The organism is Amycolatopsis sp. NPDC101161 (assembly GCF_044768185.1).
GTDB lineage: Bacteria > Actinomycetota > Actinomycetes > Mycobacteriales > Pseudonocardiaceae > Amycolatopsis.
The window spans coordinates 1212178-1322123 of record NZ_JBIWPI010000001.1 but is presented as its reverse complement, the minus strand read 5'-3'; the positions used below and the strand labels follow the sequence as shown (position 1 = coordinate 1322123).

Genomic DNA, 109946 nt, shown 5'->3' with positions numbered 1-109946 from the left:
GGTCGGACCGGACCCGCGCCGCGCTGGCCGGCGTCGGCGGCAACGTCCGCCAACTGTCCACAGTGGCCGCTTGTGCCCCCGAATACGTAGTGAGCGGGTGACGATCGTGCAGCAGGTGAACCGTCGCAGGTTCCTCACCGCGACCGGCGTGACGGCCGCGGCGGCGCTGGCCGCCGGCGCCACGCAGGTCGACTGGGGCCGGCTGATGTCGGCCGCGCAGGAGAACCCGCTCGACCCGGACGCGGGGGTGCTGGTGGTCGTCACCCTCTACGGCGGCAACGACGGCCTCAACACCGTCGTGCCCGCGGGCGACCCGGCCTACCAGAACGCGCGCTCCGAGCTGGCCTACCGGCCGGAAGAGGTGCTCGACCTCGGCGAGGGGCTCGGGCTGAACCCGGGAATGAAGGGGTTCAAGGGCCTGTGGGACAGCGGTCGGCTCGCCGTGCTGCGGGGTGTCGGCTACCCGAAGCCCGACCACAGCCACTTCCGGTCGATGGCGATCTGGCAGACGGCGTCGCCGGAGACGTCGGTGCCGACCGGCTGGCTCGGCCGCTGGCTGGACGCCACCGGCGACGACCCGCTGCGCGCGGTGTCGGTCGACCCGGTGCTGCCGCCGCTGCTGGCCGGGGAGCGGACCGCGGCGGCGTCGCTGCCGGTGGGCGGGCTGAAGCTTCCGGAAGGCGCGCTGGGCAAGGCGTTCCAGGACCTCGGGGCGCCCCAGCCGGGCGAAGGTTTCTGGCAGGCGCGCGCGGCGCGGTCGGTGACCGACCTGCACCGGGCGGTGCAGACCCTGGGGAAGCCGGGCGAGAACGGGAAGAAGGCGAAGGGCGAGCTGGCGGCCCAGCTGGACGTCGTCGCGGGGCTGATCGAGGCGGGCGTGCCGACGCGCGCGTACTCGGTGTCATTGGGCGGGTTCGACACGCACGCCGACGAGCGCGGCACCCAGCAGCGGCTGCTGACCGAACTGGACGGCGCGCTGACCCCGTTCGCCCAGCGCCTGGCGAAGTCCGACCGCGGCAAGCAGGCCACGGTGCTGGTGTATTCGGAGTTCGGCAGGCGCGTGACGGCGAACGCGAGCCAGGGCACCGACCACGGAACGGCGGGCCCGATGTTCGTGCTGGGCCCCCGGGTCAAGGGCGGCTTCCACGGAGCGGAGCCGAGCTTGACCGACCTGGACAACGGAGATTTGAAGCTGACCACGGACTTCCGAGACGTGTATGCGACGGTGCTGGAGGACGTGCTCGGGATCGACGCGGGCAAGGTCCTCACCGGCCACAGTGGACGAATGGACGGCTTGTTCGCCTAGGAGCTGTCCGATCCACTCTCGGTTCCGCTGCTTCCGCGACGTGGCGCGCTCCTCTAGGAGCTGGCGTGCCGACCGGATGGTCCTGAAGTACCTGATCGGCCGGTACCTCTTGAGATCGACCAACGTTTTCGCCACCAACGCGGCGATGATCAGGTCCATCTCCCGGTCCCGGAACAGGACTTCGACCGGCTCGAGAGGGACCCCCTTCGGATCGTGATGGCCGCTCTTCTCGAGGCTCGCCCGGAACCCTCGAGGAAAGCGAGGTGATCGTCCATTGCCGGGCAAACCTGGTGGACTGTCAGCAGAACGTCGCCGCAGCGCTGCCTCGTCCGTATCAGTGCAGCACGCCCCGCCGACCACCACGCTCCTAGGAGGCCGGCGGCAACCCGGTCAACCGGAACCGCGCTCCCCCGCCCGGCGCGGCCTCGCACCACAGGTCGCCCCCATGAGCTCGGGCGAAGCCACGCGCGATCGGCAAGCCCAACCCCGAGCCGCCCTCGCCACGAGCCGCATCCAGCCGGACCAAGCGGTCGAAGATGCGCTCGCGCTCCGGCCCAGGCACGCCCGGGCCCGTGTCCGTCACCGTCATCCCGTCGCCGGTGACCTCCAAGGTGAGCGTTCCGCTGCCGGCCATCGCGCGGACCGCGTTGCCCGCCAAGTTGGCCAGGATCTGCGTCAACCGCGCCCGGTCGCCGAGCACCACCGTGTCCGGGCCGGTGATCTCGACCGTCACCTCCGGGGCGGTCAGCCGGACCTGCTCGGCCTGCGCGGCCGCCAGCTCCCGCAGCGCGACCGGTGTCCGCTCGAGCTCGGCGCCCGCGTCGAGGCGCGCCAGGTCCAGCAGGTCGGCCACGAGCCGGCCGGCCCGCTGGGACTCGCGGACCACCAGCAGCTGCAGCCGCTCCCGCTGCTCGTGCGGGGTGTCCGCCGGCTGCTGCAGCAACGCTTCCGCCGCCGCCTGCACGCCGGCCAGCGGGGTGCGCAGCTCGTGGGCCGCGTCCGCGACGAACTGCCGCGTGCGCTCCTCCGACGTGCGCGCCGCCTGCTCCGCGCCCTCGAGGGCGTCCAGCGCGGAGTCGAACGCGGCCGCCGCGCGCCCGAGTTCGGTGCCGGTCCGTTCCGGGGCGAGCCGGCCGCCCCGGCCGCCGGAGACGATCGAGCGGGCCAGCCGCGTCATGGCGTCCAGCGGCGCGAGCGCGAACCGGACGGCCAGCAGCAACGCGACGGCGGCGACGACCAGCGCCGCGACGCCGGTGGCCAGCAGCACCCACCGCAGGCTCTGCTCGGCCGCCGAGATCAGGGACTCGTCGGCGGTGAGCGTCAGCTTCGCGCCGTCGATCCGGGCCGGCCCGGACAGCGTCGCGCGCACTTGGCGGATCCGGGTGTCCGGCGGCGGCCCGGCCGCGCCGAGGAACGAGCCGTCGGGCAGGGTCAGCGACCCCTGCACCCCGCGCGTCTCGACGCGCCGCAACAGGTTCTGCGGAGAAACGTTCTGCTTGGCCAGCTGCTGCGCCAGCTGGACGCGCGCGGTGAGCACGGCGTTGACGTCGCGCTCGGCCTGCGCGCGGAACACCGTGTCCACGACCAGGCCGACGGCGACCAGCACCACCGCCAGCACCACCAGCACGGTGACGGTGACCCGCCGGCGCAGCGACGTCGTCCGCAGGCCCGTCACGCCGCACCGCGCAGGACGTACCCCTGGCCGCGCACGGTGTGCAGCACCCGCGGGCCGTGCGCTTCGAGCTTGCGGCGCAGCGTGCTGACGTTGACTTCGACGAGGTTCGGCGCGTAGTCGCCGTAGCCCCACACCGCGGTGAGGACCTGCGTCTTGGAGACCACGCGGTCGCGGTGCCGGGCGAAGTACAGCAGCACCTTCCACTCGGTGGAGGTCAGCTCGACGTCGGCGCCGCCGTAGCGGGCCCGCCCGCCTTCGACGTCGATGACGAGGTCGCCGATCTCGACGGCCGGGCGGGTGCGCCCGGTCCGGCGCAGCACCGCGGTCACCCGCGCGACCAGTTCGGCGAGCACGAACGGCTTCACGACGTAGTCGTCGGCGCCTTCGCCGAGCCCGCGCAGGCGATCTTCGACCTCGTCGCGGGCGGTCAGCATCACCACCCCGGCGGCGGAGGCCCGCCGGATCACCCGCAGCAGCTCGAAGCCGTCCCGGCCGGGCAGCATCACGTCCAGCACGACCAGGTCCGGGCGGGCGCGGGTCAGCTCCGCCTCCAGATCGGCCCCGTCGGGCCGCGACCGCACCGAGAACCCCGCCCCGGCCAACGCGGCCTCGACCGACACGCGGATCGCTTCCGCGTCCTCGATCACCAGGATGCGCGGCGGGGTCGGCTCGTCCACCGCGTCAGCTTAGAGGCGCCGGGGGCACCTCGCCACGCCCTGAGTGTCCACATCGGACCACCAACCGCCGCGGTGTCCCTTTCCGCACCACGGCCCGTGCTTCAGTTCCGCCGCTCGGGCGGCACGTACTCGAACGTCGGGCCCGCGGTCGTCTTCCCGTCACCGGTCGGCATCGCCATCAGCGCCAGCGCCTGCTTGCGCAAAGCGAACATCGTGCCCACGGCGCCCATCATCCCGCCCGGACTGCCGGTGAACGCCTCCTCCAGCTGGTAGAGCAGCAGACTGTAGGTCTGGTTGAACTCCTCCTGCGCGACCCGGATCGGGCTGCCCTCCGGGTAGTCGGCCGTCCGCGGGTTGTGCCGCATCGGCAGCACGCCGTCGAAGTCGACCGCGATCTCCTCACCGGTCGGGCCGGACCGCGGGGTGTCGCCGGTCCGGTAGCGGCGGCCCGCCTTCAGCTCCTGGAACCGGAAGAAATGCGCGACCTCCTCCCGCTCGGGGTGGAAGACGTCGCGATCGCCGTCCCACACATCGGTGCGCGCCGCCCCTTCGCCCTGCTCGACGATTTCCGCCAGCGCCGCCGACGCCGACTTCAGGTCGTGCACCGGAATCACCTCACCGCCCCCGCCGCGGAGGTGGAGCTCCCCGATCTGCCGGGCCGGGTCGCCGCTGAACACCTGCTCCTCCCCCAGCTTGTCGCACAAGGCGCGCAACCCCGCCTCGATGGCGGCGTAGAACTGCCCGATCGTCCGGTACTCGTCGGTCTGCGGCGGCGCGTCCGCCGACGCGGGCTGCTCGATGCGCAGGAACAGCTCCAGCGCTTCCGGGCCGAACGGCGCCAGGTGGACGTGCACGGACCGATCGCCGTGGGGCAGCGGATGCGGGTACGGCGGCAGCAGCTCCGGTGTGTCGAGCTTCGGCGAGCCGCCGACGGCGTTGAGCAGGTTCGCGGCCAGCGCCAGGTGGATCATCTCCTCGGCGAGGACCGTGCCCACGACCTGGGTGGCTTCGGGGTTGCGGGCCGCGTCCAGCGAGTAGAGCGCGCACAGGTAGGGAGGAATCGTCGCGTGCTCGAGTTCGATCGCCCACTGCAGGTGGCGGCGGAGATCCTCGAGCGTGTCGATGGCGTGGGCGCCACGGCTGTCCATGCGGTACTCCGGTTCGTCAGGTCGGTGTCGCCAGCCAAGACAGGACGCCCCCGCGGTTTGTGACAGTCAGCCGTCCCCCAGCCGCGCGGCGCGGGTCAGGAGGTGGCGTTTCTCCGGCTCGCTGGTCGTGCGCCGGGCTGCCTCGCGGTAGCCGACGCGAGCCGCGGCGTGGTCACCGGCCAGCTCCAGCAGGTGGGCGCGCACGGACACCAGGTGGTGGGACGCCGAGATGCGCTCGTCGGCCGAAAGGGCCTCCAGCAGGGCCAGCCCGGCCGCGGGTCCGTGCACCTCGGCCACCGCGACCGCCCGGTTGAGCGTCACCGTCGGGTTGGGTGCCACGCGCTCGAGGACCGTGTACAGGGCCAGGATCTGGGGCCAGTCGGTGACGTCGGCGGTGGGTGCCTCGTCGTGGACGGCGGCGATGGCCGCCTGGAGCTGGTACGGGCCGACCGGGCCCCTCGGCAGCGTGTCGGTCACCAGGGCCACGCCCTCGGCGATCGCCTCGGTGTCCCACAGCGTCCGGTCCTGCTCGCTCAGCGGCACCAGCGCCCCGTCCGGGGCCGTGCGGGCCGCGCGGCGGGCCTCGGTGAGCAGCAGCAGGGCCAGGAGCCCGGCCACCTCGCCGTCGCCGGGGACCAGCCGGTGCAGCTCGCGGGCGAGCCGGATGGCCTCGGCCGTCAGCTCGGCCCGCACCAGCCGCGCCCCCGCCGTCGCCGTGTAGCCCTCGTTGAAGACCAGGTAGATCACCTGGAGCACGACGCCGAGCCGAGCCGCCTGCTCGGCCGGCGGCGGCAGCTCGAACCGGGCTCCCGCCGCTTTGATGCGGTGCTTGGCCCGGCTGATGCGCTGCGCCATGGTCGCCTCGGGCACCAGGAAGGCCCGGGCGATCTCGACGGTCGACAGCCCGCCGACGGCCCGCAGGGTCAGCGCGACCTGCGACGACGGCGTCAGCGCCGGGTGGCAGCACAGGAACAGCAGCGTGAGGGTGTCGTCGCCGGCTTCGGCGTCGCCACCGGCGGGAGGGGGCGTGCGGAGGGCATCGGCCTCCTCCCGCCGGCGGCGGGCGACGTCACTGCGGACCTGGTCGGCCAGGCGGCGCGAGGCCACCGTCACCAGCCACGCGCGGGGGTTCTCCGGCCGGCCGCGCACCGGCCACTGGGCCGCGGCCTCCGCCAGGGCCTCCTGGACGGCGTCCTCGCAGGCGTCGAAGAGCCCGTAACGGCGCACCAGCACGCCGAGGACCTCCGGGACCAGCCGCCGGACGGCCTGCCAATCGGTCACGGCGCGACGTCGGCCTCGTCCATCAGCGGCCGGACCTCGACACCCCAGTACCGCGCCGACGGCGCCCGGGCCGCGATCTCCAGGGCCCGCTCCAGGCTGTCGCAGTCGACGATCGAGAAGCTGCCCAGGAACTCCTTGGCCTCGGCGTAGGGGCCGTCGGTGATCACCGGGGTCCCGCCGGTGACCCGGACCATCTTGGTGTTGACCTCGTCGGCGACGCCGTAGGCGCCGATCAGCTCGCCGGACTCGTACAGCTCCTGGTTGAGGGCGTCGGTCTCGCGGATGATTTCGGCGAGGGTCTCCGCGCCCACCGAGGTGAAGGCTTCTTCGTTGCCGTAGATCAGCAGCATGTACTTCACGGGTCGTTCCTCTCTCACTGCCCGGCCGACGCGACCAGGTCGCCGCTGGCGCCGCGGTCGTCCAGCACCAGCTTCGACCGCCCGCTGACGGTATAGCGGATGTGGGTGACCCCGGGCGTCTCGACGACCCGGGCCGGGACCAGCTCGATGCCGTCGTCCGCGCCGAGCCCGAGGCTCGAGTCGAACAGGCGCTGGCCGTCACCCAGCAGCACCGGGCTGATGTGCAGCTCGAGCTGGTCGAGCAGCCCGGCGGCCAGCACCTGGCGCAGCAGCTCTCCACCACCGGCCACCGCCACATCCTTGCCGCCGGCGGCGTCCCGGGCCAGCTCGACGGCCCGTTCGACGCCCTCGGTGACGAAGGTGAAGGAGGTGCCGCCCGCGCGTTCGAGCACCTCCCGCGGGCGGTGGGTGACGACGAACACCGGGGCCCGGAACGGCGGCTCGTCACCCCAGGGGACCTCGCCGGCGTCGAACATGCGCCGGCCCATGACGTAGGCCCCGGCCGCCGCGAACATCTCCGCGACGATCTCGGAGTCGACCGACTGCTCACCGCCCGCGAAGCCCTGCCGCTCGCGCCAGGCCATGGCGTCGACGGCCCAGCGGGTGACCCGGAAGAACCCGGGTGCTTCGGGGCCCCGCATCCAGCCGCTCATGTCGGCGGGGGCGTGCGTGTCCCGCGGTCCGGTGTAGAAGCCGTCGAGGGACACCGACATCTGCGCGGTCACCTTGGTCATCGTTCGTGCTCCAGTCGTGCCGGGCGGCCCCTTTCGGCCGCCGATGCCCCTCAGTCGGAGCCGACCGTCCGTTCTCGACACCCGCGGGAAACCTGTTTTTCGTCAGCGGGCCGAGGAGCGCTCGTCGTACTCGTTCTGCGCGGCCACGACCTCGCCGCTGTGCTCGATCGTCCACCTGAGCAGGCAGATGAACGGCCCGCGGAAGGACTCGCCCAGGGGCGTGAGGGAGTACTCCACGCCGACCGGCGACGTCTCGAGCACCCGGCGCCGGATCAGGCCGTTGCGTTCGAGGCGGCGCAGCGTCTGGGTGAGCACCCGCTGCGTGACGCCGTCCAGCTGCCGCTTGATCTCGTTGAACCGCGTCGGCTGTTCCAGCACCTCCATCGTCATCATCGACCACTTGTCCGAGATCTGGTCGAGGATCGGGCGGCTCGGGCAGTCGGCGCTGAACCGCGGAGCGCCGGGGAGCGAGGTGGTGTCCATGGGGATCCTTGGTTCTCCAAAAGTGCGTTATTGATCATTCTCGGCGCCTGCACCAGTGTGGGTATGCATCGCAAACCTACTGGCTCATCGACAACCTTGGGGACCCCCGTGGACCTGGACACGTACTCGACGCTCGACGTCACCATCGACGCGGGCGTCGCCTGGATCGTGCTGGACAACCCTCCCGTCAACGTCCTCGGCGCGACGTTGATCCGCGAACTGCACGAGGTGCTCGGCACGCTGCGCGACGACCGGCGGGTCCGCGTCGTCGTGTTCTCCAGCGCCAACCCGGAGTTCTTCCTCGCCCACGTCGACATCCACATCCTCGACGAGATGGATCGGCTGCAGGAGATCGCGGACCGGAACCCGGACGCCAACCTGTTCCAGGGTGTCGGTGAACTGCTCCGGCACCAGCCACAGGTCACGATCGTCAAGCTCGCCGGCAAAGCGCGCGCCGGCGGCGCCGAGTTCGTCGCGGCGGCCGATCTGACCTTCGCCGCGAGGGAGACCGCGGGCCTGGGCCAGACCGAGGTGCTGATGGGCATCGTTCCGGGTGGCGGGGGAACGCAGTACCTGCGCGAGCGGGTCGGCCGCAACCGCGCTCTCGAACTGCTGCTCACCGGCGACCTCGTGGACGCCGACACGGCCGCCGCCTACGGCTGGGTCAACCGCGCGGTGCCCGCGGCCGAGCTCGACGACGTCGTCGACCAGGTGGCGAAGAAGATCGCCGCGCTCTCGCCGGAGCTCATCGCCGCGGCGAAGCGGCTGGTCCCGCCGACGGACCTGGCGGACGGCCTGAAGGCGGAGCACGACGCGTGGGCCGAGCTGGTGAGCGGGCCGCTGCCCGCACAGCTCATGACGCGCGCCCTGGAACGCGGCGTGCAGACACCGGAAGGCGAGCGCGACCTCGAGTCGGTCATGCGCGGCATCGGCGCCACTCTCTAGTCCACATTGGAGACCACGAAGCAATGAAGGCAGCTTTCTTCACCACCAACGGCCCCGCGAAGACCGTGCTGCGCGTGCTGGACGTCGCACGGCCGGAACCCGGCCCCGGCGAGGTGCGTGTCCGCGTCACGCTCTCGGCGATCAACCCCGGCGACATGTGGATGCGGACGAACTCGTCACCGGAGGACTTCGGCGCCGTCGGCGAGCACCGCGGCCGCATCCCGCACCAGGACGGCACCGGCGTGGTCGACGCGGTCGGCGCGGGCGTCGACCCGAGCCGGATCGGCGAACGCGTGTGGCTCTGGTTGGCCGGGTCCGGCACGCCGTGGGGCACCGCCGCCGAGTGGACCGTGGTGCCGTCCGACCAGGCGGTCCGGTTGCCGGAGGGGACGTCGGACGAACTCGGCGCCAGTCTGGGCATTCCGGCGATGACCGCGCACTGGTGCCTGCACGCCGACGGCTCACCGAAAGACCGCACCGTGCTCGTCGCGGCCGGAGCCGGCGCCGTCGGCCACTACGCGATCGAACTCGGCAAGCTCGCCGGCGCGCGGATCGTGACCACCGTCAGCGGACCGGAGAAGGCGGCGCTCGCCCGCGCCGCGGGCGCGGACCTCGTCGTGAACTACCGCGACGCCGACGCCGTCCGGCAGATCCTCGACGGAGCCGGCCCCGCCGACCGGATCATCGAGGTCGCGCTGACCGACAACCTCGAACTGGACCTGGCCGTCGCCGCCCCGGGGGCGACGATCGTGACCTACTCGGCGCAGCCGGTGGACCCGGCCCTGCCGGTGTTCCGGCTGATGTGGCCGAACCTCGTGCTGAGGTTCGCGTTGCTCCTCACCGCACCGCGGGAGCCACTCCTGCGCGCGGCCACCGAGATCACCGCGGCGCTGGAACAGAAGCTGCTCTCGCCCCTGCCCGTGCACTCCTTCGCCCTCGACGACGTCGCGGCCGCGCACGAAGCGGTCGAGAGCGGCATCACCGGCAAGGTCGTGCTCGACCTGCGCTGACGATCCGTTCCGCACGGCAAGCAGGTCTCAGAAGGCGGTGATGTCCAGGACGAGACGGCCGCGGACGCCGCCCTCGGCCAGCCGGCGATGGGCGTCCGCGGCCCGGTCGGCCGGCAGCACGTCGGCCACCCGCAGCGTCAGCTCCCCCGCCGTCGCCTGATCGCGCAGCCGCAGCAAGCGGGCGTGATCGGTCGCCGCATCGGTGACGAAGACCTTGTGCAGCCGGACATCGCGGCCGACCGGGCCGTCCCAGCCGCGGACGACGGCCAGCCCGCCGCCGTCGCGGACCGCCGCGACGATCAGTTCGTGCTGCGCCGCGCCGTCGATCACGGCGTCCACGCCGTCGGGCGCGAGCGCCCGGAACCGGGCGGCGACGTCGTCGCCCCGGGGCACGACCTCGTCGGCGCCCAATTCCCGCACCAGCCCGACGTCGGCCTCCGAGGCGTCCGCGAACACCCGCAGCCCCTCGGTCTTGGCCAGCTGCACCGCGTACCCGCCGAGGGCGCCGGCCGCTCCGGTCACCGCGACGGTCCCGCCGGCCGGCACGGCGACCGCATCCAGCGCTAGCCGGGCGGCCAGGGCGTTCATCAGCAGCGTGCTCGCGGCGGGGAAGTCCACGCCGGGTGGCATCGGGACCACCGATTCCGCCGGCGCCACGACGAGTTCGGCGTAGGCACCACCGCGTGGGCCGTAGGCCTGCACGATCGCGATCACCCGGTCCCCGGCCCGGAGTGCCGTGTCGGTGTCCGGGCCGATCGCGTCGACCACGCCGGCGGCGTCCATACCGGGCACGTAGGGGCCGGGGCGGCCCTCGAACCAGGCTTTCACGACACCGGCGCGCAGCATGGTGTCGGTGGGGTTGACCGCCGCGGCGTGCACGCGGACGCGCACCTCACCGGGGCCCGGGACCGGGTCGGGCAAGTCGATCACCCGCAGCACCTCGGGGCCGCCGAACTCGATCAGGCCGATCGCCCGCATGCGGTCCTCAATTCCCGATCGCGGTCGCGGCGGGGATCCTGGCGGCCGCGGGATTGCCCACCGACCAGCGCGAGCTGACCCGGTTGCGGCGGACCAGCCAGACGTGGTCGTGATCGCGGACGAGCTCGGTCTCGAACCGGTTGCCCAGCAGGAGGTGGTCCTGGAACTCGACCGACGGCCCTTCGCCGATGCGGTGGTGCTGCCCGATCAGGTAGCAGGTCAGCGCGGCGGTGTCGCCGTCCACCCACACCCGGATGTTGGCCAACGCGTGGAAGGTGTCCATCGCGGTTCCCACGGTCCGCATCAGCGTTTCGACGACCTGCTCGCGGCCGACGTAGGGCTCGAACACGTGGATGCTGTGGTCGATGCCGCCGAGGTCGAACACGGCGTCCTCGGTGAAGGCGGACCGCAGCAGCTCCTCGTCGCCGAAGTCGATTCCCTCGACGATCCGCGTGACCGCGTCCACGACGCCGTCCCGGTCGGTGTAAGCCGTCGCTTCACTCGGCTTCATCGGCAGTCTCCTGTCTCGCATCGCGCCAACGCCAACGTTGGTGTTGGCTCCAACGTAACACCACGCCATCGCCAACGGCAACGTTGGCGTCGGTGTTAACCTCCGGGCATGAAGCGAACCGTCGACGACACGCGCCGCCTGCTGCGGGAAGCCGCGATGGTCGAGTTCGCCGCGCACGGGTCCGACGGCACCACCGTGACCCGCATCGCCGCCCGCGCCGGCGTCAACAAGGAACGGCTCTACGCCTACTTCGGCGACAAGGACGCCCTCTTCGACGAGGTGCTCACCGAAGCGCTGGAGGAACTCTCCCGCGTCGTAACGCCGGAGGGCGTGGATTTCGGCGACATGGGCGAGGTCGCCGGACGCACCTTCGACTACTACGGCGAGCACCCCGAACTGGCGCGCCTGCTGTTGTGGGAAGGTCTGCGCGGCGCGCCGCCGGTCAACGCCACCGCGCGCGTCGAGCACTACAGCCGCAAGGTCGCCGCCACCGGCCGGGCCCAAGCCGACGGGTCCATCGCCGGCGGCATCGACGCCGGCCACCTCATGTTCATGATCATCGGGCTCGCGGCGTGGTGGTTCAGCGTCCCGCAGCTCGCCACCATGCTGACCGGCGCCGAGGCCGACGACCCGGACGAGCGAGCCCGCAGGCGAACCTTCGTCGTGGAGGCGGCGCGGCGCCTGACCCGGTCACAAACCGACGTCACGGCTCCCTGAGGGAGGATCGGCCGGGTCCACGAGCGTGACCTCCTCGATCGCCTCGAACCTGCCGTCCGGCGCGAACCTGCCGAACACGTAGGACTCCCGCACCTGCCGGGTACCGTCGCGCATCTCGATCGTGAGCACGTGGCGGTCGGCGTAGACGGCTCCGCGGACCACCTCGTCCAGCAGGTCGACCTTCACCGAGCGAACCATCGTGCGGACGTGCGCGAGGTTCCGCGCGATCACCGGCCACTCGGCCCAGACGCCACCGGTCCGCTGCCGGTAGGCAGGGGTGAAGTGCCTGGCCATCACCTCTTCCACCGGAGTGTCCCGCTCGTTGAGCAGCTCCTCGAGCACGATCGCCATGCTCCTCATCGGTTTCCTCCCTCGGTGGTGCACGCCGGACCTGACGACTGAACCACCCGCCGGCCCCGCGGGACCATTCGCGATCGGCTCGGTTCCATACGCGTCCGGGCCGAATCGGGTCCCACGGCGCGGAGCACGGCCTCGGTCACGCGCCGGCCCGGCTCGGCTGACGAGACCGGGTCAATCGCCGGACTGGTCCGCGGCCGCGAACACGACCCGGTCGACCAGGCCCCAGTACGCGTCGGCGACGTCCGCCCGGTCGGCCGGAACGCCGCTCGTGACCTCCATCTCCGGACCGAACTCCGAGAGGGTCGCCGTGAGGCTGACCATCATGTAGTGGAACAGGATCGGCTCGACCTCGGGCAGCAGGCCCTGGTCCTGGGCGGCCGCGATCTGCGGCAGCAGCCGGTCGAGCAGGGGCTTGAGCACCGTGTCGGCGGCCCACCGCAGCCGCGGGTTGTGGGTGGACGCCTCCTGACGCATGAAGCGGTGGAAGTCGGGGAACCGGACCGTGTGGCGGAACAGCACCCCGTACTCCGCGCGCAGCCGCTCCAGCGGGTTCAGGCCCGTGTCGCGGACGGCTTGTTCGTCCCACTCTTGCCTGATCCGCGCGAAGGTCGCCTCGGCCGTCGCCCGCCACAGCAGGTCCTTGCTCGGGAAGTGGTACGTGATCAACGGGTGCTGCACGCCCGCGCGGTCGGCGATGCCGCGGATGCTGGCCGTCTCGAAGCCCTTCTCGGCGAACTCGGCGAAAGCCGCGGAGAGGATGGTCTCGCGCGTGGCTTGCGACCGCTGTTGCTCCGCGCGCCGGCGCGGCCGTCCGGCTTCCGTCGAAGCGCCCTGCTCCGGCCGCTTCCCGGCGGCGGACGTGCTTCTCGATGCCATGCCGAACCCTAACACCGCGGGCCCGGTGGCCCCGGGCGCGAGTTCGTCGCCGTCGACCATTGTGGACACACCGGGAGCGACCTTCCTGTTGTCCCGGCACCTACCTGCCGGCGAACTCGATCTCGGGCGGCTCGACGCCGGCGTCGAAAGCCTGGGCCGTGTTGACGAAACCGCGCTGGACGTCCGCGCCGTCGTACAGCTCCATGGCCACGTCGAGAACCACTTCGTCAGCGGCCGCGACACCGCCACCGGACCAGACCTTGAGCAGCGTCCGGGTGGCGACGTACGAGCGCGTCGGTCCGACGGCGAGGCGTCGCACGAGCGCATCGGCCTCGGCGTCGAGCTGCGGCTCGGGCACCACGTGCGTGGCGATCCCGAGCTCCCCCGCCGAGGTGCCGGGGATGGGCTCGCCGAGGGTGGCGAAGCGGTGGGCACGCGCCCGGCCCACGCGTTCGGCCAGCCGCTGGACGCCGCCGGCGACCGGCAGCATGCCCGTGGTGACCTCCACGCACCGGAACACCGCGGTGTCGGCGGCCACGAGGAAGTCGCAGGCGAGCGCCAGCTCGAAGCCGCCGCCGAACGCCAGGCCCCGCACGACCGCCACGGTCGGCACGCGCAAGGCCTCGATCGCCCGGTACGACGTGGCGACCTCGCGGACGAACGTGCGGAACCAGTTGCCGTCCTTGCCCGGCCACTCGCGGACGTCACCGCCCAGGCTGAAGTTCGGTCCTTCCGCGAGCACGGCGAGCACGCGGATATCGCTCTCACCGGCCGCGTGCACCGCGTCGCGCAGGTCGGCGGCGTAGCGGGTGCCGACGCGGTTGTGGGGCGGATCCGCGAGGACGATCCGGCCGATGCCGCCCTGCCGCTCGAATCGAACGCTGCCCATGCTGCGCTCCTCCACTGGGTTCTCAGGCCGCTTCGGGGATGACGGGGAGCAGGAGGTGCGACGGCCGGTCGGCGTCGTGGTAGACGCGGTGGGTCACGGTCTCGCTGCTGGTGACGTGGTAGGGGATGTACTCCACGCCGTTCATGGCGCCGGTTCCGGTCGGGACGTCCGCGCTGGTGATCTCCAGGCAGATCCGGTGCCCGGTCCGGAACGTGTTGGCGGTCGCGAGGATCTGGATCCGGTACTCGGTGACCGCTCCCGGTTCGACCGGGGCGATGGAGTCGCGGGTCAGTTCGTGGAAAGGCTCCCAGGGCGTGGACCGCTCCTCGTCCAGCGCGCGGTACGACGCCTTGAGCCAGCCGCGGGTGAGCTCCCGTTCGGGGAGGTCCGCGGGCAGGTCGCGTTCCCCTTCACGCGCCGTCCGCACGGACACGTCCGGACCCACGTCCTTCAGCACGACGATCCAGTTCGTGTCGGGCTTGTCGATCTCGGCGTAGAGGGTGAGGCTGATCGGACCCACCACCGTCAGGTCGTGCGGCAGCGGCTCGCTGAGGTATCGCAGGCGCTCGACCGTCTTCGTCCCGGTGAGCGGCATCTGCGTGAAGACGTCGGGCTTCCGCGCGGACTCGCCCGTCTCGGCGGCGGGCCGCGGGGGCTCGACGCTCAGCGACTCCCAGGCGCCGAGGTGGAACTTCGTCCACTCAGTCCGCGGCAGCGGCCAGTCCTCGCCGGTGCGCCACTCGTTGCGGCCCATGAGCCAGTAGCGCACCGGCGGCTCGGACATGATGCCGGTGTCGACGCCCTTGAGCCAGTGGTCGTACCACCGGATGATCTCGTCGTGGTACTGGTGGAACGGCCGCTCGACGTGCGCCGGCCCGGTGAAGATCAGTTTCTTCGGCTGGTCGACGTTCCGGAAGTAGTGCTGCGCGCCCAGCCAGTGGAGCTTGTACGTGTACGCGTAGGCCCCTGAGCCGGTGTAGAACGGGATTTTGATCTTCTCGAAGATCTCCTCGGCCTGCTCGACCACGCCGTCCGCCTCCCACGGATGGGTCAGGGCGTGGTACATGACAAAAGTGCGCTGGCCCTTCTGGGTCAGGATGTTGTACAGGTTGACGTACTGCTTGAAGTCGGGGTTCGCCATGGCCTTCCGCCACAACGCCTCCTCTTCGTCCGGCAGGGGGCCGGGCCGGTCGCGCGGCTCGTGCACGGTGCTGAACACGTCGAGCAGGTACGGGAACGTGTGCAGCACCCCGCCGGGGTGCAGGTCGCGGAACCCGAACATCCCGCCGTACGCACTGCAGGCGTCGTAAGGGAAAATGGCCTTGAGCGCGGGATGGCCCTGCGCCGCGGCGCGCCACTGCTCCCCCGCGTAGCCGGAGATGCCGACCATCCCGACGTTGCCGTCGGACCACGGCTGCCGCGTGATCCACTCGATCAGGTCGTAGTGGTCGGTGTCCTCGTCGCCGTAGTGCCCCTCGGACTTCGCCGATCCGCGCGGTTGCGCGATGACGTGCACATAGCCGCTGGCGACGAACCGCCGCGTGTCCCCGGCCTCGATCGGCCCGAACCACAGGGGCGCGTGCGCCGGCTGAGGCGGAAGCACATCCGCGACGTCGGGACCTTGGATGTCCTTGTTGTGCAACGCACTCGCGTAGAGAACGGGGTGCCCGCCCGGCGCGTCCGGACGGTAGACGTCCACCGCCAGCCGCGTGCCGTCCCGCATGGTGACCAGGATGTCGCGTTCCTCGATCATGCTCCGAATTCCCTTCAGCGGGGCGCCGACGCAGGTCGTTAACCTTTACGGTCGTAAAGTATATGAGCGCGACCGGGTCCGCAAGGGGCACACCTCGAGCCATGCCGGAGCCTCAGCCCCCGTCGTGGATGCGGGTGACCAGGCCGGTTTCGATCTTGCGCAGAGTCGCGATCGCGGCGTCGACCTCGCCATCGTCGGCCACGGTCCCCTCGAGCAGCTGGCTCCAGGAGGCACGCAGCCGCCGCAGGTTCTCCCCCGCTTTCTCGGTGGGGTAAAGGCGAACGCGCCGGGCGTCGTGCCGGTCGACGTCCCGCCGCACGAGACCCGCCGCCTCGAGCCCGCGCACCGCCCGGCTGAAGTTGCTCGAGATCAGCTGCGTGGCCTCGGCGGCCGCACTGGCCGTGGTTCCCGGGTTGCGGTCGATGTAGCGCATCACCGCTCCCTGGAGCGGGGTCCCCGACTCGATCTCGGCTCCCTTGGCCGCCGCGATGTGCCGGCCCACGGCGAGCACCAGGTCGGCGAGCTCGAACAGCCTCGACGCTTGCCCGTCGTCCATCCCGTCAGAACCTCCGGTCGCACTGGATCGCTGTCACATGAATGCTATCACTTGACAGATAACTGCTTGAGCCGTAGTTTTGCTGTCATCTGATAGACATCCGTGCCGCATTGCCGACAAGGCCCTGACCTGCGCAAAGGATCGACCGTGACTCTCGTCGCCATCGAGGAGCATTGGATCTGCCCGGCTCTCACCACCGCGCTCGAAGACGTGCCGCGCCCGGACGAGAGCCTGGCCTTCAACGAACTGGGCGACCATGCGCAGCGCCTGACGGACCTGGACGAGGGCCGCATCGCCGCCATGGACGCCCAAGGCATCGACGTCTCCGTCCTCGCCCTGACCCCGCCGGGAACCCAGTCGCTACCGCCCGGGGAAGCCGTGCGGCTGAGCCGCACCGCGAACGACCTCGCCGCGGCGGCCGTCGGCAGGAACCCGGCGCGCTTCCGGGCGCTCTCGACCCTTCCCATGTCTTCTCCGGAGCACGTCGTCGACGAACTCGTGCGCGCGAAGGGCCTCGGTCACGTCGGGACCATGGTCTACGGCCGCTCCGGCAAGCGCTTTCTCGACGACCCGGCCTACGATGACTTCTTCGCCGCGGCGGCCGACCTCGGCCAGCCGGTGTTCATCCATCCGCAGATCCCCTCGGAGAGCGTCCGCGATGCCTCGTACCGGGGTCTTGGTGACCTGACCGATCTCGCGCTGGCCACCTTCGGGTGGGGCTGGCACGTCGACACCGCGACCGCGGCGCTCCGGCTCATCCTGCGCGGCACTTTCGATCGCCACCCCGCGCTGCAGGTCGTGCTGGGTCACTGGGGAGAGATGCTGCTGTTCTGGCTCGACCGGGCAGACAGCCTCGCGCGCGTCGCCGACCTGCCGCATCCGGTCTCGCACTACATCCGGACGAACTTCCACATCACCGCGTCCGGCATGCTCAACCCGGCCCTGCTGCGCCACGCCCTCTCCGTGACGACCGTCGACCGGTTGCTCTTCTCCACCGACTACCCCTTCCAGCACCCGAGCCGGGACGAGATCGGCACCTTCCTCGGCCACTTCGACTCCGACGAAGACCGGCGAAAGTTCTCTTCCGCCAACGCGGCGGCGCTCTACGGCCTCGCGCTCTGAATCTTTCCACCAAGGACAAAAAATGGCTTCCGCACGGTTTGGTTCACCCACGCGCTCCCTGGTGCTCGGCGGAGGCGGCGCCGTCGGTGTCGGTTGGCAGATCGGCTTTCTGACGGGACTGCGCAAGTCCGGTATCGACTTGGCCGGAGCCGAGGCGATCGTGGGCACTTCCGCCGGTGCGCTCGTCGGCGCGCTCCTGGCCGGCGGCCGCGAGGTCACCGACGCCCTCGCCGGCCTCGCCGCGCTCGGACAAGACATCGCCCCCGACCTCCTCGCGTCGGGCAACGCGGCTTTCTTGAACGCGTTGCGCCAAGCGAGTTTCGGGAACGATCCCCGGCAGGCGCTCAGGATCCTCGGCCGTGCGTCGCGGGAGGCGACCACGCCCTCCCGCGACGCCTACAACGCGTTGTTCAGCTCATTGGACGACATCCCGTGGCCGGCGGGCTTCCGATGCACGTCGATCGACGTCGAGACCGGCGATCTCGTGGTGTGGAGCCAAGAATCCGGGGCCGCGCTGCGGGATGCCGTGGCCGCCAGCTGTTGCGTGCCCTTGCTGTTCCCCACCGTCGTCATCGAGGGACGCCACCACATGGACGGTGGCGTTCTCAGCCACCTGAACCTCCCGGCCGCCCCGCCGTCCGATGTGGTCGTCGTGCTTTCGTGCCACCCACTGGGATCGCCGGGTGACAGCGCTCTGGCCACCTCCATCGCCGGGGCGAACGAGGAACTGGCCCGGCTGCGTGACACCGCGCGGGTGCTGGCGATCGAGGCGGACTTCAGTGAAATCGAAGCTCCGCCGCACATGTTGATGGACCCGAACCTGGCCGTGCACGCCCTGCAGATCGGTGAGCGGCAGGCTTTGCGCGAGTTCGAGACGATCCGGTCCGCCTGGAACTCCTGAGCCCGTCCCCTCTTCCTATGCGCGGCTGTGGAGCGTGACGGCGTAACCATCGGGATCACGGAAGGTGAACATCGGCCCGAAGGGACTGAGCGACGGCGGCGCCACGATCGGCACCCCGGACTCGGCGAGCTGATCATGAGCCTGCTGGACGTCGTCGACTTCCAGCCACAGCACCACACCCGCGCCCGGCGACGGCTGGGCAGCCGCCGGGTCGAAGCCGGGAAGCGGTTCCCTGACCGCGAAGGGAAGGGGTGAGGTGTCGAAGACGACGGCGTGCGGTGGCCCGCCCGGGGTCCGGGCGAGACCGAGCCGGCCCTCGTAGAAAGCGGCCGACGCCTGGAGGTCCGCGACTTGGAGCGCGATGAAGGTGGGGCCGGTGACGCGCATGCTGTTCTCACTTTCTGTATATCAGGACCCTGATATGGCCAGCCTATGTCAGGATCCTGATATCGTGCAAGAGGTGACCAGGAAACCCTTGAACGAGGACCTCGGCTACGTGCTGAAGCAGGCGCAGACGGCACTGAACGCCGCGATGGACAGCGCCCTGCGGCCCTGCGGGCTGACAGTGCCGCAGTACTCGTGCCTGGAACTCCTCCACCGCGAACCGGCGCAGACGAACGCGCAGCTCGCGAGGGGCGTGTTCGTGACGGCGCAGTCGATGAACGACGTGCTGCGCGGGCTGCAGCGCCGTGGTCTCGTGGAGCGGTCCGCCACCGCGACGAGTGGACGGGCCCGTCCGGCGCACCTCACGGAGCGCGGACACCAAGCGGTTCTCGACGCGCGGCGATCGCTCGAGCCGGTCCAGCTCGCCATGGAAGCGATCGCGAAAGCTCCCGAGCACTCGCAGCTGCTCAACAGCCTGCGCGCGATCGTCGACACCCTCGAAGGCGAGAACTGACCAAGCAACCGCGGGCTGAGCGTCGGCCACCCGGCCGCGACGCCGAGCAGGATCGGCGCAGGCGGCCGCGTCCGGAAAGGATGTTGCCGATTGCGCGAGGCGCCGGGTTGCCACTTCCGGACCAACTGTGCGGTCCCAAGGAAAAATGGTCATCCCCGGATCCCCGTCGATCCGAAAAGGACGCTCGCAGCCGGTTACGGCAATCAGGTGAAGGCTGTAACCGCGCCCCGGGATCCGGCGAGTTCTCGGGTAGCGGGCGCGCCGGATCCGGTTCCCGCCGCGCGGAGGACCCGGGAGGCGTCATGGTCGTCATCGGCACGTGGAACCTGGAAAACCTGTTCCGCCCCGGTGGCGACGGGCCCCCGGACCAGGCGGCTTACGACACCAAGCTGGACGCCTTGCGCGACACCATCACGGCGTTCGGTCCCGATGTGCTGGCCGTCCAGGAGGTCGGCGACCCCGCCGCGCTGGACGACCTGGCCGGCCGGCTGCCCGGACCGTGGCACACCACGTGCTCGGGACACCCCGACGCACGCGGGATCCGCGTCGGCTTCCTCTCCCGCTTGCCGCTGACGGTGGTCGCCGACACCGCGGCCCTGCCACCGAAGCTGGCGCCGGTCCAGGTCGCCGACCCGCCCGCCGCCCGCAGTGACGCGCTCGGCCGCGGTGCGCTGGCGGTGACCGTGGAAGACGCGCCCGGCACCACGCTCACCCTGATCACCTGCCACCTGAAGTCCAAGCTGCTGTCCTACCCCGGCGGCCGGTTCGCACCCCACGGCGAAGGCGAACGCGCCCGCTACGGCGCCTACGCCCTCTACCGCCGCACCGCCGAAGCCACCGCCGTCCGGGACCTCGCGACCACGCTGCTGCAAGCCGGCGAGCAGGAACGGCTCATCGTGCTCGGCGACCTCAACGACGAAGCCACCGCCGCCACCACGCAGATCCTGCTGGGCCCGCCCGGCTCCGAGATCGGCACCACCGGCTTCGACCGCCCCGACGGCGGCGACCGCTGGCGCCTCTGGAACCTCGCGGCGCTCATCCCCGCCGAGCGGCGCTACTCCCGCGTCAACAACGGCCGCCGCGAGCTCATCGACCACGTGCTCGTCAGTCACGCGCTGGTCAAGCCGTTCCCCGGCGTCGACGTCGTCCACGAGGGGAAACTGCCGTCGGTGACCGATCGCCCCGCGGCGCACGTCAGCGCGTCGGGCTCCGATCACGCTCCGGTCGTCGCCACCTTCCCGCCGGCCGGGTAGGCGGCCGGCCCGCGGTTACCATCCCGGCATGCCGGTGAACGACGACCTCGCCCAGGAGTTCTTCGCGGTCGACACGACCGCGCTCTGCGATGCCGACAAAACCACTCGCGTGCTGCACAGCGCGATCCGCGCCCGCTCCGCCCGCACGCGGATGTTCGGGCCCGCCTTCACGGTCCGGTGCCGCGACGACTTCCTCGGCGTGCTCCAGGCGGTCGAAGCCGCCGAGCCGGGCGACGTGATCGTCGTCGACGGTGGCGCGCGAGAGATCGCCCTAGGCGGCGAACTGTTCGCCCGCGGCGCCCTCGCGCGCTCCCTCGGCGGCATCGTCGTCGACGCCGGCTACCGCGACCTGGCCTACGTCTCCGGCTGCGACCTGCCCGTCTACAGCCGGTTCGTCACCCCGCTCTCCGGCACGGCGGCGAAGCTCGGCGAGCTGCAGGTGCCGGTCACGTGCGGCGGCGTCACGGTGAACCCCGGCGACCTCGTCCTGGCCGACGGCGAAGGCCTCGTAGTCGTGGCCCCGGACCGGATCCGCGGCCTCCTCACCGCCGCGCGCGCCATCAAGAAGGCCGAAACCGCGATCATCGACCGGCTCGACGCGGGAGCCACCTTGAGCGACGCCTTCGCCCTCGCCGAGCACGTCGAGGCCCTGAAGCGGGGCGAGCCGTCGGCGCTCCGGCCCCGCACCGCGCTCTGAGCCGCCGCTCAGAAGACGAACTGCTGCCCACCGTCGATGTCGTAGGTCGCGCCGGTCAGCGCGGTGTTGGTCATCAGGTGGACGGCCAGCGCGGCGACGTCGGCCGGGCCCACCACCCGGCCGATCGGGAGCTTCTCCCGCAGCTCGGCGCGGCGGTCTTCGAGCTTGTCCCCGAGCAGCGCCGCCGACAACGGCGTGTCGACAAACCCGGCGGCGATCAAGTTGACGCGCACGGGCGCGAGTTCGAGCGCGAGCGCGGCGGTGAACGGCGGCAACGCGGCGGTGGCGGCCGAGACGATGCCCAGGCCGTGCCCGATGCGCCGGCCGCCGGTGCCGCCCATCAGCAGGATCGCCCCACCGGGCCGCATCTTCGGCGCGGCGTGGCGGGCGATCTCGAGCGAGACGACGATGTGGTCGCTGAGGGCCGTCCGCACGTCCTCGGCGCTCATCTCGAGCAACGGCCCGTAGTGCGGGCCGCCCGCGGTGACCAGGACGTGGTCGATCGTGCCGGGCAAGTCCGCGAAGAAGCTCGCGACGGCCGAAGCGTCGGAAGCGTCGAACGCGGCGGTGCTGCGCGCGTCCACGGTCTCGGCCGCGCGCGCGAGTTTGTCGGGATCGCGGCCGGTGAGCACGACTTCGGCGCCTTCGGCCCGCGCCAGGCGCGCCGTCTCGAACCCGATGCCGGCGCTGCCGCCGACCAGCACGACCGTCTGCCCGTCGAGTTTCGTCATGTCGGCAGCGTCCTCCACGGCCCCGGGTGTTGTCACGTGCGGCGCCGGCGGGCCGGCTTGGCCTGCCTGCGCGGCTTGGGGATGTACGGGATGTCCGCGAACCGCAGTGCCGAAGCCGAGCTGACGTGGAAGAGCGGCATGGCGGTACGCGGTCCCGTCGCCCTCCCGATCACCTGGTGACAGCTTCGCGCAGCTGGCGCCTTGAGCTGATCCCGAGCTTGCCGAAAACCTTGCGCAGGTGCCATTCGACGGTGCGCGGGCTGAGGAAGAGCCTCGTCCCGATCTCCGGGTTGGACAGTCCTTCGCGCGCCAGGCGGGCGATCTGGAACTCCTGCGGGGTCAGCTCTTCGGCGGTCCCGGCGGTGCGTTTGCGCGCCGTCTCGCCGGTGGCCAGCAGCTCGCGGCGCGCGCGGTCGGCGAAGGCTTCGAGGCCCATCTCCGACGTCATGACGTGGGCGGTGCGCAGGTGCTCCCGGGCGTCGACTCGGCGTCCTTCGCGCCGGAGCCATTCGCCGAACAGCAGGTGGCTCCGGGCCAGTTCGACCCGCAACGGAGTCCCGGCGAGCAACGCGATCGACTCGGCGTAGCACTCGCCGGGCGTGACACCCGCCAGCGCCCGCAAGCGGGCTTCGAGGGCTCGGGTCCACGCCGTCGGGGTGACCCGGGCGCGTTCGGACATCTTGGCCAGCGCCGCGGCGACGAGGTCGCCGTCGCCGGTTCGGGACGCCGCCTCCGCCAGCTCCGCCGTCGCCAGGGCCTGGTGGCCCACCGTGTCGCGCTCGAACACCCGGAGAGCCGCGTCGCGGGCGGCCTCGTGGTGGCCGAGGCCGTTGGCGAGCACGGCGTGCGCGTAGTCGGCGAACCGCACGACCCGGCCCTGGCCCCGCTCGGACGCCGCCGTCGCAGCGGCCGCGATCTCCGCGGCGCCGTCCCGGCCGCGCAAGGCGGTGAGCAGGATCGCGCTGTACCCGACCGGGCGGCCGCCGGTGGCTTCGGCGAGGAGCCGGTCCTCTTCGACGAGCGCCCGGGCCGCGGTCAGGTCGCCGGCCAGCAGCTCGTGGTTGGCGAGGAAGTTGAGGGCGAACTGCAGCTGGACGAGCGCGCCCGTGTCGCGGGCCAGCCGCACCTGGCGCTCGGCGAGCTCGCGGCCGGTGGCGTAGTCCAGCAGCTCGGTCGCGAGGGTGCCGGCGGCCCGGTTGCCCAGCAGCCACAGCACGCGCCCGGTGTCCTCGCCACCGGTGCCGAGCGCGCGGACGACGCCGACCGCTTCGGTCATCCGCGGGGCCGCGGCCGCGTAGCCGTCGGTGAGCCGGGTCGCGAGCGCGTCGAGGACGACGTCGACGGCGGTCGGTGGCACCGGGGCCGCCGGCGCCGCCCGGGTCCGCCGGGCGGCCTCGACGACGTCGGATTCGGCCCACACGGCGGCGCCGAGCGCTTCCAAGTACGTTTCGCGGGCCTCGTCGCCGTCGAGGCATCCGGCCGCGCGCAGCAGCAGCGCCACCGCGTCCCGCCCCCGCCGCTGGTCGAACGCGATCTGCCCGCGGAGGCGGCCGGACTCGGCGTCCCGCGCCGGATCCGGCGGTCCGGCGTCGGCCGCGCCCAGCAGGTCCAGCGCCGCTTCGAGCGCGCCCGCACCGCGTTTCGCCCGGGCGGCCGCGAGTTCGCGCCGGGCGCGCAGCGCCGGATCGGGGGTGAGGGTGGCCGCCTGTTCGAGCAACGCGGCGGCGGCGACCTGGCCACCGCGTGCCCGGGCGCGCCCGGCGGAACGCTCGAGTTCGGTCGCGACGGCTTCGTCCGGGACGACGGTCGCCTGCGCGCGGTGCCACGCCCGCCGGTCCGGGTCGACGGCGGGATCGGTGACCGCCGCGAGCGCGCGGTGCACCTCCTGCCGCTCCCCGGCCGAAGCGGACCGGTAGACGGCCGAGCGCACCAGCGGATGCCGGAACCGGACCCGGGGCCCGAACTCGACCAGCCCGGTCGCCTCGGCGGCGGCCGCGGGGTCCGCGCCCAGGCCGAGCTCCCCGGCCGCGCGCCAGAGCAGGGTCGCGTCCCCCAGCGGCTCCGCGGCGGCGGTCAGCAGCAGCCGGCGGGTGTCGGGCGGCAGCGGGGCCAGCTGCTGGAGGAAGCACCGCTCGAGGCGGTCGGCCAGCGCGTCGCCGTCCGGGCGGAAGAGCCCGTCGGCCTGTTCGGCGGCGGTCCAGAACCGGGGCAGCTCGACCAGCGCGAGCGGGTTGCCGTGCGTTTCGGCGATGATGCGGTCCCGGACCCGGCCGTCCAGCGGGCCCTTGAGCACCGAGTCCAGCACCGCGCCGGCGGCCGTTTCGCCGAGGCCGCGCACGGCCAGCTCCGGCAGACCCGCCAGGTCCAGCTGCTCCGCGGGCTCGCGCACCGCCACGACCAGCGCGATCGGCTCGGCCAGCAACCGCCGCGCGACGAACGCGAGCGTTTGCGCGGACACCCGGTCGAGCCACTGCGCGTCGTCGACCAGGCACACCAGCGGCCGGTCCTCGGCGACCCCGGCGAACAGGGTCAGCACCGCGAGCCCGATCAGGAACCGGTCCGGCGGCTCGCCCGCGGTCAGGCCGAACGCCGTGCCGAGCGCGGTCCGCTGCGGCGCCGGCAGGTGGCCGAGCCGGTCGAGGAAGGGGACGCAGAGCTGGTGCAGGCCGGCGTAGGGCAGCTCGCGCTCGGATTCGACGCCGGCCGTCCGCGCCACCCGGAAGCCGGTCGCCCGCGCCGCGACGTGCTCCAGGAGCGCCGTCTTGCCGATCCCCGCCTCGCCGCGCAGCACCAGCACCCGGCTGTGCCCGGTTCGCGCCGCGGCGAGCACGCCGTCGAGCGCGGCGAGCTCGTCTTCGCGGCCGATCAGCTCGGGACCCGACATGCCCCGGACCCTAGCGCGATCCCCGGGGCCGGGGCCCGGGACGGACCAGGGTGTCACACGGGGGCGAACGGGCCGCGGGACGACGAATGTGAAGGCGAGAGAAACCCGCCACTCCCCGAAGAGGAGTTCAGATCATGGACATGAAACTCGAAGTCGTCGTCCTGCCCGTCACCGACGTCGACCGGACCAAACACTTCTACAAAGCGCTCGGCTGGCGCGAAGACGCCGACATCACCTTCGGCACCTCCCGGATCGTCCAGCTCACCCCGCCGGGATCACCGACCTCGATCCACTTCGGCACCGGCATCACCGACGCCACCCCCGGCGCGGTACGCAACACCTACCTCGTCGTCGACGACATCGAAGCCGCCCGCAAAGAACTCACCGGCCACGGCGCCGACGTCAGCGAGGTCTTCCACCGCGACCAGACCGGCGCGTTCGCCCCGGGCGTGCACCCCGACCGCGGCACCTACTCCTCGTTCGCGTCCTTCAGCGACCCCGACGGCAACACCTGGCAGCTGCAGGAGGTCACGACCCGGCTGCCCGGACGCGTCGACGGCGTGACCTACGGCTCCACCCAGCGGCTCGAAGACGCACTGCGCGAGGCCGCCGCCGCACACGGCGAGCACGAAAAGGAAACCGGCCAGTACGACGAACAGTGGCCGGCCTGGTACGCGAAGTACATGGCCGAACACCAGGACGCCTGAACCCATCCCGGAACCCGGAAAGAAGGAACCATGGCTCAACGCGATTTCGACGCCATCGTCCTCGGCGGTGGCGCACCGGGCGAACACACCGCGGCCGCGATCGCGGCGGGCGGCCTGCGGGTCGCCGTCGTCGAGCGGGAGCTGCTCGGCGGCGAATGCTCCTACTGGGCGTGCATCCCGTCCAAGACCCTGCTGCGGCCCGGCGAAGCGCTGGCCGCCGCCCGCGACGTCCCGGGCGCCCGCGAGGCGGTCACCGGCCGTCCGGACGTCGCCGCCGCACTGGCGTGGCGCGACTTCATGGTCTCGTCCTACGACGACGCGGGCGCCGAGAAGTGGGCCCGCGACACCGGAATCGAGGTGCTGCGCGGCGACGGCCGGCTCGCCGGGCCGCACACCGTCGCCGTCGGCGGGAAGGAGTACACCGCCGAGCACGTCGTCGTCGCGACCGGCTCCGCCCCCGTCATCCCGCCCGTACCCGGCCTGCGCGAGCTGCCGGGCCTGTGGACGAACCGCGAAGCGACCGGTGCGAAGGAAGTGCCGAGCCGCCTGCTCGTCCTCGGGGCCGGGCCGACCGGCGTCGAGCTGGCCCAGGCGTTCACCCGCCTCGGCGCCGAGGTCGCGGTGGTCGACGGTGCCGATCACGTCCTCCCCCGCGAACCCCGGGCACTCGGCGAAGCCGTCGGAGAAGCACTGCGCGCGGACGGCGTCGCGCTGCACCTCGGACAGCACGCGAGCGCCGCGCGGCTCGACGGCGACGAGTACGTGCTCGACCTTCCGGACGGCACGCAGCTGCGCGCCGAGCGGCTGCTGGTCGCCACCGGACGACGACCCCGCGTCGACGGCATCGGCCTCGAAACCGTTGGAGTGGAAGCGAATCCGCACGGCATCCCGGTCGACGAGCACATGGCGGCCGGGGACGGCCTGTGGGCCGTCGGCGACGTCACCGGGCAGTGGAACCTGACCCACGTCGGCGAGTACCAGGGCCGGGTCGTGGCCGCGAACATCCTCGGCCGGCCCACGACGGTGAACTACGACGCCATCCCCCGGGTCGTCTTCACCGACCCGCAGGCCGCGGCCGTCGGCGCCGCCGAGGGCGCTTTCACCGCGACGGTCCAGCTCTCCGGAGTCCCGCGCACCGCGACCTACACCCGCGCCTACGACACACGGCCCGGTTTCCTCACCGTCGTCTCCGACGGCGAGCGGCTGACCGGCGCGTACGCGGCCGGTCCCGAGGCCGGCGAATGGCTCCAGCAGGCCACGCTGGCCATCCGGGCCCGCGTCCCGCTGGCCGTGCTGCTCGACGTCGTCCAGCCGTTCCCGACCTTCTCCGAAGCCTACCTGCACGTCCTGCGCGATCTCGATCGCCAGGTGAACCCCTTGGGAGCCCAGTGATGTCCTACCGTGCGTTCGAAGTGACCGGCACGCGCCGGTTCACCCTGGTGGAACGGGAACTCCGCGACCCGCTGCCCGGCGAAGTCCGGTTGCGCGTCGAAGCCTGCGGCGTCTGCCACAGCGACACCCTCGCCGTCGAAGGGATGCGTGCCGATCCGTCGGTGCCGGTCGTGCCCGGCCACGAGATCGTCGGCGTGGTCGACGCCGTCGGCCCCGGCGTGACCGCCTGGGCGCCGGGCGACCACGTCGGCGTCGGCTACCTCAACGGTCACTGCGGCCAGTGCGAGAACTGCCGCCGCGGCGACTTCGTCAACTGCACCGACCAGCCGTGGACGGGCACCACGACCGACGGAGGCTACGCCGAAGTGGCGTACGCCCGCGCCACCGGCCTGGTCCGCATCCCCGCCGGCGCGCAGCCCCTCGACGTCGCACCGCTGCTGTGCGCGGGCCTCACCATGTACCGCGCGTTGCTGACGGCCGACGCGCGACCGGGGTCATTGGTGGCGGTGCAAGGCATCGGCGGCCTCGGCCACCTCGGCGTCCAGTACGCCAAGACGCTCGGCTACCGCGTCGCGGCGATCGCCCGTGGCACCGGGAAAGCCGAGCTGGCCGCGGAACTCGGCGCCGACGAGTACATCGACAGCACGGCGGCCGACCCGGGCCAAGAGCTGAAGCGGCTCGGCGGAGCGGCGGCGATCATCGCGACGGCGTCGAGCGGCGCATCGATGTCCCCGCTCGTCGCCGGGCTCGGCACCCGCGGGCAGCTGCTGGTCGTCGGAGCCGCCCCGGACCCGATCGAGATCCGGACGCCGGACCTGATCTTCGGCACGCACTCGGTCACCGGCGCGCTCACCGGTTCGTCGATCGAGAACGAGGACAGCTTGCGCCTGGCCCACGACCGCGGAATCCGCAGCCGCAACGAGATCATGCCGCTGTCGGAGGCCCCGAAGGCGTACGAGCGCATGATGTCCGGCAACGCGCGGTTCCGCGTGGTCCTCGACACCCTTGCTCAGTGACGAAGTAGGGCAAGCTCGCTACTGCCGGAACCAGGTGGCGTATCCGTATAGCGCCGTGCGGCCGCCGTGCGGCCGGCCGCACGGCGGCCCATGACCTCGGCGTTGCCGCCGGCCATCGCCAGCCCACCGACGGTGCGGGCGAAAAGGTCGACTCCGGCGCTCAGATCACCGCGACGCCGCCGTCGACGGCCAGCTCCATCCCGTTCACGTAGCTCGAGTCGTCCGAGGCGAGGAACAGCGCGACCGTCGCGATCTCCTCGGGCCTCCCCATTTCCCCGCGCGGGATCAGGGATTCGAACTGCCGCATCGTCTCCTCGTCGAACAGCTCCTGCTGCTTCGGCGTGGCGACCTGGCCGGGAGTCAGCACGTTCACCCGGATCCGCCGGTCCTTCAGCTCGGACAGCCACACGCGGGCGTAAGCCTGTTGCACGGCCTTGCTCGCCGCGTACACGCTCCACTCGGGATATCCCTTGAGTGAAGCGTTGGACCCGGTCATGAAGATCGAGCCGCCGTCGTTGAACAGCGGAAGCGCTTTCTGCACCGTGAACAGCGTGCCGCGCGCGTTGAGCCCGAAGGTGGTGTCGAAGTGCTCCTCGGTGATCTCGCCGAGCGGGCGCTGCTCGCCCACCCCGGCGCTGGCCCACAACACGTCGATCGCGCCCTTTTCCCGCTTGACCGTGTCGAACAGACGGTCCAGGTCCGCCAGGTCGGCCGCGTCGCCTTGCACGCCGGTCACGTTCCGGCCGATCAGCTTGACGGCGTCGTCCACCGCTTCCTGCCGCCGGCCCGAGACGAAGACGTACGCGCCTTCGTCGACGAACAGCTTGGCGCCGGCCAGCGCCAGGCCACTCGTGCCGCCCGTGATCACCGCGACCTTGCCCTCGAGCTTTCCCACGATCACTCCGTTGCCTAGTTATGTACACCGATCTGTGTGCTTAACGTAGCGGAGGGTCGACCGCGGCGCAAGCTATGTACACCGGTCCGTACCCAACCCGGCTAGACTGGGCTCATGACGGAGTTGGAGAAGGGCCCCCAGGGCCTGCGCCGCGGCCGGGGCGCGCGCGAGCGCATCCTCGGCGCGTCACAACAGCTGTTCCGCGAGCAAGGCATCAACCAGACCGGTATGGACCAGCTCTGCGCGGCGGCCCAGGTGTCGAAACGCACGGCCTACCAGCACTTCGCCGGCAAAGACGAACTCGTCGCCGAGTACCTGCGCCGGTTCGATCCCGACGTCATGCCGGAAGTGTTCGACCGCACCGACCTCACGCCTCGCGAACGGCTCCTCGCGGCCTTCGAGCTGCCGATGACCGCGACCCAGGACGACATCACGCCGCTGTGCCCCTTCATCGCGGCGTCCGTCGAAATCCCCGACCCCGAACACCCCGCACGCCGGCGCGCGCACGACTACAAGAAAGCCGTGGCCGCCCGGCTCGCCGAGACGGCACGCGAAGCCGGCGCCACCGACCCCGACCAGCTCGGCGAACAACTGGCGCTGCTCCTCGACGGCGCCTCGGCCCGCAACCGGGCTCTCAACACCGAAACCTTCCCCACCGCCGCCGCCATCGCCGCCGTCCTCATCGACAACGCGATCCCGGCGTCACCTCAGCGGTGAGGGTCAGCGGTCCTTGGTGAGGGGATCGCCGCCGAGCTGCCACATTTCGTGGTTGCCGCATTCCGCCGTGGTCTCGGCCGCCGCCTGAGCCGCGGCGAAGAAGTCGTCGACCACCGGTGAGGAATGTGCGGTCGCCACGGCGAGGCACACCTGGTCCGGCGCCAGATCCGGGACGGGCACGTAGGCGACTTCCGGATGCGTGTAGAAGACGGTCGCCGAGCGCGCGAGGAACGAGATGCCCCGGCCGGCGGCGACGTGCTCGAGCGTTTCGTCCACGCCGCGAACCAGGTACCCGGCGTTGAGGTGCGGGCGCCTGGTGGGTTGCGTGCTCGCGTCGGCGTGCCAGAGCAGCGGCTCGCCGGCCAGGTCGGCCTCGGTGACTTCTTCCTTGCCGGCCAGCCGATGGCGCGCGGGCAGGACCGCCACCCGCGGCTCGGTGTAGAGCGGAACGACGCGTAGGCCCGCTTCGTCGAGGGGCAGCCGCACGTAGCCGATGTCGATGCGGCCGTCGAGCAGCATTTCGGCTTGCTCGTCGGCTTCGATGCGCTGCACGTCGACCCGCACATCCGGGTGCCGGACGGCGAACCGGTGGATCGCCGGGGTGACCGCGACGCCGGCCCGGAAGCCGACCATCAGCCGCCGGTCGCCCCGCGCGGCCGCGGTCACCCGGCGGCGGGCCGCGTCGGCGGAGGCCAGCAAGGGGGCGGCGTCGGTCAGCAGCTGCGTGCCGGCGTCGGTCAGCGTCACCCCGTGGCTGTCCCTGGAGAACAGCGCGGTGCCGAGATCCTGTTCGAGCGCGCGGATCTGCCGGCTCAGCACCGGCTGCGCGATGTGCAGCCGTTCGGCGGCGCGGCCGAAGTGCAGCGTGTCGGCGACCGCGACGAAATAGCGCAGCTTGCGCAGGTCCAGATCCATCAGGGCCTCCCGCGATCCGGCGATGCCACCAGGGTATCGCCGCGGCCGGAAGAGGTCTTGGACATCGACTCGGACCCGCGGCAACCATGGATGTCGGGCGCCCCGCAGACACCATCCGACTCCAGGAAGCAGCACACCATGAGCACCATCAGCATCATCGGCCTCGGCGGCATGGCCCGCGCCATCGCCACCCGCGCGGTCGAGGGCGGCCACACCGTCGAGGTCATCGGCCGCGACGCAATCAAGGCCAAGGACCTGGCCGCCGAGCTCGGCGGCAGCGCGACGGCCGGAACGTTCGGCGCCACCCCGGCCGGCGACATCGTGGTCTCCGCGGTGCCTTATGCCAGCGCCGCTCAGGTCTTGGCCCAGTTCGGCGACGCGCTCGCCGGCAAGGTCGTCATCGACATCTCCAACACCTTCACCGCCGACGCCACCGGGGTCGTCACGCCCGCCGGCACCTCCGGCGCGCAGGAGATCGCCAAGACCGTTCCGGCGAGCGCGCACGTCGTGAAGGCGTTCAACACCGTCTTCGGCCACGTTCTGGCCCAGGGCGGCCGCCTGGACGTGCTCATCGCCGGCGACGACGCGGACGCCAAGGCCCGCGTGTCGGCGTTCATCGAGAGCCTCGGGCTGCGCCCGCTGGATGCCGGCGGCCTCGCGGCGGCGCGGTGGCTGGAGGCGGTCGGTCCGCTGCTGATGGGCCTGGCCCGCCACGGCGCGGGGTTCGACATCAGCCTCGGCGTCACCATCAAGAACTGAGTAGGACACATCGTGCGAGTTTTCGTCACCGGCGGGACCGGTCACACCGGTTCCCACATCATCCCCGAGCTCATCGCCGCCGGGCACGAGGTCACCGGCCTGGCCCGCTCCGACACGGCGGCGACCGCGTTGTCCGCGCTGGGCGCGAAGGTGCGTCGCGGCGACCTCGAAGATCTCGACGGGCTCAAGGAGGCGGCCGCGGACTCCGACGGCGTCATCCACGTCGCGCATCGCCAAGACCTGCTCCCCACCGGCGGAATCGACGCCGTGGCCGCCGCGGAGGTCCCGATCATGCTGGCCTACGGCGAGGCGCTCGCGGGAACCGGCAAGCCGCTGGTCGCGGCCGGGAGCATCGGTTCGCCGGGGAACCTGGGCCGGCCGGCCACCGAGCAGGACCCGGCCTTGCCGGCCGGCGAGGAGCACGCGGGCACCCTGCGGGCCCGCAACATCGTGGAGACCACGGTCATCGGCCTGGCCGAGCGCGGCGTGCGGTCGTCGATCGTCCGCCTCGCCAACATCGCGCACAGCACGACCGACCAAGCCGGTTTCCTCCAGCGGCTGATCGCGCTGGCGAAGGAGAAAGGTGCCGTCGCCTACCCCGGCGACGGCACCAACCGGTGGAACGCCGTGCACGCCCGCGATGCCGCCGCCGTGTTCCGCTTGGCTTGGGAAAAGGGCCCGGCCGGCAGCTACTGGCACGCGGTCGCGGACGGCGCCATCCCGTTCCGCACCATCGCCGAGGCCATCGGCAGCCGGCTGGGCCTCCCCGTCGTGAGCATCCCGGTCGACGCCCTGGTGGTGCCGGGCCACTTCGGCTTCCTCGCGAACGTCGTGACACAGAGCTACCCGGCGTCCAACCGGATCACCCGCGAGACCCTCGGCTGGGAACCCACCCGGCCCGGCCTGCTCGCCGATCTGGACAACGGCCACTACTTCCCCGCGACCTGAGAACGGGGAGGATCAGCCGAGGTCGCGCACGTACACGTTCGGGGTCCACATGTCGGTGCCCGTCGCGAAGTTCGTGGCGACCGACTGGAACGCGACGTGCTTGCCGTCGGCCGAGATCGACGGCGTCGCGGAGTCTCCATTGCCCTCGGCGCCGTTCCCGGCGACGCTCGCCCGGGTCGTGGTCGCCGTATCGCGGTCACGGACGAACACGTCCGCCGCGCTGTTGCGGTCGAACGGCACGAGTCTCCACGCGAAGGAGCCGAACGCCGTGTACCGGCCGTCGGCCGAGATCGACGGGCGGACGCCCGAGGTCGTGCCGTCGATGTCCTGCGCGCCCGTGTACAGGACGTTCAACCGGGTGACCGTCGACGTCTGCCGGTCGACCAGGAAGTCGTCGACCCTGCCGTTGGTGTCCCCCGGGTTCGGCAGCAGGTTCCCCGCGGCCGACTGGTAGGCGACGTAACGCCCGTCGGCCGACATCGTGGCGAAGGTGCTGGCGCCTTGCCCTTGGTCACCGTGGGCGTTGACGCTCACCCGATCGGTCAGCCCGGTCAGCTTGTCGTGCACGAACACGTCGGTCGCCTGGTTCGTGTCGGAGCTCGTCAGGGTCGTGGCGTCGGATTCGAACGTGACGTCGCGGCCGTCGGCCGAGATCGACGGCAGCCGGCTCGCGCCCCTGACCTCCGTGCCGCTCGAATCGACGCTGACGCGAACGGTGCGGTCCGACTGCTGGTCGTACTCCAAGACGTCCCGGACGCGGTTCGTGTCGCCGGGGACGAGGTTGCCGGCGTACGAGTCGTACGCGATGAACCGCCCGTCGGCCGAGATCGCCGGGTCGAGGCTGTCGTCGTTGCCCGGGGCGCCCAGCAGCCCGCCGCTGACCCGGCTCGTCCACCCGATCAGGTTGTCGTGGACGAACACGTCCCGGAACCTGTTGGTGTCGCCCGGAACCAGGTTCGTCGAGTCCGACACGAACGCGACGTACCGGCCGTCGGCCGAAATGGACGGTGCCCAGCTGGCGCCGTTCCCCTCGGCGCCGGTGCGGTCGACGCTGACTCGGGTGGTCACCCCGGCCACCCGGTCCCGCACGAACACGTCGTCGACGCCGTTGGTGTCGCCGCCGACGAGGGTGCGGGCCGAGGACCGGAAGGCCACGTACCGTCCGTCGGCGGACACCGACGGCTCCCCGCTCGCCCCGGTACCCGGCTTGCCGTCGACGCCGACGCTGATCAACGTGGTGGCGGCCGCGGTGGCGGCGGCCGCGGTGCCACCCGGTACCAGCGCCGCGATGGTCGCCGCGCACAGGACGAGTCCGACCGAGCCGGCTCTCCGACTTCTCATCATTGCCTTTCCCTGATCAAAAGGAAAACGTGGTCACCAGACCGGCTGGAACCGTTCGTTGACGAAGCTGTAGCAAGGGTTCTGCACCAACCGGCGGTAGTTGTCGGTGTTGATGCCGTCCACCGAAAGACACATTCCGCTGTTCACGTTCTGGAACTCCGCGACGCCGTTGTAGTAGTCCCACAGCATCCGCCACTGCTGGTTCGTGCCGACGAGGCAGGTGTACTGGATGATGGGGTTTCCCTGGTTCGTCCCGTAGGCGTAGTCGTCCAGGCACTTGCCGGTGCGGACGTTCTGCAGCCAGAACACGGCCGGGTCGTCCGTGGCCTGCCCCATCCGCCATCGCTGGTTGTTGCCGTACGCGCACGAGAGCTGGTCGACCGGGGCGAAGTCGTCGAGCCGTCCCTTGTCGACCTGCACGCACTTGGGGGCGCCGCCGGCCCAGCTGCCTTCGTTGGTCTGCCAGGCCACCACGTCGCCGCTCACCGGCGGGTAGATGGTCCGGTCGGCGTGGGCGGGCATGGCACCGGTCAGCACGAGCGCGGTGGTCGCGAGCGGAACCAGCACGGCGGCGCGGAGCAGGCGGGGTAGCTGAAGCATGCGCGAACCCTAGGGAGCACCGCACGTCCGGCTCCAGGCGGAACCGGCGGAAAAGCCGGCAGAACCGGGTTTCCGCCGATCAGCGCATCGCCGGGTGCGCGCGGACGCGGGCCTGGTCCGGCAGGCCGATCGGGAACGTCAACGCCTCGCGGAACAGCCGGGCGGCGCCGTCGGCGTCACCGCCGGCGGCCGCCGTTTCGCCGAGGGCGAGCAGCGCGAGCCCGGTCGCCTGGGCGTGTTCGGCCCGCCGGGCCAGCTCCAGCGCCCGCCGGCCGGTGGTGGTGGCGTCGTCCCAGCGGGCCAGGCCGGCCTGGGACTGGGCCAGCAGGGCCAGCGCGAACGCCTCCGAGCCCGGTTCGCCGAGAGCGGCGAACGTCGCGGCGGCCTCGGTCAGCAGGGTGGCCGCGCCGGCGTGGTCGCCGGTGTCGTTCCGCACGGCGCCGAGGTTGAGCTGAGCCACCGCGACACCGCGCTTGTCGCCCAGTTCGCGCTTACGGCGCAGCGCGGCCGCGTGGTATTCGATGGCTTCGGCGAACGCGCCGCGGTCGTGCGCCAGCGCGCCCAGGTTGTTCAGCGCGATCGTCTCGCGGCGCGCGTCGCCCATGGTCCTCGCTTGGTCCAGCACGCCGGTGTACGCGGCCGCGGCGTCGTCGTACCGGCCGGCGAACTTGTGGGCGTTGCCGATCAGGGTCAGCGTCGCGGCCCGGCCGTCCGGGTCGGCGCCGAACGCCTCGGCGGCGGACGCGGCCAGCGCCAGCGCCATCTCCGGGTCGCCGCTCTCGTTGGCGGTGACCGCGGCGCCGTGCCACGCCCACGCCCGGGCCTGCTCGGTGGGCGCGGCACCGGCCGCCCCCGTGAGCATCCGCCGTCCTTCGGCGAACCGCCCCCGGGCCACGTAGTGCTTGGTCAGTGCGCGCACGGTTTCCGCGCACAACAGGGCCGGCGCGGCGTCGACGGCTTGCTGGAGCGCGGCCCGGACGTTGTCCTGCTCATCGCCCAGCCGGGGATCGCCGTCGCGGACCAGGCGCAGGAAGTGCCCGGCGTGCGCGTCGCGATCGCCCGCTCCGGTGAGCTGGTCCTCGACGACCTCGCGGATGGTGTCCAGCATGCCGATCCGGGGACCGCCGGCCCGTTCGGTGACGGTGACCAGGCTGTGCGCGGCCAGCGTCGCCAGCGAATGCGGCGGTGCGCCCAGCACGGCCTCGACGTCGACCGGGTCGGCGCCGCCGGAGAACGCGCCCAGCAGGCCGAACAACCGCCGGTCGGGATCGGTGAGCCCGCGCGTGCTCCATTCCACCGTGCGGCGCAGGCTCACGTGCCGGTCGGCCAGGTCCACCGCGTCGCCGTGCAGGTCGCGGACCTGGGCGAGCACCTGGGCCGGTGCCTGGGTGCGCAGCCGCGCGGCGGCCAGCTCCAGGGCGAGCGGCAGGCCGTCGAGCCGGCGGCACAGCGCCGCGACCGCGACGGCGTTGTCCCCGGTGAGCGCGAACCCGGGCCGGACCGCGGCGGTCCGTTCGACCAGCAACCGGACGGCCGCGTTGCCGGCCAGGGCCGCCGGGTCGTCACTGTCCGGAGTGGACAGTGGGGCCAGTGGCCAGAGGTGTTCCCCCCGCAGCCGCAACGGCGAGCGGCTGGTCGCCAGGACGGTCAGCCCCGGGCACCCGGCCAGCAGCGTGGCCACGGTGGTGGCCGCCGCGGCCACGTGCTCGAAGCTGTCGAGCACCAGCAACCATCGCCCGTCGCCGATCAGCGCGGCCGGGTCGGGCGTCCGCAGGGACTCGGCCAGCGCCTGCGGGACGTCGTCGGCGTCCCGCAGGGCGCTCAGGTCGAGGCCGTGCACGGATTCGAACCGGCTCGCCGCCCGCCAGCCCACCTCGAGAGCGAGGCGGGTCTTCCCGACCCCGCCGGTGCCGGTGATCGTGACCAGCCGCACCGGCGGATCCTGGACCAGCCGGAGCACCGCGGCGAGATCGTCGGACCGGCCGACGATCGAGGTGACCGGCGCGGGCAACGCCGGGCGGGCCGCCGTCCGCCGGCGGCGGGTGTCCGGCGGCGGTGCCGTCCGGGCGGTCCGGGCGAACGCCTCCCGCTCCTCCGGCGTCAGGCCCAGCGCCCCGATGAGCGCGCGCAGGGTTTCGCGCTGCGGACGCCGGGTGGCGCCCCGCTCGATCTCCCCGATCGCGCGGACGCTGATCCCGCTCAGCTCCGCCAGCTGCTCCTGCGAGAGACCGCGGCTGCTCCGCAGCCCTGCCAGCATCTCGGCCAACGCCATCTGCCCCCGGTGCACCGCCACATCGTAAAGACGGCTGCGAAAGCGCCGTGGTTCGCCCGTCCCGCTAAAGCTGGGCGGCGCCGCCGTCGACGGGGATCTCGGCCCCGGTGGTGAACGTGGCTTCGAACGCCAGGTAGGCCACCGTCGCCGCGACCTCGGCCGGCTCTCCGAAGCGCTGCATCGGGTTCTGCGCCCGCATCTCGGCCTTCAGCCGGTCGGCGACGTCGGGCGGCACAGTCGCGTCGAGGATGCCGGTGGCGATCGGCCCCGGGCTGACGGCGTTGACGCGCACCCCGCGGGGCAGCAGCTCCCGCGCCAGGGACCGGGTCATCGACCGCAACGCCGCCTTGGTCGCGGAATAGACGCTGATCATGTCGAGGCCCTTTTCGTTGGCCACCGACGTCGTGAGCACGACACCCGCGCCCTCGCGCAGCAGCGGCGCGAGCTTCTGCACGGTGAAGTACGGGCCCTTGGTGTTCACGGCGAACAGCTCGTCGTACTGCGCTTCCGGCGTCGACTCGAACGGCGCGAAGGCGGTCACCCCGGCGTTCACGAACACCGCGTCCACCGCGTCGAACTCCGCGCCGACCAGCCGGGCCAGCTCCTCGATGTCGGCCATCGACGCGGAGTCGCTGCGCACGGCCGTCGCCCGCTCGCCCAGCCGCCGGCGCGCGGAGTCGAGCTTTTCCTTGTCCCGCCCGGTGATCAGCACCCGGGCGCCGCGGTCGACCAGCAGTTCGGCGGCCGCGAAACCGAGGCCGCTGCTCCCGCCGGTGATCACGACGTTCTTTCCTTCGTAAGCGTTCATAACCCGAGTGAACTGCCGGGTCCGCCGCCGCGTCCAAGTCCCGTTCCGCATGCCGCCATACCGCCGGTGCATGGCGGCGTACGCTCGAAGAGTGGATCTCGACCTGCGGCTGGTCCGGTACTTCACGGTCGTGGCTCAGCACGGCAACATCGGCCGCGCCGCCACGGCCCTGCACCTCGCCCAGCCGTCGCTTAGCCGCCAGATGCAGCGGCTGGAGCACCAGCTCGGCGTGCGGCTGTTCGCGCGCACGCCGCAGGGAACCAGCCTGACGCCGGCCGGCGAAGCGTTCCTGCCGCGCGCCCGCGCCGTCCTCGAAGCCGCCGACGACGCCGTGTCCGTCGCCCGTGCCGCGGACCCGCCCGGCGAAATCACCATCGGGTACGTCGAGGGTCTGGTCGTCACGCCCGCGGTGCAGGCGCTGCGCCACCGACGGCCGGACGCGCGCGTCCGGACGCGGCTGCTGCGCTGGCACGACGTGCGCGCGCTGGCCGACGGCCGCGTCGACGCCCTGGTCACGCGCGAGCCGCTGGCGTTCTCCGCGGCGGTGACGCCGTTGTACGAAGAGCCGCGCGTACTGCTCGTCCCGGTCACGCATCGCTTGGCGGGCAAGGAAGTCGTCTCGGCGGACGACCTGGGTGACGAGGAACTGGTGGCGTGCGCGGTGACGCCGACGCTCTGGAGCACCCCGAAGGACGGCACCCCACCGCCCGCGCCGGACGACAGCTTCGAGGACAAGCTGGAACTGGTGGCGTCGGGAAGCGCGGTGGCGGTCTTGCCCGCCGGCGACCACCGCCTCCGGCTGCGCGACGACGTGACGGCGATTCCCGTCGAAGGCTTCGAGCCCTGCCGGGTCGTGGTGGCGTCGCGGACGCGGGACCCGAACCCGCTGGTGGCCCAGTTCCGCGAGGCCGCCCGGCTGCTGGTGCCGGATCCGCGTGGGCCCGCGTCGCCGTAACCGTTGTTCCGGTGCGAGAGCCGACGGAAGGAGACGCGCGATGGCCGCCGAGCCGTTCGAGGTCAGCATCACCGAAGCCGAGATCGCGGACCTGCGCGAACGGCTGCGCCGGACGCGGTGGCCCGAGCCCGAACCGGTCGACGACTGGTCACAGGGAGTCCCGCTGGCCTACACACGCGAACTCTGCCGCAGCTGGGCCGAGGACTACGACTTCGGGTTCGCCGAGCGGGTCAACGCCTTCCCGCAGTACCGCGACACCATCGACGGGCTGGGCCTGCACTTCCTGCACGTCCGCTCGCCGGAGCCGGACGCGTTCCCGCTGGTGCTCACCCACGGCTGGCCGGGTTCGGTGCTCGAGTTCCTCGACGTCCTCGGCCCGCTGACCGACCCGCGCGCCCACGGCGGCGACCCCGCGGACGCCTTCCACGTGGTCGCCCCGTCGCTGCCCGGCTACGGGTGGAGCGACAAGCCGTCGACGACCGGCTGGGGCGTCACCCGCATCGCCCGTGCCTGGGACGCGCTGATGGTTTCCCTGGGCTACGAGCGGTACGGCGCGCAGGGCGGGGACTGGGGTTCGGCGGTCTCCGGCGCGCTCGGCGAGGTCGCGCCGGAGCGGGTCGCGGCCGTCCACTTGAACCTGGGGTCGGTGGCCGCGGGCGCGTTCGACGACCCGACACCACCGGAACTGGCGAACCTCGCCGCGGAGAAGGAGTTCCAGCGCACCGGCCGCGGCTACTCGGCGATCCAGTCGACGCGGCCGCAGACGCTCGGCTACGGCCTCACCGACTCCCCCGCCGGTCAGGCCGCCTGGATCGCCGAGAAGTTCCAGGCCTGGACCGACCACGACGGCCACCACGAGGAGGTGGTATCGCGTCAGAAGATCCTCGACGAGGTTTCGGTCTACTGGTTCACCGCCTCGGCCACGTCTTCGGCGCGCCTGTACTGGGAAAGCTTCGCTCACTTCAGGGACAAGGTCACCGCACCGTCCGGGCTGTCGGTCTACCCGCGCGACATCACCCGCCCGTCGCGCCGGGAAGCCGAGCTGCGGTTCACCGACCTGCGCTGGTTCGAGCGGATGCCGCGCGGTGGCCACTTCGCCGCGCTGGAGCAGCCGGAGTCGCTGGTCGAACAGGTTCGCGGGTTCTTCCGCCTCTTCCGCTGACGTCCCGCCTCGACGAGAAGCGGAACTCAGCGTCCGGCGACAGCCCCTCCCGCGGGGTAGTCGAGGCCGGCGGCCAGCAAGTCGAACGCCTGCCCGGTCAGCTCGGACTCCGGGGCCTCGTGGCCGGCCGCCCGCCAAGCGGCGACGGCCGTCTGGACCGCGCAAAGGGCCACCGAGACCACCAGGTGGGGCCGGGGGTCCACGGCCGGGTCGACGCCCATCCGGGTGCCGACCAGGCGCGCCACCTCGTCGAACCGGGCGGTCGCCCGCTCGACGCGCGCGGCCGTCAGCGCGGGGCTGACCGAGATCACGTTCTGCAGGCCGTGGAAGCGCGAGTCGGTTTCGTACGTGCGCATGACCTCGACCGCGGCCGTCCGCAGCGCGGTCAGCACCGGCAGGCCGGCCGGTTGCGCGGCGAACGCGTCGAGCACCGCGGTGATCTGTTCGTCGGCGAGGGCCAGCGCGACGTCCTCCTTCGAAGCGAAGTACCGGAAGAACGTCCGCGACGAGACTTCGACGGATTCGGCGATCTGGTCGATGGTCGTGGCCTCGAACCCGTGGGCGCAGAACAACGCCTGGGCCGCGTCGATCAGCGCCTCCCGCGTCCGCTGCTTCTTCCGTTCCCGCAGGCCGAGCTTCTCCATGGCGGCCAGCGTACGGCAACCACGTCACCGAGAGACAGTTGTCAGTTGACGACAAGTGTCACGAAGTGACAGTATTTCGAGCATGCCGAAACCTCCCGCACCGACCTCTCGCTACTGGAAGCTGAACCGGCAGCTGGCGCGGCTCAACACGGTCCTGTTCCAGCGGACCGGCGGCAAGATCGGCGGGTCGTTCTTCGGTGGCGCGCCGGTACTGCTGCTCCACCACGTCGGCCGCAAGTCCGGCGAGGCCCGGATCAGCCCCCTGATCTACCTCGACGACTCGCCACGGCTGGTCGTCATCGCGTCGAAAGGCGGCGTGGACGCGCATCCGGCGTGGTTCCACAACCTGACGGCGATGGCGACCACCGAAGTAGAGCTCCCCGGCGGCGAACGCCGGCGGGTCCGTCCCCGCGTCGCCGAGGGCGCGGAGCGAGCCTCGTTGTGGGAGCGAGCGGTGGCGATCTACAAGCCGTACGCGACCTACGCCACCTACACCGAGCGGACGATTCCGGTGGTCGTACTCGAACCCGCCGGCACCACACCGGCCGAATAGGCCAGGGCAGCGTCGTCACCCGGGTCACGCGCGGACGGCGTCCGCGAACACCTCCAGTTCGCGTCGGATGTCGGGGCCGGTCGGCTGCAGCTGGACTTCGGTGACTCCTTGGCCGGCCAGCGCCCGCACCGCGGCCCCGAACTCCTCGGCCGGTGCCGTCCACGTCGTCGCCGTGAGCGAGACGTGGCCGCCGGCGTCCCACGCCGCCCGGTCCGCCTCGTTCATCTCCTGCACATGACCCTGATGGATGACCAGGTGCCGCTCGCGTTCGGGGACGCGTTCGACGACCTCGAGCCACGCGGGACCGCCCGGCATCTCACGCACGGCGTCGGCGCCCTGCATCGTGTGGACGAAGTGGAACATGCCGCCCCAGAGCGGTCCGGCCGCCAAGCGGACGCGTTCGTCGGTCACCCGCTCACCGGGGTCGAGCGGGGTGCCCAGGATGGCGAGGCTCGCCCGCTTCCAGTCCTTCATGTTCTCGGTGGGCCGCAGCATGCCGAACAGCCCGTCCGCGCCGAGCCGGCGGGCGACGGCGTCACCCTTCGGGCCGATGGCGCCGATCAGCAGCGGCACGCGCAACGGCAGCTCGCCGGCCAGGTCGCTGGTGAGCAGCAGCTTGATCGGCGCGCCCTCCCAGTCCGCGGATTCGCCGCGCAGCAACGCCTGGAACACCTGGACGTACTGCTCCAGATAGGACCACTTGAGCGCGGACTGCCCGGTGGCGGCGCGGCTGGAGAAGCCGGTGCCGAACGCGACGTTCACCCGGCCCGGCGCCAGCTGGTGCAGCGAGACGGTGTTGGCCGCGTTGACGAGCGGGTGACGCAGGCTCGGCACGAGCACACCCGGCCCGAGGCCGATCGTGCTGGTGCGCTCGGCGGCGCGGTGCAGCTGCACCCAGACGTCGTCGCCCTGGAACGGGGTGTCGAACAGGAAAGCGTGGGAGTAGCCGAGCTCCTCGGCGTACTGGATGTGTTCGGGTGCGCGGCGGGTCGGTGGCAGCGCGACGGTGTAGGCGAGGTCGGTCATCTGCGGTCTCTTTCTGCGGGCGAACTATGCTGATCAGGTGGGTGCGGACGGGACGGACAAGACGCCGCTGAGCGCGGGGGAAGAAGAGCTCTGGCGGGCGTTCGCCTGGGTGCTGAACGTGCTCCCCCGGACGATGGACCTGCGGCTGCAGGAGCGCGCGAACATCACCGGGCCGGAGTACGTGGCGCTGGCCAACCTCGGGGACGCGCGCCCGGACGGGCTGCGGATCAGCGAGCTGGCCGGCCGGGTCGGGTTGTCGCCGAGCCGGGTCAGCCGGCTGGCCGAGAGCCTGGTCCGCCGCGGCGAGGTCGAGCGCACCCGCGGCGGCGAAGACGGCCGCAGCGCGCGGCTGACCATCACCGACGCCGGGCTGGCCCGGGTCGAGGCGGCGTGGCCGCACCAGGTGGCCAGCGTGCGCGAGCACGTCCTGCGCCACCTCGATCCGGCCGACCACGCCGCACTCACCCGGTCCCTGCGGGCCATCGCCGACGCGCTCTGAGCGGGCTCAGGCGGCAGGCGGGGCGATTTCGGGTTGCCCGCTGCCCGCCGTCAGCCCGCCGTCGACCGGCAGGACGACACCGTTGACGAACCGGGCGTCCGGTCCGGCCAGGAACACGATCACGTCACCGACCTCCTCCGCGGTCGCGGCGCGGCGCATCGGGATCCGCTGCGCGAACGCCTCCGCGACGCCGGGGATCGCCCGGAACGGCACGGTCATCCCGGTTTCGGTGAGGCTCGGCGCGACGGCGTTGACGCGGATGCCTTCCCGGCCGTGGTCCTGGGCCATGCCCCGGGTCAGGTTGGCCACGGCGCCCTTGGCCGCGTTGTAGCCGACCGCCGCGGGATCCCCGCCCAGCCCGCTCACCGACGACACGTTGACGATCGAGCCCTTCGTCGCGCGCAGGTGGGGAATCGCGGCGCGGGAGCCGAAGAACACCGCGTCGAGGTCGATGGCCATGATCCGCCGCCACAGCGCGTCGTCGGTGTCCTCGGCGCGGCCCGGCAGTGCGGCGCCGGCGTTGTTGACCAGGACGTCGAGGCGGCCGTGAGCGCGCGCGACCTCGTCGACGAGCTCGGTTGCCGCGTTCTCCTCGGCCAGGTCGGTGACGCGGACCTCGATCCGGCCGGGCGCCTGCGCGGCGACCTGGTCCAAAGTGGACTTGGTGCGGCCGGCGATGACGACGGTCGCGCCTTCGGCCGCGAACCGCAGCGCCGCGGCGGCGCCGATGCCGGAGCCGCCGCCGGTCACGATGACGACCTTGCCGTCGAATCGGTTGTTCACGAGTTCTCCTTGGGGTGGAAGGGTTCAGTGCGGCGCGACGGCTTGCAGGCCGCCGTGCACCGGCAGGACGGCGCCGCTGACGTAGCCGGCGGCCGGGGTGGCCAGGAAGACGACGGCGTTGGCGATCTCCTCGGCCTCGGCGACGCGGCCGAGGGTGGTGACGCCGCCGAGCGCTTCGGCGAATTCGCCGTAGGCCGCGGTGCCGGGAGTCCGGGTCGGGCCCGCCGCGACCGCGTTGACCCGGACGCCGGCGGGTCCGTACTCGTCCGCCCAGATCTTGGTCAGCAGTTCCAGCCCGGCCTTGGACGCGCCGTAGGCGCCACCGCCGCGGCCGGGGACGGACGCGCCGAAGGTGCTGAGGTTGACGATCGCGCCCTGGCCCCGCCGGACCATGCCCGGCGCCAGTTCGCGGACCAGGATGAACGGGGCCCGCAGGTTGACCGCGAAGTGCGCGTCGAAGGTCTCGTCGTCGGTGTCGGCGGTGGAGCCGAACAGGTAGATGCCGGCGTTGTTGATCAGGATGTCGACGTCGCCGGCGGCCTCGGCCAGCCGTCGCACCTCGGCCGGGTCGCCCAGGTCCGCCGCGACGAACCGGGCGGTGCCCCCGTCGGCCTGGATCTCCTTGACGACGTGGGCGCCGCGGCCGGTGTCGCGGCCGTGCACGACGACCTCCGCACCGAGTGCGGCCAGCTGCCGGGCCACGGCTTCGCCGATCCCGGCGGTGGCGCCGGTGACCAGCGCTGTGCGGCCGGCCAGTTCGTGGGACATGGTGACTCCTCGTTGTCGAAGGTTCGACACGGCTAACAAGTGCGTGCGCACGCACATTCCTGCTACGGTGTGAGCTGTGCCACTTCCCCAACGAAGCCGGTCAGGCGACGGCGTGCCGGGCCACCTCGCCGACCGCCGTGTCGAGCGCGGCCCGCAGCGGTGCGGGATCCCCGGTGGCCTGCGCGAGCAGAAGCCCGCCCTGGAACGCGGTCATCAGGACGTAGGCGAGCCGGTCAATGTCGGTGTCCGCTCGCAGTTCGCCGCGGTCGCGCATGGCCAGCAGGCCGCCGCGGAACTGGTCGCGCCAGCGGCCGAAGCCACGCACGACGTCGTCCCGGAGCGCCGGCTCGGTCTTCAGCACTTCGCCGGCCAGCGAGCCGAACCGGCATCCGCCGCGCCAGGGCTCGCCCGGCCCGAGGTAGGACGCGGCCCAGGCCCGCAGGGCGGCAACACTGTCCAGTTCGCCTCGCGGCGGCTGGCTGTGGGCCCCCATCATCGCGTCGGCCTGCCAGTCGAGCACGGCGCGGACCAGGCTCTCCTTGTCGGGAAAGTAGTGGCTGAGCTGAGAGCCGCTGACGCCGGCGGCCTGGCGGATCAGGTCGTTGTTCGTGCCTTTGACGCCGTGCTCGTACATCAGGTCGGCGGCGGCCTCGATGATGCGCTGCCGGGTCGCCCACCCCTTGCGGGTCAGCCGGGGTTCCGTCGTCGTCATGACCTCACCCTACCCGTTCTGGGCTTGACAACCCAGAACCTTCATCCTTAAATGGGCTACCAAGCCCAAAATGAGGAGGAGAGATGGTCTCGAGCACCATGAACACTCGCTCCACGCCCCCGGGCGAGCAGGGCGACCCGCACCGCTGGGCGATCATGACCGTGCTGGGTGCGGTCGCCTTCATGGCGCAGCTGGACTTCTTCATCGTCAACGTGGCCCTCGACGGCATCGGCCACTCGTTCGCGGGCAGTTCCCCCGCGGCGGCGTCCTGGGTGCTCTCGGCCTACGCGATCGTGTTCGCCGCGGTGCTGGTCCCCGCGGGCCGGCTAGCCGACCTCTACGGCCGCAAACGCGTGCTGCTGCTCGGGATCGGCGTGTTCACCCTGGCCTCCGCGCTCGCCGCGTTCGCGCCGAGCCTGGCCGTGCTGATCGCCGCGCGAGCGGTGCAGGCGATCGGCGCGGCGATGATCGTCCCGACGTCGCTCGGCCTGCTCTACCCGAGCTTCCCGCGTCACCAGCACACGCTGGTCGTGGGGCTGTGGGCCGGCGTCGCCGGCGTGGCCGCCTCGGCCGGACCGCCCGTGGGCGGTCTGCTGGTGAGCCTCGACTGGCGGTGGATCTTCCTGATCAACCTGCCGATCGGCGTGGCCACGATCCTGGCCGGCCTGCGGCTGTTGCCGGAGGTCCGCGAGCCGGCCGGCGGGAAGATCCCCGACATCGCCTCGGCGCTGGCGCTGTTGTCCGGCGTCAGCCTGCTGGTCCTGGCCACGGTCCAGGGCCCGTCCTGGGGCTGGGCGGATCCGAAGACCATCGGCCTGTTCGCCGCCGCCGCGATCTTCGCCGCCGTCACGATCCGGCGCAGCCTGACCGCGCGGATGCCCGTCGTCGAACCGCGGCTGTTCCGCAGCCGCGAGTTCACCGCGGCCACCATCGCCCTGCTCGGCTTCTTCACCGGCTTCGCGATCTTCCTGCTCGGCAGTGCGCTGTTCGTCCAGGACGTCTGGCACTTCACCGCCGTGGAAGCCGGGATCGCCATCGCACCCGCGCCGATCGTCTCGGTCGGCTTCGCGATGAGCGCCGGGCCGATCCGACGCCGGTTCGGCCGCGTGCTGCCCGCCGTCGCCGGCACCGCCACGATGGCGCTGGCCGCCGGCTACTGGCTCGCGACCGTCACCGACACCCCGGCCTACTGGACCACCCTGTTCCCCGGCCTCGTCCTGATGGGCGTCTCCGGCGGCCTGTCCCAGGCCCCGCTGTTCGCCGCCGCCGGCAGCCTGCCCGCCGACCGCGCCACCACCGGCAGTGCCGTGCTGAACATGAGCCGCCAGATCGGCAGCGCCATCGGCGTCGCCCTGCTCGTGGCCCTCATCGCCGGCGCCCCCGCGACCCGGACCTTCGACCGCGCGTGGGCCGTGCAGCTCGCCACCGGCCTGCTCGCCGCCGTCACCCTGTTCCTGTTCCGACGTCCCGTGAACCACCGCTGAAAGCAGGTCGAACCGATGTCCCAGATCCAGCTCATCGCCCGTCACACGATCAAGCCCGGCGAAGAAGCAGCGGTGTTCGCCGCACTGCGGCAGCTGATCACCGCGGCCCGCACCGAACCCGGCAACCTCGCCTTCGAGGCCTACCGCAGCATCGACGACGAACGCAGCTACGTCCTGCTCGAGCGTTACGCATCCCCCGAAGCCCTGGCCGCCCACCGCGAGGCCCCGCACTTCAAGGAACACCTGCTCGGCGAAATCGCGCCACGCCTGGCCAACCGGGTCATCGAGGAGTACGACGTCCGCGACTGAACTTCGCGGCACGCAAGGGAGTCACCGTGAACGACCTCGTCCTGACCGGCGCTGCACTGGTGCTGAGCCGGCCGGCCGACGACGGAGCCAGCCTGTCGGTCCGGCTCTCGAGTCGCGTCTTCCAGTCGCTGCGCGTCCAGATCGACTGGTCGCATCCGGTCGAGCGCAGATCGCTCTTGAGCTCACCCTGGACGACGGCGACCCGGCCGGCCCCTTCACCATCACCCGCGACCTGGGCGCCCTCCCGCACGGCAGCGAACAAACCCTGCGCGCCACCATTGCCACCCAGTCCCTGAGCAGACGACGACCGGCCGACCCTGGGAGCACCCGATGAACTTCCACGACCTGCACCACGGGGACATCCCGCTACTGCTGCCGAACGCCTGGGACGTCGCGTCAGCCGTCTCCTTCGCCGACGCCGGCTTCCCCGCCGTCGGTACCACCAGCTTCGGCGTCGGCGCCGCGGCCGGACACCCCGACGGCGCCCGCGGCAGCCGGGACGCCACCACCGCCCTCGTGCACGCGCTCGCCGCGCTGCCCGCGTTCGTCTCCGCCGACATCGAGGACGGCTACGCCGACGACCCGGACGAGGTCGCCGCCTACGTCGCCGACCTCGGCGCGTCGGGCATCAACATCGAAGACAGCACCGGCGAACGCCTGATCGACCCGGCAGCGCACGCGGCCAAGATCGCCGCCGTCAAACGGGCCACGCCGGCCGTGTTCATCAACGCCCGCATCGACAACTACTGGCTGGGCCAAGACGCCACCGTCGAGGCGGTCTTGCGCCGGGCCGAAACCTACGCGAACGCCGGGGCGGACGGCATCTTCGTTCCCGGGGCCACCGACCTGGCCGAACTGCGCGCGTTCGCCGACGCGATCCCGCTGCCGGTCAACGTGCTCGTCGTCCCCGGCCGCACACTCGACCAGCTGGCCGAAACGGGCATCCGCCGCGTCAGCACCGGGTCACTTCCCTACCGCGCGGCGCTGGACGCGGCGGTCGGCGTCGCGACCGCTCTCCGCGACGGAACCCAGCCGGCCTCCGCCACCTCATACCCCGAGGCCCAGCAACGTCTGGCCCGCTACGCCCGCCGGTACATCGATGAAACGCGCACGGCAACAACGTGACCCCAACGCAGGCTCACACGTCGATGTGCGAGCCCATGATCACCGTGCGGTCGCGCGGCAGGCTGAAGTACTCCGCGGCGTCCGCCGTGATGTACGACGTCGCGATGAACAGCCTCTTGCGCCAGGCCGCCATCGTCGGTTCGGGGCCGCGCTGCAGCTCGATCTTCGACAGGAAGTACGACGCCTCGGCCACGTTCAGCCGTCCCTCGGTTTCCGCCGGGTCCAGCTGCGCCAGCGCCCCCGGGACGTCCGGGGTCTCCATGTAGCCGTAGCGGGCGGTGACGAAGATGATCCCGTCGTCCCGGTGGCCCAGGTCCTCGACGGTCACCCGCTGCCCGGCCGGCACCCGGGGTACCGGCTCGGTCTCCAGCGACATGATGACGACCTGTTCGTGCCGCACGTGGTTGTGCTCGGCGTTGGCCCGCAACGCCAGCGGCGCGGTCTGCCCGCCCCGGTTGAGGAAGACGGCCGTGCCGGGAACCTGCTGCACCGGCATCTCGCGGTCGCTCAGCTCGTCGATGAACTCCCGCAGCGAGCCCTCGCGACGCTCGCGTTCAGCGGTCACGATCTTCCGCCCGCGCTGCCAGGTGATCATCACGGTGAACGCCGTCAGGCCGATCAGCAGCGGCAGCCAGGCGCCGTGCACCAGCTTGGTCAGGTTGGCGCCGACGAACAGCAGGTCGACGACCAGCAGCACGGTCGCGCCGGCCCCGATGAGCCAGCGCGGCGTGCCCCACTTGGCGCGGGCGACGTAGAAGAACAGCAGCGTGGTGATGGTGATCGTGCCGGTCACCGCCATCCCGAAGGCGAACGCGAGCGCGGCCGAGCTGCGGAACGCGAAGATCAGCGTCAGCACCGAGACCATCAGGAGCCAGTTGACCCACGGCACGTAGATCTGCCCGCGCTCGGTCTCCGACGTGTGCGCGATCCGCAGCCGCGGCAGGTAGCCGAGCTGGGCGGCCTGCGACGCGACCGAGAACGCTCCGGTGATCACCGCCTGGGACGCGATCACCGTCGCGGCCGTCGCCAGCAGCACCATGAGCAGGCGGCCCCAGCCCGGGACGAGCAGGAAGAACGGGCTGCTGGTGTTGGCCGGGTCCTCGAGGATCAGCGCACCCTGGCCGAAGTAGCTGAGGACGCAGGCGGGCAGCACCAGGAAGAGCCAGCCCCGGGTGATCGCCTTGCGGCCGAAGTGGCCCATGTCCGCGTAGAGGGCCTCGGCGCCGGTCACCGCGAGCACGACCGCCGCCAGCGCGAAGAACGCGATGTCGAAGTGGCCGATCATGAAGCCCAGCGCGTACGTGGGTGAAAGTGCCTTGAGGATCTCCGGATGCCCGGCGATGCCGATGACCCCGAGCAGGCCGATCACCGCGAACCAGACGATCATCACCGGCCCGAAGACGCGCCCGACCGCGGCCGTGCCGCGCTTCTGGACGAGGAACAGCACCACCGCGATCACGGCGGTGATGGGCACGACCCAGTCGTCGAACGACGCGTCGACGACCTTGAGGCCCTCGACGGCGGACAGCACCGACATCGCCGGCGTGATCATGCTGTCGCCGAAGAACAGCGCGGCGCCGAAAATGCCCAGCCCGGCCAGCACGGCGGCGGCGCGTTGGCCGCGCGGCCCGCTCCAGCGGCGCAGCAGGGTGATCAGCGCCATGATGCCGCCCTCGCCGTCGTTGTCGGCGCGCATCGCCAGCAGGACGTAGGTGACGGTCACGATGATCATGACCGACCAGAAGATCAGCGACACCACGCCGAACACGTTCTCCGGGCTCACCGGCACCGGGTGCGGGTCAGCCGGGTTGAACACCGTCTGCAGCGTGTAGATCGGGCTGGTGCCGATGTCCCCGAACACCACCCCGAGCGCACCGACCACGAGGCCCAGCCGGGCCACATCGCGGGCGGACGACGGTGTTCGCTCCGCCGTGGTCGTCTGCTGGCTCACGCGTCCTCCTCCGGCCAGTCCGCCTGGCACCTCGAGGCGAAACCCTACCGATCCACTGTGTCCGGACGCCGTCGATGGCGGCGGGTCGCGAGGCGCTTTACACGTATTGACGGTTTCTTAACGCCCGGCCGCGGCACCCGGGGTCAAGGCGACGTCAACGCGGCCGACGCCGCAGTCAAGGTCTCGTCGGCGGAGCTCGCCGGGCTGATCCGCCAGGTCCATCAGGTCGAGCAAGCCTCCGGGTGCCGTCGGTGATCTCGCCCGCCTCGATGCCGATCAGCTCACGCTTCGGGGCGCGGTAGTCGATTCCGCGCACCCGTCTCCTCGCCGGCGTCGCCGCGGAAGTGGTTCGAGCCGGGCCTGCGAGCCTGCCCGCAGCGGATCCTCGGCAGGACCGCGCGTCCCGCCGGGCAGACCGTGGTCGAACGCGCCGAGCTGCCCCGGCTCGGAACGCAGCGACCTGCGCCCGCCTCGACCGCGAACCGCTCGAAGCCGGCGCCGGGCGCGGTCGTGGAATCGGCTCTTTGCAGCGAGCCTCTCCCGACGTATAGTCGGGCTCGGCAACACTTCGGGTACCGGAACATACGGGGGCCTAAATGTCCGCTCGCGACACCGCGACTTTCGACGAGCCGGGGCCGGACGCCACCCTCGGCGAGGTCCTCCTCGCCCTGGGCGGGCGGCTGACGCGGCTCCAAACGGAGCTGCTGGCGGGCCTCGACCAGCCGCTCACCATCCGGCAGTACCGGATCCTGTCGCGCGTCGGGGCCGGGCACACGTCGCTCACCGCGCTGTGCAAGCTCGCGCACCGCAACCCGTCGACCATGTCCGAAAGCGTCGACAAGCTGGTCAACCAGGGACTTCTGTCCCGCCGCCCGTCGGCCACGAGCCGGCGCACCATGCAGCTGGACCTGACCGCCCGAGGGGTCGACGCGCGCGACGCCGCACGGCGGGCGCTCGACAAGTTCACCGCCGAGCTCACCGCGGGCCTCACCCCCGAGGTCCGCGACCAGCTCCTGCCCACGCTCTCCCAGCTCTACCACGGCGTCCAGGGCAACCTCGACGACCGGTAGCCGGCGAAGACCCAAGGGGGGTCCGCAGAGCGCACAACCGCTGGTCCATGCCACAGAGAGGTGGCCCGCCATGCCCCCGTCCCCCACCGCCGCGTCCCGCTCGGTGCTCGCCCGGCTCGACGAGTCGGCGTTCACCGCACGGCACCTCGGAATCTACCTGACCGTCCTCTTGGGACACTTCCTGTGCGGGTTCGTCATCAACCTCACCGGGGTCGTCCTGCCGGGCGTCGTCAAGACGTTCCACCTCACCAGCGAATCGGCCGGGGTGTTCTCCTCGGTCCTGTTCGCCGGCATGCTCGTCGGCGCGGCCGTCGCCGGCAGCGTGTCCGACCGGTTCGGCCGGAAAGTACCGCTGGCCATCACGATCATGGTCTACGCGCTGTTCTCGCTGGCCGCCGTGTTCGCGCCCAGCTTCGGCACGCTCCTCACCTTCCGGGCGCTGCAAGGCATCGGGCTCGGCGCGGAGATCGCCGTGGCCCTGCCCTACATCGCGGAGTTCGCGCCGTCCCGCCACCGCGGGCCACTCGTCACCGCGGCCACGGCCGCCTGGCTGATCGGCCTGCCGACCGCCGCCGCGGTAGGGACCGCCGTGGTGCCCGTGTGGGGCTGGCGGGCGATGTTCGCGATCGCCACCGTGCCGGTGCTCGTCGGCGCCGCCATGCTGGCGACGCTGCCGGAGTCGGTGCGCTACCTGCTGCGCCGCGGCCGGCTCGCCGCCGGGACGGCGATCGTCGACACGCTCTGCCGCGGCACCGCCGCGAGCGCACCCGCCGAGCACCCCGAGGCGCCCGAAACGCGCGGCACCGTGCGCACGCTCGTCGCCCGGCGCTACCTGCGCTACACCGTCGCCCTCTGGTTCATGGAGGTCTGCGCCGGGGCGTTCCTCTACGGGCTTTCCAGCTGGCTGCCCTCGATCCTCGAAAAGCAAGGCGTCGGTCAGCTCAAGAGCTTCGGCTACACGGCGATCATCACCGCGGCCGGCGTGGTCGGCGCCCTCCTGGCCGGGCAGCTGATCGACCGGATCGGCCGCCGCGTGGTGCTCGGCGGCGGGTTCGTCCTCAGTGGACTGCTGTGCCTGCTCTGGGGCACCACGTCCGCGGCCGGCGCGGTGATCCTGCTCGGCTCGCTGGCGACGTTCTTCGGCAGCGGCCTCGCCGGCAGCACGCTCTTCGCCTACGCCAGTGAGCTCTACCCGACCGCGAGCCGCGCGACCGGGCTCGGCTGGGCCGCGGCGTGGCAGAAGGTCGGCGGGCTCGTCATGCCGGCGCTGGCCGGGTTCGTCCTGGCCATGCACACCTCGCAGTTCCTGTTCTTCCTGCTCTTCGGGGTCATCTCGGTCCTCGCCGGGCTCGCCGCGCTGGTGGCGACCTTCGAGACGCGCGGCCGCACCGTCGAGCAGATCACCCAGGAGATCACCGGGGCACCGGTGGCGGCCTCGCGTGCGATGGCCCGCTCCTGACCGACCCACCACACCGTGGAGGAACGATGACGATCGACCACGCCGACCAGGCGGAGCTGCGGCTGCGGCAGCGCAAGGTCCGCGACGCGATGGCCGAGCAGGGCCTCGACGTCGTGCTCGCCTACGGCCCGGCCTGGCGGCGCGAGAACATCCGCTACTTCACCGACGTGACCCCGGCCGGCAGCGCCGCGCTCGTCGTCTTCCCGGCCGAGGGCGACGCCGTCGCCTTCTCGACCCGGCCGTCGGACCTCACGGCGTTCACCTCGCAAGGCTGGGTCGGCGAAGCCCGCCGCCTCGACCCGGCGAACCCCGCGGACTTGGGCGTGGTCCTGAAGGAGCTGGCGCCGCGGCGCATCGGGATCGCGCTCCACGAGCTCGTGCCGCTCGTGCTCATGGAGACGATCCGCGCCGCGGCGCCGGGCGCCGAAGTCGTCTCGGCGACGAAGCTGCTCGACACGGCCCGGCTCGTGAAGAGCGAGTGGGAGCTGACCCGGATGCGGCGCAGCGCCGCGGTGTGCGCCGCGGGCTGGGAAGCGTTCGTCGACGTGCTCGAGCCCGGGCTGCCGGAGTACCGGATCGTCGCCGAGGTCGAGGCCCGGCTGAAGAACCTCGGCGCCGAGGACAACTTCATGCTCATCGCGTCGGGCCGCGACGAGGTCCGCGGCATGACCCCGCCCGGCGACCGGCGGCTCGAAGCCGGCGATCTGGTGCGCACCGAGCTGACGCCCAAAATGGACGGCTACTGGCTGCAGATCTGCCGCTCCGCCGTGGTCGGCGCGGCGGATGACGGGCAGCGCAAGTCGTTCGACCTCTTCAACGAGGCTGTCGAAGCGGGCATTTCCGTGGTGCGGCCGGGCATCACCGCGCACGAGGTCGCCGTGGCGCAGAACGACGTGTTCCGCAAGTACGGCTACGGCGAGTACTGCACGAGCGAGTACACCCGCGTGCGCGGCCACGGCCACGGCCTGCACCTCGACGAGACGCCGATCATCGAGGGCAACCACACGGTGCTCCCCGAGAACTCCGTGTTCATCATCCACCCCAACACCTACACGCCGCTGGCCGGCTACCACGTGCTCGGCGACCCGGTGCGCGTGACCGCCGACGGCTGCGAAGTGCTGATCACGACCGAACGCAAGCTGTTCGAGACAGGAGCCGTGGCGTGAAACGAGGGTTGCACGTACTCGATCCCGCGGAAGTCCCCGACCGGGAGTGGCACGACCGCGTGGCCGCACTGCAGCGGGCCATGGCCGCCGAGGGCGTCGACGTCGCCCTCGTCTACGCCGACGTGTCCCGGTCGGACGACCTCGCCTACCTGACCAACCTGTGCCTCTACTGGAACGAAGGCGTGCTCGCGATTCCCGCCGAGGGGCCCGTCACGTTCCTGACGAAGCTTTCGCTGCGCGTGCAGAACTGGATGCGGCGGTCGTCGACGGTCACGGAGTTCGGCAGCGGCAAGAACTTCGCCGACCTCGTCGCGAAGTACGTGCAGGGCCGGGAAAACGGGACTATCGGCTTGGTCGACGCCGCGCTGTGGCCCGCCCAGGTGGCCGGTGAGATCGTCGACGCCGCACCCGGCTGGGAGGTCCGCCGTCTCGGCGGGCTGGTGCGCGAGCAGCGGCTGGTGCCGTCCGCGGCCGAGATCGAGCTGCTGCGCGCGGCCGGCCGGATCCTGGACGACGCCGCGGCGAAGGCGACGGTCGCGGGCAACACCGCGGGCAGCCGCGTCGAGACCGTCGAACGTGCTTTGCGTGGCGGCGGTTTCCTCGACTTGTACCCGCTCTCCCTGTCCACTTCGGACGGTGTGACGTCCTTCGCCGTCACCGGTCAGTACCGGATGAACTGGGTGCACGCCAGCCGGGTGCTCGACGACGGCGGCTGGCCTGACGCCCTGAAGGATGCCCTCGCGAGGGCGATCGCCGCGGCCCGGTCCGGCACCACCGTCGGCGCCCTCGCCGAGGCCGCCGCCCCCGCGCTGGCGAAGCTGCCCGAAGGCGCGAAAACCGAGGTCCGCTGGGTCAACCAGGCGGACCTGTCCACCGCGGGCGAATTCCGCGCCCAGGAGCCCGCAACCGTGCTGGCCGACGGCGAGGCGGGCGCGGTGTCCGTGGAGGTCGCGTTCGCCGACGGCGGCAGCGCGGCCGTGGCCGAAACCGTTCGCGTCACCGACGGCGAACCCGAACACCTGACAGGAGCGCGACGGTGAGGATCCTTTCCAACGGCGACATCGAGCAGGTGCTGACCGCCGGTGAAACGCTCGACGCGCTGGAAACCGCGTACAAGGAGCTTTCGTCCGGCCAGGGCGCCAACCGGCCGCGCAACCACACGTACTTCCCGGTCGAAGACAGCCGCCACCCCGGCTTCCGCTTCCGGTTCAAGTCCCAGGAAGGCGGCAACGTCTCCAGCGGCGTGTGGGCGCTGCGGATCACCTCCGACATCGCCGGCGTCGAGACGCTGCCGAGCGGCGTGCAGCGGCGGCGGCTCATCCCGGCCGCGCCCGGCGGACGGTACGTCGGGCTCGTCACGCTCTACAGCCTGACCACCCTGGAACCACTGGCGATCATGCACGACAGCTTCATCCAGAAGATGCGCGTCGGCGCCACGTCCGCGCTCGGCATCCGCGAGCTGGCGAACCCGGACGCGACCGTCGCCGGGATGTTCGGCTCCGGCTGGCAGGCCGAGGCCCACCTCGAGTGCCTGCTCATGGTGCGGCCGGGTATCGAAGAAGTGCGCGTCTACAGCCCGACGGCCGAGCACCGCGAGGAGTTCGCGCGCGTGTGGAGCGAAAAGACCGGCCGCAAGATCGTGGCCGTCGACGAGCGGCGTGACGCCGTGGCGGGCTGCCAGATCGTCACGTGCGCCACCGCGGCCATGGAGCCGTGCTTCGACGGCGCGTGGCTCGACCCCGGGACGCACGTCACGGCGATCACCTCGCCGGACGGCACGGCCACCCGGCGCGAGCTCGACGACACGACGTTCGACCGCGCGGCGCGCATCACCGTGCTCTCGCGCGAGCAGGTGCACCACGACAAGCAGTACGACATCCTCGGGCCCGTCGAGCGCGGCCTCATGCGGTGGGACGACATCCGGGAACTGGGTGACCTGCTGCTCGGCGACGCGCCGGGTCGCACGAGCCCCGACGACATCACCGTGTTCGCCAACAACACCGGCATGGGCATCCAGTTCGCCGCGGTCTGCGCGCGGGCGCTCGCGCTGGCCGAGCAGCGCGACCTCGGCAACACCGTGCCGACCGACTGGTTCCTGGAGGAGACCAGCCCCTGACCGGGCGCGCGGCCACCACCGGACCTTCGAGCGGAGACGCAAACCATGGGCAGTGCACATCGAGTCGGGGGCAAGGTCATCACCTTCGGCGACAACGTGAACACCGACGTCATCATCCCCGGCCGCTACCTCGTCAGCATCGACCCGGCGGAACTCGCCGAGCACGCTTTCGAGCCGCTGGGGCCGGAAACACACCAACGGTTGCGGGCCAGCGACGTCGTCGTCGCCGGGCGCAACTTCGGCTGCGGCAGCGCGCGAGAGCAAGCGGCCACGTGCCTGATCGGCGCGGGGATCAAGGCGGTCGTCGCGGCCTCCTTCTCCCGCGTGTTCTTCCGCAACGCGATCAACACCGGGCTCGTCGCGGTCGAATCGCCCGCCGCGGCGGAAGCGGCCGCCGACGGCGCCGAACTGTGGGTCGACTACGACGCGGGCACGGTCGAAACGGGCGGGCAGACCTTCCCGTTCAGCCCGTACCCGCCGGTGCTGCGGGAGATCATGGCCGACGGCGGCCTGATCCCGCACCTGATGGCGAGCTTCGCCGCGGGAGGAACGAAATGACCGGCAAGACCTTCGCGCAGAAGGCGATCGAACGCGCGTCCGGGGTCGCGGACCTCGCGCCCGGGCGGATCGTCGACGCGTACCCGGACCTGTACATGAGCCACACCGCGAGCTGGCGGTGCATCCGGACGCTGGAGAAGATGGGCGTCGAGCGGCTCTTCGACGTCGACCGCGTGGCGATGGTGATGGACCACCTCTCCCCCGCCATGAACGCGAAGACGGCCGCCGACCACGCGCTGTGCCGCGAATTCGCGAAGAAGATGGGCGTGAAGAACTTCTTCGACGTCAACAGCGGGATCGCGCACATCGTGCTCATGGAGCACGGGCTCGTGCGGCCCGGCCAGTTCATCATCGGCACCGACTCGCACTCCACGATCTACGGCGCGCTGGGCGCCTTCGGCACCGGCGTCGGGTTCAGCGAGATCACCGCCGCGTGGGTCACCGGCAAGCTGTGGGTCAAGGTGCCCGAGTCGGTCCGCGTGGTCATCGACGGCGACCTCGCGCCCGGCGTGTACGCCAAGGACGTCATGCTCAAGCTCATCGGCGACCTCGGCGCCGACGGGCTGACCTACGAGTCGGCCGAGTTCTCCGGCTCCTACGTCGAAGGCATGTCCGTGTCGGAACGCATGACGTTCTGCAACCTGGCCATGGAGATGGGCGCCAAGAACGCCTACGTGGCCCCGGACGCCACCACGCTCGCCTACCTCGACGAGGCCGGGGTGCCGCGCGACGAGCTGGACATCCTGCTGCCGGACGAAGGCGCGACCTACCGCGCCACCGTGCGCCTCGACGGGCCGGCGCTGGCGCCGCAGATCGCCGTGCCGCACACCGTCGACAACGTCGTCGGCGTCGGCGACGTCGCCGGGACCAAGCTCGACCAGGTGTTCATCGGCTCGTGCGCCAACGCCAAGTACGACGACCTCGTGATCGCGGCCGACGTGCTCGCCGGCCACCGCGTCGCGCCGGGCCTGCGGCTCATCGTGACCCCCGCGTCGGCGAAGATCATGGCGAAGGCGGCGGAGAACGGCGTACTCACGAAGCTCATCGACGCCGGCGCGATGATCACGAACCCGGGCTGCGGCGCGTGCGCGGGCAACGGCGGCGCGATGGCCGACGGCGAGACCACGCTGTCGACGGCCAACCGCAACTTCCAGGGCCGCATGGGCAGCTACGACTCGAAGATCTTCCTGTCGAGCCCGGCGACGGCCGCGGCCTCGGCGATCCGCGGGGTCATCACCGACCCGCGTGAGATCGTGGCGACGGCGGTGGTCGCGTGAACCTCGTCGAAAAGATCCTCGCCCGCGCGAGCGGCCGCGAGTCGGTGGAGCCCGGCGAGATCGTCGTCGCGAAGGTCGACCGGCTGATCATGCACGACCTCTCCGGGTACTTGACGTCGCAGGTGTACGAGAAGCGCGTCAACGCGCCCATTCCCGATCCCGAGCGGGCCGTGCTGGTGTTCGACCACCACTTCGCCCCGCCCACCGAGCAGCAGGCCGACGTGCTGCGGCACAACCGGGAGTGGGCGCGCAAGCACGGCCTCACGCTGTACGACTGCGGCAACGGCAACCTGCACCACGCGGTCGTCCGGAAAGGACACATCAAGCCGGGCATGATCGTGGTCGGCTCCGACAGCCACACGCCCGTGCACGGGACGCTTGGCGCGCTCGCCGTGGCGCTGGGCAACGACTCGCACGCCGGAACCGTGCTGCCGTACGGGACCGCCTGGTTCAAGGTGCCCGAGACGACCCGGGTCCACCTCGAAGGCACGCCGAAGCCGGGCGTGACACCGCGCGACGTCGCGCTGTGGCTCGTCGGCCGCATCGGCGAGGGCGAGCTGAACTACCGGGCCGTCGAGTTCGGCGGGCCGTACCTGCGCGGACTGTCCTTTTGGGACCGTTGGCTCTTTCCGTTGCTGTGCGTGGACCTCGGGGCGAAGTGCAGCTTCGTCGAACCCGACGAGGTGACCGAGGCGTTCGTGCGGACGCTGCCGGGCGACGGGCCGGACCTGCTGGTGCGCGGCGACGGCGAAGAGGCGGTGCAGGTGCTGCGCTTCGACGTCGGCGAGGTGGACCCACAGGTCGCGTGCCCACCGACCGTCGGCAACGTCAAGCCGGTGCCGGAGGTCGCGGGCACGCCGATCCAGTACGCCGAGCTGGGCGGCCACGGCGGCGGCCGGCTCGAGGACTTCCGCGCGGCGGCCGAAGTGCTGGCCGGGCACCGGGTCCACCCGGACGTGCGGTTCCACCTCGTGCCCTCCAGCCGCGAGGTCTTCGCGGAGGCGGCGCGGGAGGGGCTGGTGCTCGCGCTGCACGAGGCGGGTGCGACGTGGTTCCCGCCGAGCACGGGCTCGAACCAGGCGTACAACATGGGTGCGCTGGCCGCGGACGAGGCGATGATCTCCACGCACGCCCGCAACTTCCCCGGCCGCAACGGGAGTCCCGACGGGTCGATGTACCTGGCGTCGTCGGAGACCGTCGCCGCGTCGGCCGTGGCGGGCGTGATCGCAGGGAGGACCGCGTGAAGTTCGAAGGCCGCTGCTGGCGGTTCGGGGACAACATCCCGACCGACCGGCTCGTGAAGACGCAGTACGTGTTCGAACCGATGGACGTGCTGGTGCGGCACGTGCTGGAGGACCTCAACCCGGAGTTCCCGAAGCAGGTGCGCCCCGGCGACATCGTGTTCGCGGGCAAGCACTTCGGCCAGTCATCGGGACGCGCGATCGCCACGAAGGCACTGCAGGCGACCGGGATCGGCTGCGTCGTGGCGGAGACGTTCGCGCGGACGTTCTACCGCAACTGCTTCGAGATCGGGTTGCCGGCGCTGGAGATCGGCCGCAACCCCGACCTCGCGGTGGACGGCGACCGGGTGCGGGTGGACCTCACCCGCGGCGAGTTCACGAACTTGACGACGGGGACGACGGTGCGCGGCGCGGCGGCCGACCCGTTCCTGGTCGAGATGCTCGACGCCGGAGGGTTGATCAGCTTCGCCAAGAGCCGGCCGGAGGTGTTCCGGTAGGACGGTGTTCCAGCTGGACGGAGCCCCGCCGGTCAACCCGTCGTCAGCCGCAGCGTGGCGATCCCGCGCATGTCGAGGGTGGCGCCGGCGGGGACTTCGGTGTACCGCAGCAGCACCTGGTCGCAGCCGGGGCACCGCGCGATGTACCCCATCGGGGCGCCGTACACCACCGCCGCGGCGAGGCGATCGGACCGGCCGCAGCCCGCGCACACCGCCGTCGCGCTCGTGACGTCGGCGGTGAACACGCTGCTCAGGGGCCCGGCCAGGACGTTCCCGTCGATGTGTGCGTCCGTCATTTCACCCTCCGCTCGCTCCGAACCGCTCCGCGCGCACGCGGCCGGGATCGTGCCCGGCGTCGACCAGCAGACCGGTGACGGCCTCGACGAACGGCGTCGGCCCGCACACGTAGCACGTCGGCTCGTCGGCCGCGGGCAGCCCGTACGCCTCCAGGTCGGCCGCGTCGATCCGGTGCGGCGCGCGCTCGACGCCACCGGGTGCCTCCCGCGTGTACAGCACGACCCGCCCCGGACCGCTCAGCTCGCCGGCGAAGTACACGTCGGCCGGGGTCCGGGCCGAGTAGAGCAGCCGGAACGGCGGGTCGGCCGCCGAGCGGGCGCGCACCATCGCCATCAGCGGGGCGACGCCCGAGCCGCCGCCGATCAGCACCACCGGCTCCGGCTGCTCCGGCCGCCACACGAACCAGCCGCCGAGCGGGCCGAGCACCTCGACGACGTCGCCGACCTCGATGTCGCGCACGAGGTAGGGCGAGACCTCCCCGCCGGGCACCAGCTGCACGGTCACCTCGACGAACTCGCCGTCGGCGGGCGCGGACAGCGAGTAGCTGCGCTGCGCGGTGTAGCCGTCGTCGGCGGTGAGCCGGAGGTCGACGTGCTGCCCGGCGAGGTGTCCCGGCCAGCCCGGCACGGCGAACCGGAGGGTGCGCGCGGTGGCCGTCTCGTCGCGGGTCTCGACGAGCCGGGCGGTCCGGCGGCGGTGGTCTAGTCGCCGTCGTAGCGTTGTTCCCGCCACGGGTCTCCGTAGTTGTGGTAGCCGAGCTCTTCCCAGAACCCGGGCTCGTCGTCGGGCAGCAGCTCCAGGCCGCTGACCCACTTGGCGGACTTCCAGAAGTACAGGTGCGGCACGAGCAGCCGCGCGGGGCCGCCGTGCACCGGTTCGAGGGGCTCGCCGTCGAACTCGTAGGCGATCCACGCCTTGCCGTCGAGCAGGTCCTCCAGTGGGAGGTTCGTGGTGTAGCCGCCGGAACTGTGGACCATCGCGTAGTCGGCGGCGGTCTCGACGTCGGCCAGCAGCACGTCGAGCGACACGCCGCGCCAGGTGGTGGCGAGCTTCGACCAGCGGGTCACGCAGTGGATGTCGACGGTCGGTTCCTCGACGGGCAGCGCCATCAGGTCGGCCCAGCTCCACGACGTCCGCTCGCCGGCTTCCGTGGTGACCGTGAACGACCAGTCGCCGGCCGTCACCGGCGGGGTCGGCCCCGCCGAGAGGACGGGGAAGTCGTCGGTGAGGTACTGCCCCGGCGGGAGCCCGGCGTCGCGCTCGCGCCGCCCTTGGAACCCCCGGCTGAACACGGCCAAGGCACTCCCCTCTCGTCGGGCGCTCACCTTAACCCGCCACGGGCCCGCAGGCGATGGTCCGGCGCGCTACCGACCGTCCGCGACGGGCTGGAGCAGCCGGTTCCGCGCGACAATGGCGTCATGGGTGGGTGGCACGAGAAGTGCCCCTCCCCCCTCGACCGTGCCCTGGGCGAAGTCGACATAGGGCCGCTGGCGGGCTTCGTAGCGCGGGAACGCGGTGACGTGGTCTCCCGCCGATCGCTCGAGTTCCTCGGCGAGGAACTGAGCCCCGGTCATCGCCAGGGACGTGCCCCGGCCCGCCAGCGGGGACGCGCAATGAGCGGCGTCGCCCACGAGCGCGACCCGGCCCCGGTGCCAGGTGGGCAGGTGGATCTGGCTGACCGAATCGAAGTAGACGCCGGGATCGTCGTGCACCGCGTCGAGGATCGCCTGGACCTTCCACGAGCGGCAGTCGGCGAACTGGTCGTACAGGATCTTCTTCTGCGCTTCGACGTCGCGGTAGTCGTAGTCGAGGGGGTCCGAGGCGAACATCAGGAGCCCGATGGCCTTGTCCTTGAACCGGGCGATGCCGGCCAGGTGCCCGGGATAACTGTACATCGGATTGATCCGCTCGGCGTCGGCGTCGGCTTCGCCGGGCATGTCGGCGATGGCGACGTAGAGACCGAGGTGCCGGATCCAGTCCCGCTCCGGACCGAACACCAGCCGCCGCACCGCCGAGTGCACACCGTCGGCACCGAGGACGAGATCGAAGCTTTCCGAAGTGCCGGAGGCAAACCCGACGTCCACCCGGTCGCCGTGCTCGGCGAGCGAGTCCACCGACTCGCCCAGCCGCAAGTCCACGGTTTCGGGCAGCGCGTCGGCCAGGATCCGGGACAGGTCCTCGCGGGCTATCTCGATGTCGTCGGGGGAATCGCCGATGTCGGCGGGCAGCCGGCCGACGGCCGCGCCGTTCTCGTCGACGAAGTGCACCTGCTCGGTCATCCGGATACGCGCGTCGCGGACCGCGGGCAGGATGCCCATCTTCCCGGCGACCTCGATCGCGTCGCCGCGGACGTCGATGGGCGAACCGTTGCCGCGGAGCCGATCGGCCCGCTCGACGAGCGTGACGCGATGACCGCGCATCCCGAGGTCCCGGCCGAGGGAAAGACCGGCGACGCCCGCGCCGGAAACCAGAATGTTCATGCGTTCTCCACAAAGGTAGCGATGAGCCGGGGACTGGTGCCGAACCGGGTGGGCGAGCAGGGTGGGCGCGGTGATCTCGGGCAGGCGCTCGGTGAGGTCGAAGCCGGGGATCGCGGCCAGCCGCCGCGCGTCCGCCTCCGGTGAGCGGTGGACCAGTATCGACCGGAGTCCGGCCAGAAGCCGCCGAACGAGGACCCGAAGAGGTGCGCTCGTTCGTCCCCGAGTCCCCTGATCAGCGCGGCGCAGTCCGCGGCCAGGTCGGGGATGCCGTACGGGTCGGGCGGGTTGACCGACGCTCCGGAATCGCGCTGGTCGTAGGCGATCTCGATCCCGCCGGCCGTCACCGTGTTCAGCGCTCCTTAAAGCGACAACTTGTCTCTTTAAGCTACCCTCGGTCTCCCCCGCTGTCCACCGAGAGGCGGATGCCAAAATCAGAGCCGTGCCGGAGAACGCGGAACCCGCCGAGACGACCGACGCGCGACCAGCGGCGCGACCGGGTGGTCGCAACGCTCGCGTGCGGTCGCGGATCCTCGCGGCGACCACGGAGCTCGTCGCCCGCAACGGCGTGACCGGCCTGCGCTACGAGGAGGTCGCCGAACTCGCCGGCGTCAACAAGAACAGCGTCTACCGCAACTGGCCGGACCGGGCCGACCTCGTCGGCGACGCGCTGCTGCGGTACGCGGAGGACTCGGCACCTCTCCACGACTCCGGCGACCTTCGCCGCGACCTGGTCGAGTTCCTGCTGGCGTTGTCCGAGCGCCTGTCGAGCCCGATCGGCCGGGCCCTGATGCAGGCCACCATCGCGGCTCCCGTGAACGCGGATCTCGACGAGGCGGTCCGAACTGTCCACGACCAGCGGCTCGCCGCGGTCCGGGAACGATTCGACAGCGCCGCCGAGACGGGCGAGATCCCGCCCGTCGACAGCTACTTCGTCACCGAACTGCTGTCCGGGCCGGTGTACCTCTACGCCAACCGGCGACGCCACCCCTTCACCCGCGAGGTGGCGGAGAAGATCGTCGACGTCGTCCTGGCCGGCCTCCGCGCGGGCACGCCTTAGAGAGCAACCGATCCTCCCCTTCGGGCGTGTACGTCGTGCTCACATGCAACAGGGAGGGCCAGCATGACCTTACGAAGATCGCTGACGTTGCTCACCGTCGCGCTCGCCATACCGCTCACCGTCACCGAAAGCGCGATGGCCGCGACGGAAACCGCTGCTCAACAGCGTTCCGAAGCAACGCTGTCCGCGACGTCCTGGGGTTACGTCGACTCGGCGGAACCGACCACCGCCCACTTCAAGCCGGCCGACCGCTTGCCGATCGGCACGTGGGACACCACACCGCACCTCCAACGCTCGTACGTGGACTTCGACCTGAGTTCGTTGCGGGGCAAGCCGTTCACGACGGTGCTGCTGTCGGCCGGCGAGACGCACTACGTCGACTGCGACAGCCGCGCCACCGAGGTGTGGCGGACCTCCGCCTACACCAAGCAGACGACCTGGCAGAACCGCCCGGCGGAGCGGACGCGGGTGGCGTCCAGGGGCGCCGACGGCACCTGCATCGACAACAACGCCACGTTCGACGTCACCACCGCGGTGCGGGACGCGGTCGGCCACAAGGAGCGTCACCTCACGCTGGGCTTCCGCGTCGCCGAAGCCCACGAGGCGGACCCGGCGTTCTACCGGCTGATCGAGGCCCCGCCGACGCTGCGGGTGGTCGACAACGCGCCGCCCGCGACGCCGGCCGACCTCCGCACCAACGACGCACCCTGCGCCAAGGACGGCACCGGACCCCTCGCCAGCCGCCAGCTGGAGCTGAGCGCGCAGGTGTCCGACCCGAACGGCGACCTCACGTCCGGGCAGTTCGCGTGGTGGCCGGTGGCGGACCCGTCGCAACGGCACACCGGTGCCGGGTCGGGCAACCCCGCCGCGGCGTACCCGGACACCTCGGACCTCGCCGACGGCACCTACGCGTGGGAGGTCTACGCACAGGACAGCTGGGGCGCGAAGTCGGCCACGGCGGGCCCCTGCCGGTTCACCGTCGACCGCACCGATCCGCACGCGCCTGCCGTCGTCTCCGCGACGTACCCGGCGAACGCCGAGGGCGGCGGGGTCGGCGTGGCGGGCCAGTTCACCTTCTCCCCCAACGGTTCTACCGACGTCGCGCGGTACGACTACAACTTCGGCTCGGACACGCGGGAGATCGCCGCGGGCCCCGACGGCACGGCCACCGTCAGCTACACGCCGACGGCCAACGGCTGGCAGTCGGTGGTCGTGCGGGCGTGGGACCGGGCGGGCAACCTCTCGCTCAGCACCTACTACTCGTTCATCGTCAAGGAGACGCGGCCGACGGTCACGTCCGACCGCTACCCGCCGCAGGGCGGTCCGGACGGCGGCATCGGCGTGCCGGGGATGTTCCGGTTCGCGCCGGGGATGCCGAACGTCGTCGCGTATGACTACCGGCTGGACGACGGCGCGTCCGCCACGGTCAGGGCCGGCCAGGACGGCGTCGCCGAGGTGACGATCACGCCGGCCACCGGCGGTGACCACGTGCTGTTCGTGCGCAGCACCGACGCCTCGGGCGTGGCGTCGCCGGAACGGGAGTACCGCTTCTTCGTCGATGCCTCACCGGTGGTGAGCGGGCCCGACAACGTCGACCTGGGCACCTCGGCCACGTACACGGCAACCCCGAGGATGCCGGCCGTCGTCGAGTACGACTACTGGTTCGCCAGTGCCGAGAGTACGAAGTGGACGGTCAAGGCGAACGCCGGCGGAGCCACCGCGCTGCCGGTAGAGTTCACCTCGGCCGACCAGAACCTGCTGCGGGTCCAGGCCCGCGACGCGTCCGGCGGGCTGTCGCCGGTGGCGGAGAAACGGTTGTCGCTCAACACCTGGCGACCGGAGATCGGCTACGAGGGCGACATCGGGACCGAAGGCAAGACAGCCACGTTCACGTTCACCACCCCGATGCCGAACGCCGTCGAGTTCGAGTACTGGCTGACGGCGGACCCGGCGACCAGGTGGACCGTGCCGGTCAGCGGGAACACGGCGAAGGCGACCTTCACCCCACCGAAGATCGGCGACTACGAGATGGTGGCGCGCGCGAAGAACGCGGCGGGCGTGTGGTCGGCGACGGACAACCTCACGTGGACGGTGACGAACGATCCGACGGTGAGCTCGAAGGAGTTCCAGGCGAACGGGCGGGCGTTCCCCGGCTCCTTCACCTTCGATGCCCGCCAGCCGGGCGCGGTGGCGTTCGAGTACTCGTTCGACTGGGGTCCGTTCCAGCAGGTGGCCGCTCAGAACGGGCGCGCCGTGCTGGCGTGGACGCCCCCGCTGCCCCCGGACGGCTCGGCTTCCCACACCCTGCGGGTGCACACGGTGACGGCCGACAACGTGTCCTCGCAGGAGAACACGTACTACTTCACCGTCTTGAGCGCGCCGTACGTGTCGTCCAAGGAGTACCCGGAAGGCGAGTGGTCGGGCGGTGCCGGTGTGCCGGGGACGTTCACCTTCACGCCGGGGATGCCGGGCATCGTCTCGTACACCTACTACGTCCGGGACGACCGGGGCGCCGTGACCGCGGAGTCCACCGTGCCGGCGGACGGTTCGGGTGCGGGGACGATGACGTGGACCCCACCGGACCGGGGCACCTACGCGGTCATCGTGTGGGGCACCATGGCCGACGGCACCAGGTCGGGTGGCATCGGTTATTCGGTGTACGTCAACTGATCGCGTGACCGGCGGCCCCGCTCCCGCGAGGGGGTGGGGCCGCCTGCGTTCTTTTACCGGCGGAGACTCCTCATCCCGGCCCGGATTTCGCTGATCAGGATCTCGGGCTGCTCGAGAGCGGCGAAGTGTCCGCCTTTGCCGGCCTCGCCGTAGTGGACCAAATCACTGTAGGTGGCTTCGATCCAGCTTCGTGGCAAGCGGGGAATGTCTCGCGGGAACACGGTCACCGCGACCGGCAGCCTCAGCTTCGGGCCGGCCATGGTGGCCGATCGGTTCTCCCAGTAGATGCGGGCGGACGAGGCGGCGCTGTTGGTGAACCAGTAGAGCGATATCACGTCCAGCATGTCGTCGATGCCGATGGCGTCCTCGGCGAGCCCCTGGTTGTCCGTTTTGGACTGGAACTTCTCGTAGATCCAGGCCGCCTGGCCGGCCGGGGAGTCCGCCAGGGCGAACCCGACGGTCTCCGGCTTCGTGCCCTGAAGGTGGTTCGAGCCACCGAGTTCGCCCGCGTAGAGGGCGAGACCGTCCACGGCGTGGCGCTCTTCGGGAGACAGCGTTTCGGGTATCCGAGCGGGGAAAGCGTAGGGCGTGTTCAAGTGGATCCCGAGCAGGCCCTCGGGCCGCAGTGCCCCGAGGGCGGTGGTCACGACCGAACCCCAATCACCGCCCTGGGCCACCCAGTTCTCGTAACCGAGACGCTTCATCAGCTCGACCCACGCGGCGGCGATGCGCGACACCGTCCAGCCGGCTTCGGCCGGCTTCCCGGAGAACCCGAACCCGGGCAGGGACGGGACGACGACGTCGAACGAGTCTTCGACGTCGCCGCCGAACGCGACCGGGTCGGTGAGCGGACCGATCAGCTTCAGGAATTCGGCGACCGAGCCCGGCCACCCGTGCGTCAGGATCAGGGGCAGCGCGCCCGGGTTCGGGGACTTGACGTGGATGAAGTGGATGTCCAGGCCATCGATCGTGGTCAGGAACTGGGGGAACCGGTTGAGCTCCGACTCGAACCGGCGCCAGTCGTACTCCCGCTCCCAGTACGCGACGAGCGACCGGGCGTTCTCCACGCGGACGCCTTGCGACCAGTCGGGGACGGTTTCCGGATCCGGCCAGCGAGTCCGGGCCAGCCGCTGCTCGAGGTCCGCGATCTCCGGCTCCGGGATCGCGACGCGGAACGGGCGGACGAGCTCTGACGGTGCGGTCATCGTCTGGGTCTCCTGAACTCCGGTCACACGGTGCGGGCGCCGATTGCACACCGGTGTGCAGACTAGCCCGATTGCACACCCGTGTGCAATGATCGGCGGGTGCGGACGGGAACCTCGAGGTGCGCGGCATGAGTGACACGCGGGAGCGGATTCTCGACGTCGCGCTCGAGGTCCTCGGGAAGAACCCCGACGCGGGCATGGCCGACATCGCCTCCGCCGCCGCCGTGGTCCGGCGGACCGTCTACGGCCACTTCCCCTCCCGAAGCGACCTCGTGCTGGCTCTCACGCAGCGGGCCGTGAGCGAGCTCGTCGCGGTACTCGCCGAAATCACCGCGGCCCACGAAGCGGCCGACGAGGCCTGGGTCGGGTTCATCGCCCACCTCTGGCCGTTGGCGCACCGGTACCGGGTGCTGGTGGTGCTTCGACGCGGCCAGTACGGAGAGGCGATCCACTCCCTCCTCGGACCGGTCGAGCGGACGCTGGCCGATCTCGTCGAACGAGGTCAGGACCGCGGGGCGTTCGGCCGGCACCTGCCCGCGGACGTGCTGAGCGAGGTCGCCTTCGCCGCCGTGTTCGCCATCGCGGACAACGACCTCTCGCACGGCGCTCTCGGCGTCCACGCCGCGACGATGACGAGCCTGCTCATGCTGGGAGTCCCCGAAGCGCGTGCGAAGTCCCTTGTGGACGGTCAGCCCTGAGGCCGCGGCCCACGACGAGTTCACCGCACCTCCTCGAGGTCGACGACCGCGACGGTGGCCTGGACGGCTTTGGCCGCCAACGCTTCGAGCAGCGGCCGTCCTCCGGTGTCGGCCAGCGTGACGAACAGCCTGTTCCCGCCGTCGCCGCAGCACGCGGTGGGGAACGCGGCACCGGTGCCGATCGTCGTGACCAGCGTGTTCTCCCGGACCAGCGCGACCGCGTGCCCGGTCGTGGTGGCCACCCACACCCCGCGCGGGGTCGGCCAGATCCCGTCCGGGCGGGCGTCGCGGCCGACCAGACCGGCGATGTCGGCGTAGCGCCGACGGTCGCGCAGGGTCCCGTCCGCCCGGACGGTGAAGGCCGTCAGCCGCTGCGCGCCGGTTTCGGCGACGAGCAGGGTCCGGCCGTCGTCGGCGAACGCGAGGCCGTTGGGGAACTCGACGTCCTCGGCGGCCACGGTCGCCGAGCCGTCGGTGGCGATCCGCAGCAGGCGACCCGGCCGCGGTGGCTCACCGGGGGCGAAACCGACGTCGTCGACGTACAGGTTCCCGTGCCGGTCACCGACGAGATCCCCGAGCGGGCCGGTGGCCAGTCCGCTGAGGTCCGCGTAGGCGGCGAACCGTTCTCCGGTCCAGACTCCGACGCGCTTCTCGTGCATCATGGCGGCAGCGAGCCTGCCGTCGGGCAGGAACCACAACCCGTTCGACGGGGACTCCAGCTCCGTGGCGGTCCAGTGCCCGCCGTGGTCGGTCCACAGCTTGCTGCCCTGGGTGTCGGACAGCCACAACGCACCGTCGTGCCAGCGTGGTCCCTCGCCCCAGCTCATCCCGGCGGCGTACGGCTTCACGAGCCCACCTCCCGGCTGAGCAGGACGCGTGCCAGCTCCTTCGTCGCCGTCTCCAGCTCCGTCGTGTCGGCGGCGAGGGCGAAGGCGTAGCGGTCCGGGCGGATGATCGCCGCGGTCGCCGAGTTCTCCGCCAGCCAAGCGTCGACAGCCGGCCCGGTCTCGGCCACGGTCACGACGCCGAGCAGCTGCCACAGGCCGGCCGTGCCGGCCGACACCGCGTGCCGGCCGACGACGGCGAAGTGGTAGCCGGTGACGTCGTCGAGCCGCGCGCCGTCGGCGGCCCGCGGCTGCGGGCACAGCCCGGCCGGTCGCCCGGCCAGTCCGGGGCCCAGTGGTGGCCGGAGCGGCTCGAGGGTCCGGGGTTCCGCCGGTTCCGGGTGGCTGTCGCCGATGCCGAAGGACTCGATGAGGTTGGCCTGCCGCGCCGATTCCACGATGTACGGCCGGACGTGCGGGGAGCGCTCGGTTTCGTACGTGTCGAGCAGGCTGTCGGCGCTCGTGCCCCGGACGACGGCCGCGAGCTTCCAGGCCAGGTTCGCCGCGTCGCGCAGCCCCGAGCACATGCCCTGGCCGAGCATCGGGGGCATCTCGTGCGCGGCGTCGCCGGCGAGCAGCAGCCTGCCCGAGCGCCAGCCGCGCACGAGCCGGGCGTGCCATTCGTAGGTGTCGGTGCGCATGATGCGGTAGCTGCCCGGTTCGATCCAGCGGCCGAGCGCGTCGTACACCGCCTGCGGACGTTCGAGCTCGGCGGCGTCGTCGCCGTCGAGCAGCATGAACTCGAACCGCAGCATCGGCGGGAAGATCGGCACGTACGTCACTGGGCGCCGCCCCTCGCACAGGATGAAGCCGGTCGTCGCGGGCAGTTCCGCGGGATGCCGGAACGGGTGGATGTCGACGATGAGGGACCGCTGGGTGCCCCGCAGGTCCTCGACCCCGGCGCCCATCAGCTGCCGGACGAGGGAGTTCGCCCCGTCGCAGCCCACGACGTACGCCGCTTTCAGCGCCGTCACGCGGTTCGTCCCGCGCTCGGTCATCGTGACCGTCACCGCGTCGGCGTCCTGGTCGAGCGCGGTGGCCGCCCAGCCGAACCAGAGGTCGACGTTCTCCTCGCTCGCGAGCAGGCCGCGCAGGCGCGATTCGAAGTCGGGCTGGTGGAACTGGTAGTCGGTGCGCCAGCCCTGACCGGATTCGTCGGCCGGGTGGGCGAAGGCGAGGAACGGCGCACCGTCCGGGCGGTGCAGGGTCCACCCGGTCTGGCGCAGGAACCGCCGTTCCAGGTCGGCCGCGCCCAAGGTCTGCAGGAGGCGCATGGTTTCGTCGTCGAGATGGGTCGCCCGGGGATGCTGGCAGACGATCCGGTTCGGGTCGACGGCGGCGACCCGGAGCCCCTTCAGGCCGAGCAGCCGCGCGAGGGCCAGTCCCACCGGTCCGCAGCCGACGACGGCGATGTCGTAAGTGTCCATGGTGGTCTCTCTCATCGGGTCGGCTCGGCCGGCCGCGGGTCGGGGAGGGCTTCGGTGGCCCGCAGCGGGCTCTTCGCCCGGTTGGCGATCGCCAGGAGCGCGCCGAGCAACGCCGGGAGCGCGAAGAGGACGAAGTTCCACCGCGGCGCGAAACCGGCGGCGAGGATCCAGCCGCCGAGGGTCGGCCCGGCGATGGCGCCGATCCGGCCGACCCCCAGCGCGACCCCGATCGCGCTGGCGCGGGCGTGCACCGGGTAGACGCGGGAGAGGTAGACGTTGACGAGTCCCTGGACACCGAGCACCCCGGCGCCACCGACCAGCACGGTCGCGTAGAGGACCACCTGCGGCGTCCGGACGCTCAGCGCGACGATCGCGATCCCGGCGACCAGGAAGCTCGCGACGACCGGGCCCTTCGACCCGACGCGGTCGGCGACCACCGCCATCCCGAGCCCCCCGATGGTCGCGCCGAGGTTGAGCAGCATGAGGAAAGTCAGCGACGACCCCAGCGGGTACCGCGCCGCCTGCATCAGCTGCGGCAACCAGGTGTTCATGCCGAAGATCAGCAGGAACGAGCAGATCACCATGCCGCAGAACAGGATCGTCGTGCCCAGGTACGGCGGGCGCAGCACGAGGCGCGTCCCGCTGTCCCGGTCCGGGTTCGCCGCTCGTGCGGTCTTCCCCCGGTACGCCGGTGACTCGGGCAGCCAGCGCAGGGTGGCCGGAAGCAGCACCACCGCCGCGGCCCCGCCGATCAGGTACTCCGGCCGGAAGTTCCCGTGCAGCAGCGTGTTCGCCACCACCGCGGCCAGCGAGCCGCCCACGGTGTTGCCGCACAGCACGATCGCCGAGGTGAGGTTCTTCCGCTTCGCCGGGGCGAGTTCGAAGACCAGTGGCGCCAACGCGGGGAAGATCGCGCCGACGCCCAGGCCGACGACCAGCCGCCCCGCGCCGAAGATCGCCGGGTCGGCGGCGAAGCCGGAGGCGAACATGCCCAGCGCGACGAGCCCGATGCTGACGAGCGTCGTGCCCCGGCGGCCGTGGCGATCGGTGAACTGGCCGACCAGCAGCGCGCCGATCAGCATCCCGACCGGGGTCACACTGCCCAGCATCCCCAGTGTGGCCAGGGAAAGGTGCCAGGGCTGGTGCTGGAGCAACAGCGGGGTCGTCGCGCCGAAGGCGACGAGGTCGTAGCCCTCCAGCGTCATGATGGCGAGCCCGATGCCGACCGCTTTCCACGGCAGGCCGGGCGGTGGTGGTGTGCTCACGTTCGGGCTCCTCCGTCCTGGGGCCGGCGCGGCAGGTGCAGCACCCGTTCGGCGTTGCCGTGGCCGATCTTCGCCCGGTCGGCGTCGCTGAGCGGTGCGTGTTCGAGGAAGCGCACGGCTTCGGCGGTGTCTTCGAACGGGTAGTCGACGGCGAACAGGATGGCGTCGGCGCCGATGGCGAGGACCGCGCCGGCGAGGGCGGCCGGCGCGCACACGCCGCTCGTGGTGATCAGGATGTTGCGGCCGAAGTACTCCGACGGCTTCCGGGCGAGCGGGCGCTTTTCCTGCCGGGCGTAGCGCGAGTCGAGCCGGGCGAGCTGGAACGGCAGGAACTCGCCCAGGTGGCCGAGGATCAGCGTGGCGCGGGGATGCCGGTCGAAGACCCCGCCGAAGACGATCCGCAGGGCGTGCCCGCTCGTTTCGGCGCCCCAGCTCCACAACGGGCCCCGCAGCTCGGGACGGTCCGCGAGCACCCGCCACGGCTCGGCCGGGGGCGCGCCCGGGTGGAGGTAGAGCGGCACGTCCAGGTCTTCGAGCGCGGCCCATACCGGGTCGTAGCGCGGATCGTCGAGGTAGCTGCCGCCGGTGTGGTCGTTGACGAGCGCCCCGCTGAGCCCGAGGGTGCCGACGGCGCGGTGCAGCTCGGCCACGGCGGCCTCGGGGTCCTGCAGCGGCAGCGCGGCCAGGCCGCGGAACCGGTCCGGGTGCGCGGCGAGCACGCCGGCCAGGTGGTCGTTGGCGAGCCGGGCGTCCGCCACGGCCTGCCGCGCGTCGGTCAGGCCCTGGATGCCCGGCGCGGTCAGCGACAGCACCTGCACGTCGATGCCGTGTTCGTCCATGTCGGGCAGCCGGAAGGTGGTGAAGTCGCCCAAGCGCTTCGCCCAGTCCTCGATCCAGTGGGCGGCGGTTCCCGTTCTCGGAACGGGGAACCTGGCCTGCAGTTCGGGGATGGCGAAGGCCTCTTCCATCGCGATGAGACGCATGGCACTCAGCTTTCCTTGGAGGGTTGAGGAACGACGGGGCCTCAGGCCCGGCGCCCGCCGTCGACCGACAGCGCGATCCCGGTGACGAACGACGCGGCGTCGGAGCACAGCCACACGGCCGCCGCGGCAGCCTCCTCCGGCGTGGCCAGCCGGCCGAGCGGGGTGATCGCCTCCTGCATCGCGATGATGTCGGTGCCCGCCGCCCACTTCTCGAACCCCGGGGTGCGGGTCGGGCCGGGGCACACCGCGTTGACGCGAATGCCGCGTGACGCGTAGTCGACCGCGGCGACCTTCGTGAGCCCGACGACGCCGTGCTTCGCGGCCACGTAAGCGGGCGCGTTCGGGATCGCGGCCAAGCCGCCGTTGGAGGCGACGTTGACGATCGCGCCGCCGCGCTCCAGCACGGGCAGCTCGTGCTTCAGGCACAGGAAGGTCCCCGCCAGGTTGACGTGCACCACCCGCTCGAACTCGTCCAGGGTCGTCCGGTCGAGCGGCCCGCGCGAGGACAGGCCGGCGTTGTTCACCGCGAAGTCGAGGCCGCCGAAGGCCGCGACCGTGTGCTCGACGGCCGCCCGCACGGATTCTTCGTCCGCGATGTCGACGGCGGCGGCCACCGCGCGTCCGCCGGCTTCCTCGATCACGGCGGCGGTCTCGGCCGCGGCGTCCACGTCGAGGTCGAGCACGGCGACCGAGGCGCCTTGCCGGGCGAACTCGATCGCCGCCGCGCGGCCGATCCCGCTGCCCGCGCCGGTGACCAGTCCCCGCTTGCCGGGCAGGGCGCTCACGACAGCGGCTCGTGGTTCGCCCGGGCGACCCGGTACGGGTGCCGCGACTGCCGGCGAGCCGCGACGGACCGCCCGAAGCCGGTGTCGAGCATCGCCCGTTCGATATCCGCGAGGTACTCGTCGAGTTCGGCGTCGGGGAGGGGTTGATCTAAGGAAACCACCCTCGTATGCGTGATCATTCCTCGATTCTTGGCCAGTCACGGCGTCGGCGTCCAAGACCGATCGGACATTCGGCGATAGCCTGAAGGCATGGTCGAACTGGAGACGCGGGAGCTCGAGTACTTCATGGCCGTCGCCGACGAACTGCACTTCGGCCGGGCGGCCGTCCGCCTCTCGATCGCCCAGCCCGCGCTGTCGAAGGCGATCCGGCGGATCGAGGGCCGGCTCGGGGTCGCGCTGTTCGTCCGCTCCAGCCGTCAGGTGTCGCTCACCCCGGCCGGGCAGGCGTTGCGGGAACACGGCAGGCACGCGCTCAACGCGGTCAGCGCCGCGGTCCGGAACGCCCGCCGCGCCGACGACACCCAGGCCCACCTGCGGCTCGTGCTCAAGCCCGGTGGCGACGCCGGCCTGCTGTCCGGAATCCTGGCCGGCTACGCCCACCAGCCGGGCGCCCGCCGGGTCGACATCCTGTTCAGCGGCCCCGCCGACCGCACCGACTTCCTGCGCGACGGCCGAGCGGACGTCGGCCTGCTCTACGCCCCCTTCGACGACCTCGACGGCCTGGCCCACGAGACGCTGTACACCGAGCACCGCGTGGCCATCGTTCCGCCCGGGCACCGGCTGGCCGTCCGCGAGTCGGTGCGCATGGCCGATCTGGCAGGTGAGACGCTGCCGCGCTGGAAGGGCGTCCCCGGCGGCGACGGAACCGGCCCGGAGGTCGCCGACGTGGTCCAGCTGGTCGACATGATCAAGGTGGGCCGGATGATCGGCGTGCTGCCCCGCTCCCTGATCGAACCGAGGCAGGCCGGCGTGGTGTGCGTCCCGGTGATCGACGCGCCACCTAGTCGTCTCGTGCTCGCCTGGAACGAGCACGACCGCCGGCCGCTGGTCGCGTCGTTCGTGGCCGCCGTACTGGACGCGAAGCCGCACGAGGCCCATTAGTTTTCGCATCAGGCCAGTACTTGCCCGAGAGGAAACCGATGAGGTACTTTCCTCTCAGGAAAGTTATTCTGACAAGGCAAGGGGACGATCATGGCCGAGCACCCCTCCCCGGAAGAGGCGGCCCGCGCTCTGCGCGACGTCGACCACCGCAGGGACCAGGCACTGGGCGCTCTCCACGGGGCGAGGTGGGTGGACGTGATGTTCGCCCTCGTGGTCTTCCTGTACCTGGCCTCGACGGACTTCCTGCCCGGCGCTGCCGGGTGGAAGGGGCTGGTGCTGGCCGGGCTCGTCCTGGCCTACGTACTGGTGCTGCGCACCCGGCGGGGTGCGACGTGGCTGGGACACAGCGTGCGGGTGGACAAGTCGGCGATCCGGCCCAGGGTCGCCCTCGGCGTCGGGCTGGTCTTCGTCGTGGTGTGCGTGGCGGCGGCGGTCGCGGTGGCGCTGCTGCACGTACGGATCCCCTACGGGAACACGATCCTGGGCGCGGTGCTGGCGATCGCGCCGATCGGGTTCGGGCGGCACCTGCGGCGAGGCTTGGCCGCGCTGATCCGGCGCAGCCGCGCGGGAGGCGCATCGAATGGCCACGCCTGACCTGGATCCCCTCCTGCTGGACCCCACCCGGCTGTCCATCATGGCGCTGCTGGCCGGCGCGGAGTGGGCCGAGTTCGGCTGGGTTCGCGACTCGGCGGGGCTGTCGGACTCCGCGCTGTCGAAGCAGATCACCAACCTGGCCGGCTCCGGATACGTCGAAGTCAAGAAGGGGTACGTGGGCAAACGCCCGCGAACTTGGCTCAACCTCAGCGAGTCCGGGCACCGCACGCTGCGCGCCCACGTCGCGGCCCTGCACCGGATCGTCGAGCAGTCCCAGCGGACCGACACCACGTACCGCGCGGAGGAACCGAACGACTCGTGACGACGACGGCGAACATCCAGCAGCCGTCAACTCGGCTCGGCGGACAGGCGCAGTGTCCGTGACAAGCCCAGCGCCGCCGTCCGGACCGCAGGGGCCAGGTGCGCCGGCCGGAACTGTTCGCGCGGGACCGCCACCGACAGCGCCGCCACGACCACCGCGCCGCTGAACACCGGGGCCGCGATGCAGCTCACCCCGAGCGCCGCCTCCTGTTCTTCGTACGCCAAGCCGGCCACTTGAGTCTGCTCCAGCGCGGTGCGCAGCCGCAGCGGGTCGAGGATCGAAAAGGGCGTCAGCCGCGGCAGCGGGTCCGCCAGGATCGCGTCCGTCAGCCCGGGCTCGGAGAACGCGAGCAGCGCTTTGCCGATCGCCGTGCAGGTGAGCGGGAGCCGGCCGCCGATCCGGGACGGCAGCGGCACCGCGTCGTGGCCGTGGATGCGTTCGACGTAGACGACTTCGCGGTTCTCGCGGACGCCGAAGTGGACGGTCTGGCGGGTGCTCTCGAACAGGTCCTGCAGGAACGGCAAAGCGGCTTCCCGGAGGTCCTGGCGGCGAGGCACCAGCGAACCCAGCTCGAACAGGGTGCCGCCCAGCCGGTACTGCTCCCCCACGCGCTCGAGGAACCCGAGCCGGACGAGCTCGCCGGCCAGGCGGAACGCCGTGGTCTTCGTCAGTCCCGCCCGGGCCGCCAGTTCCGTCAAACGGAACGACCCACCATCCGGCCGGTAGACAGCGAGGACAGCGGCCGCCTTGTCGAGCATGTTGCCGTTTTCGCCGTTCCGTGTCACGGAACAAACTTTGGCACACCGCCGGACCACGGCCTATACCTGGCGGGTCACGATCCCTGCTCCGGAGGTCCCGATGAACGAGGCCGTCCCCAAGGCCGCGGCGGTGCTCGCGGCCGCGGCCGCCACTGCCACGCCGTGCCCGCCGATCCGCGATCTGTTCGCCGACGGCGACCTCGACGCGGCCTACGCGGTGCAACGGGTCAATACCGAGCGGGTGCTCGCGGCCGGGCACCGCCTGGTCGGGCGCAAGATCGGCCTGACGTCGCCGGCCGTGCAGCGGCAGCTGGGCGTCGACCGGCCCGACTTCGGCGCGCTGTTCTCCGACATGGCCCTCGACCACGGCGGAAGCATCCCGGCCGGCCGGCTGCTGCAGCCCAAGGTGGAAGCGGAGATCGCGCTGGTCCTGGGCGCCGACCTGCCCGGTCCCGAGTGCTCGGTCGCCGACGTCCGCGCGGCGACCGCGTTCCTCGCCCCCGCGTTGGAGATCGTGGACAGCCGGATCGCCGGCTGGGACATCACCATCGTGGACACCGTCGCCGACAACGCCTCCTCCGGCCTGTTCGTCCTCGGCGACACCCGCGAGGCACTCGACGCCGTCGAGCCGGCCGAGGTCGAGATGCAGCTCCACCGCGACGGCGAGCTCGTCTCCCAGGGCACGGGCCGGGACTGCCTCGGCGACCCGCTCAACGCCGCGGCCTGGCTCGCCACCACCCTCGCCCGCCGCGGCGAGCCCCTGCGCGCCGGCGACGTCGTCCTCACCGGGGCACTGGGCCCGATGGTCCCCGCCGCCCCCGGCGACGTCTTCACCGCCCGGATCTCCGGGCTCGGCGAGGTCGGGATCCGCTTCGAGGGGACGGGCGCATGACCGCGAAAGTCGCCGTCATCGGCTCGGGCAACATCGGCACCGACCTGATGATCAAAATCCTGCGCCTGTCCGAGCACCTCGGGATCGCCGCCATGGCCGGCATCGACCCCGACTCCGACGGCCTCGCCCGGGCACGCCGCCTCAAGGTCGCCACCACGCACGAAGGCGTCGACGGGCTCGTCCGCCTCGACGAGTTCGCCGACGTCCAGTACGTCTTCGACGCGACCTCGGCGGGAGCGCACCGGCGCCACGACGAGGTCCTGCGCGGCCTCGGCCGCACCGTCATCGACCTCACGCCCGCCGCGCTCGGCCCCTATGTCGTGCCGCCGGTCAACCTCGGCGAGCACCTCGACGCCCCCAACGTCAACATGGTCACCTGCGGCGGCCAGGCCACCATCCCGATCGTGGCCGCGGTCGGCGCCGTGACGCCGGTGCACTACGGCGAGATCATCGCGTCCATCTCCTCCCGCTCGGCGGGGCCGGGCACGCGGGCCAACATCGACGAGTTCACCGAAACCACCGCCTCCGCGATCGAAAAGGTCGGCGGCGCCACCCGCGGCAAGGCGATCATCGTGCTCAACCCGGCCGAACCGCCGCTGATCATGCGCGACACCGTCCACTGCTTGGTGTCCGAAGTGGACACTGTGGACACCGAGGCCATCACGGCGTCAGTCGAAGAGATGGTGGGCCGGGTGCAGGCCTACGTCCCCGGCTACCGGCTCAAGCAGAAGGTCCAGTTCGAAACCGTCGCCGCCGACGACCCCCTGCACCGCCTGGTCCCGGCGGGCGACGCGGTCAAGGTCTCGGTGTTCCTCGAAGTCGAGGGCGCCGCGCACTACCTGCCCGCCTACGCCGGGAACCTCGACATCATGACCTCGGCCGCGCTGCGCACCGCCGAACGCATGGCCGGCCACCAGGAGGCCCTCCGATGACCGACTTGTACATCCAGGACGTCACCCTGCGGGACGGCATGCACGCCATCCGCCACCGCTACACCGTCGAGCAGGCGCGCGCGATCGCCGGCGCGCTGGACGCGGCCGGCGTCGCCGCCATCGAGATCGCCCACGGCGACGGGCTGTCCGGCTCCAGCATCAACTACGGCGTCGGCGCCCACACCGACTGGGAGTGGATCGAAGCGGTCTGCGACGTCACGCACAACGCGATCCCGACCACGCTTCTGCTGCCCGGCATCGGCACGCTGCACGACCTGCGGGAGGCCCACCGGCTCGGCGTCCGCTCGGTCCGCGTCGCCACCCACTGCACCGAAGCCGACATCTCCGCCCAGCACATCGGCGCCGCGCGCGAGCTGGGCATGGACGTCGCCGGGTTCCTGATGATGTCCCACCTGGCCGAGCCGGCCGAGCTCGCGGAACAGGCCAAGCTGATGGAGTCCTACGGCGCCGCGTGCGTCTACGTCACCGACTCCGGCGGCCGGCTCACCATGGACGGCGTCCGGGACCGGGTTCGCGCCTACCGGGAGGTCCTCGAACCGGAGACGCAGATCGGCATCCACGCCCACCACAACCTCGCCCTCGGCGTCGCCAACAGCGTCGTCGCGGTCGAGAACGGCGTGGTCCGGGTCGACGCCTCCCTCGCCGGGCAGGGCGCCGGAGCGGGCAACTGCCCCCTCGAAGCGTTCATCGCGGTGGCCGACCTGATGGGCTGGGACCACGGCTGCGAGCTGTTCCCGCTCATGGACGCGGCGGACGACCTGGTGCGCCCGCTGCAGGACCGCGAGGTGCGGGTCGACCGCGAGACGCTGAGCCTCGGCTACGCGGGCGTCTACTCCAGCTTCCTGCGCCACGCCGAAGCGGCCGCGGCGCGCTACGGCCTGGACGCCCGCGCGATCCTCGTCGAAGTCGGCCGCCGCGGCATGGTCGGCGGCCAGGAGGACATGATCACCGACATCGCGCTCGACCTCGCCGGCTGACGCCCCGGAGCGAGCGAACAGCCCGGCGGTTTCGTCGTCCACAAAGGACAAGCAGCCGCTCGGGCACGCGGACGTGGCGCGTCCCGGCGCACCGAGTCCGTGACTCGGCAGAACGCCGACGGCCGATACGGTCAGCGCGGCGATCCGGATGCCTCGAAATGATAACGAAACGCTTTCTGTTGCCGGGTTTACAATCCGGGGCGGGATTTCTAGGATTCCGCACCACGAGCCGGCAGGCTCGGTGGTGAGGATCGGGAGGTTCCGCAATGGCGCGTGCCGGCCGGCGAAGAGCGCAGCGGCTGACAGTCGAGGACCTTCTGCGCAAGGCCCGGGAGCACGCCCGCCCGATCACGCCAGGCGAGTATCCGGGGCCAGGCGCGGAGCTCGGGAAAGCGGTCTCCGACCCGGACGAGCACCGCGCGCGCCTCGAACGCCAGGCCCGGGAAGCCGCTCGCGCGCAGCTGCGCGCGGGGGCGCGGATCCGCTGGGCGGCGATCGTCGTCGCGGGGCTGGCGGTAGTGGCCGGCATCGCCCTGCTCGCGACGGTCTCCCGCCCGGCCCCGCGCAACACGGCGCTGTCATCGGTACCGCTCCAGCCCGCGGCCACGCTCGCTTCGAGCGCGAGCGCGAGCGCGCCCCCGAGTCCGTCCACCGCGCCCTCTACAGCGACCAGTACGTCGACCACGCCGACGCCCTCGACGACCCGAGCGAGCGCCGCGCCGCCGCCGGTCATCACGGCCGCCCGGCACTGCCCGACGGCCGATACGGTGACGCTCAACGACGACTCGGACGGCATCGCCTACCGGGGCTCGTGGAACGTGAGCAGGGACCGCGAGTTCGGCGACTTCCACTCCGACGTGCACTACACGAAGACGAACGGCAGCTGGGTCGACTACTCCTTCACCGGAACCGGCATCGCCCTCTTCAGCGAAACCTTCTCCGACGAGGGCCGGATGGACGTCTACCTGGACGACGTCTTCCAGCGCACCGTCGACACCACGAGCGAGGTCCGCCAAGCCCAGCAAGCCGTGTTCAGCGCCTGCGCCCTGCCGCCTGGACGCCACACGGTCCGGGCCATCAAGCGCAGCGGCACCTACATGCTGGTCGACCGCCTCGACGTCACGCCGTGAACCCCCGGCCGGCCCGGCCGGCGGACAAGTTGGTGGTCATTCCTTGACGCCCGTGACCTGGGTCACGTACGTTGCCTGGAATTGAATCGTTTCAAGCCGGCCCGGAAGGAATCATGAGATCGATCCGCGCCCTCATCTTCGCGCTGGCGACGGCGCTGGCGCTGGCCTCGCCGGCGACCGCCGCCGCTGAATGCGCTTACACCACGACCGTGACCAACTTCGACGCCCAGGGCAACCAAGTCGTCCGATTCGACACCCGGGGCAACTCCGTGGACGCCCACGACGGGGAGATCGCTTTCTTCGGCGGCACCTACTACCTCTACGGCACCAGTTACGACTGCGGGTTCGCCTGGCAGGCCACGAATTCACCGTTCTGCGGCTTCAAGGTCTACAGCTCCCCCGACCTCGTGCACTGGACCGATCGCGGCCGGCTGTTCGACGCGAGCGGCGTCTGGCAGAGCCGCTGCAACGGCGCCACCTACGGTTGCTTCCGTCCCCACGTCGGCTATGACGCGCACGCTCGCCGGTACGTGCTGTGGGTCAACGTCTACGACAACCAGGTCGGCTTCCGCGTGCTCACCAGCTCATCGCCGACCGGGCCGTTCACCGAGGCACCGGTACCGACGCTGGCCGTCAACAACAACGCGCCGGCGCGCGAGACCAACAACGGCGACCACGACGTCTTCGTGGACGCCGACGGTACCGGCTACCTCGCCTACACGGATTGGCGCAGCGATGGCGACATCGTCGTGGAACGCCTGTCGCGGAACTACTTGACCGGCACCGGGCAGTACACGCGCGTCGGTCAGAGCCGGACGGAGGCGCCCGCGCTGTTCAAGCGCGGCACCACGTACTACCTGACGTACTCCGATCCCAACTGCGGCTACTGCTCGGGCACCGGGACGTCGTACCGCACGGCCCCGAGCCCGCTGGGCCCGTGGTCCGCGCCGGCGAAGATCAGCGAGAACTCGTGCGGCGGCCAGCCTTCGTTCGTCTCGGCGATCCCCACGCCGTCGGGCACCGCCTACCTCTACGCCAGCGACCTCTGGAACAACGGCCAGCGCAACGAAGCCCTGGCGAACTACTTCTGGACGCCGCTGGAGTTCACCCCGGCCGGTGCGATCGCGCCGATCAGCTGCCGGAACGACTTCTCCCTCACCCTCGCCCAGGGGGCACCGGGCAACCAGCTGCCGCTGCCGGAAGCCGACCAGTCCGACGGGGTCAGCGGTTTCCGCACGTACTGCGACATCGGCTCCGGCGTAGCACGGTTCCAGACGTTCGTCGCCGGCCGGACCGGCACCCTGTCCGGGGTCTCCTACACCGGTTTCCAGGCGGGCAACCCGAACGCCGGGCTGGAGATCAGCGTCTACCGCGCGGACGACACCTCCCGGCCGACCGGCACCGCGCTCAGCACCACCGTCGTGCCCACCACGAGAATCGGCTGGTCACCACGCGAAATCACGGTGCAGCCGGACATCCGCGTGACGGCCGGGCAGCGGTACGGATTGCTGCTGCGTTCGGCCACCACGAGTGGGTGCTACGGCTTGGAGTACAACGATTCCGCGCCCTACCCGGCGAGCGGCGAGGCTTACAGCAACGACGGCGGCGCGACCTTCCGCACGGAAACCGGGCGGTCGTTGAAGTTCTGGACCGCCGTGCGTTGACCATCACGAACGACGGCGCTTTGCTCGTCCCGCCCGCTCCCGGTCAGTAAACCGAACGCAGCAGTTCGGCGACCTCGGCTTCCGACGGCAGGCGCGGTGCGTTCTTGGTGACGGCGTCGGCGACCGCGTCCGCCGCGATCGCCGGGATGTCCTCCCGGGTGACGTTCAGCTCGCGCAACGGGCGCTTGATCCCGATCCCGCCCGAGATCTCCCGGACGGCCTCGATCGCCGCGCCCGGCCAATCCGGTGCCGGGGTCGCGTGCAGCGCGCGAGCCGTCGTCTCGTACGCCGTCGCCGCGGCCGTCGCGCTGAACGCCATCACCTCCTCCAGCACCGCGGCCAGCGCGACGCCGTGCGGGGTCCCGGTGTGCGCGGTCAGCGCGTGCCCGATGCCGTGGACCAGGCCGAGGCCGGACAGGGTGAGGGCGTGCCCGGCGAGGTGCGCGCCGAGCATCAGCCCGGATCGCGCCTCGAGGTCGCCGCCGTCCCGGTAGGCCACCGGCAGCCAGCGTCCGACCAGGGTGACCGCCTGGGTCGCGTACGCCGCCGAGAACGGCGTGGACCCGCGGGACGCCAGCGACTCGATGCCGTGGACCAGCGCGTCCAGTCCCGTCGCCGCCGTCACCCGGGCCGGCAGCCCGAGGGTGAGTTCCGGATCCAGCACCGCGATCCGGGGCCGCACCGACGAGTGTCCGATGTAGACCTTCCGGCGGGCGCAGACGTCTTCGGTGACACCGAACCCGTTGGTTTCCGCGCCGGTACCCGCGGTGGTGGGGACCGCGATCACCGGCAAGCCGTCGCCCGCATCCCACAACCGGTCCGCGTCCGCCGCGGCCGCGCCGGGGTTGCCCGCCAGCAGGGAGATGCCCTTCGCGGCGTCCAACGCGGAGCCGCCGCCGAGCGCGAGCACGACTGAATCACCGAAGCCGCGCAAAGCGGCGGCGCCGCGGTCCAGTTCGGCCGTCGACGGGTTCGGGCCGACGTCCTCGTGCACGGCGTGCTCGACCCCGGCCGCGGCCAGGATCTTCTCGACCCGCTCGACGATCCCCGTGGCTCGCAGGCCCCGGTCGGTGACCACGAAGACGCGGCTGTGGCCCAGGCTCTCGACGAACCCGGGCAGCTCGGCAACGACGCCGAGACCGTATTCGGTGCGGCCGGCCGGCTCGACGGACAGGCGCATGCTGGTCCCCTTCAGACGGCCGGGACGGTGGGCAGCGGCAGCCGGAAGTCCTGCCCAGCCGAGGTTTCGTACAGCCGCACCGGGCTCATCTCCCCCGCGAGATCGCCGTAGACCGCTTTGGCCCGGCGGAAGATCTGCTCCACGAGCGCGGCGAGCTCGGTCGGCACCCCGACGTCGCGGCCGAGGTCGACGGCCAGGCCGAGGTCCTTGCAGGCCAGCACCATCGCGAACGAGTCGTCGTAGTCGCCGTCCGCCAGCACGGACAGCACGTCGTTTTCGAGGAAGTGCGACGCGGCCGGGCTGGCGAGCAGCGCCGAGCGCAGCACCCCGAGGTCGACGCCCGCCTTGACCCCCACGGCCAGCACCTCCGACGTCGCCACCAGGTGGCAGAACCACAGCAGGTTGATCATCAGCTTGACGGTGTAGCCGTGCCCGGCCGCGCCGACGTGCAGGATCTTCTCCGGATCGCCGAGGACTTCCAGCAGCGGCAGCGCTTCGCGGAAGTCGTCCGCGTCGCCGCCCACGAAGATCTGCAGCGTGCCGGCTTCGGCCCCGCGGGCCATGCCGCTGACCGGCGCGTCGAGCCGCCGGACACCGCGCGCGTCGAGGACCTCTTCGGCGACGCGACGCGCCGCCGCGGGCGTGGAAGTCGACATGTCAATCCAGAGCGCCCCGGCCGAGAGCGCTTCGGCCGCTCCCCCGCGCAGGAGAACGTCCTCGACGACGCGGGGGGTCGGGAGCATCGTGATGAGCACGTCCACGCCGTCCGCGCAGGTGGCGGGGCTGTCCACCCACCGGGCGCCCAGGTCGAGGTGTTCCAGTGCCGCTTCGGAGCGGACGTCGTGGACGGTGACGTCGTGGCCGGCGAGGATCAGGTGCCGGGCCATGTGCCGGCCCATGTTGCCGAGGCCGATGAAACCGATCTTCATGCTAAGTCTCCGGGAGGTTGAGCCAGGTGGTCTTGAGGGCGGTGTAGGCGTCGAGGGCGTGCAGCGACTTGTCCCGGCCCGCACCGGTGGCCTTGAAGCCGCCGAAGGGGGTGACCACGTCGCTGGCGTCGAAGGTGTTGATCCAGACCGTGCCGGCGCGCAGCCGCTTCGCGACGCGGTGGGCCGTCGTGACGTCCCGCGTCCAGACCGACGCGACCAGGCCGAAGTCCGTGTCGTTGGCCAGCCGGACGCCTTCTTCGGGCGAACCGTCGTAGGTCAGCACCGACAGCACCGGGCCGAAGACCTCTTCGCGCGCGATGGTCGTGCCGGGCCGGACATCGTCCACAATGGTCGGTTGCAGGGTCAGTCCGTCGTGGCCGCCGCCGAGCACGATCGTCCCGCCTTCGGCCCGGGCGGTGTCGAGGTAGCCGAGGACGCGGTCGAGCTGGACGTCGTCGACGAGCGGGCCGAGCACGGTCGCCGGGTCGAGCGGGTCGCCGGGCCGGAAGGTCTCCTCGGTGATCTTCACGAGCTCGGCGAGCAGGTCGTCCTTCAGCGCCGCGGGGACGATCACCCTCGAACCGGCGTTGCACGTCTGGCCGGCGTTGTAGAAGATCCCCCACGCCACGGCGGAGGCGGCCGCGGAGAGGTCGGCGTCGGGCAGGATCAGCTGCGGCGACTTCCCGCCCGCCTCCACCGCGACCTGCTTGCCGTTGGACTCCCCGGCGTAGACCTGGAACAGCCGAGCGACCTCGGCCGAGCCGGTGAAGGCGATCTTGTCGACGTCCGGGTGCCGGCCCAGGGCTTGGCCGACGACTTCGCCGAGCCCGGGAACGACGTTGAGCACGCCGTCCGGCAGGCCGGCCTCGCTCGCGAGCCGCGCCAGCAGCAGGGCGGCCAGCGACGTCTGCTCGGCGGGCTTGAGCACCACCGAGTTGCCGGTGGCCAGGGCCGGGCCGAGTTTCCAGGACGCGATCAGCAGGGCGTAGTTCCACGGCACGACCGCGCCGACCACACCGAGTGGTTCGCGCGTGATCCACGCGAGGGCGTCGCCGCCGGTCGGGGCGACCTCGTCGTAGGTCTTGTCGATGGCCTCGGCGTACCAGGCGATCGTCTCGGCCGTCTTGGCGACGTCCACGCGCTGGGACTCGCTGATCGGCTTGCCCATTTCGAGGGTGTCGAGCAGAGCCAGGTCCGCGGTGTGCGCGGTGATCGCGTCCGCCCAGCGCAGCAGGATCCGCTTGCGCTCACGGGGTGGCAGGTCGCGCCAGCGTCCGTCCTCGAAGGACTCGCGAGCCGCCCGCACCGCGCGGTCGACGTCTGCCTCGCTGCCCACGGGAACGCGGGCGATCTCGCGGCCGTCGCGGGGTGACACGCTCGGGAACCTTTCGTCCGAAGTGGACTCCACGTGCTCGCCGCCGATGAACGGCCGGGTCTCGGGGGGCAGCGCTTCCGCCGCCGCCACCCAGTCCTGGTGGGTCAGATCCGCCACCGGTCCACCGCCTCCTCGTCCAGTTCGACGCCGAGACCCGGCCGCCGCGGGACCTCGAGCTCGCCCGCCGGGGTGATCATCACGGGCTCGGCCAGCATGAAGTCGCGGCGCTCGGGGGTCCAGCCGGGCGGGTCCCAGGGGAACTCGAAGTACGGGCCGCCGCCGACGCCGGCCGAGACGTGCAGGTTGGCCAGCACGCCGATGCCGTTGGTCCAGCTGTGCGGGGTGAACGCGCGGTGCTTGAGCTGGGCGAGCTCGGCGAGCGTCCGGGCTCGGTGCATGCCGGCCGCGAGCACGACGTCCATCTGGTAGACGTCGAGGACGTCGTTTTCGAGGTAGCTCAGCAGCTCCGGCACCGAGTGGTGCATCTCCCCCGCCGCGATCCGCACGTCCGGGTTGTCCGCTCGCAGGGTCCGGAAGCCGTCAAGATCGTTGTACGGCAACGGTTCTTCGACCCAGAAGACGTCCAGCTCGGCCAGCCGGCGGACCAGCTTGCGGGTCTTCACCAGGTCGGACGCGGGCGCGGTGTCGCCGGCCATCCGCCAGGACTGGTTGAGGTCGACCATGATCTCGAAGTCCGGGCCGAGGGCGTCGCGGACGGCGGCCACCGCGGCGACGCCCTCGTCCACGCGATCCCGGTCGATGCGGATCTTCATCGCCCGGAACCCGGCCTCGCGGGCGCGCAGGGCCGTCTCCACTCGTTCGGCCGGCGGCTTGAGCTCGGCCGAGGAGGCGTACGCGGGCAGCGAGCGGGTGGCGTTCCCGAACAGCGTCGCCACGGGCAGGCCGGCGACCTGGCCGATGATGTCCCAGAGCGCGGCTTCGAGGGGCCAGTAGCTCCCGCCGTGGAAGTTGGCGGTTTCGATGGCCTTGACGTGCCGCACGATGTCCAGGGGGTCCTCGCCGAGGAACAGGTGCTCGACGGCCTCGAACCCGGCCATCGTGTCGCCGGAGCCGATGCCGGTGATCCCGTCGTCGGTGTGGACCCGCACGATCGTGGCGTCGAAGTGCCGCCGCGGTTCGGGGTCCCACGCGGCGGCGAGCGGCGGGTCCAGTTCCCGCCGGAGCCGGTCGAGGGTGATGGCGGTGATCTTCATCCGAGGGCCTCCAGCTCGGGCGCGGTCCGGGCCAGCACGCCCGGGTCCGGCGCGTAGAACGGGTTGACCGGCCCGGTGCGCGCGGCGTCGGACACGACGTCGATCGTCGGCGTGCCCAGTACCGCGGCGCGGATCGCGCGGCCGGCGGCGAGGCGCTGGTTGGCGAAGGCCGCGTCGAGGTCGTCCACGGCGGGGTCGACCCAGATCGCGGCGATGATCAGCAGGTCGCCGGTTTCTCTCGCGGGCAGGTCCCCGGCCTCGACGGCGTCGGCCACCCCGAGCGCCAGCCCGGCCTGCGCGGCGCCCCAGGTGGCCCGCTGGTGCAGGTCGGTCCCGGCCGCGGCCTTGGGCACGAAGAGGGTCGGCGGCTGGACCGGCACGGACGGGCGCAGCACGGTCACGAAGGGCACGTGGCCCGCGCTCGGCGTGGCCAGCGAGGTCGCCCACGCGGTTTCCACCGGGCCACCCCGGCGGCCGAGCACGATGTTCGTGTGGGCGGCGTTGGCGCCCTCGCCGACGAAGGCCTCGCCGATCAGCGCGGTGGACGCGAAAGTCATGGGGGCTCCAGGTCGACGGTTCGTGCGGTCGAACCGACGGTAGGAGCGCGCCGAAACGCCGGGCAAGGCGCGGCCGGACATTGCAACGCGGGTTGCGCTCGCGCCAACTCGTCGTCTTCACTTCGGGACATGGCTCTTCCGGACGACGGTGCCCGGCCCCAGGGGCACGGCCTCCGCCGCGACCTGGTCCTGCTGGAGGCGCTCGCCTCACCCGAGGCGCAGCGCGCCGGCGAACTGGGCGTCGTCCGGCTCGCCCAGCTCACCGGGCGGGAGAAGAGCCAGGTCTCCCGCGCGCTCAAGGCCTTGGCGGACGAGGGCATCGTCGAACGCGACCCCGACACCCTCGGCTACCGGCTGGGCTGGCGGCTGTTCTCCCTGGCCGCCCGGACGGTGGAAAACCGGCTGGTGCGGGTCGCCGAGCCGGTGATGCGGGAGCTGTCGGCCGAGCTCGAGGAGACCAACCACCTCTGCGTGCTGCGCGACCAGGAGGTGCTCACCCTGCTGTCGGTGTCCGGCCACTCGTTCCGGGTGAACGGCTGGGAAGGCCGCGGGGTCCCCGCCTACTGCACCTCGGCCGGGAGGGTGCTGCTGCTCGACGCCACGCCGGACGACCTGTACGTCCGGTTCCCGGCGCTGACCCCGGATCGGCCACTGTCCGAAGTGCACTCGTTGCCCGAGCTGTGGGCGAAGATCCAGGAAGGCCGGCGTGACGGTTACGCGCGAGTACGCGAAGAGTTCGAGGAGGGCCTGGTCGGCGTCTCCGCGCCGATCCGGGACTTCCGCGGCCGGGTGGTGGCCGCCTTGAACGTGTCCGCCCCGGCGGAACGGCTCGGCGAGCGCCTCGACGCGGCGGGCCGGATCACGGCGAAAGCGGCGGCCGCGGTGTCGGCGCACCTCGGCTGGGACGCCCGGCCCGAACCACCGCCGTCCGCACGCCTGACGTGAGCCGCCCGGACGCGACCGGCCTGTCCACAATGGACTCGGTCCCGGGCGCCGGCCGAGGCGATCACGAGCACGACCGCGCTCAGCCGGACGCCTGCTGGCCGGGTTACTTGCGGATCATCGGGTTGCCGTAGCCGATGACCAGCCCGGGGGTGAAGGCGGTGACGCCGAACGTCTTGTTCAGCAGCGCGGCCGCCGGGGCGGTGAGGGCCAGCGTGACGCCGGCGGGGGTCGCCGCGCCGAGGGTGAACAAGTCGGCGCGAGCCCCGAAGTCGATCCGCCCGCTCAGGACGCCGCGGCCCAGATCGATGGTGTAGCTGGTCAGGTACAGGCATTTCCCGCCGGCGCGCAGGAGCAGACCGCCGATGTGCTCGATGGTCCCGTCGTGGGGGTTGCCGACGATCGTGAAGCCGAACACGGTCTTGCCCCCGGCCTGGCGCACCTTGGCCAGCACCGGCGACACCTTCACGCCCAGCGAGGTCAGCGCGCTCGCCGCGGCCGGGTCGAGCGTCAGGTCGGTGCGGCCCTTGCCGAAGTGGTACCCGTGGTGGTGCCACACGGTGTACGACGACGCGTGGACCGGCTGGGCCGCTTGGGCGGGCGCCGCGGTGACGCCGGCCAGGGCCGCGGCCGCGGCGATGGACACCCCGAGCATGCGAAGGCGCATGATCACTCCGTTCTCGTTGCTTCCTGGACACGAGGGGTACGGCGGGAAGCAGCCGATCGGATGCAGCCGGCGCCACGGAATCCGGCGGCCGGGGCGGTCAGGGGCGGAAGGTGCCCTGCAGCATGCTGACGCCGTGCTCCTGCTGGCCGAGCTCCTGCGCGGAGATGTCGACGACCGGGAACCGGCTCCAGGTGAGGTTCGCGGGCACGGCGACGTCGGCTTCGCCGCCGGCGGTCACGCCGAGCGGGATCATCGTCGTGCGGCCGTCGAAGAGCCAGATTTCGTACAACCCCGCCGGTGCCGGCATCCCGCTCAGCTGGACTTTCAGCCGAAGCGCGCCCGTGCCCGGGTCGACGATCCGGACCCGCCCGGTCGCGCCGGCCGGCGCGGACGCCTGGCGGTTCAGCTGTGCTTCCGCGACGACCCGCTCGCCGTCGCCGGTGTTCAGGACGAGCACCGTGCCCGCGACCCCGATCGCGGCCGCCGCGGCCGCCACGACCGCGTAACGGACGCCGCGCCGCGACCGGCGCCGGGCGGCCGGCGGCTGCACCCGGGCGCTGTCTTCGTCGGACGGTGCCCGGCCGGTCTGGCCGGTCTCGGCCGCGATGCGGTCCCAGACGGCCTCGGACACCGGCGGCAGAGCGGTTTCCGTGCTGCTCTCACGCCCCAGCGCCGCGACCGCGCGCAGCGAGTCGACCTCGTCGCGGCAGTCGGCGCAGCTGTCGAGGTGGGCGGCTTCCGCCGGGCCGGGGGGCTGCTCGTCAAGGGCGAGCAGCACGAGCCGATCGGGGTCCGGGTGCGGCATCGGTCACCTCCTCCGGCGTGCGGTCCAGCTGGGAGCGCAAGCTCTGCATTCCGCGGCGGAGATGGCTCTTGACGGTGCCCAGCGGCAGTCCGGTGCGCTCGGCGATCTGGGTGTGGGTGAGATCAGCGTAGAAGGCCAGCCGCAGGACTTCCCGCTGCGGGTCGGGCAGCCGGGTCAGCTCGTCGGCGATGACCAGCCGGTCCAGCACGCGTTCCGGCGATTCGGCGACCGCTTCCCCGACCGGGGCGACGGCGGCGGCAGCGGCGCTGTCGCGTTGCTGACGGCCGCGCGCCCGCAGCAGGTCGACGATCCGCCGCCGGGCGATGCCCAGCAGCCAGGCCGGCAGGCCCGCCTTCGCCGGGTCGTAGGTGTGCCGGCCGCTCCACGCGGAGACGAAGGTGGCTTGCACGACGTCGTCGACGTCGGCGGGGTCGCGCAGGCTGACCCGGGCCAGCCGCTGCACGGCGGGGCCGTGGCGGTCGAACACCGCGCGCAGCGTCTCCGGCTCGCCCGCGGCGAAGCGCCACGCGAGGTCGTCGGCTGTGCCGTTCGTCGCGGCATCGTCGGACACGAGCGCCACCTTAGCCGCCGGTTGTGGGGCGACACCGTCGACTATCGATGCAACTTCGATTCAAAAGCCCGCGCCTCGACACTGTTTCGCGCGATGCGGGACCTCCTCGAATCCGAGGCTTCACCTGCAGATTTACCCTAGCTGGCGCCTCTGATCATCCCGTCGCAAGCGTGAGACCGACCTCCTCGACGCCCACTTGCGCGGCATCAGAGCCGCCGCGCACGTAAGTTCGCATCGTCTCTGCATCGATGACGAGAGGGTGTCACATGGCAGCCAGCAACCCGCGAGCGGCGTGTCGTGGTCCTCGCCCGGCCATGAGCCGGCGCTGGGCTTCGCGCGCGTCATGAGCGCTCACCTCCGCCGCCGCGCGGGCCACTGCGGCGGGAGTGACGCGGTGGGGGTCGAGCACCCGGCCGGCCGGAATCCGTTCGAGGTCGTGCGCCACGGCGAACTGGTCGCTGGAGAACGGCAGCGCGACCGCGGGCACCCCGGCGGCCAGGCACTCGGTGAACGAGTTGTTGCCGCCGTGGTGCACCACCACGGCCGTCCGGGACAGCAGCGCTCGCTGGGGCACCTGTTCGGCGACGTCGACCCGCGGCTCCCCGGCGAACGCCGCGCGCAGACCTCCCGCCCGCTCGCCCGCGGCCACCAGCACCGAGACACCGGGCACGTCGAGCAGTCCGCGGACCACCGTGGTCAAGACGTCCTCCCTGGCCGACAGGAAGGTCCCGAACGACACGAGGACGAGCCGGCGCCGGGCGCCGCCGGTCAGCGCGTCGGCCCGCGCGGCCCAGGCGCCGGGCAGCGCCGCCGTCCCGACGTCGCTGCAGTGCCCGGCGAAGATCCGGGCCGGGCCCGCGGGCAGGTCCGGCAGCCAGGGCAGCTCCGGGTAGTTGAACAGCACCGCCTCCGGGGACGTCAGCCCGAACGCCCGCGCGGGCGCTTGCCGGTCCGGGGCGTGCCCGGCGAGGAACCCGGCGAACAGCTCGGTGAACACCCGGTCGTTCGCCTCGGCTTCGCCGCGCAGGACGGCCAGCTCCTCGTCCGCCGGCCGGATCGCGGCCGGCCAGTACGGCGGCAGCCCGAAGAAGCGGTCCGCGCCCTCGAAGACGTAGCTGGGGTGACCGGGGCAGAAGGCGGCCCAGCGGCGGCCGAGCGCGTAGACCGCCAGCGTCACGGCGTAGGCGAGCTGGTCGATCAGGTACCAGTCCGGCCGCAGCCGCTCGTCGAGCGACCGCACCGAGGCGAACACGGCTTCGGGATCGGGCAGCATGTCGGCCCGCCGGTGCCGGGCCTGGGCCAGCAGGGCGGGCACCGCCCCGGCGCGGGTGGCGTCGAGGAATTCGGCCAGGCGCCGCACGCCGTCGGCCTCCTGGCGGGTGCGTTCGGCGATGCCGGTGTTCGCGTTGTCGCCGAACGCCAGCGGCGCGAACGGCAGCCCGTGCTCGGCGGCCAGACCCGCGAACTCCGGCGCACAGGCGAAAGTCACGACCGCGCCTTCGGCCGCGAGCGCCGCCCCCACCGTCGCGAGTGGACGCGCGTGTGAAGCGAACGGCGGGCTCACCACCACGATCCGCGATGCCCTCATCCCGACTCCTCCCTCGTCCCCGCCGACCCTACGGCCCGACCACCGGAGCAGCGCAGTGATCACCCAGGACACCCGGACCACCGCGATCGCCGACCCGCTGACGGTCCTCCGCACGCTCACCCCCGGCGCCGACCCGGTCCGGGTCGACGCCGTCCGCCGCGCCCTGCACCCGGACTTCGCCGGGCCCGCGCTGGTCGAATACGCCGGAGACCCGCCGGCGGACGCCGATCCCGACGGTGCGGTGGCCGCGCTGCGCGGCCTCACCCGCCGAGCCTTCCCGCCCACTCCCGGCGAGGTCCTCGCCGCAGTCCCGGAAACCGGCGACGCCGCGCTCGACGACCTGGCCGGCTCGGTCGCCCTGGACCTCTTCGCCGACGCCGTCGCCGCGCACGGCCCCGCGGCCGCGGCCGCGTCGATCGGGTCCGCGTTCGCCGGCGCGTCACCCCGGCGCGGCGCGCTCCTGCTGGATCTCGCCGAACGACACGGCTTCCCGTGCCTGCCGGTGAGCACGGTGACCGACGCCGGCCACGGCGATCGCGCGTACCGGCACGCGATGTGGCGCTACCTGTCCCAGCTCGGCGAAGCACCGGCCGCGACCGAAGTCCTCGCCGCCGCCCACGTCCGGGCCGCGGATCCCTACGAACGCGCCCTGTCCGCGGTGTGCCTGGCCCGGCAGTCCGGCCAGGGCTTGGACAGTCCCTTGTGGACGGTACCGGCGACCGGCCCGAGTGGACTGACCCTGGCGCAGTCGATGCTGCTGGGCTCCTTCGACCAGCCCGGCGCCGGAGCCAGCGGCGGGCTCACGGTCCTGTTGCGCCACCTGGGCACCGCCTTGCCCCGCCACGCGGGCATCGCGCGGGTCGTCACGCTGACCTTGGCCGGCCAGGACCTGTTGCGGAGCCGGAGCACCCTCGCGGAGGCCGGTGCCGACCGGCACGTCGTGCTGCGGGTGCCCGTCGACTCGCCCGGCGCACCGGCGCAAGCCGAACTCTCCCGGCACCGGGCAGCCATCGCGTTCCTGGCGCGGTACCTGCTGTGGCTCGCGGGCTGCACCCCGGACGTCGTCCACGTGCGCTACTCCGACGACGGCTCCGCCGCGGTCGCGGACGCGGCCCGGGCGATCGGCGCGCGCACGGTGTTCACCCTCACCGCCGACCCGCACCGCTCGCTGGCCGAGCGGCACCGGGCCGGTGCCGCCGCGGATCGCCCGGCGGCCCGGTTCGACCTGCACCGGGTGTACACCGCCGACCGGCTGGTGGCGGCCGCCGACACGCTGCTCGGGCTGCCCGGCCGGCCGGACGGCGAGCTGGCCGCCTACTTCCCGCGGCTGCGCGGCGGCCCGGAACCGGAGTCCCCGGCCGAAGGGATCCCGTTGCTCTCGCCCGTCGCCGCGGCCGACGCGCGGCAGGAGCAGCTGATCGGGTCCCTGTTCGGCTCGGGTTCCGGGTTGCCCCGGCTGGCTCCCGAAACCCGCGGCCTGCCGGTCATGCTGTCCGTGGGCCGGCTGCACCCGGTCAAGCAACAGGACCTGCTCGTCGAAGCCTGGCTGGCCCGCGGCCTGTACCACCACACCGCGCTCGTGCTCGTCGGCGGCGACCCCGCCCACCCGACCGACGACGAATCGCGGATCCTGACCCGGGTTCTGGACCTGGCGAGCCGGTACCCGGACGCGGCGGGGCGCTTGGCGGTGCTGGCCGCGGTGAGCAACGAGGACGTCCGCTCGCTGGAGCACGGCCTGGTCCGCCGGCTGCCCGCGCCGACGCCGCACCTCTACGTGTGCCCCAGCCGCAAGGAGGAGTTCGGCATCGCCGTGCTCGAAGCGATGGACGCCGGGCTGCTCGTCCTCGGCCCCCGCCGAGGCGGGCTCGGCCACTACATCGACCACGGCCGCAACGGCCTGCTCGCCGACACCTCGGCCCCGCCCGCGTTCGGCGACGCGCTCACGGCGTTCGTGCGCGCCGCCGCCGACGACCCGGTCCGCGCCCGGGCGGTGGCCGCCGCCGGCCGGGAAACGGTCGCCCGGCGCTTCGGCATCCACGAGGTCGCCGGCCGCTTCGCCGCCGTCTACCAACGCACCGCCGGCACGCCGGCGAGCCCGCTCCCGCGCGGGGGAACACGGTGACGACCCGCCCACCGCGCTGCACGGTGCTGGGCGCGACCGGCTTCGCCGCCGTCTACCAACACACCGCCGGCGCACCGGCGAACCCACTCCCGAGCGAGGGACCACGATGACGACCCGCCCACCGCGCTGCACGGTACTGGGCGCGACCGGCTTCGCCGCCGTCTACCAACACACCGCCGGCGCACCGGCGAACCCACTCCCGAGCGAGGGACCACGATGACGACCCACCTGCCGCGCCGCACGGTACTGGGCGCGACCGGCTTCGCCGCCATCTACCAACACACCGCCGCCGCGCCGGCGAACCCACTCCCGAGCGAGGGACCACAATGACGACCCACCTGCCGCGCCGCACGGTACTGGGCGCGACCGGTTTCGCCGGCCGGGCGCTCGTCGCCGCCGCGCCGGCGAACCCGCTCCCGCGCGAGGGAACACGATGACGACCCGCGTCCCGCGCTGCGCGGTGCTGGGCGCGACCGGTTTCGCCGGCCGGGCGCTTGTCGCGGACCTCGTCGCCGCCGGGCACCCCGTCCGCGTCCTTTCCCGCTCGGCGGCGCACCACTTCCTCGAAGGCGTCGACGTGACAGTCGGGAACGCCGAGGACCCGCGTGCGCTCGCGGCCGCGGTCGCCGGCGCGGATGTGGTGTTCCACCTCGTGCACTCGCTGGCGCGAGCCGACTTCGCCGAGCAGGACCGCGTCATCGCCGAACGCCTCGCCGCCGCGGCCGCGGCGGCGGGGGTCCGGCAGATCGTCTACCTCGGCGGCCCGCGGCCGGTGACGCCGACGTCGCCGCACCTGGCCTCGCGGTCCGAAGTGGCCGACATCCTGCTCGGCGGCGAAGTCCCGGCGATCGCGCTCCAGGCGTCGATGATCCTCGGCCGGGGATCGGCCGGAGTCGAACTGCTGTCCCGGACGGCCCGGCTGCCGATCCGGCCGCGGCCGCGGTGGACCGCCCGGCGGAGCCGTCCGGTCGCCCTCGCCGACGTCCGGCACTACCTGCGAGCGGCCGCCGATCTCGCGCCGCTGCGGGGCCGGTTCGACGTCAGCGGGCCGGAGACGATCAGCTACCACGACCTGGTGCGCCGGTGCGCCCGCGTCCTGCGCCGGCCCGCCGCCCTCGCGCTGCCTTCGCCGGTGTGGTCGCACGAGGTCGCCGCCCGGATCGCCGGGGCGACGTCGCCCGTTCCCACCGCCGTCGCGGCCGGCCTGTTCGCCTCGCTCGAGCACGACCTGCTGCCGGTGGACGTCCCGGTGGAAACCGTCCTGCCACCCCCGGCCGCCGGGGCGACCAGCCTCGACAACGCCTTGCGGACGGCCCTCGGTGTCCCCATCCCGGCGGCTCCGGGAGGACGTTCGTACCGGCAGGAGAACGCCGAAAGCTCGGCGGCCGCCCCCGAGCGGCTGTGGCGGGCGATCACCAGGCTCGGCGGCGGCCGGTTCCCACCCGCACCCGCCTGGGCTTTGCGCGGCCTGCTCGACCAGGCGCTCGGCGGCGCGGGGCTGTACCGCGGGCGCCCGGACCGACCGGCAACCGGGGACGTCATCGACTTCTGGACGGTCCGGCACCGGGACGACGCCCGGCGTGAGCTCGTGCTGACCGCCGACATGCGCCTGCCGGGCGACGCCGAGCTGACCTTGCGCGCGGAACCGGCCGGCACCGGCAGCCTGCTGCGGCAGCGCGTGCGCTTCACCCCGGCCGGCCGCTTGGGCGACGCCTACTGGCACCTCCAGAAGCCGGCGCACGACCTGGTGTTCGGGTGGCTCGCCCGCTCGATCGCCCGCGCGGCCGAAGAGTGACCCAGCGGCCGGCGACCGTCCTGAAGGGACAGTCGGCACGCGGGCGGTGACCGGCACGCGCCGGCCACCGGTCCCGCGGGTGCGGCCTAGTCCTTCTTCAGCGCACCCTTGACCTTGCCGACGGCGTCGCCGACGGCGTCCTTGATGTTCTCGACCGCGTCCTTGACACCGGCTTTCGCCTGATCTGCTTGGCCTTCGGCGCGCAGCTCGTCGTTCCCGGTGGCCTTGCCCGCCGTTTCCTTGGCCTTGCCCCCGAGGTCTTCGGCCTTGTTCCCGATCTTGTCGCCCAGCGACATGAGCCGCTCCTTCCGCGTCGGGCACCGTCCCCTGTGGACGGACCTGATCATCAAGACACCCGGGCGCGCGGTTCGTCACTTCCCCGGCAGCGTGACCCTGTTCACACGAACGGGGTCGTGACGATTCCGGCGCGCCCCGGGTCTTCCCGGCACAGCGGTTCACCTGACCAAGGAGGAACACCATGACCGAGACGACCACGAAGACCCCCGCTCCCCCGGCGGCGAAGGAGACGACCGGCGCGCTGGTGACCAGCCAGGGCACGACGACGATCGCGGACACGGTGGTGCAGAAGATCGCCGGCCTGGCCACCCGCGAAGTGCCCGGCGTCCACTCCCTCGGCGGCGGCGCCGCCCGCGCCTTCTCCGCGATCCGCGAACGCATCCCCGGCGCGACCGCCTCGGCGGGCCAGGGCGTCTCGGTCGAGGTGGGCGAGAAGCAGGCCGCGGTCGACCTCCAGGTCGTCGTCGAATACGGCGTGTCCATCGCCGATCTCGCACGATCGGTGCGGCGCAACGTGATCACCGCGGTCGAGCGGACGACCGGCCTGGAGGTCGTCGAGGTCAACATCGCCGTCGGTGACCTCTACCTGCCCGGCGACGACGGCGACGACAAGACCGCCGACACCGGCCGGGTGCAGTGACCCCGGACGCGGTCGTGATCGCCGCCGCGGTGGCGGGCCTGCCGGAAGTGGCGGGCCCGCACGGCGGCCGGGTCGGGGAGATCGCGACGTTGCTGCCCGGGCGGCGCGTGGCCGGGGTCCGCGTCGCCGACGGCGAAGTGACCATCGGCGTCGTGCTCCGCCACCCGGCCACCGCCACCGACGCGGCGGCCGCGGTCCGCGCCGCGGTCGGCCCGCTCGACCGGCCCGTGCACGTGTTCATCGGCGATCTCGCCGCGTCCACCACCCCTTGACGGAGGTTTCCATGAATGCCACCCGGACCGGTCTGCTGACCGGACTCGTCCTCGGCCTCGCCCTCGCGTTCGGCGGCTTCGGCGCGTTCCTGGCCGTCCTCGTGCTCGGCGCGATCGGGTTCCTGATCGGCCGCCACCTCGACGGCGAGATCGACCTCGCCCGCCTGTTCGGCCGGGACCGGGGCTGAGCCATGACCACCACAGCACCCGCCGAAGAGCGGGGCCGGCTGGTCATCGCCGGCCACGCGGTCGAACGGATCGCCGCGCACGCCGCGCGGGAAGTCACCGAGGTCGGCGGCGCCGCCGGGCGCGTCCTGGGGGTCGCCCTCGGCGGCGAAGACGCCGCTCGCCCGGTGCAGGTGACCGCCGAGGTCGACGGCGACCGGGTGCGGCTGGCCGCCCGGCTCTCGATCACCTACCCGGCCTCGGTGCGCCGCACCACCGAACTGGCCCGGGCCCGCCTGCGCGAGCGGGTGGGTGAGCTGACCGGGCTCGACGTCGAGCGGGTGGACATCACCGTCGCCGCGCTGCACGCGCCGGCCCGGTCGTCGAGGAGGGTCTCGTGAAACGCCGTCCCCGCCGGAGCGTCCCGGCCACGCTGACCGCGCTGGTGCTGGCCGCGGCCGGCGCGCTCGCCGCGATCGTGGCCATCCAAATGATCCTCGGCGAGCGCCCGTGGCTGGACTACGGCGCCATCGCCCGGCGGCTGCACGACTTCCGCTGGGCCGACCTGCCCGTCGTCATCGCCGGCGCGGTCGTCGCCGTCCTCGGCCTGGTTCTGCTGACGGCGGCGGTGCTGCCCGGCAGGCCCACGGTGATCCCGCTCCGCGGTGAGCCGGACACCGGCGTCTCCCGCCGCGGCTTCGGCACCGCTCTGCGGGCGGCCGCGGCGCGAGTCGACGGGGTGGAGAAAGCGCGGCTGAAGCTGCGGCGGCGCAGCGTGCGGGTACGGGTGCGGACCCGGCGCACCGCCCCCGACGGGATCGCCGACTCGGTCCGCGCCGCGGTCGCCGCGCGGCTGGACCGGATCGACCCCGCCCGCCGTCCCGAGGTCAAAGTCCGCCTTCGCGCATCGAGGAGCACGTCGTGAACCGTCCCGCCGGACTCAACCGCACTCTGCTCGCGATCTTCGGGCTGCTGCTGCTCGCCGCCGGCGCGATCCCGGCGGCGATCCGCTTCCGCCGGCTGCCGGCCCTGGGCGCCGACCGGCCGGTCGTCCCGGGCACCGCGCTGCCGCCCACGTGGGCGCTGTACGTGACCGCGGCTGCGGGGATCGTCGTCGCGCTGACCGCGTTGCGGTGGCTGGCCGCGCAGCTGGTCCGCAAACCGGGCAGCCGCACCTGGCGCTTCGAAGCCGACCCCGGCGCCGGGAGCACCGAGCTGGCCACCACCGCGGCCGTCGCTCCCTTCACCGAGGAACTGCGCGGCTACGCCGGCGTCCGCACGGCGACCGCGTCCCTCACCGGCCCCCGCGACCACCCGGTCCTGCTGGCAACGGTGTCGCTCGAGCACGACGGCGACCCCACCGGGATCCGCGACCGCATCCGGGGCGAAGGCGTGCCCCGGCTGTGCCAGGCCCTCGACCTGGAGGCGCTGCCGACCCGGGTCGAGCTGCGCTTCACCACGACGACCGGCGCCCGCGTCACCTGACCACCGGCACCAGGCCGAAACAGGTGTCAGCCTGATTTATAGTTCCACCGTGGCGAGGCATTCGGCGGTGCACCTGGCGAACCTGGACCTCAACCTGCTGGTGGTCCTGCGGGAGCTGCTCGGCGAGCGGAACGTCACCCGCGCGGCGGCCCGGCTCGGGGTCTCGCAGCCCGCGGCGAGCGCCGCGCTCGCCCGGTTGCGGCGGCACTTCGGCGACGAGCTGCTCGTGCGGTCCGGGAACGGCTACGTGCTGTCCGCGCTGGCCACGCAGCTGGCCGACCAGGTCGAGGCGGTGTGCGCCGGCGCGGAACGGCTCTTCGGCACCGGTCACGACTTCGACCCCGGCGCCTCCTCCCGCGAGTTCACGCTGGTCATGGCGGACTACACGATCGAGGTCCTGGGTTCACGGCTGTCCGCGCTGCTCGCGGCGCGGGCGCCGGACGTCCGGCTGCACGTCCGGCTGGTCCGGGAGGCGTTCGCCAGCGACATCGCCGACACGATCCGGCTGATCGACGGGATGGTCGCTCCCCCGGTCAGCCGGTTCGAGCTGCCCGACGTGCGGTCGGTCGCGTTGTTCACCGACCGCTGGGTCTGCGTCGTCGACGCGGCGAACGCGTCGGTGCGGGGTGACGAGCTCAGCCTCCAGCAGCTCGCCGCGCTGCCGTGGGTCGCGCCGTTCCAGCCGGACCGCGGGTTCCCGCCCGCCGCGCCGATGGGCCGCCAGCTCGCGCTCTTCGGCATCCAGCCGCGCATCCGGGTCCGCGTCGAGAGCTACCAGGCCGTGCCCCACTTCGTCGCGGGCACCGACCGCGTCGCGCTGCTGCAGGAACGCCTCGCGACGCGCGTCGCCGACCGGCTCGGCCTGCGGATCCTCCCCTGTCCCGGTGATCCGGAACCGATCGTCGAACGGTTCTGGTGGCACGCCGGCCACGACGGCGACCCGGCCCACCACTGGCTCCGGACCGTGCTGACCGACCTCGCGCGGCAGCTATAACCCACGCTGATACTCCCGCAGCGCGATTCTCTATTTCCGGGGGCCCGGCAGCCCGACCTAGCGTGTGAGCCATGCCGCACCCCCTCACCGAGCTGAAGGTCCACACCGTCCGCAAGGCCGCCGGTTCCGCCGCCCACCAGGTCTCCGCCGACGTCTGCGTAGTCGGCGCCGGCATTGCCGGATTGTCCGCGGCCATCGAGTCCGCCCGGCTCGGCCGCGACGTCGTGCTCGTCGACGCGCTGCCGGTGCTCGGCGGCCAGATGGTCAACTCCCTGATCGGATTGTTCTGCGGGGTCTTCGGCAACGCACCGGACTACCACCAGCTGACGCACGGGATCTTCGACGACATCTTCCGCGACCTGGGCGCCACGGGTGACCTGTTCCAGCAGCGGCGGCACACGCTCACCGTCGGCTACGACGAAGTGGTGCTCGGCCGGTGGGTCGAGGACACCGTGCGGGAGCACGGCATCCGGGTGATCACCGGCGCGGCGATCACCGGCGTCGTGCGCGGCGGCGAGCGCATCGAGTCGGTCACCTTCGCCACCCGCTACGGCCCCGTGGACGTCGACGCCACGGGATTCGTCGACGCGAGCGGGGACGCTTCCCTGATCTGGGAAGCGGGCCTGCCGTGCCGCCTGCCGGAGCGCGAGATCTACGGCTCGCAGCAGCTCGTCGTCGAGCACGTCGCCGAGGAGGCCGCGCCCGAGCCGGACGAGCTGGCCGAGCGCGTCGGCGCGAAAGCCGCCCAGTACGGCCTGCGCCGGCACGACGGCCTCGCCTTCCACTTCCCCGGCCGGGGCACCGCGGTGCTCAACATGACGCACATCGAGGCCCCGCTCGAGCCGATCGCCGCGGCCGCGGCCCAGCTCGAAGGGAAGGCCCAGGCCGACCGGGTGGTGGCGTTCCTGCGCGCGGAGTTCCCCGAGGCGTTCGGCCGCGCCCGCGTCCGGGCCTACGGGCTGCCCGGCCGGCGGCAGACCCGCTGGGCGCAGGGGGTACACCAGCTGACCATCGACGAGGTCCGGGCCGGCACCCGCTTCCCCGACGCCGTCGCGCGGACCGCCTGGCCGGTGGAACTGCACGACAGCCCCGAAGGCTACGTGTGGGAGACGTTCGGGCCCGGGCACGTGCACTACGTCCCGCTGCGCTCGATGACACCCCCGGACGTCCACAACGTCCTGGTCGCCGGCCGGTGTATCGACGGCGACGCGGCCGCGCTGTCGAGCGTGCGCGTGATGGGCCCGTGCGGGGCGATGGGCATGGCGACCGCGCACGCGCTGGACCTGGCGGGGAAGGACAGCGTGCACGACGTCGACCACGGCGAGCTCGCCGCCCGCCTCGTCCGCAACCTCGAGTCCTGAACGGAGGCAGAGCGATGGTCCGCAGCGACTTCCCGCCCGGCACGGTCCGCTGGGCCACCCGGCGCGCCCAGTGGCGGGCACTCGGGCTCACCGACGAAGACCTCCGCAAGCCGAAGATCGCCGTCGTCAACTCCTCGTCGGACCTGGCGATCTGCTTCAGCCACCTCGACGCGATCGCGGCCCGGGTCAAGCAGGGGATCGCCGCCGCCGGCGGGCTGGCGTTCGAGGTGCGCACGACCGCGCCGAGCGACTTCATCCACTCGGCCGGGCACGGCGGCGGGTACATCCTCTCGGCGCGCGACCTCATCGTGAACGACATCGAGGTCGGCGTCGAGGGCGCGCAGCTGGACGGCATGGTGTGCCTGGCCAGCTGCGACAAGACCGCGCCGGCCCAGCTGATGGCCGCCGGGCGGCTGAACCTCCCGACGCTGCTCGTCGCCTGCGGCTACCAGCCCAGCGGCTGCTTCCGCGGCGGCCACTGCGACATCGAGGACGTCTTCCTCCACGCCTGCGGCACGTCCACTGTGGACGAACTGGCCGAGATGAGCGACAGCGCCGTCGGCGGCCCCGGCGTGTGCCCGGGCATGGGCACGGCCAACTCGATGCACGTCGTCGCCGAAGCACTCGGCATGGCCTTGCCGGGCACCACCCCCGTCGCGGCGAACTCGCCGGCGATGTGGGCCGCCGCCGACGCCGCCGCGGCGCGGATCGTGGAGATGGTGGCGGAGGACCTGCGCCCGCGCCGGATCATGACGGCCGCCGCGTTCCGCAACGCCGTCCGCGTCGCCCTGGCGGTGGGCGCCTCGATCAACACCGTGAAGCACCTCCAGGCGGTGGCCGAAGAGTCCGATGTGGACATCGACGTCCTCGGCCTCTACGCCGAGCTCGGCCGGGACACGCCGGTCGTGTCGGCGGTCCGGCCGAACGGGCCGCACCTCATCGAGCAGTTCGAGGCCGCGGGCGGCGCGCGGGCGGTGCTGAAACAGCTCGGCGACCTGGTCGACCCGGCGCCGATGACGGTCAGCGGCTCCACCGTGGGCGACAACCTTTCCCCGGCCGTCGTCACGGATCCCGAGGTCATCCGACCGGCCGGGCGGCCGTTCGCGACCGAGCCGTTGATCGTGGTCCTGCGCGGCTCGCTGACGCCCGACGGCGGCATCGTCAAGCTCGCGGTCGGCGACGAGCGCCCGGCCGCGTTCACCGGCCCGGCCCGCTGCTTCGGGAGCCAGGAGGCCGCGGTCGCCGCCCTGGCGGACGGGAGCATCACCGCGGGCGACGTCGTGGTCGTGCGCGGGCTCGGGCCGCGCGGACGGCCCGGCATGGGGATGGCGTCGCAGATCGTCTTCGCCCTCGACCGCGCCGGGCTCACCGGCCGGGTCGCGGTGGTCACCGACGGGCAGCTGTCCGGGCTCGTCAACCGCGGCATCGTCGTCGGCGAGGTCCGCCCCGAAGCCGCCGACGGCGGTCCCCTGTCCCTCGTCCGCGACGGCGACACCGTCCACATCGACCTGCCCGGGCGGGTGTGCGACCTGCACGTCGACCCCGGCGAGCTCGCCGCGCGGGACCCGGAACCCGTTGCGGACCACCACGAAACCGGCTGGCTGTCGGTCTACCGGCGCACCGTGCGCCCCCTCGGCCGAGGAGCCGTGCTCCGTCCCTAGCGCTCCCCCACGATCAGGAGGCCGCAATGGCGCTGCCCGAAGTCCCCCCGTCCACCGTCATCACCGAAGCAGACGAACGGCGCTCCGCCCGCGGCGGCGCGTTCTCGATGTTCGTCGACAGCTTCGACGTGTACCTCCCGGCACTCGTGCTGCCGGCCGCCATGGCGTACTTCATGCCGGCGAACCTCTCGCCGACGATCCGCGCGACGTTCACCACGCTGCTGTTCACGGTCGGGCTGCTCGCGCGGCCGATCGGCAGCGTCATCTTCGGCAACCTGTCCGACCGGATCGGGCGCAAGCCCGTCACCATGATCAGCGGCTGGGGCTTCACGATCGTCACCCTGCTCATCGGGCTGCTGCCGGGCTACGCGGCGTGGAACTACGGCGCGATCGCCGTGTTCGCCGTGCTGCGGCTGATCGGCGGGATCTTCCTCGCCGGGGGCTACGCCGCCCCGATGCCGCTCGCGCTGGAACAGGCGAAGCCCGCGCGGCGCGGCCGGGTCGGCGGCCTCATCGGCGTCGGCGCGCCCGGCTCGTTCCTGGTGATCAACCTGCTCCTGCTCGGCCTGCTCGACGTGCTGCCGCACGGCGGTTTCCTGGCCTGGGGCTGGCGGATCCCGTTCTTCCTCGGGTTCGTGCTCGGCCTGGTCTACCTGTGGCACTACCGCGGCGTGAAGGAGGACGACTCGGTGTTCCGGCGGCGCCGCACGGGCCGGCAGCCGGTGGCGGAGCTGTTCACCACGCACCGCGCGCTGTTCTTCAGCGTCTTCCTGTTCACCTGCGGGTACTGGTTCGCCACCCAGATGTCGGTGTCGTTCCTGCCGACGCTGCTGGTGCAGGTGCTGGACCAGAGCCCGCGGCTGTCCTCGACCGTCGAGATCATCAGCTCGGTCCTCACGATCGTGCTGATCATGGTGCTCGCCGCGGTCGGCCAGCGGATCGGCAGGCGGACGCTGCTGATGCGCTGGGCCCTCGTGCTCACGTTCGTCGTGGGCGGCGCGTTCGCGGTGCTCGCGGTGGCCGGCCGGGCCGGGGCGCCCGCGTGGCTGATCGGGCTGATCGCCGTGGTGGCGAAGGTCCTGCCGTCCGCGCCGCTGGGCGTCATCCTCGTGTACCTCAACGAGCGGTTCCCGGCGTCCGTGCGGGCGAGCGGGTACGGCATCGGCTACATGTTCGGGCTGATCCTGCCCGGGCTCTACACGTTCTGGCTGCTCGCGCTCAGCTCGATCATGCCGTACGAGTTCACGCCGATCGCGCTGATCGTCTTCGGCGGCCTGCTGATGTTCGAGGCCGTGCGCCGGGGCCCGGAGACCAACGACGTCGCCGATCCGGTCCCGGCGGTCTCCGCGCGGGAGGTCGCGCGGTGATCCTCACCGACGACGAGAAGGCGATGCGCGACGGCACCGACGGGCCGGCCGTGGCAGCGGCCATGGACCTGCTCATCCGCTACGGCGAGGCGCTGGGCGCGGAACACCTGTGCGACACCCGCAACGTCGCCGGGACGAGCACCCAGCCGTCCCCGGTGAAGGCGAAGCTGGTGGCCGAAGGCGGCTGGAACAAGGCGTTCGCGGTGCTCAACCTGGACTGCGACGACGTCGTCGAGATCCCGGACATGCGGGTGCCGACCTGCCAGCTGCAACAGGGTTTCGGCCCGGACTCGGTCGGTGTGGTGCCGTACCCGAAGGAGTTCGTCGAGCTGCAGAGCGACGCCGAGGCGTTCTACGGGCGGCGCGGGGTGAACATCCTCGCCACCTGCACGCCGTACCAGGTCGGCAACCTCCCGGTCCGCGGCGAGCACTGCGCGTGGATGGAGTCCTCCGCGGTCGTGTACGCCAACTCCGTGCTCGGCGCCCGGACCAACTGCGAAGGCGGGACGTCGACCGGCGCGGCGTCCCTGACCGGGAAGATCCCGTGCTGGGGCAACCACCTGCCGGAGAACCGGTTCGGCACGCACCTCGTCGAAGTGGACGCGGGCGTTGACGACTTCATGGACTGGGGCATGCTCGGCTACTTCGCGGGCGGGCTGGTCCAGGACGAACGCCCGGTGGTCACCGGCGCGTACCCGCGCCCCGATCTCGTCGACCTCAAGCACTTCGGCGCGGCCGCCGCGTCTTCCGGCGGGGTCGAGCTGTACCACCTGCCGGGGATCACGCCCGAGGCGCCGACGGTCGAAGCGGCCTTCCGCGGCCGCCCGCCCGCATCTGTCCACTATGGACTCCGGGAACGGCGTGCGGTCTACGAGACGCTGAACGACCAGGGCCGCTCGACCGACGTCGACTTCGTGCTGCTGGGCTGCCCGCACGCGTCGATCGACCAGATCCGCGCCGCCGCCCGCGCCCTGGACGGCAAGCGGCTGCACTCGGGCACGCAGCTGTGGATCATGACACCCCGAGCCCTCAAGGCGGTGGCGGACCGTAGCGGCTACACGGCCGTGATCGAGGCGGCGGGCGGGCGGCTGCTCGCGGACTCGTGCCCGGCGATGTCCCGCGTCGCACCGCCGGGCACCCGCGTCTTCGCCACCGACTCGGCGAAACAGGCGCACTACCTGCCCGCGATCCTCGGGATCGAGGCGTGGTTCGGTTCGCTGGAGGACTGCGTGGACGCCGCGGTCACCGGTCGCTGGCGAGGTGACCTGCGATGACGGTCCTGCGCGGCCGGACGATCGTCCCCGGCGTCGTCGAGGGCGAGGCGCTGGTGTCGCACGAGACGATCTCGGGCTGGGGCGGCATCGACCCGGCCACCGGAACGATCATCGAGCGCCGCCACGAACTGCACGGGGTGTGCTTCACCGGGAAGATCCTCGTCTTCCCCGGCGCGAAGGGATCATCGGGCTGGTCGGGGTTCTTCCAGTCGACCCGCCTGCTCGGCACGGCACCGCTGGGCATGATCTTCACGGTGGTGACGACGAAGGCGGCACTGGGCGCGGTGGTGACCCGGGTACCCACGCTCAGCGACCTCGATCACGACCCGGTCGAGGTCATCCGCACCGGCGATCTTCTCCGCCTCGACGCCGACCAGGGGTTCGTCGAGATCGTCCGGAGGAGCGACGCCACGGCGACGGACGAGTGATGCGTGAGTCCGGATGGCGAGGCGCCTGCGGTCACGGCTGCGGGTTCGGCTCCGACAATCGCCACCACACCCGGCGCCGGACCGGCGATCGCGGTAAGCGAGCGCGTACCTCCTCGGGAACCGGCATGCCGGCCGCAGCGGCCTCGACGTACTGCTTGGCTCCTTGCGCGCCGAGATCAGGCGCGGACGCCCGCACCAGCCGGAGCGCGTCGAGGCGCTGATCCGAGTCGACCAGCTCGGCGACCCGAGACCGCAGCGGGTCGACGCGGTCAAGCCCGCGGACCTGCTCGAGGTAGTCCTCGATCCACCCACCTGTCTCGAGATCGACGGTCGCGTGCACCATGTGCAAGCTGCCATCCGCCCCGTCGACCAGGAAGGGCCCCTGGCCCACCACCATGTCGATGAATGCGCCGGTGCGCACGTAGCGCTCGCTTTGGCTGCTGATCACCCAGCCCAGCCGGTGCGGATCGACGTGCGTGATCACCATCTCCGGCCCGCCCCGAGCCAGCCACCCGGCCAGATGCCGCTCGCGATTGCGGTCGACCCACGGCCACGCTGCTACCGGCATCAACGCCTGGACCTGCCGAGGCCCCCGGCAACACTTAGTGTTGTCCGGGACTCCCCGTCCCCGCCTCGATGGAGCACCGCATGGAAGACAACCTGCTGTACGAGCGGGACGCCGCACGAAGAGTGGACGATGTCACCGACGCACTGGACCGCCTGGCCGGTACCTTCGCTGAAGAAGAGGAACTGCTGGAGGTCCTGCAGCGGGTGTGCCGGCAGGTCATGCACGCCGTACCGGATGCGGAGATCGCCAGCATCACGCTGCTGCGCGACGGCGCCCCCTACACAGCGACCGCGACCGGTGACCGCGCGCACCACGTCGACCAGGCACAGTACGACGCCGGGCGCGGGCCCTGTCTGGAAGCCGCCCGCACCGGCAAACTCCAACGCGTCACGGTGACCGAGGTGGCACACCGGTGGCCCGAGTTCGCCGCCGCCGCGAGCGAGTCCTCGGTCGTCGCCTACCTGTCCGCGCCGCTGTTCGTCGACCACCAGTACCACGGTTCGCTCAACCTGTACGACACCGGCGGCAACAGCTTCGGCGCGCTCGACGCGGCGCTGCTGGACCTCTACACCGCCGCCGCCGAATCCGCGTTGCGCGGCACCCTCCGGCACCAAGCCGCCCGCGAGACCATGGGACAGCTGCGCACCGCGTTGACCTCTCGCGCGGTGATCGACCAGGCCAAGGGCATCCTCATGGCCCTGCACAGCATCCAATCCGACGACGCGTTCGACCTGCTCGTCAAGGCGTCGCAGGAGCAGAACGTGAAGCTGCGCGACGTCGCCGAAAAATTCGTCGCCGAGGTCACGGCTTCCTCGAGCCGGCACTGACCCTGCGCGGAGGGGCGCGACGAGGACGCCGGCTCGCTGCTGAACCGACGCCGTCGCCGAGCCCCGCCAAGCAACGAAGGGGACTCAGACTGACAGGTACCCTGCTCCCCGCTCCGCTGAACGCGGCCACTCAGCGTTTTCACAGCGGGTTTGCGCCAAGGTTCCGCCGTACGTCGTAAGGGAGGTTTTGTGGACGACCCGCTGACCCGGCGCCGCCTGTTCGGGGTGACGCTGGGCGCCGCCGCGCTGGCCGCGTGCTCGGCACCCGGGCAAACCCCGGCTCCGGTCGGTTCCACCCCGCCGCAGGCGGTGCCGCCGCCGTCGACCACACCCCCGCCGTCCCCCTCTTCGCCTCCGCAGGGGCCGGCCACCGAGCTCGTCCGCTCCTCATCGGGACGGCCGCAGGTCGCGCTGACGTTCCACGGCGCCGGTGACCCGCAGGTCACCCGCCAGGTGCTGGACGTCGTGCACCAGCACGGCGCCCGGATCACCGTGCTGGCGGTGGGCACCTGGCTCGCCGAGCACCCGGACGCCGCCCGGATGGTCCGCGACGGCGGCCACGAGCTGGGCAACCACACCTGGAGCCACCCGGCGCTCTCGGGTTACGCGCCGGAGCCGATGTACGCGGAAATCCAGCGGTGCCGGGACAAGCTCGCCGAACTGACCGGCTCGCCGGGGAACTTCTTCCGTCAGTCCCAGGGCCAGCACGCCACCCCCGAGGAACTCGTCGAAGCCGGCAAGGCGGGCTACGCCCGGGTGCTGTCCTACGACATCGACTCCCTGGACTGGAAGGACCCCGGGCCGGCCGCGATCCGTGCCGCGGTCGCGAAGGCCCGCGCGGGCAGCGTGGTCAGCATGCACCTCGGGCACCCGGGCACGGTGGCCGCGCTCCCCGGCATCCTGACCGCGCTGGCGGACCGCGGTCTCACCCCGGTCACCGCGTCGGAACTGCTGGCGTAGCGGATGCGCGTCCGGCTGACCGCCGTGGTCCTCGGTCTCGTCCTCGCCGCCGGCTGCTCGTCGGGCACCGGCTCGGACATGTCCGGCATGCCGGGCATGTCCGGCGGCCCCGGCACGTCCGTGCCGCACCTGCCCACCCCGCCGCCCCCGGCGCCGAACCCGTTGCCCGGGATGCCCGCCATCCCCGACTCGCACAACGTCGACGCCGCGGCGGGTGCCGGGATGCTCTCTCCCGCGGTCGCGGCCGACAAGCCCCTGGTTTACGTGCCGCACAGCGGCTCGGGCGACGTCTGGGTCATCGACCCGGCGACCTTCCACGTCGTCGCGAAGTACCCGGCGGGCAAGGAACTGCAGCACGTCGTGCCCTCGTGGGACCTGCGCACGCTCTACGCCACCGACGACCGCGGCGACCACGTGCTGCCGTTCGACCCGAAGACCGGGCTGCCGGGCAAGGCGTTCCCGGTCGTGGACCCGTACAACATGTACTTCAGCCCGGACGGGCGGTACGCGATCTCGGTGGCCGAACGGCTGCGCAAGCTGGTCTGGTACGACCCGCACACCTGGCAGGCCCACGACGAAACCCCGGTGCCGGAGTGCGCGGGCGTCGACCACGCGGACTTCTCCCCCGACGGCCGCACGGCGGTCTTCACGTGCGAGTTCGCCGGCCGCGTCGCGGTCGTCGACGTCGCTTCCCACCACCTGCTGCGGATGATCGACATGCCGCACCGCAACACGCGCATGGGCCCGCAGGACATCAAGCTCGCGCCGGACGGCTCGGTCTACTACATCGCGGACTCCGACGCGAACGGCCTCTGGGTCCTCGACGGCGCGGCGACGAAGGTGCTCCGCTTCATCCCGACCGGCGGCGGCGCGCACGGGCTCTACTTGTCACGGGACGCGAAGCAGCTGTACGTGACCAACCGCCACGAGGGCAGCGTCAGCGTGCTCGACGCCTACACCGGCGCACCGGTGACGACCTGGCGCATCCCGGGCGGCGGGAGCCCGGACATGGGCAACGTGACCGCCGACGGCACCCAGCTCTGGCTGTCCGGCCGCTACAACCGGGTGGTGTACGTACTGTCCACAAAGGACGGGACGCTGCTGGCGAAGATCCCCGTCGGGAACGAGCCGCACGGCCTGTGCGTCTGGCCGCAGCCGGGCCGCTATTCCCTGGGCCACACCGGCATCACTCGGTGATCCGGAGGCCAACCGCTTGGTCTGCAGCCGGTCGAGCTTGCCCCGGGCGCGGCGCACCTCGGGTTCCACGTGGTTCGCGCCGAGGACGCCCGGGACGACGTGTCCGAGTGGCTGGTGTCCCGGTTGCTGACCCCGGTGGCGAAGTTCTGGAACTGCCGGCGAGTGTCCGGCGTGACCGAGGAGGTCATCCAGTCCATCGGCGGGCCGCGCTGCTGGTCCCGCTTACTCCGACCCTGGTCGCCGACGCGTTCATCGACTTCGCCCGATGGGGATGAGAAGCAGTTCGCGCCGCCTGACTCTCACATCGGCAGCGGGCGATCGTCGACGACGCTCTTCATGACCAGGGTCGTGGTCAGGCGCTGGACGCCGGGCAGGGTGGCGAGGCGGCTGTCGTAGAGCCGCTGGAACGCGGGCAGGTCCCGGGCGACGACGCGCAGCAGGTAGTCCGGGTCGCCGAACAGGCGTTGCGCCTGGACCACGTGCTCGATCGCGTCGACGGCCAGCTCGAACGCGGTGATGGTGTCGCGGTCGGACTCGCGCATCGTGACGAAGACCAGGCAGTCGAACCCGAGGCCGAGCGCTTTCGCGTCGAGGTGGGCCCGGTAGCCGGCGATCGTGCCGGACCGCTCCAGGGCGCGAAGGCGCCGATGGCAAGGCGCGACGCTGAGCCGCACTCGCTCGGCCAGCTCGGTGACCGTCAGCCTCCCTTCACGCTGCAGCTCGGCAAGGATCTTGCGATCGGTCTCGTCCACGGGGCAGATCTTTCCTCGGTAGCTCGCTTCCTCGCGCGCAAGGATACTGCTCAGCAAGCGCCAAAGCACAGATTTCCTTGCTGGATTGCCGACAACAGCGGCTACTTTGAAAGCACTTTGCCCGCCTCTCGAAATAGCCTTTGTGCTGGCCAGGGGAAGCACCTGGGGAGTCGGGAGGCAGGTCATGGCAGTCGGTGCCGTCGTCGCGTTCTGGGGAGTGGCGATCCTTCTCGTGCTCACGCCGGGCGCGGACTGGGCGTACGTGATCGGCGCGGGCCTGCGATCGCGGTCCGTGGTACCGGCGATCACCGGCTTGCTGGTGGGCTACCTCGTGCTGACGGCGGTCGTGGCCGCCGGCGTCGGTGCGCTGGTCTCGAGCTCGCCGGTGGTGCTGACGGTGCTGACCACCGTGGGCGGCCTCTACCTGATCTGGCTGGGCATCAACGCGCTGCTGCGGCCGGCCGGGGTCGGCGAGGCCGACGGCGGCGCCGGCACCTGGATGCGCCAGGCCGCCATCGGCGCCGGCACCAGCGGACTGAACCCCAAGGCGCTCCTGCTGTTCCTGGCCCTGCTGCCGCAGTTCACCACGCCGTCCTCGGCTTGGCCACTGGCGGCCCAGATCATGGTGCTGGGCCTGGTGTTCGTCACCAGCTGCGCCATCGTCTACACCGCCGTCGCGGTCGGCTCCCGGCTGATCCTCTCGGCCCGCCCGTCCTGGGCCCGGATCGTGTCCCGCTGCTCCGGCGCCGCGATGCTCACGATCGGCGCGGTCCTGCTGCTGCACCAGATCGCCGCCTGAGCGTTCTCACCGTTCGGCTGCCGCGGTGAAGTGGGTCAGCAGAGGCGCTGTCCCAGCCGGGTTCAGCAGCAGCTCGCCGGCGGCGCCGGTGTCGAGGACGGCGCCGGCCATGCGGTCCAGCATGCCGCGCTCGAACACCGTGATCGCTTCGTCGATGGTGGCGTGGGCCGGGGAGAACAGGGCGTGGACGAGTTCGACGGCGTCGAGCAGCGCCATGTTCACGCCCTCTCCACTGAAGGGCGGCATCACGTGGGCCGCGTCGCCGAGCAGGGTGATCCCGGAGTGCTGGTGCCACCGCTGGTGCGCGGGCATGCCGTAAAGCGGCCAGTAGGCGAAGTCGCCGTCGATCTCGTCGAGCACGCCCAGCAGGTCCGGGCTCCAGCCGGCGAAGGTCTCGCGCAGCCGCTCCCGGACGGAGGCGGGGTCGCCGAACCGTTCGCCCTGGACGCGGGCGGGGTCTTCGGCGGTGCGCACGGCGAAGTAGACGCGCACCGAACGATCGGCGGCGCGCTGGGCCAGGATCGCCTTGTCGTCGCCGAGAGC

117 protein-coding genes (2 of these 117 only partly in view) are annotated in these 109946 nt (G+C 72.1%); 63 read left to right on the top strand and 54 right to left on the bottom strand.

The genetic code is table 11. The features are described 5' to 3' along the window. Both ACIRSS_RS06560 and ACIRSS_RS06555 read left to right on the top strand, forming a co-directional pair. Window positions 1–101, top strand: the final stretch of a protein-coding gene (locus ACIRSS_RS06560; protein WP_400891343.1) for a DUF1800 family protein. Its footprint begins 1201 nt before the window's first position; the window shows 101 of its 1302 coding nt (coding positions 1202–1302); its start codon lies beyond the left edge, outside the window; the stop codon is at window positions 99–101. Continuing rightward, complete coding sequence (locus ACIRSS_RS06555; protein WP_400891341.1) at window positions 98–1306, top strand: DUF1501 domain-containing protein; 1209 nt, start codon at window positions 98–100, stop codon at window positions 1304–1306. The genes ACIRSS_RS06560 and ACIRSS_RS06555 overlap by 4 nt, the downstream gene beginning before the upstream one ends. A 367-nt stretch (window positions 1307–1673) precedes the next feature. Here the strand turns inward: ACIRSS_RS06555 and ACIRSS_RS06550 are convergent, their stop codons facing one another. From ACIRSS_RS06550 to ACIRSS_RS06520, 7 genes are all read right to left on the bottom strand, one after another. After that, window positions 1674–2981 carry an ATP-binding protein gene (locus tag ACIRSS_RS06550; protein ID WP_400891339.1) on the bottom strand — a complete coding sequence of 436 codons (1308 nt, stop codon included), beginning with the start codon at window positions 2979–2981 and terminating at the stop codon, window positions 1674–1676. Next, window positions 2978–3658, bottom strand: coding sequence for a response regulator transcription factor (locus ACIRSS_RS06545; protein ID WP_400891337.1), 681 nt, complete (start codon window positions 3656–3658; stop codon window positions 2978–2980). The genes ACIRSS_RS06550 and ACIRSS_RS06545 overlap by 4 nt, the downstream gene beginning before the upstream one ends. A gap of 101 nt (window positions 3659–3759) precedes the next feature. Next, entirely contained in the window at window positions 3760–4806 is a 1047-nt protein-coding gene (locus ACIRSS_RS06540; RefSeq protein WP_400891334.1) for a ferritin-like protein, read from the bottom strand. Window positions 4807–4872: 66 nt separating this feature from the next. Further along, the gene (locus ACIRSS_RS06535; RefSeq protein ID WP_400891332.1) at window positions 4873–6087 is read right to left on the bottom strand and encodes an RNA polymerase sigma factor; all 1215 of its coding nucleotides are present in this window, start codon (window positions 6085–6087) and stop codon (window positions 4873–4875) included. After that, window positions 6084–6437, bottom strand: a complete 354-nt coding sequence (locus ACIRSS_RS06530; RefSeq protein ID WP_400893395.1) for a YciI family protein — start codon at window positions 6435–6437, stop codon at window positions 6084–6086. Before ACIRSS_RS06530 ends, ACIRSS_RS06535 begins: the two co-directional genes overlap by 4 nt. 23 nt (window positions 6438–6460) lie before the next feature. Next, on the bottom strand, window positions 6461–7180 hold the full coding sequence (locus ACIRSS_RS06525) for a dihydrofolate reductase family protein (protein ID WP_400891329.1): 720 nt from the start codon (window positions 7178–7180) through the stop codon (window positions 6461–6463). A gap of 102 nt (window positions 7181–7282) precedes the next feature. Further along, window positions 7283–7663, bottom strand: a complete 381-nt coding sequence (locus tag ACIRSS_RS06520) for a winged helix-turn-helix transcriptional regulator (protein ID WP_400891327.1) — start codon at window positions 7661–7663, stop codon at window positions 7283–7285. Between the two features lie 108 nt (window positions 7664–7771). Here ACIRSS_RS06520 and ACIRSS_RS06515 point away from each other — a divergent pair, with 108 nt between their 5' ends. Next, on the top strand, window positions 7772–8608 hold the full coding sequence (locus tag ACIRSS_RS06515) for an enoyl-CoA hydratase/isomerase family protein (protein WP_400891325.1): 837 nt from the start codon (window positions 7772–7774) through the stop codon (window positions 8606–8608). Between the two features lie 23 nt (window positions 8609–8631). Next, complete coding sequence (locus ACIRSS_RS06510; RefSeq protein ID WP_400891323.1) at window positions 8632–9618, top strand: NADPH:quinone reductase; 987 nt, start codon at window positions 8632–8634, stop codon at window positions 9616–9618. 27 nt (window positions 9619–9645) lie between these two features. Here the strand turns inward: ACIRSS_RS06510 and ACIRSS_RS06505 are convergent, their stop codons facing one another. Together ACIRSS_RS06505 and ACIRSS_RS06500 are read right to left on the bottom strand one after the other, a co-directional pair. Further along, window positions 9646–10596: an NADP-dependent oxidoreductase gene (locus tag ACIRSS_RS06505; protein ID WP_400891321.1), complete on the bottom strand. Its 951-nt coding sequence runs from the start codon at window positions 10594–10596 to the stop codon at window positions 9646–9648. Window positions 10597–10603: 7 nt separating this feature from the next. Beyond that, window positions 10604–11107, bottom strand: coding sequence for a nuclear transport factor 2 family protein (locus ACIRSS_RS06500; RefSeq protein WP_400891319.1), 504 nt, complete (start codon window positions 11105–11107; stop codon window positions 10604–10606). 108 nt (window positions 11108–11215) lie between these two features. Between ACIRSS_RS06500 and ACIRSS_RS06495 the strand changes: the two genes are divergently transcribed. Then, a complete protein-coding gene (locus tag ACIRSS_RS06495) occupies window positions 11216–11824 on the top strand; it encodes a TetR family transcriptional regulator (RefSeq protein ID WP_400891317.1) in 609 nt (202 codons plus the stop codon). Here the strand turns inward: ACIRSS_RS06495 and ACIRSS_RS06490 are convergent. The 5 genes from ACIRSS_RS06490 to ACIRSS_RS06470 all read right to left on the bottom strand — a co-directional run bounded on the left by ACIRSS_RS06490 (window position 11798) and on the right by ACIRSS_RS06470 (window position 16258). Next, complete coding sequence (locus ACIRSS_RS06490) at window positions 11798–12184, bottom strand: hypothetical protein (RefSeq protein ID WP_400891315.1); 387 nt, start codon at window positions 12182–12184, stop codon at window positions 11798–11800. The two genes, ACIRSS_RS06495 and ACIRSS_RS06490, sit on opposite strands and share 27 nt — an antisense overlap. Window positions 12185–12355: 171 nt before the next feature. Then, window positions 12356–13060 carry a TetR/AcrR family transcriptional regulator gene (locus ACIRSS_RS06485; protein ID WP_400891312.1) on the bottom strand — a complete coding sequence of 235 codons (705 nt, stop codon included), beginning with the start codon at window positions 13058–13060 and terminating at the stop codon, window positions 12356–12358. A 100-nt stretch (window positions 13061–13160) separates the two neighbouring features. Further along, window positions 13161–13949 (bottom strand): enoyl-CoA hydratase/isomerase family protein, encoded by a 789-nt coding sequence (locus tag ACIRSS_RS06480; protein ID WP_400891310.1) that lies wholly within the window; start codon window positions 13947–13949, stop codon window positions 13161–13163. Window positions 13950–13971: 22 nt separating this feature from the next. Further along, entirely contained in the window at window positions 13972–15702 is a 1731-nt protein-coding gene (locus tag ACIRSS_RS06475; RefSeq protein WP_400891308.1) for a CocE/NonD family hydrolase, read from the bottom strand. A gap of 112 nt (window positions 15703–15814) precedes the next feature. Beyond that, the gene (locus ACIRSS_RS06470) at window positions 15815–16258 is read right to left on the bottom strand and encodes a MarR family winged helix-turn-helix transcriptional regulator (protein WP_400891305.1); all 444 of its coding nucleotides are present in this window, start codon (window positions 16256–16258) and stop codon (window positions 15815–15817) included. Window positions 16259–16405: 147 nt separating this feature from the next. On the opposite strand from ACIRSS_RS06470, the gene ACIRSS_RS06465 reads away from it, so the two are divergent. After that, window positions 16406–17380, top strand: coding sequence for an amidohydrolase family protein (locus ACIRSS_RS06465; RefSeq protein ID WP_400891303.1), 975 nt, complete (start codon window positions 16406–16408; stop codon window positions 17378–17380). A 22-nt stretch (window positions 17381–17402) separates the two neighbouring features. After that, on the top strand, window positions 17403–18281 hold the full coding sequence (locus ACIRSS_RS06460) for a patatin-like phospholipase family protein (protein ID WP_400891301.1): 879 nt from the start codon (window positions 17403–17405) through the stop codon (window positions 18279–18281). A 15-nt stretch (window positions 18282–18296) separates the two neighbouring features. Here ACIRSS_RS06460 and ACIRSS_RS06455 read toward each other — a convergent pair whose 3' ends face one another. Then, on the bottom strand, window positions 18297–18668 hold the full coding sequence (locus ACIRSS_RS06455) for a VOC family protein (protein ID WP_400891299.1): 372 nt from the start codon (window positions 18666–18668) through the stop codon (window positions 18297–18299). Between ACIRSS_RS06455 and ACIRSS_RS06450 the strand changes: the two genes are divergently transcribed. The 3 genes from ACIRSS_RS06450 (at window position 18667) to ACIRSS_RS06440 (ending at window position 21129) form a co-directional block, all read left to right on the top strand. After that, window positions 18667–19179, top strand: a complete 513-nt coding sequence (locus ACIRSS_RS06450; RefSeq protein ID WP_400893393.1) for a MarR family winged helix-turn-helix transcriptional regulator — start codon at window positions 18667–18669, stop codon at window positions 19177–19179. The two genes, ACIRSS_RS06455 and ACIRSS_RS06450, sit on opposite strands and share 2 nt — an antisense overlap. A gap of 302 nt (window positions 19180–19481) precedes the next feature. Continuing rightward, window positions 19482–20432, top strand: a complete 951-nt coding sequence (locus tag ACIRSS_RS06445; protein WP_400891297.1) for an endonuclease/exonuclease/phosphatase family protein — start codon at window positions 19482–19484, stop codon at window positions 20430–20432. A gap of 28 nt (window positions 20433–20460) precedes the next feature. After that, window positions 20461–21129: an RraA family protein gene (locus ACIRSS_RS06440; RefSeq protein ID WP_400891295.1), complete on the top strand. Its 669-nt coding sequence runs from the start codon at window positions 20461–20463 to the stop codon at window positions 21127–21129. Window positions 21130–21137: 8 nt separating this feature from the next. Here ACIRSS_RS06440 and ACIRSS_RS06435 read toward each other — a convergent pair whose 3' ends face one another. After that, window positions 21138–21860 carry an SDR family NAD(P)-dependent oxidoreductase gene (locus ACIRSS_RS06435; protein ID WP_400891292.1) on the bottom strand — a complete coding sequence of 241 codons (723 nt, stop codon included), beginning with the start codon at window positions 21858–21860 and terminating at the stop codon, window positions 21138–21140. A gap of 169 nt (window positions 21861–22029) precedes the next feature. Then, window positions 22030–24744 carry an ATP-binding protein gene (locus ACIRSS_RS06430; protein ID WP_400891290.1) on the bottom strand — a complete coding sequence of 905 codons (2715 nt, stop codon included), beginning with the start codon at window positions 24742–24744 and terminating at the stop codon, window positions 22030–22032. Window positions 24745–24878: 134 nt separating this feature from the next. Between ACIRSS_RS06430 and ACIRSS_RS06425 the strand changes: the two genes are divergently transcribed. From ACIRSS_RS06425 to ACIRSS_RS06415, 3 genes are read left to right on the top strand one after another with little or no spacing between them, the layout of a single operon-like run. Next, window positions 24879–25451, top strand: a complete 573-nt coding sequence (locus ACIRSS_RS06425) for a VOC family protein (RefSeq protein WP_400891288.1) — start codon at window positions 24879–24881, stop codon at window positions 25449–25451. A gap of 30 nt (window positions 25452–25481) precedes the next feature. Continuing rightward, on the top strand, window positions 25482–26843 hold the full coding sequence (locus ACIRSS_RS06420; protein WP_400891286.1) for a dihydrolipoyl dehydrogenase family protein: 1362 nt from the start codon (window positions 25482–25484) through the stop codon (window positions 26841–26843). Beyond that, on the top strand, window positions 26843–27859 hold the full coding sequence (locus tag ACIRSS_RS06415; RefSeq protein WP_400891284.1) for an alcohol dehydrogenase catalytic domain-containing protein: 1017 nt from the start codon (window positions 26843–26845) through the stop codon (window positions 27857–27859). The genes ACIRSS_RS06420 and ACIRSS_RS06415 overlap by 1 nt, the downstream gene beginning before the upstream one ends. A gap of 160 nt (window positions 27860–28019) precedes the next feature. On the opposite strand, the gene ACIRSS_RS06410 is transcribed toward ACIRSS_RS06415, so the two are convergent. Further along, window positions 28020–28754, bottom strand: a complete 735-nt coding sequence (locus tag ACIRSS_RS06410; protein ID WP_400891281.1) for an SDR family NAD(P)-dependent oxidoreductase — start codon at window positions 28752–28754, stop codon at window positions 28020–28022. A 114-nt stretch (window positions 28755–28868) separates the two neighbouring features. Between ACIRSS_RS06410 and ACIRSS_RS06405 the strand changes: the two genes are divergently transcribed. Next, window positions 28869–29471, top strand: coding sequence for a TetR/AcrR family transcriptional regulator (locus ACIRSS_RS06405; RefSeq protein WP_400891278.1), 603 nt, complete (start codon window positions 28869–28871; stop codon window positions 29469–29471). A gap of 3 nt (window positions 29472–29474) precedes the next feature. Here ACIRSS_RS06405 and ACIRSS_RS06400 read toward each other — a convergent pair whose 3' ends face one another. Beyond that, window positions 29475–30386: a LysR family transcriptional regulator gene (locus tag ACIRSS_RS06400; RefSeq protein ID WP_400891276.1), complete on the bottom strand. Its 912-nt coding sequence runs from the start codon at window positions 30384–30386 to the stop codon at window positions 29475–29477. Between the two features lie 138 nt (window positions 30387–30524). On the opposite strand from ACIRSS_RS06400, the gene ACIRSS_RS06395 reads away from it, so the two are divergent. After that, the gene (locus tag ACIRSS_RS06395) at window positions 30525–31145 is read left to right on the top strand and encodes an NADPH-dependent F420 reductase (RefSeq protein WP_400891274.1); all 621 of its coding nucleotides are present in this window, start codon (window positions 30525–30527) and stop codon (window positions 31143–31145) included. Between the two features lie 12 nt (window positions 31146–31157). Then, on the top strand, window positions 31158–32093 hold the full coding sequence (locus tag ACIRSS_RS06390) for an SDR family oxidoreductase (RefSeq protein WP_400891272.1): 936 nt from the start codon (window positions 31158–31160) through the stop codon (window positions 32091–32093). A 12-nt stretch (window positions 32094–32105) separates the two neighbouring features. On the opposite strand, the gene ACIRSS_RS06385 is transcribed toward ACIRSS_RS06390, so the two are convergent. The 4 genes from ACIRSS_RS06385 to ACIRSS_RS06370 form a co-directional block, all read right to left on the bottom strand. Further along, window positions 32106–33434 carry a TolB family protein gene (locus tag ACIRSS_RS06385; RefSeq protein WP_400891270.1) on the bottom strand — a complete coding sequence of 443 codons (1329 nt, stop codon included), beginning with the start codon at window positions 33432–33434 and terminating at the stop codon, window positions 32106–32108. A 33-nt stretch (window positions 33435–33467) separates the two neighbouring features. Further along, window positions 33468–34034 (bottom strand): RICIN domain-containing protein, encoded by a 567-nt coding sequence (locus ACIRSS_RS06380; protein WP_400891268.1) that lies wholly within the window; start codon window positions 34032–34034, stop codon window positions 33468–33470. A 79-nt stretch (window positions 34035–34113) separates the two neighbouring features. Continuing rightward, window positions 34114–36321: an ATP-binding protein gene (locus tag ACIRSS_RS06375; protein WP_400891266.1), complete on the bottom strand. Its 2208-nt coding sequence runs from the start codon at window positions 36319–36321 to the stop codon at window positions 34114–34116. 49 nt (window positions 36322–36370) lie between these two features. Continuing rightward, window positions 36371–37114: an SDR family oxidoreductase gene (locus tag ACIRSS_RS06370; protein ID WP_400891265.1), complete on the bottom strand. Its 744-nt coding sequence runs from the start codon at window positions 37112–37114 to the stop codon at window positions 36371–36373. Between the two features lie 91 nt (window positions 37115–37205). Between ACIRSS_RS06370 and ACIRSS_RS06365 the strand changes: the two genes are divergently transcribed. Together ACIRSS_RS06365 and ACIRSS_RS06360 are read left to right on the top strand one after the other, a co-directional pair. Continuing rightward, window positions 37206–38069: a LysR family transcriptional regulator gene (locus ACIRSS_RS06365; protein WP_400891263.1), complete on the top strand. Its 864-nt coding sequence runs from the start codon at window positions 37206–37208 to the stop codon at window positions 38067–38069. Between the two features lie 40 nt (window positions 38070–38109). After that, window positions 38110–39231, top strand: a complete 1122-nt coding sequence (locus tag ACIRSS_RS06360) for an epoxide hydrolase family protein (protein ID WP_400891261.1) — start codon at window positions 38110–38112, stop codon at window positions 39229–39231. 26 nt (window positions 39232–39257) lie between these two features. Here the strand turns inward: ACIRSS_RS06360 and ACIRSS_RS06355 are convergent, their stop codons facing one another. Further along, the gene (locus ACIRSS_RS06355; RefSeq protein ID WP_400891257.1) at window positions 39258–39875 is read right to left on the bottom strand and encodes a TetR family transcriptional regulator; all 618 of its coding nucleotides are present in this window, start codon (window positions 39873–39875) and stop codon (window positions 39258–39260) included. A gap of 82 nt (window positions 39876–39957) precedes the next feature. Between ACIRSS_RS06355 and ACIRSS_RS06350 the strand changes: the two genes are divergently transcribed. Then, the gene (locus ACIRSS_RS06350; RefSeq protein WP_400891255.1) at window positions 39958–40428 is read left to right on the top strand and encodes a nitroreductase/quinone reductase family protein; all 471 of its coding nucleotides are present in this window, start codon (window positions 39958–39960) and stop codon (window positions 40426–40428) included. A 24-nt stretch (window positions 40429–40452) separates the two neighbouring features. Here ACIRSS_RS06350 and ACIRSS_RS06345 read toward each other — a convergent pair whose 3' ends face one another. After that, a complete protein-coding gene (locus ACIRSS_RS06345; protein WP_400891252.1) occupies window positions 40453–41454 on the bottom strand; it encodes an LLM class flavin-dependent oxidoreductase in 1002 nt (333 codons plus the stop codon). 37 nt (window positions 41455–41491) lie between these two features. Here ACIRSS_RS06345 and ACIRSS_RS06340 point away from each other — a divergent pair, with 37 nt between their 5' ends. Beyond that, entirely contained in the window at window positions 41492–41953 is a 462-nt protein-coding gene (locus tag ACIRSS_RS06340) for a MarR family winged helix-turn-helix transcriptional regulator (protein ID WP_400891249.1), read from the top strand. 6 nt (window positions 41954–41959) lie between these two features. Here ACIRSS_RS06340 and ACIRSS_RS06335 read toward each other — a convergent pair whose 3' ends face one another. The 3 genes from ACIRSS_RS06335 to ACIRSS_RS06325 form a co-directional block, all read right to left on the bottom strand. Continuing rightward, entirely contained in the window at window positions 41960–42736 is a 777-nt protein-coding gene (locus ACIRSS_RS06335; protein ID WP_400891247.1) for an SDR family NAD(P)-dependent oxidoreductase, read from the bottom strand. Between the two features lie 24 nt (window positions 42737–42760). Then, window positions 42761–43504 (bottom strand): SDR family NAD(P)-dependent oxidoreductase, encoded by a 744-nt coding sequence (locus ACIRSS_RS06330; RefSeq protein ID WP_400891245.1) that lies wholly within the window; start codon window positions 43502–43504, stop codon window positions 42761–42763. Window positions 43505–43604: 100 nt separating this feature from the next. Then, complete coding sequence (locus ACIRSS_RS06325; RefSeq protein WP_400891243.1) at window positions 43605–44216, bottom strand: TetR/AcrR family transcriptional regulator; 612 nt, start codon at window positions 44214–44216, stop codon at window positions 43605–43607. Window positions 44217–44314: 98 nt separating this feature from the next. On the opposite strand from ACIRSS_RS06325, the gene ACIRSS_RS06320 reads away from it, so the two are divergent. The 3 genes from ACIRSS_RS06320 to ACIRSS_RS06310 all read left to right on the top strand — a co-directional run bounded on the left by ACIRSS_RS06320 (window position 44315) and on the right by ACIRSS_RS06310 (window position 47134). After that, complete coding sequence (locus tag ACIRSS_RS06320; RefSeq protein WP_400891241.1) at window positions 44315–45700, top strand: MFS transporter; 1386 nt, start codon at window positions 44315–44317, stop codon at window positions 45698–45700. A gap of 15 nt (window positions 45701–45715) precedes the next feature. Next, on the top strand, window positions 45716–46009 hold the full coding sequence (locus ACIRSS_RS06315) for a putative quinol monooxygenase (protein ID WP_400891238.1): 294 nt from the start codon (window positions 45716–45718) through the stop codon (window positions 46007–46009). Between the two features lie 330 nt (window positions 46010–46339). Beyond that, entirely contained in the window at window positions 46340–47134 is a 795-nt protein-coding gene (locus tag ACIRSS_RS06310; RefSeq protein WP_400891235.1) for an isocitrate lyase/phosphoenolpyruvate mutase family protein, read from the top strand. 13 nt (window positions 47135–47147) lie between these two features. Here the strand turns inward: ACIRSS_RS06310 and ACIRSS_RS06305 are convergent, their stop codons facing one another. Further along, window positions 47148–49085: a potassium transporter Kup gene (locus tag ACIRSS_RS06305; protein ID WP_400891233.1), complete on the bottom strand. Its 1938-nt coding sequence runs from the start codon at window positions 49083–49085 to the stop codon at window positions 47148–47150. A 596-nt stretch (window positions 49086–49681) separates the two neighbouring features. On the opposite strand from ACIRSS_RS06305, the gene ACIRSS_RS06300 reads away from it, so the two are divergent. The 9 genes from ACIRSS_RS06300 (at window position 49682) to ACIRSS_RS06260 (ending at window position 58469) form a co-directional block, all read left to right on the top strand. Beyond that, window positions 49682–50155 (top strand): MarR family winged helix-turn-helix transcriptional regulator, encoded by a 474-nt coding sequence (locus ACIRSS_RS06300; RefSeq protein ID WP_400891231.1) that lies wholly within the window; start codon window positions 49682–49684, stop codon window positions 50153–50155. A gap of 70 nt (window positions 50156–50225) precedes the next feature. Next, window positions 50226–51614 (top strand): MFS transporter, encoded by a 1389-nt coding sequence (locus ACIRSS_RS06295; RefSeq protein ID WP_400891230.1) that lies wholly within the window; start codon window positions 50226–50228, stop codon window positions 51612–51614. Between the two features lie 26 nt (window positions 51615–51640). After that, the gene (locus ACIRSS_RS06290; protein WP_400891228.1) at window positions 51641–52780 is read left to right on the top strand and encodes a M24 family metallopeptidase; all 1140 of its coding nucleotides are present in this window, start codon (window positions 51641–51643) and stop codon (window positions 52778–52780) included. Further along, window positions 52777–53820 (top strand): aminopeptidase P family N-terminal domain-containing protein, encoded by a 1044-nt coding sequence (locus tag ACIRSS_RS06285; RefSeq protein WP_400891226.1) that lies wholly within the window; start codon window positions 52777–52779, stop codon window positions 53818–53820. Before ACIRSS_RS06290 ends, ACIRSS_RS06285 begins: the two co-directional genes overlap by 4 nt. Continuing rightward, window positions 53817–54896 carry an ornithine cyclodeaminase family protein gene (locus tag ACIRSS_RS06280; protein ID WP_400891223.1) on the top strand — a complete coding sequence of 360 codons (1080 nt, stop codon included), beginning with the start codon at window positions 53817–53819 and terminating at the stop codon, window positions 54894–54896. Before ACIRSS_RS06285 ends, ACIRSS_RS06280 begins: the two co-directional genes overlap by 4 nt. 45 nt (window positions 54897–54941) lie before the next feature. Continuing rightward, window positions 54942–55454 carry a 3-isopropylmalate dehydratase gene (locus ACIRSS_RS06275; protein WP_400891220.1) on the top strand — a complete coding sequence of 171 codons (513 nt, stop codon included), beginning with the start codon at window positions 54942–54944 and terminating at the stop codon, window positions 55452–55454. Beyond that, window positions 55451–56731, top strand: a complete 1281-nt coding sequence (locus tag ACIRSS_RS06270) for an aconitase/3-isopropylmalate dehydratase large subunit family protein (RefSeq protein WP_400891218.1) — start codon at window positions 55451–55453, stop codon at window positions 56729–56731. The genes ACIRSS_RS06275 and ACIRSS_RS06270 overlap by 4 nt, the downstream gene beginning before the upstream one ends. Further along, entirely contained in the window at window positions 56728–57975 is a 1248-nt protein-coding gene (locus ACIRSS_RS06265; RefSeq protein ID WP_400891215.1) for an aconitase family protein, read from the top strand. Before ACIRSS_RS06270 ends, ACIRSS_RS06265 begins: the two co-directional genes overlap by 4 nt. Continuing rightward, window positions 57972–58469 (top strand): 3-isopropylmalate dehydratase, encoded by a 498-nt coding sequence (locus ACIRSS_RS06260; protein WP_400891213.1) that lies wholly within the window; start codon window positions 57972–57974, stop codon window positions 58467–58469. The genes ACIRSS_RS06265 and ACIRSS_RS06260 overlap by 4 nt, the downstream gene beginning before the upstream one ends. Before the next feature lie 32 nt (window positions 58470–58501). Here the strand turns inward: ACIRSS_RS06260 and ACIRSS_RS06255 are convergent, their stop codons facing one another. The 4 genes from ACIRSS_RS06255 to ACIRSS_RS06240 all read right to left on the bottom strand — a co-directional run bounded on the left by ACIRSS_RS06255 (window position 58502) and on the right by ACIRSS_RS06240 (window position 61246). Beyond that, window positions 58502–58765 (bottom strand): DUF6510 family protein, encoded by a 264-nt coding sequence (locus ACIRSS_RS06255; RefSeq protein ID WP_400891211.1) that lies wholly within the window; start codon window positions 58763–58765, stop codon window positions 58502–58504. A 1-nt stretch (window position 58766) separates the two neighbouring features. Then, on the bottom strand, window positions 58767–59498 hold the full coding sequence (locus tag ACIRSS_RS06250) for a ferredoxin reductase (RefSeq protein WP_400891209.1): 732 nt from the start codon (window positions 59496–59498) through the stop codon (window positions 58767–58769). Beyond that, window positions 59468–60064 carry a sulfite oxidase-like oxidoreductase gene (locus ACIRSS_RS06245; RefSeq protein WP_400891207.1) on the bottom strand — a complete coding sequence of 199 codons (597 nt, stop codon included), beginning with the start codon at window positions 60062–60064 and terminating at the stop codon, window positions 59468–59470. The genes ACIRSS_RS06250 and ACIRSS_RS06245 overlap by 31 nt, the downstream gene beginning before the upstream one ends. A gap of 66 nt (window positions 60065–60130) precedes the next feature. Continuing rightward, complete coding sequence (locus tag ACIRSS_RS06240; protein ID WP_400891204.1) at window positions 60131–61246, bottom strand: FAD-dependent monooxygenase; 1116 nt, start codon at window positions 61244–61246, stop codon at window positions 60131–60133. A gap of 21 nt (window positions 61247–61267) precedes the next feature. On the opposite strand from ACIRSS_RS06240, the gene ACIRSS_RS06235 reads away from it, so the two are divergent. From ACIRSS_RS06235 to ACIRSS_RS06225, 3 genes are all read left to right on the top strand, one after another. Beyond that, window positions 61268–61390: a hypothetical protein gene (locus ACIRSS_RS06235; RefSeq protein WP_400891202.1), complete on the top strand. Its 123-nt coding sequence runs from the start codon at window positions 61268–61270 to the stop codon at window positions 61388–61390. A gap of 295 nt (window positions 61391–61685) precedes the next feature. Beyond that, a complete protein-coding gene (locus ACIRSS_RS06230) occupies window positions 61686–62303 on the top strand; it encodes a TetR/AcrR family transcriptional regulator (protein ID WP_400891200.1) in 618 nt (205 codons plus the stop codon). A 63-nt stretch (window positions 62304–62366) separates the two neighbouring features. Beyond that, entirely contained in the window at window positions 62367–64973 is a 2607-nt protein-coding gene (locus ACIRSS_RS06225) for a hypothetical protein (RefSeq protein WP_400891198.1), read from the top strand. Between the two features lie 53 nt (window positions 64974–65026). On the opposite strand, the gene ACIRSS_RS06220 is transcribed toward ACIRSS_RS06225, so the two are convergent. Further along, complete coding sequence (locus ACIRSS_RS06220; protein WP_400891196.1) at window positions 65027–66178, bottom strand: epoxide hydrolase family protein; 1152 nt, start codon at window positions 66176–66178, stop codon at window positions 65027–65029. Between the two features lie 128 nt (window positions 66179–66306). Here ACIRSS_RS06220 and ACIRSS_RS06215 point away from each other — a divergent pair, with 128 nt between their 5' ends. Beyond that, window positions 66307–66876, top strand: coding sequence for a TetR/AcrR family transcriptional regulator (locus ACIRSS_RS06215; RefSeq protein WP_400891193.1), 570 nt, complete (start codon window positions 66307–66309; stop codon window positions 66874–66876). 20 nt (window positions 66877–66896) lie between these two features. Here the strand turns inward: ACIRSS_RS06215 and ACIRSS_RS06210 are convergent, their stop codons facing one another. The 6 genes from ACIRSS_RS06210 to ACIRSS_RS06185 are packed head-to-tail and all read right to left on the bottom strand — an operon-like array spanning window position 66897 to window position 72399. Beyond that, window positions 66897–67724, bottom strand: coding sequence for an SMP-30/gluconolactonase/LRE family protein (locus ACIRSS_RS06210; protein ID WP_400891191.1), 828 nt, complete (start codon window positions 67722–67724; stop codon window positions 66897–66899). Next, complete coding sequence (locus tag ACIRSS_RS06205) at window positions 67721–69187, bottom strand: bifunctional 3-(3-hydroxy-phenyl)propionate/3-hydroxycinnamic acid hydroxylase (RefSeq protein ID WP_400891188.1); 1467 nt, start codon at window positions 69185–69187, stop codon at window positions 67721–67723. Before ACIRSS_RS06205 ends, ACIRSS_RS06210 begins: the two co-directional genes overlap by 4 nt. 11 nt (window positions 69188–69198) lie before the next feature. After that, the gene (locus ACIRSS_RS06200) at window positions 69199–70452 is read right to left on the bottom strand and encodes an MFS transporter (RefSeq protein WP_400891186.1); all 1254 of its coding nucleotides are present in this window, start codon (window positions 70450–70452) and stop codon (window positions 69199–69201) included. Next, on the bottom strand, window positions 70449–71435 hold the full coding sequence (locus tag ACIRSS_RS06195; RefSeq protein WP_400891183.1) for an amidohydrolase family protein: 987 nt from the start codon (window positions 71433–71435) through the stop codon (window positions 70449–70451). The genes ACIRSS_RS06200 and ACIRSS_RS06195 overlap by 4 nt, the downstream gene beginning before the upstream one ends. 41 nt (window positions 71436–71476) lie before the next feature. Further along, window positions 71477–72220, bottom strand: a complete 744-nt coding sequence (locus ACIRSS_RS06190) for an SDR family NAD(P)-dependent oxidoreductase (protein WP_400891180.1) — start codon at window positions 72218–72220, stop codon at window positions 71477–71479. Next, window positions 72217–72399 carry a hypothetical protein gene (locus ACIRSS_RS06185; RefSeq protein ID WP_400891178.1) on the bottom strand — a complete coding sequence of 61 codons (183 nt, stop codon included), beginning with the start codon at window positions 72397–72399 and terminating at the stop codon, window positions 72217–72219. Before ACIRSS_RS06185 ends, ACIRSS_RS06190 begins: the two co-directional genes overlap by 4 nt. A gap of 70 nt (window positions 72400–72469) precedes the next feature. Here ACIRSS_RS06185 and ACIRSS_RS06180 point away from each other — a divergent pair, with 70 nt between their 5' ends. The 3 genes from ACIRSS_RS06180 to ACIRSS_RS06170 all read left to right on the top strand — a co-directional run bounded on the left by ACIRSS_RS06180 (window position 72470) and on the right by ACIRSS_RS06170 (window position 74237). Then, window positions 72470–73321 (top strand): LysR family transcriptional regulator, encoded by an 852-nt coding sequence (locus tag ACIRSS_RS06180; protein ID WP_400891176.1) that lies wholly within the window; start codon window positions 72470–72472, stop codon window positions 73319–73321. A 90-nt stretch (window positions 73322–73411) separates the two neighbouring features. Next, window positions 73412–73915, top strand: coding sequence for a hypothetical protein (locus ACIRSS_RS06175; protein WP_400891175.1), 504 nt, complete (start codon window positions 73412–73414; stop codon window positions 73913–73915). Continuing rightward, on the top strand, window positions 73902–74237 hold the full coding sequence (locus ACIRSS_RS06170) for a transcriptional regulator (RefSeq protein ID WP_400891173.1): 336 nt from the start codon (window positions 73902–73904) through the stop codon (window positions 74235–74237). The genes ACIRSS_RS06175 and ACIRSS_RS06170 overlap by 14 nt, the downstream gene beginning before the upstream one ends. Window positions 74238–74263: 26 nt before the next feature. Here ACIRSS_RS06170 and ACIRSS_RS06165 read toward each other — a convergent pair whose 3' ends face one another. Next, window positions 74264–75022: an IclR family transcriptional regulator gene (locus ACIRSS_RS06165; protein ID WP_400891170.1), complete on the bottom strand. Its 759-nt coding sequence runs from the start codon at window positions 75020–75022 to the stop codon at window positions 74264–74266. 73 nt (window positions 75023–75095) lie between these two features. Here ACIRSS_RS06165 and ACIRSS_RS06160 point away from each other — a divergent pair, with 73 nt between their 5' ends. The 5 genes from ACIRSS_RS06160 to ACIRSS_RS06140 all read left to right on the top strand — a co-directional run bounded on the left by ACIRSS_RS06160 (window position 75096) and on the right by ACIRSS_RS06140 (window position 80611). Further along, window positions 75096–75887 carry a 2-keto-4-pentenoate hydratase gene (locus ACIRSS_RS06160; RefSeq protein WP_400891168.1) on the top strand — a complete coding sequence of 264 codons (792 nt, stop codon included), beginning with the start codon at window positions 75096–75098 and terminating at the stop codon, window positions 75885–75887. Then, window positions 75884–76819 (top strand): acetaldehyde dehydrogenase (acetylating), encoded by a 936-nt coding sequence (locus ACIRSS_RS06155; RefSeq protein WP_400891166.1) that lies wholly within the window; start codon window positions 75884–75886, stop codon window positions 76817–76819. The genes ACIRSS_RS06160 and ACIRSS_RS06155 overlap by 4 nt, the downstream gene beginning before the upstream one ends. Beyond that, window positions 76816–77817, top strand: coding sequence for a 4-hydroxy-2-oxovalerate aldolase (dmpG, locus tag ACIRSS_RS06150; protein ID WP_400891164.1), 1002 nt, complete (start codon window positions 76816–76818; stop codon window positions 77815–77817). Before ACIRSS_RS06155 ends, dmpG begins: the two co-directional genes overlap by 4 nt. A 266-nt stretch (window positions 77818–78083) precedes the next feature. Beyond that, entirely contained in the window at window positions 78084–78947 is an 864-nt protein-coding gene (locus ACIRSS_RS06145; protein ID WP_400891162.1) for a hypothetical protein, read from the top strand. A 113-nt stretch (window positions 78948–79060) separates the two neighbouring features. After that, a complete protein-coding gene (locus tag ACIRSS_RS06140) occupies window positions 79061–80611 on the top strand; it encodes a family 43 glycosylhydrolase (protein WP_400891160.1) in 1551 nt (516 codons plus the stop codon). Between the two features lie 43 nt (window positions 80612–80654). On the opposite strand, the gene ACIRSS_RS06135 is transcribed toward ACIRSS_RS06140, so the two are convergent. The 5 genes from ACIRSS_RS06135 to fae are packed head-to-tail and all read right to left on the bottom strand — an operon-like array spanning window position 80655 to window position 85866. After that, the gene (locus ACIRSS_RS06135) at window positions 80655–81791 is read right to left on the bottom strand and encodes an iron-containing alcohol dehydrogenase family protein (RefSeq protein ID WP_400891158.1); all 1137 of its coding nucleotides are present in this window, start codon (window positions 81789–81791) and stop codon (window positions 80655–80657) included. An 11-nt stretch (window positions 81792–81802) separates the two neighbouring features. Continuing rightward, window positions 81803–82720: an NAD(P)-dependent oxidoreductase gene (locus tag ACIRSS_RS06130; RefSeq protein ID WP_400891156.1), complete on the bottom strand. Its 918-nt coding sequence runs from the start codon at window positions 82718–82720 to the stop codon at window positions 81803–81805. A gap of 1 nt (window position 82721) precedes the next feature. After that, window positions 82722–84212: an aldehyde dehydrogenase family protein gene (locus tag ACIRSS_RS06125; protein ID WP_400891154.1), complete on the bottom strand. Its 1491-nt coding sequence runs from the start codon at window positions 84210–84212 to the stop codon at window positions 82722–82724. After that, complete coding sequence (locus ACIRSS_RS06120; RefSeq protein WP_400891153.1) at window positions 84200–85309, bottom strand: mandelate racemase/muconate lactonizing enzyme family protein; 1110 nt, start codon at window positions 85307–85309, stop codon at window positions 84200–84202. Before ACIRSS_RS06120 ends, ACIRSS_RS06125 begins: the two co-directional genes overlap by 13 nt. Further along, window positions 85306–85866, bottom strand: coding sequence for a formaldehyde-activating enzyme (gene fae, locus ACIRSS_RS06115; protein ID WP_400891151.1), 561 nt, complete (start codon window positions 85864–85866; stop codon window positions 85306–85308). The genes ACIRSS_RS06120 and fae overlap by 4 nt, the downstream gene beginning before the upstream one ends. Window positions 85867–85995: 129 nt before the next feature. Between fae and ACIRSS_RS06110 the strand changes: the two genes are divergently transcribed. Further along, window positions 85996–86811 (top strand): IclR family transcriptional regulator, encoded by an 816-nt coding sequence (locus ACIRSS_RS06110; protein WP_400891149.1) that lies wholly within the window; start codon window positions 85996–85998, stop codon window positions 86809–86811. A 103-nt stretch (window positions 86812–86914) separates the two neighbouring features. Here the strand turns inward: ACIRSS_RS06110 and ACIRSS_RS06105 are convergent, their stop codons facing one another. The 4 genes from ACIRSS_RS06105 to ACIRSS_RS06090 form a co-directional block, all read right to left on the bottom strand. Then, entirely contained in the window at window positions 86915–87475 is a 561-nt protein-coding gene (locus ACIRSS_RS06105) for a hypothetical protein (protein WP_400891146.1), read from the bottom strand. 97 nt (window positions 87476–87572) lie between these two features. Further along, window positions 87573–88280 (bottom strand): anti-sigma factor domain-containing protein, encoded by a 708-nt coding sequence (locus tag ACIRSS_RS06100; RefSeq protein ID WP_400891144.1) that lies wholly within the window; start codon window positions 88278–88280, stop codon window positions 87573–87575. Further along, window positions 88237–88851 carry an RNA polymerase sigma factor gene (locus ACIRSS_RS06095; RefSeq protein WP_400891142.1) on the bottom strand — a complete coding sequence of 205 codons (615 nt, stop codon included), beginning with the start codon at window positions 88849–88851 and terminating at the stop codon, window positions 88237–88239. The genes ACIRSS_RS06100 and ACIRSS_RS06095 overlap by 44 nt, the downstream gene beginning before the upstream one ends. 262 nt (window positions 88852–89113) lie before the next feature. Beyond that, complete coding sequence (locus tag ACIRSS_RS06090; RefSeq protein ID WP_400891140.1) at window positions 89114–90439, bottom strand: glycosyltransferase; 1326 nt, start codon at window positions 90437–90439, stop codon at window positions 89114–89116. A gap of 55 nt (window positions 90440–90494) precedes the next feature. Between ACIRSS_RS06090 and ACIRSS_RS06085 the strand changes: the two genes are divergently transcribed. Beyond that, on the top strand, window positions 90495–92561 hold the full coding sequence (locus tag ACIRSS_RS06085; protein ID WP_400891138.1) for a glycosyltransferase family 4 protein: 2067 nt from the start codon (window positions 90495–90497) through the stop codon (window positions 92559–92561). Between the two features lie 433 nt (window positions 92562–92994). Then, entirely contained in the window at window positions 92995–94356 is a 1362-nt protein-coding gene (locus ACIRSS_RS06080) for a DUF2867 domain-containing protein (RefSeq protein WP_400891136.1), read from the top strand. A gap of 86 nt (window positions 94357–94442) precedes the next feature. Here ACIRSS_RS06080 and ACIRSS_RS06075 read toward each other — a convergent pair whose 3' ends face one another. Further along, window positions 94443–94652 (bottom strand): CsbD family protein, encoded by a 210-nt coding sequence (locus ACIRSS_RS06075; protein ID WP_400891133.1) that lies wholly within the window; start codon window positions 94650–94652, stop codon window positions 94443–94445. Between the two features lie 182 nt (window positions 94653–94834). Here ACIRSS_RS06075 and ACIRSS_RS06070 point away from each other — a divergent pair, with 182 nt between their 5' ends. The 12 genes from ACIRSS_RS06070 to ACIRSS_RS06015 all read left to right on the top strand — a co-directional run bounded on the left by ACIRSS_RS06070 (window position 94835) and on the right by ACIRSS_RS06015 (window position 104300). Next, a complete protein-coding gene (locus tag ACIRSS_RS06070; protein WP_400891129.1) occupies window positions 94835–95293 on the top strand; it encodes an Asp23/Gls24 family envelope stress response protein in 459 nt (152 codons plus the stop codon). After that, complete coding sequence (locus ACIRSS_RS06065; RefSeq protein ID WP_400891127.1) at window positions 95290–95565, top strand: hypothetical protein; 276 nt, start codon at window positions 95290–95292, stop codon at window positions 95563–95565. The genes ACIRSS_RS06070 and ACIRSS_RS06065 overlap by 4 nt, the downstream gene beginning before the upstream one ends. An 11-nt stretch (window positions 95566–95576) precedes the next feature. Further along, entirely contained in the window at window positions 95577–95753 is a 177-nt protein-coding gene (locus ACIRSS_RS06060) for a hypothetical protein (protein WP_400891125.1), read from the top strand. 3 nt (window positions 95754–95756) lie between these two features. Then, on the top strand, window positions 95757–96131 hold the full coding sequence (locus tag ACIRSS_RS06055) for an Asp23/Gls24 family envelope stress response protein (RefSeq protein ID WP_400891123.1): 375 nt from the start codon (window positions 95757–95759) through the stop codon (window positions 96129–96131). Continuing rightward, a complete protein-coding gene (locus tag ACIRSS_RS06050) occupies window positions 96128–96655 on the top strand; it encodes a DUF6286 domain-containing protein (RefSeq protein ID WP_400891121.1) in 528 nt (175 codons plus the stop codon). The genes ACIRSS_RS06055 and ACIRSS_RS06050 overlap by 4 nt, the downstream gene beginning before the upstream one ends. Next, entirely contained in the window at window positions 96652–97215 is a 564-nt protein-coding gene (locus ACIRSS_RS06045; protein WP_400891118.1) for an alkaline shock response membrane anchor protein AmaP, read from the top strand. Before ACIRSS_RS06050 ends, ACIRSS_RS06045 begins: the two co-directional genes overlap by 4 nt. A gap of 49 nt (window positions 97216–97264) precedes the next feature. Next, a complete protein-coding gene (locus ACIRSS_RS06040; RefSeq protein WP_400891116.1) occupies window positions 97265–98209 on the top strand; it encodes a LysR family transcriptional regulator in 945 nt (314 codons plus the stop codon). 71 nt (window positions 98210–98280) lie between these two features. After that, window positions 98281–99570 (top strand): FAD-dependent oxidoreductase, encoded by a 1290-nt coding sequence (locus ACIRSS_RS06035; RefSeq protein WP_400891114.1) that lies wholly within the window; start codon window positions 98281–98283, stop codon window positions 99568–99570. A 14-nt stretch (window positions 99571–99584) separates the two neighbouring features. Beyond that, window positions 99585–101231, top strand: coding sequence for a dihydroxy-acid dehydratase (locus ACIRSS_RS06030; protein WP_400891113.1), 1647 nt, complete (start codon window positions 99585–99587; stop codon window positions 101229–101231). 26 nt (window positions 101232–101257) lie between these two features. Next, the gene (locus ACIRSS_RS06025; protein WP_400891111.1) at window positions 101258–102598 is read left to right on the top strand and encodes an MFS transporter; all 1341 of its coding nucleotides are present in this window, start codon (window positions 101258–101260) and stop codon (window positions 102596–102598) included. Next, the gene (locus ACIRSS_RS06020; RefSeq protein WP_400891108.1) at window positions 102595–103872 is read left to right on the top strand and encodes an aconitase X; all 1278 of its coding nucleotides are present in this window, start codon (window positions 102595–102597) and stop codon (window positions 103870–103872) included. The genes ACIRSS_RS06025 and ACIRSS_RS06020 overlap by 4 nt, the downstream gene beginning before the upstream one ends. Next, window positions 103869–104300 (top strand): aconitase X swivel domain-containing protein, encoded by a 432-nt coding sequence (locus ACIRSS_RS06015; RefSeq protein ID WP_400891106.1) that lies wholly within the window; start codon window positions 103869–103871, stop codon window positions 104298–104300. Before ACIRSS_RS06020 ends, ACIRSS_RS06015 begins: the two co-directional genes overlap by 4 nt. Window positions 104301–104331: 31 nt before the next feature. Here ACIRSS_RS06015 and ACIRSS_RS06010 read toward each other — a convergent pair whose 3' ends face one another. Next, a complete protein-coding gene (locus ACIRSS_RS06010; RefSeq protein ID WP_400891103.1) occupies window positions 104332–104787 on the bottom strand; it encodes a YrhB domain-containing protein in 456 nt (151 codons plus the stop codon). 161 nt (window positions 104788–104948) lie between these two features. Between ACIRSS_RS06010 and ACIRSS_RS06005 the strand changes: the two genes are divergently transcribed. From ACIRSS_RS06005 to ACIRSS_RS05995, 3 genes are all read left to right on the top strand, one after another. Beyond that, window positions 104949–105695 (top strand): ANTAR domain-containing protein, encoded by a 747-nt coding sequence (locus ACIRSS_RS06005; RefSeq protein ID WP_400891101.1) that lies wholly within the window; start codon window positions 104949–104951, stop codon window positions 105693–105695. A 189-nt stretch (window positions 105696–105884) separates the two neighbouring features. After that, window positions 105885–106655: a polysaccharide deacetylase family protein gene (locus ACIRSS_RS06000; protein WP_400891099.1), complete on the top strand. Its 771-nt coding sequence runs from the start codon at window positions 105885–105887 to the stop codon at window positions 106653–106655. 3 nt (window positions 106656–106658) lie between these two features. Beyond that, window positions 106659–107852 (top strand): beta-propeller fold lactonase family protein, encoded by a 1194-nt coding sequence (locus ACIRSS_RS05995; RefSeq protein WP_400891097.1) that lies wholly within the window; start codon window positions 106659–106661, stop codon window positions 107850–107852. A gap of 299 nt (window positions 107853–108151) precedes the next feature. On the opposite strand, the gene ACIRSS_RS05990 is transcribed toward ACIRSS_RS05995, so the two are convergent. Further along, complete coding sequence (locus ACIRSS_RS05990) at window positions 108152–108604, bottom strand: Lrp/AsnC family transcriptional regulator (RefSeq protein ID WP_400891095.1); 453 nt, start codon at window positions 108602–108604, stop codon at window positions 108152–108154. A 184-nt stretch (window positions 108605–108788) separates the two neighbouring features. Here ACIRSS_RS05990 and ACIRSS_RS05985 point away from each other — a divergent pair, with 184 nt between their 5' ends. After that, on the top strand, window positions 108789–109403 hold the full coding sequence (locus ACIRSS_RS05985) for a LysE family translocator (protein ID WP_400891093.1): 615 nt from the start codon (window positions 108789–108791) through the stop codon (window positions 109401–109403). Window positions 109404–109409: 6 nt separating this feature from the next. On the opposite strand, the gene ACIRSS_RS05980 is transcribed toward ACIRSS_RS05985, so the two are convergent. Then, on the bottom strand, window positions 109410–109946 hold the end of the coding sequence (locus ACIRSS_RS05980) for an FAD-dependent oxidoreductase (RefSeq protein WP_400891090.1). 636 nt of this gene lie beyond the right edge of the window; the window shows 537 of its 1173 coding nt (coding positions 637–1173); the start codon falls outside the window, past its right edge; the stop codon is at window positions 109410–109412.

Coding starts and splice junctions, on each gene's coding strand:
- ACIRSS_RS06540 (WP_400891334.1), bottom strand. CDS start 4,806: ATGGACAGCCGTGGCGCCCACGCCATCGACACGCTCGAGGATCTCCGC.
- ACIRSS_RS06530 (WP_400893395.1), bottom strand. CDS start 6,437: ATGCTGCTGATCTACGGCAACGAAGAAGCCTTCACCTCGGTGGGCGCG.
- ACIRSS_RS06525 (WP_400891329.1), bottom strand. CDS start 7,180: ATGACCAAGGTGACCGCGCAGATGTCGGTGTCCCTCGACGGCTTCTAC.
- ACIRSS_RS06520 (WP_400891327.1), bottom strand. CDS start 7,663: ATGGACACCACCTCGCTCCCCGGCGCTCCGCGGTTCAGCGCCGACTGC.
- ACIRSS_RS06510 (WP_400891323.1), top strand. CDS start 8,632: ATGAAGGCAGCTTTCTTCACCACCAACGGCCCCGCGAAGACCGTGCTG.
- ACIRSS_RS06505 (WP_400891321.1), bottom strand. CDS start 10,596: ATGCGGGCGATCGGCCTGATCGAGTTCGGCGGCCCCGAGGTGCTGCGG.
- ACIRSS_RS06500 (WP_400891319.1), bottom strand. CDS start 11,107: ATGAAGCCGAGTGAAGCGACGGCTTACACCGACCGGGACGGCGTCGTG.
- ACIRSS_RS06495 (WP_400891317.1), top strand. CDS start 11,216: ATGAAGCGAACCGTCGACGACACGCGCCGCCTGCTGCGGGAAGCCGCG.
- ACIRSS_RS06490 (WP_400891315.1), bottom strand. CDS start 12,184: ATGAGGAGCATGGCGATCGTGCTCGAGGAGCTGCTCAACGAGCGGGAC.
- ACIRSS_RS06485 (WP_400891312.1), bottom strand. CDS start 13,060: ATGGCATCGAGAAGCACGTCCGCCGCCGGGAAGCGGCCGGAGCAGGGC.
- ACIRSS_RS06480 (WP_400891310.1), bottom strand. CDS start 13,949: ATGGGCAGCGTTCGATTCGAGCGGCAGGGCGGCATCGGCCGGATCGTC.
- ACIRSS_RS06475 (WP_400891308.1), bottom strand. CDS start 15,702: ATGATCGAGGAACGCGACATCCTGGTCACCATGCGGGACGGCACGCGG.
- ACIRSS_RS06470 (WP_400891305.1), bottom strand. CDS start 16,258: ATGGACGACGGGCAAGCGTCGAGGCTGTTCGAGCTCGCCGACCTGGTG.
- ACIRSS_RS06460 (WP_400891301.1), top strand. CDS start 17,403: ATGGCTTCCGCACGGTTTGGTTCACCCACGCGCTCCCTGGTGCTCGGC.
- ACIRSS_RS06450 (WP_400893393.1), top strand. CDS start 18,667: ATGCTGTTCTCACTTTCTGTATATCAGGACCCTGATATGGCCAGCCTA.
- ACIRSS_RS06455 (WP_400891299.1), bottom strand. CDS start 18,668: ATGCGCGTCACCGGCCCCACCTTCATCGCGCTCCAAGTCGCGGACCTC.
- ACIRSS_RS06445 (WP_400891297.1), top strand. CDS start 19,482: ATGGTCGTCATCGGCACGTGGAACCTGGAAAACCTGTTCCGCCCCGGT.
- ACIRSS_RS06440 (WP_400891295.1), top strand. CDS start 20,461: ATGCCGGTGAACGACGACCTCGCCCAGGAGTTCTTCGCGGTCGACACG.
- ACIRSS_RS06435 (WP_400891292.1), bottom strand. CDS start 21,860: ATGACGAAACTCGACGGGCAGACGGTCGTGCTGGTCGGCGGCAGCGCC.
- ACIRSS_RS06430 (WP_400891290.1), bottom strand. CDS start 24,744: ATGTCGGGTCCCGAGCTGATCGGCCGCGAAGACGAGCTCGCCGCGCTC.
- ACIRSS_RS06425 (WP_400891288.1), top strand. CDS start 24,879: ATGGACATGAAACTCGAAGTCGTCGTCCTGCCCGTCACCGACGTCGAC.
- ACIRSS_RS06420 (WP_400891286.1), top strand. CDS start 25,482: ATGGCTCAACGCGATTTCGACGCCATCGTCCTCGGCGGTGGCGCACCG.
- ACIRSS_RS06415 (WP_400891284.1), top strand. CDS start 26,843: ATGTCCTACCGTGCGTTCGAAGTGACCGGCACGCGCCGGTTCACCCTG.
- ACIRSS_RS06405 (WP_400891278.1), top strand. CDS start 28,869: ATGACGGAGTTGGAGAAGGGCCCCCAGGGCCTGCGCCGCGGCCGGGGC.
- ACIRSS_RS06400 (WP_400891276.1), bottom strand. CDS start 30,386: ATGGATCTGGACCTGCGCAAGCTGCGCTATTTCGTCGCGGTCGCCGAC.
- ACIRSS_RS06395 (WP_400891274.1), top strand. CDS start 30,525: ATGAGCACCATCAGCATCATCGGCCTCGGCGGCATGGCCCGCGCCATC.
- ACIRSS_RS06385 (WP_400891270.1), bottom strand. CDS start 33,434: ATGAGAAGTCGGAGAGCCGGCTCGGTCGGACTCGTCCTGTGCGCGGCG.
- ACIRSS_RS06380 (WP_400891268.1), bottom strand. CDS start 34,034: ATGCTTCAGCTACCCCGCCTGCTCCGCGCCGCCGTGCTGGTTCCGCTC.
- ACIRSS_RS06370 (WP_400891265.1), bottom strand. CDS start 37,114: ATGAACGCTTACGAAGGAAAGAACGTCGTGATCACCGGCGGGAGCAGC.
- ACIRSS_RS06360 (WP_400891261.1), top strand. CDS start 38,110: ATGGCCGCCGAGCCGTTCGAGGTCAGCATCACCGAAGCCGAGATCGCG.
- ACIRSS_RS06355 (WP_400891257.1), bottom strand. CDS start 39,875: ATGGAGAAGCTCGGCCTGCGGGAACGGAAGAAGCAGCGGACGCGGGAG.
- ACIRSS_RS06350 (WP_400891255.1), top strand. CDS start 39,958: ATGCCGAAACCTCCCGCACCGACCTCTCGCTACTGGAAGCTGAACCGG.
- ACIRSS_RS06345 (WP_400891252.1), bottom strand. CDS start 41,454: ATGACCGACCTCGCCTACACCGTCGCGCTGCCACCGACCCGCCGCGCA.
- ACIRSS_RS06330 (WP_400891245.1), bottom strand. CDS start 43,504: ATGTCCCACGAACTGGCCGGCCGCACAGCGCTGGTCACCGGCGCCACC.
- ACIRSS_RS06325 (WP_400891243.1), bottom strand. CDS start 44,216: ATGACGACGACGGAACCCCGGCTGACCCGCAAGGGGTGGGCGACCCGG.
- ACIRSS_RS06320 (WP_400891241.1), top strand. CDS start 44,315: ATGAACACTCGCTCCACGCCCCCGGGCGAGCAGGGCGACCCGCACCGC.
- ACIRSS_RS06315 (WP_400891238.1), top strand. CDS start 45,716: ATGTCCCAGATCCAGCTCATCGCCCGTCACACGATCAAGCCCGGCGAA.
- ACIRSS_RS06310 (WP_400891235.1), top strand. CDS start 46,340: ATGAACTTCCACGACCTGCACCACGGGGACATCCCGCTACTGCTGCCG.
- ACIRSS_RS06300 (WP_400891231.1), top strand. CDS start 49,682: ATGTCCGCTCGCGACACCGCGACTTTCGACGAGCCGGGGCCGGACGCC.
- ACIRSS_RS06295 (WP_400891230.1), top strand. CDS start 50,226: ATGCCCCCGTCCCCCACCGCCGCGTCCCGCTCGGTGCTCGCCCGGCTC.
- ACIRSS_RS06290 (WP_400891228.1), top strand. CDS start 51,641: ATGACGATCGACCACGCCGACCAGGCGGAGCTGCGGCTGCGGCAGCGC.
- ACIRSS_RS06275 (WP_400891220.1), top strand. CDS start 54,942: ATGGGCAGTGCACATCGAGTCGGGGGCAAGGTCATCACCTTCGGCGAC.
- ACIRSS_RS06270 (WP_400891218.1), top strand. CDS start 55,451: ATGACCGGCAAGACCTTCGCGCAGAAGGCGATCGAACGCGCGTCCGGG.
- ACIRSS_RS06255 (WP_400891211.1), bottom strand. CDS start 58,765: ATGACGGACGCACACATCGACGGGAACGTCCTGGCCGGGCCCCTGAGC.
- ACIRSS_RS06240 (WP_400891204.1), bottom strand. CDS start 61,246: ATGAACATTCTGGTTTCCGGCGCGGGCGTCGCCGGTCTTTCCCTCGGC.
- ACIRSS_RS06235 (WP_400891202.1), top strand. CDS start 61,268: ATGAGCCGGGGACTGGTGCCGAACCGGGTGGGCGAGCAGGGTGGGCGC.
- ACIRSS_RS06225 (WP_400891198.1), top strand. CDS start 62,367: ATGACCTTACGAAGATCGCTGACGTTGCTCACCGTCGCGCTCGCCATA.
- ACIRSS_RS06220 (WP_400891196.1), bottom strand. CDS start 66,178: ATGACCGCACCGTCAGAGCTCGTCCGCCCGTTCCGCGTCGCGATCCCG.
- ACIRSS_RS06215 (WP_400891193.1), top strand. CDS start 66,307: ATGAGTGACACGCGGGAGCGGATTCTCGACGTCGCGCTCGAGGTCCTC.
- ACIRSS_RS06205 (WP_400891188.1), bottom strand. CDS start 69,187: ATGGACACTTACGACATCGCCGTCGTCGGCTGCGGACCGGTGGGACTG.
- ACIRSS_RS06195 (WP_400891183.1), bottom strand. CDS start 71,435: ATGCGTCTCATCGCGATGGAAGAGGCCTTCGCCATCCCCGAACTGCAG.
- ACIRSS_RS06185 (WP_400891178.1), bottom strand. CDS start 72,399: ATGATCACGCATACGAGGGTGGTTTCCTTAGATCAACCCCTCCCCGAC.
- ACIRSS_RS06180 (WP_400891176.1), top strand. CDS start 72,470: ATGGTCGAACTGGAGACGCGGGAGCTCGAGTACTTCATGGCCGTCGCC.
- ACIRSS_RS06175 (WP_400891175.1), top strand. CDS start 73,412: ATGGCCGAGCACCCCTCCCCGGAAGAGGCGGCCCGCGCTCTGCGCGAC.
- ACIRSS_RS06170 (WP_400891173.1), top strand. CDS start 73,902: ATGGCCACGCCTGACCTGGATCCCCTCCTGCTGGACCCCACCCGGCTG.
- ACIRSS_RS06160 (WP_400891168.1), top strand. CDS start 75,096: ATGAACGAGGCCGTCCCCAAGGCCGCGGCGGTGCTCGCGGCCGCGGCC.
- ACIRSS_RS06155 (WP_400891166.1), top strand. CDS start 75,884: ATGACCGCGAAAGTCGCCGTCATCGGCTCGGGCAACATCGGCACCGAC.
- dmpG (WP_400891164.1), top strand. CDS start 76,816: ATGACCGACTTGTACATCCAGGACGTCACCCTGCGGGACGGCATGCAC.
- ACIRSS_RS06145 (WP_400891162.1), top strand. CDS start 78,084: ATGGCGCGTGCCGGCCGGCGAAGAGCGCAGCGGCTGACAGTCGAGGAC.
- ACIRSS_RS06140 (WP_400891160.1), top strand. CDS start 79,061: ATGAGATCGATCCGCGCCCTCATCTTCGCGCTGGCGACGGCGCTGGCG.
- ACIRSS_RS06135 (WP_400891158.1), bottom strand. CDS start 81,791: ATGCGCCTGTCCGTCGAGCCGGCCGGCCGCACCGAATACGGTCTCGGC.
- ACIRSS_RS06130 (WP_400891156.1), bottom strand. CDS start 82,720: ATGAAGATCGGTTTCATCGGCCTCGGCAACATGGGCCGGCACATGGCC.
- ACIRSS_RS06120 (WP_400891153.1), bottom strand. CDS start 85,309: ATGAAGATCACCGCCATCACCCTCGACCGGCTCCGGCGGGAACTGGAC.
- fae (WP_400891151.1), bottom strand. CDS start 85,866: ATGACTTTCGCGTCCACCGCGCTGATCGGCGAGGCCTTCGTCGGCGAG.
- ACIRSS_RS06110 (WP_400891149.1), top strand. CDS start 85,996: ATGGCTCTTCCGGACGACGGTGCCCGGCCCCAGGGGCACGGCCTCCGC.
- ACIRSS_RS06105 (WP_400891146.1), bottom strand. CDS start 87,475: ATGCGCCTTCGCATGCTCGGGGTGTCCATCGCCGCGGCCGCGGCCCTG.
- ACIRSS_RS06100 (WP_400891144.1), bottom strand. CDS start 88,280: ATGCCGCACCCGGACCCCGATCGGCTCGTGCTGCTCGCCCTTGACGAG.
- ACIRSS_RS06090 (WP_400891140.1), bottom strand. CDS start 90,439: ATGAGGGCATCGCGGATCGTGGTGGTGAGCCCGCCGTTCGCTTCACAC.
- ACIRSS_RS06080 (WP_400891136.1), top strand. CDS start 92,995: ATGACGACCCGCGTCCCGCGCTGCGCGGTGCTGGGCGCGACCGGTTTC.
- ACIRSS_RS06075 (WP_400891133.1), bottom strand. CDS start 94,652: ATGTCGCTGGGCGACAAGATCGGGAACAAGGCCGAAGACCTCGGGGGC.
- ACIRSS_RS06070 (WP_400891129.1), top strand. CDS start 94,835: ATGACCGAGACGACCACGAAGACCCCCGCTCCCCCGGCGGCGAAGGAG.
- ACIRSS_RS06060 (WP_400891125.1), top strand. CDS start 95,577: ATGAATGCCACCCGGACCGGTCTGCTGACCGGACTCGTCCTCGGCCTC.
- ACIRSS_RS06055 (WP_400891123.1), top strand. CDS start 95,757: ATGACCACCACAGCACCCGCCGAAGAGCGGGGCCGGCTGGTCATCGCC.
- ACIRSS_RS06035 (WP_400891114.1), top strand. CDS start 98,281: ATGCCGCACCCCCTCACCGAGCTGAAGGTCCACACCGTCCGCAAGGCC.
- ACIRSS_RS06030 (WP_400891113.1), top strand. CDS start 99,585: ATGGTCCGCAGCGACTTCCCGCCCGGCACGGTCCGCTGGGCCACCCGG.
- ACIRSS_RS06025 (WP_400891111.1), top strand. CDS start 101,258: ATGGCGCTGCCCGAAGTCCCCCCGTCCACCGTCATCACCGAAGCAGAC.
- ACIRSS_RS06015 (WP_400891106.1), top strand. CDS start 103,869: ATGACGGTCCTGCGCGGCCGGACGATCGTCCCCGGCGTCGTCGAGGGC.
- ACIRSS_RS06010 (WP_400891103.1), bottom strand. CDS start 104,787: ATGGTGATCACGCACGTCGATCCGCACCGGCTGGGCTGGGTGATCAGC.
- ACIRSS_RS06005 (WP_400891101.1), top strand. CDS start 104,949: ATGGAAGACAACCTGCTGTACGAGCGGGACGCCGCACGAAGAGTGGAC.
- ACIRSS_RS05995 (WP_400891097.1), top strand. CDS start 106,659: ATGCGCGTCCGGCTGACCGCCGTGGTCCTCGGTCTCGTCCTCGCCGCC.
- ACIRSS_RS05985 (WP_400891093.1), top strand. CDS start 108,789: ATGGCAGTCGGTGCCGTCGTCGCGTTCTGGGGAGTGGCGATCCTTCTC.